This window comes from Sphingopyxis sp. P1IMeth2, from assembly GCF_900185685.1.
GTDB lineage: Bacteria > Pseudomonadota > Alphaproteobacteria > Sphingomonadales > Sphingomonadaceae > Sphingopyxis > Sphingopyxis terrae_A.
In genome coordinates, this window is sequence record NZ_FYAT01000001.1 from 57161 (window position 1) to 171181 (window position 114021).

Annotated in this window: 99 protein-coding genes, 1 tRNA gene, 2 pseudogenes and 1 riboswitch (2 of these 103 only partly in view); of the genes and pseudogenes, 48 read left to right on the plus strand and 54 right to left on the minus strand. The window is 64.4% G+C overall.

From position 1 onward, the window contains the following. The 5 genes from P1IM2_RS00260 to P1IM2_RS00280 all read right to left on the minus strand — a co-directional run. On the minus strand, positions 1–601 hold the 5' end (the start) of the coding sequence (locus tag P1IM2_RS00260) for a glycoside hydrolase family 97 protein (RefSeq protein WP_186401057.1). Its footprint begins 1442 nt before the window's first position; the window shows 601 of its 2043 coding nt (coding positions 1–601); the start codon lies at positions 599–601; the stop codon falls past the left edge of the window. Continuing rightward, on the minus strand, positions 601–2241 hold the full coding sequence (locus P1IM2_RS00265; RefSeq protein ID WP_186401058.1) for an alpha-amylase family glycosyl hydrolase: 1641 nt from the start codon (positions 2239–2241) through the stop codon (positions 601–603). Before P1IM2_RS00265 ends, P1IM2_RS00260 begins: the two co-directional genes overlap by 1 nt. Before the next feature lie 15 nt (positions 2242–2256). Further along, positions 2257–4035, minus strand: coding sequence for an alpha-amylase family glycosyl hydrolase (locus tag P1IM2_RS00270; RefSeq protein ID WP_186401624.1), 1779 nt, complete (start codon positions 4033–4035; stop codon positions 2257–2259). 26 nt (positions 4036–4061) lie between these two features. Further along, positions 4062–5567 (minus strand): tryptophan halogenase family protein, encoded by a 1506-nt coding sequence (locus P1IM2_RS00275; RefSeq protein WP_186401059.1) that lies wholly within the window; start codon positions 5565–5567, stop codon positions 4062–4064. 74 nt (positions 5568–5641) lie between these two features. Further along, positions 5642–8467, minus strand: a complete 2826-nt coding sequence (locus P1IM2_RS00280; RefSeq protein WP_186401060.1) for a TonB-dependent receptor — start codon at positions 8465–8467, stop codon at positions 5642–5644. Positions 8468–8774: 307 nt separating this feature from the next. On the opposite strand from P1IM2_RS00280, the gene P1IM2_RS00285 reads away from it, so the two are divergent. From P1IM2_RS00285 to P1IM2_RS18795, 3 genes and pseudogenes are all read left to right on the plus strand, one after another. Beyond that, positions 8775–9809, plus strand: a complete 1035-nt coding sequence (locus tag P1IM2_RS00285) for a LacI family DNA-binding transcriptional regulator (RefSeq protein ID WP_062900909.1) — start codon at positions 8775–8777, stop codon at positions 9807–9809. Positions 9810–9911: 102 nt separating this feature from the next. Beyond that, on the plus strand, positions 9912–11405 hold the full coding sequence (locus P1IM2_RS00290; protein WP_186401625.1) for an MFS transporter: 1494 nt from the start codon (positions 9912–9914) through the stop codon (positions 11403–11405). Between the two features lie 766 nt (positions 11406–12171). Next, positions 12172–13302, plus strand: a pseudogene (locus tag P1IM2_RS18795) (DUF1254 domain-containing protein); the annotation flags it as partial. A gap of 202 nt (positions 13303–13504) precedes the next feature. Here the strand turns inward: P1IM2_RS18795 and P1IM2_RS18800 are convergent. Both P1IM2_RS18800 and P1IM2_RS00300 read right to left on the minus strand, forming a co-directional pair. After that, positions 13505–14506, minus strand: a complete 1002-nt coding sequence (locus P1IM2_RS18800) for a GSU2403 family nucleotidyltransferase fold protein (RefSeq protein WP_254535811.1) — start codon at positions 14504–14506, stop codon at positions 13505–13507. Between the two features lie 946 nt (positions 14507–15452). After that, positions 15453–15764, minus strand: a complete 312-nt coding sequence (locus P1IM2_RS00300; RefSeq protein WP_062900914.1) for an ArsR/SmtB family transcription factor — start codon at positions 15762–15764, stop codon at positions 15453–15455. Positions 15765–15892: 128 nt separating this feature from the next. Between P1IM2_RS00300 and P1IM2_RS00305 the strand changes: the two genes are divergently transcribed. Beyond that, positions 15893–16627: an SDR family oxidoreductase gene (locus P1IM2_RS00305; RefSeq protein ID WP_186401062.1), complete on the plus strand. Its 735-nt coding sequence runs from the start codon at positions 15893–15895 to the stop codon at positions 16625–16627. Between the two features lie 269 nt (positions 16628–16896). On the opposite strand, the gene P1IM2_RS00310 is transcribed toward P1IM2_RS00305, so the two are convergent. Beyond that, the gene (locus P1IM2_RS00310) at positions 16897–19212 is read right to left on the minus strand and encodes a TonB-dependent receptor (RefSeq protein WP_186401063.1); all 2316 of its coding nucleotides are present in this window, start codon (positions 19210–19212) and stop codon (positions 16897–16899) included. 218 nt (positions 19213–19430) lie between these two features. Here P1IM2_RS00310 and P1IM2_RS00315 point away from each other — a divergent pair, with 218 nt between their 5' ends. The 10 genes from P1IM2_RS00315 (at position 19431) to P1IM2_RS00360 (ending at position 28063) form a co-directional block, all read left to right on the plus strand. After that, positions 19431–20087, plus strand: a complete 657-nt coding sequence (locus tag P1IM2_RS00315; protein WP_186401064.1) for a TetR/AcrR family transcriptional regulator — start codon at positions 19431–19433, stop codon at positions 20085–20087. Between the two features lie 119 nt (positions 20088–20206). Further along, a complete protein-coding gene (locus P1IM2_RS00320; protein ID WP_186401065.1) occupies positions 20207–21001 on the plus strand; it encodes an enoyl-CoA hydratase/isomerase family protein in 795 nt (264 codons plus the stop codon). Further along, the gene (locus P1IM2_RS00325; protein WP_186401066.1) at positions 20998–22161 is read left to right on the plus strand and encodes an acyl-CoA dehydrogenase family protein; all 1164 of its coding nucleotides are present in this window, start codon (positions 20998–21000) and stop codon (positions 22159–22161) included. Before P1IM2_RS00320 ends, P1IM2_RS00325 begins: the two co-directional genes overlap by 4 nt. A gap of 31 nt (positions 22162–22192) precedes the next feature. After that, on the plus strand, positions 22193–22960 hold the full coding sequence (locus P1IM2_RS00330; RefSeq protein WP_062900920.1) for an enoyl-CoA hydratase/isomerase family protein: 768 nt from the start codon (positions 22193–22195) through the stop codon (positions 22958–22960). A 61-nt stretch (positions 22961–23021) separates the two neighbouring features. Beyond that, on the plus strand, positions 23022–23828 hold the full coding sequence (locus tag P1IM2_RS00335; protein WP_186401067.1) for an SDR family NAD(P)-dependent oxidoreductase: 807 nt from the start codon (positions 23022–23024) through the stop codon (positions 23826–23828). Beyond that, positions 23829–25643 (plus strand): AMP-binding protein, encoded by a 1815-nt coding sequence (locus P1IM2_RS00340; protein WP_186401068.1) that lies wholly within the window; start codon positions 23829–23831, stop codon positions 25641–25643. Next, entirely contained in the window at positions 25643–26062 is a 420-nt protein-coding gene (locus tag P1IM2_RS00345; RefSeq protein WP_186401069.1) for a hypothetical protein, read from the plus strand. The genes P1IM2_RS00340 and P1IM2_RS00345 overlap by 1 nt, the downstream gene beginning before the upstream one ends. Before the next feature lie 2 nt (positions 26063–26064). Continuing rightward, positions 26065–26496, plus strand: coding sequence for a PaaI family thioesterase (locus P1IM2_RS00350; RefSeq protein WP_062900924.1), 432 nt, complete (start codon positions 26065–26067; stop codon positions 26494–26496). Positions 26497–26515: 19 nt separating this feature from the next. After that, positions 26516–27064: a nuclear transport factor 2 family protein gene (locus tag P1IM2_RS00355; protein WP_202988379.1), complete on the plus strand. Its 549-nt coding sequence runs from the start codon at positions 26516–26518 to the stop codon at positions 27062–27064. Between the two features lie 24 nt (positions 27065–27088). Further along, a complete protein-coding gene (locus tag P1IM2_RS00360; protein ID WP_186401071.1) occupies positions 27089–28063 on the plus strand; it encodes an NAD(P)H-dependent flavin oxidoreductase in 975 nt (324 codons plus the stop codon). Positions 28064–28476: 413 nt separating this feature from the next. On the opposite strand, the gene P1IM2_RS00365 is transcribed toward P1IM2_RS00360, so the two are convergent. After that, positions 28477–29211 carry an SDR family oxidoreductase gene (locus tag P1IM2_RS00365; RefSeq protein WP_186401626.1) on the minus strand — a complete coding sequence of 245 codons (735 nt, stop codon included), beginning with the start codon at positions 29209–29211 and terminating at the stop codon, positions 28477–28479. 40 nt (positions 29212–29251) lie between these two features. Between P1IM2_RS00365 and P1IM2_RS00370 the strand changes: the two genes are divergently transcribed. Further along, positions 29252–30208: an AraC family transcriptional regulator gene (locus P1IM2_RS00370; RefSeq protein WP_217373219.1), complete on the plus strand. Its 957-nt coding sequence runs from the start codon at positions 29252–29254 to the stop codon at positions 30206–30208. A gap of 185 nt (positions 30209–30393) precedes the next feature. Here the strand turns inward: P1IM2_RS00370 and P1IM2_RS00375 are convergent, their stop codons facing one another. The 4 genes from P1IM2_RS00375 to P1IM2_RS00390 form a co-directional block, all read right to left on the minus strand. Then, a complete protein-coding gene (locus P1IM2_RS00375) occupies positions 30394–30867 on the minus strand; it encodes an alpha/beta hydrolase (RefSeq protein ID WP_186401072.1) in 474 nt (157 codons plus the stop codon). Next, positions 30761–31063, minus strand: coding sequence for an alpha/beta hydrolase (locus tag P1IM2_RS19025; RefSeq protein WP_186401073.1), 303 nt, complete (start codon positions 31061–31063; stop codon positions 30761–30763). Before P1IM2_RS19025 ends, P1IM2_RS00375 begins: the two co-directional genes overlap by 107 nt. Before the next feature lie 72 nt (positions 31064–31135). Continuing rightward, positions 31136–32134: a helix-turn-helix domain-containing protein gene (locus tag P1IM2_RS00385; RefSeq protein WP_186401074.1), complete on the minus strand. Its 999-nt coding sequence runs from the start codon at positions 32132–32134 to the stop codon at positions 31136–31138. After that, positions 32131–33321: a HipA domain-containing protein gene (locus P1IM2_RS00390; protein WP_313906799.1), complete on the minus strand. Its 1191-nt coding sequence runs from the start codon at positions 33319–33321 to the stop codon at positions 32131–32133. Before P1IM2_RS00390 ends, P1IM2_RS00385 begins: the two co-directional genes overlap by 4 nt. A 307-nt stretch (positions 33322–33628) precedes the next feature. On the opposite strand from P1IM2_RS00390, the pseudogene P1IM2_RS00395 reads away from it, so the two are divergent. After that, positions 33629–33724: pseudogene (locus P1IM2_RS00395) on the plus strand (SDR family oxidoreductase); the annotation flags it as partial. A gap of 355 nt (positions 33725–34079) precedes the next feature. Here P1IM2_RS00395 and P1IM2_RS00400 read toward each other — a convergent pair. After that, positions 34080–34991, minus strand: coding sequence for a LysR family transcriptional regulator (locus tag P1IM2_RS00400; protein WP_186401628.1), 912 nt, complete (start codon positions 34989–34991; stop codon positions 34080–34082). Between the two features lie 96 nt (positions 34992–35087). On the opposite strand from P1IM2_RS00400, the gene P1IM2_RS00405 reads away from it, so the two are divergent. The 3 genes from P1IM2_RS00405 (at position 35088) to P1IM2_RS00415 (ending at position 36915) form a co-directional block, all read left to right on the plus strand. Next, positions 35088–35417, plus strand: a complete 330-nt coding sequence (locus tag P1IM2_RS00405; RefSeq protein ID WP_186401076.1) for a nuclear transport factor 2 family protein — start codon at positions 35088–35090, stop codon at positions 35415–35417. After that, a complete protein-coding gene (locus P1IM2_RS00410; protein ID WP_186401077.1) occupies positions 35414–36202 on the plus strand; it encodes an SDR family oxidoreductase in 789 nt (262 codons plus the stop codon). The genes P1IM2_RS00405 and P1IM2_RS00410 overlap by 4 nt, the downstream gene beginning before the upstream one ends. Positions 36203–36333: 131 nt before the next feature. Beyond that, the gene (locus P1IM2_RS00415; protein WP_186401078.1) at positions 36334–36915 is read left to right on the plus strand and encodes a DNA-3-methyladenine glycosylase I; all 582 of its coding nucleotides are present in this window, start codon (positions 36334–36336) and stop codon (positions 36913–36915) included. A 316-nt stretch (positions 36916–37231) separates the two neighbouring features. On the opposite strand, the gene P1IM2_RS00420 is transcribed toward P1IM2_RS00415, so the two are convergent. The 12 genes from P1IM2_RS00420 to P1IM2_RS00475 all read right to left on the minus strand — a co-directional run bounded on the left by P1IM2_RS00420 (position 37232) and on the right by P1IM2_RS00475 (position 51070). Further along, the gene (locus P1IM2_RS00420) at positions 37232–37552 is read right to left on the minus strand and encodes a hypothetical protein (RefSeq protein WP_186401079.1); all 321 of its coding nucleotides are present in this window, start codon (positions 37550–37552) and stop codon (positions 37232–37234) included. A 100-nt stretch (positions 37553–37652) separates the two neighbouring features. Continuing rightward, positions 37653–38447, minus strand: a complete 795-nt coding sequence (locus P1IM2_RS00425; RefSeq protein WP_254535809.1) for a sulfite exporter TauE/SafE family protein — start codon at positions 38445–38447, stop codon at positions 37653–37655. Further along, positions 38444–40021, minus strand: a complete 1578-nt coding sequence (locus tag P1IM2_RS00430; protein ID WP_186401081.1) for a bifunctional protein tyrosine phosphatase family protein/NAD(P)/FAD-dependent oxidoreductase — start codon at positions 40019–40021, stop codon at positions 38444–38446. Before P1IM2_RS00430 ends, P1IM2_RS00425 begins: the two co-directional genes overlap by 4 nt. A 40-nt stretch (positions 40022–40061) precedes the next feature. After that, positions 40062–40991, minus strand: a complete 930-nt coding sequence (locus tag P1IM2_RS00435) for an MBL fold metallo-hydrolase (RefSeq protein ID WP_186401082.1) — start codon at positions 40989–40991, stop codon at positions 40062–40064. After that, a complete protein-coding gene (locus P1IM2_RS00440; RefSeq protein ID WP_186401083.1) occupies positions 40991–41878 on the minus strand; it encodes a creatininase family protein in 888 nt (295 codons plus the stop codon). The genes P1IM2_RS00435 and P1IM2_RS00440 overlap by 1 nt, the downstream gene beginning before the upstream one ends. Continuing rightward, positions 41865–44648, minus strand: a complete 2784-nt coding sequence (locus P1IM2_RS00445) for a M14 metallopeptidase family protein (protein ID WP_186401084.1) — start codon at positions 44646–44648, stop codon at positions 41865–41867. Before P1IM2_RS00445 ends, P1IM2_RS00440 begins: the two co-directional genes overlap by 14 nt. A 31-nt stretch (positions 44649–44679) precedes the next feature. After that, positions 44680–45987, minus strand: a complete 1308-nt coding sequence (locus tag P1IM2_RS00450) for an MFS transporter (RefSeq protein ID WP_186401085.1) — start codon at positions 45985–45987, stop codon at positions 44680–44682. A 40-nt stretch (positions 45988–46027) separates the two neighbouring features. Beyond that, a complete protein-coding gene (locus P1IM2_RS00455) occupies positions 46028–47437 on the minus strand; it encodes an amidohydrolase family protein (protein WP_260833877.1) in 1410 nt (469 codons plus the stop codon). Between the two features lie 158 nt (positions 47438–47595). Next, entirely contained in the window at positions 47596–48519 is a 924-nt protein-coding gene (locus P1IM2_RS00460; protein WP_217373217.1) for a polysaccharide deacetylase family protein, read from the minus strand. A 13-nt stretch (positions 48520–48532) separates the two neighbouring features. After that, on the minus strand, positions 48533–49321 hold the full coding sequence (locus P1IM2_RS00465) for an SDR family NAD(P)-dependent oxidoreductase (RefSeq protein ID WP_186401088.1): 789 nt from the start codon (positions 49319–49321) through the stop codon (positions 48533–48535). Next, a complete protein-coding gene (locus P1IM2_RS00470; protein WP_186401089.1) occupies positions 49275–50306 on the minus strand; it encodes a ketopantoate reductase family protein in 1032 nt (343 codons plus the stop codon). The genes P1IM2_RS00465 and P1IM2_RS00470 overlap by 47 nt, the downstream gene beginning before the upstream one ends. Then, on the minus strand, positions 50303–51070 hold the full coding sequence (locus P1IM2_RS00475) for an IclR family transcriptional regulator (protein WP_186401090.1): 768 nt from the start codon (positions 51068–51070) through the stop codon (positions 50303–50305). The genes P1IM2_RS00470 and P1IM2_RS00475 overlap by 4 nt, the downstream gene beginning before the upstream one ends. Positions 51071–51171: 101 nt before the next feature. On the opposite strand from P1IM2_RS00475, the gene P1IM2_RS00480 reads away from it, so the two are divergent. Continuing rightward, complete coding sequence (locus P1IM2_RS00480) at positions 51172–52290, plus strand: M20 family metallopeptidase (protein WP_186401091.1); 1119 nt, start codon at positions 51172–51174, stop codon at positions 52288–52290. A 122-nt stretch (positions 52291–52412) separates the two neighbouring features. On the opposite strand, the gene P1IM2_RS00485 is transcribed toward P1IM2_RS00480, so the two are convergent. Next, positions 52413–54212, minus strand: a complete 1800-nt coding sequence (locus P1IM2_RS00485) for an amidohydrolase family protein (RefSeq protein ID WP_217373215.1) — start codon at positions 54210–54212, stop codon at positions 52413–52415. A gap of 202 nt (positions 54213–54414) precedes the next feature. On the opposite strand from P1IM2_RS00485, the gene P1IM2_RS00490 reads away from it, so the two are divergent. From P1IM2_RS00490 to P1IM2_RS00510, 5 genes are all read left to right on the plus strand, one after another. Then, on the plus strand, positions 54415–55701 hold the full coding sequence (locus tag P1IM2_RS00490) for a dicarboxylate/amino acid:cation symporter (protein ID WP_186401092.1): 1287 nt from the start codon (positions 54415–54417) through the stop codon (positions 55699–55701). Between the two features lie 2 nt (positions 55702–55703). Then, positions 55704–56168: a RidA family protein gene (locus P1IM2_RS00495; protein WP_186401093.1), complete on the plus strand. Its 465-nt coding sequence runs from the start codon at positions 55704–55706 to the stop codon at positions 56166–56168. Between the two features lie 195 nt (positions 56169–56363). Continuing rightward, entirely contained in the window at positions 56364–59456 is a 3093-nt protein-coding gene (locus P1IM2_RS00500; RefSeq protein ID WP_254535805.1) for a TonB-dependent receptor plug domain-containing protein, read from the plus strand. A gap of 177 nt (positions 59457–59633) precedes the next feature. Beyond that, positions 59634–61007: an amidohydrolase gene (locus tag P1IM2_RS00505; RefSeq protein WP_217373508.1), complete on the plus strand. Its 1374-nt coding sequence runs from the start codon at positions 59634–59636 to the stop codon at positions 61005–61007. Between the two features lies 1 nt (position 61008). After that, positions 61009–62256 (plus strand): amidohydrolase family protein, encoded by a 1248-nt coding sequence (locus tag P1IM2_RS00510; RefSeq protein WP_186401094.1) that lies wholly within the window; start codon positions 61009–61011, stop codon positions 62254–62256. A 31-nt stretch (positions 62257–62287) separates the two neighbouring features. Here P1IM2_RS00510 and P1IM2_RS00515 read toward each other — a convergent pair whose 3' ends face one another. Next, positions 62288–62767 (minus strand): Lrp/AsnC family transcriptional regulator, encoded by a 480-nt coding sequence (locus P1IM2_RS00515; protein WP_186401095.1) that lies wholly within the window; start codon positions 62765–62767, stop codon positions 62288–62290. Further along, on the minus strand, positions 62764–64104 hold the full coding sequence (locus P1IM2_RS00520; protein ID WP_186401096.1) for a dicarboxylate/amino acid:cation symporter: 1341 nt from the start codon (positions 64102–64104) through the stop codon (positions 62764–62766). Before P1IM2_RS00520 ends, P1IM2_RS00515 begins: the two co-directional genes overlap by 4 nt. Before the next feature lie 312 nt (positions 64105–64416). Between P1IM2_RS00520 and P1IM2_RS00525 the strand changes: the two genes are divergently transcribed. From P1IM2_RS00525 to P1IM2_RS00545, 5 genes are all read left to right on the plus strand, one after another. Continuing rightward, positions 64417–65091: an RNA polymerase sigma factor gene (locus P1IM2_RS00525; RefSeq protein WP_186401097.1), complete on the plus strand. Its 675-nt coding sequence runs from the start codon at positions 64417–64419 to the stop codon at positions 65089–65091. Between the two features lie 14 nt (positions 65092–65105). Then, entirely contained in the window at positions 65106–66308 is a 1203-nt protein-coding gene (gene metC, locus P1IM2_RS00530) for a cystathionine beta-lyase (protein ID WP_217373214.1), read from the plus strand. Positions 66309–66374: 66 nt separating this feature from the next. Beyond that, a complete protein-coding gene (locus P1IM2_RS00535) occupies positions 66375–68843 on the plus strand; it encodes a TonB-dependent receptor plug domain-containing protein (RefSeq protein WP_186401098.1) in 2469 nt (822 codons plus the stop codon). A 27-nt stretch (positions 68844–68870) separates the two neighbouring features. Continuing rightward, the gene (locus P1IM2_RS00540) at positions 68871–70361 is read left to right on the plus strand and encodes a CRTAC1 family protein (RefSeq protein ID WP_186401099.1); all 1491 of its coding nucleotides are present in this window, start codon (positions 68871–68873) and stop codon (positions 70359–70361) included. A 934-nt stretch (positions 70362–71295) separates the two neighbouring features. Further along, positions 71296–71919 (plus strand): PilZ domain-containing protein, encoded by a 624-nt coding sequence (locus tag P1IM2_RS00545; protein ID WP_260833878.1) that lies wholly within the window; start codon positions 71296–71298, stop codon positions 71917–71919. 618 nt (positions 71920–72537) lie between these two features. Here P1IM2_RS00545 and P1IM2_RS00550 read toward each other — a convergent pair. Continuing rightward, a complete protein-coding gene (locus tag P1IM2_RS00550; protein ID WP_222102986.1) occupies positions 72538–73878 on the minus strand; it encodes an MFS transporter in 1341 nt (446 codons plus the stop codon). Between the two features lie 10 nt (positions 73879–73888). Beyond that, the gene (locus tag P1IM2_RS00555) at positions 73889–74419 is read right to left on the minus strand and encodes a hypothetical protein (RefSeq protein WP_186401101.1); all 531 of its coding nucleotides are present in this window, start codon (positions 74417–74419) and stop codon (positions 73889–73891) included. A gap of 132 nt (positions 74420–74551) precedes the next feature. Between P1IM2_RS00555 and P1IM2_RS00560 the strand changes: the two genes are divergently transcribed. Further along, complete coding sequence (locus P1IM2_RS00560) at positions 74552–75466, plus strand: LysR family transcriptional regulator (protein ID WP_186401102.1); 915 nt, start codon at positions 74552–74554, stop codon at positions 75464–75466. Positions 75467–75610: 144 nt separating this feature from the next. Next, positions 75611–76627 carry a dienelactone hydrolase family protein gene (locus tag P1IM2_RS00565; RefSeq protein ID WP_186401103.1) on the plus strand — a complete coding sequence of 339 codons (1017 nt, stop codon included), beginning with the start codon at positions 75611–75613 and terminating at the stop codon, positions 76625–76627. A 470-nt stretch (positions 76628–77097) separates the two neighbouring features. Here the strand turns inward: P1IM2_RS00565 and P1IM2_RS00570 are convergent. Together P1IM2_RS00570 and P1IM2_RS00575 are read right to left on the minus strand one after the other, a co-directional pair. Then, positions 77098–77172, minus strand: a tRNA-Gln gene (locus tag P1IM2_RS00570). 56 nt (positions 77173–77228) lie between these two features. Beyond that, positions 77229–78314: a branched-chain amino acid aminotransferase gene (locus tag P1IM2_RS00575; RefSeq protein WP_062900960.1), complete on the minus strand. Its 1086-nt coding sequence runs from the start codon at positions 78312–78314 to the stop codon at positions 77229–77231. A gap of 78 nt (positions 78315–78392) precedes the next feature. Here P1IM2_RS00575 and P1IM2_RS00580 point away from each other — a divergent pair, with 78 nt between their 5' ends. Further along, the gene (locus P1IM2_RS00580; protein WP_003042620.1) at positions 78393–78902 is read left to right on the plus strand and encodes a MarR family winged helix-turn-helix transcriptional regulator; all 510 of its coding nucleotides are present in this window, start codon (positions 78393–78395) and stop codon (positions 78900–78902) included. A 54-nt stretch (positions 78903–78956) separates the two neighbouring features. On the opposite strand, the gene P1IM2_RS00585 is transcribed toward P1IM2_RS00580, so the two are convergent. Beyond that, complete coding sequence (locus tag P1IM2_RS00585) at positions 78957–79787, minus strand: pyrroline-5-carboxylate reductase (protein ID WP_186401104.1); 831 nt, start codon at positions 79785–79787, stop codon at positions 78957–78959. Positions 79788–79810: 23 nt separating this feature from the next. Further along, on the minus strand, positions 79811–81502 hold the full coding sequence (locus P1IM2_RS00590; protein ID WP_186401105.1) for an alkaline phosphatase family protein: 1692 nt from the start codon (positions 81500–81502) through the stop codon (positions 79811–79813). An 85-nt stretch (positions 81503–81587) separates the two neighbouring features. Between P1IM2_RS00590 and P1IM2_RS00595 the strand changes: the two genes are divergently transcribed. The 5 genes from P1IM2_RS00595 (at position 81588) to P1IM2_RS00615 (ending at position 85797) form a co-directional block, all read left to right on the plus strand. Further along, positions 81588–83528 carry a thioredoxin family protein gene (locus P1IM2_RS00595; protein ID WP_186401106.1) on the plus strand — a complete coding sequence of 647 codons (1941 nt, stop codon included), beginning with the start codon at positions 81588–81590 and terminating at the stop codon, positions 83526–83528. Continuing rightward, positions 83528–84268: a TlyA family RNA methyltransferase gene (locus tag P1IM2_RS00600; RefSeq protein WP_186401107.1), complete on the plus strand. Its 741-nt coding sequence runs from the start codon at positions 83528–83530 to the stop codon at positions 84266–84268. The genes P1IM2_RS00595 and P1IM2_RS00600 overlap by 1 nt, the downstream gene beginning before the upstream one ends. 62 nt (positions 84269–84330) lie before the next feature. After that, positions 84331–84882 (plus strand): TspO/MBR family protein, encoded by a 552-nt coding sequence (locus P1IM2_RS00605; protein WP_186401108.1) that lies wholly within the window; start codon positions 84331–84333, stop codon positions 84880–84882. A gap of 50 nt (positions 84883–84932) precedes the next feature. Then, entirely contained in the window at positions 84933–85229 is a 297-nt protein-coding gene (locus P1IM2_RS00610; RefSeq protein ID WP_186401109.1) for an accessory factor UbiK family protein, read from the plus strand. A gap of 61 nt (positions 85230–85290) precedes the next feature. Continuing rightward, positions 85291–85797: a YbjN domain-containing protein gene (locus P1IM2_RS00615; protein ID WP_062764065.1), complete on the plus strand. Its 507-nt coding sequence runs from the start codon at positions 85291–85293 to the stop codon at positions 85795–85797. A 23-nt stretch (positions 85798–85820) separates the two neighbouring features. Here the strand turns inward: P1IM2_RS00615 and P1IM2_RS00620 are convergent, their stop codons facing one another. The 6 genes from P1IM2_RS00620 to P1IM2_RS00645 form a co-directional block, all read right to left on the minus strand. Next, complete coding sequence (locus P1IM2_RS00620) at positions 85821–86780, minus strand: right-handed parallel beta-helix repeat-containing protein (protein WP_186401110.1); 960 nt, start codon at positions 86778–86780, stop codon at positions 85821–85823. A 116-nt stretch (positions 86781–86896) separates the two neighbouring features. After that, positions 86897–89518 (minus strand): methionine synthase, encoded by a 2622-nt coding sequence (metH, locus tag P1IM2_RS00625; RefSeq protein ID WP_186401111.1) that lies wholly within the window; start codon positions 89516–89518, stop codon positions 86897–86899. An 18-nt stretch (positions 89519–89536) separates the two neighbouring features. Next, on the minus strand, positions 89537–90061 hold the full coding sequence (locus P1IM2_RS00630; RefSeq protein ID WP_186401112.1) for a GNAT family N-acetyltransferase: 525 nt from the start codon (positions 90059–90061) through the stop codon (positions 89537–89539). After that, complete coding sequence (locus P1IM2_RS00635; protein ID WP_186401113.1) at positions 90061–91116, minus strand: homocysteine S-methyltransferase family protein; 1056 nt, start codon at positions 91114–91116, stop codon at positions 90061–90063. The genes P1IM2_RS00630 and P1IM2_RS00635 overlap by 1 nt, the downstream gene beginning before the upstream one ends. Beyond that, on the minus strand, positions 91113–92051 hold the full coding sequence (metF, locus tag P1IM2_RS00640) for a methylenetetrahydrofolate reductase (RefSeq protein WP_186401114.1): 939 nt from the start codon (positions 92049–92051) through the stop codon (positions 91113–91115). The genes P1IM2_RS00635 and metF overlap by 4 nt, the downstream gene beginning before the upstream one ends. Next, complete coding sequence (locus P1IM2_RS00645) at positions 92048–93037, minus strand: ArsR/SmtB family transcription factor (RefSeq protein WP_186401115.1); 990 nt, start codon at positions 93035–93037, stop codon at positions 92048–92050. Before P1IM2_RS00645 ends, metF begins: the two co-directional genes overlap by 4 nt. A 213-nt stretch (positions 93038–93250) precedes the next feature. On the opposite strand from P1IM2_RS00645, the gene P1IM2_RS00650 reads away from it, so the two are divergent. The 4 genes from P1IM2_RS00650 (at position 93251) to P1IM2_RS00665 (ending at position 95147) form a co-directional block, all read left to right on the plus strand. Then, positions 93251–93568, plus strand: a complete 318-nt coding sequence (locus P1IM2_RS00650) for a hypothetical protein (RefSeq protein ID WP_003042650.1) — start codon at positions 93251–93253, stop codon at positions 93566–93568. 191 nt (positions 93569–93759) lie between these two features. Then, a complete protein-coding gene (locus tag P1IM2_RS00655; protein WP_003042652.1) occupies positions 93760–94053 on the plus strand; it encodes a hypothetical protein in 294 nt (97 codons plus the stop codon). 78 nt (positions 94054–94131) lie between these two features. Beyond that, positions 94132–94338: a hypothetical protein gene (locus P1IM2_RS00660; RefSeq protein WP_186401116.1), complete on the plus strand. Its 207-nt coding sequence runs from the start codon at positions 94132–94134 to the stop codon at positions 94336–94338. Between the two features lie 32 nt (positions 94339–94370). Continuing rightward, a riboswitch (ZMP/ZTP riboswitch) is annotated at positions 94371–94451 on the plus strand. Positions 94452–94469: 18 nt separating this feature from the next. Then, a complete protein-coding gene (locus P1IM2_RS00665) occupies positions 94470–95147 on the plus strand; it encodes a DJ-1/PfpI family protein (RefSeq protein ID WP_186401117.1) in 678 nt (225 codons plus the stop codon). A 9-nt stretch (positions 95148–95156) separates the two neighbouring features. On the opposite strand, the gene P1IM2_RS00670 is transcribed toward P1IM2_RS00665, so the two are convergent. From P1IM2_RS00670 to groES, 3 genes are all read right to left on the minus strand, one after another. Further along, positions 95157–95939, minus strand: coding sequence for a glutaminyl-peptide cyclotransferase (locus P1IM2_RS00670; protein WP_186401118.1), 783 nt, complete (start codon positions 95937–95939; stop codon positions 95157–95159). Between the two features lie 127 nt (positions 95940–96066). Continuing rightward, entirely contained in the window at positions 96067–97710 is a 1644-nt protein-coding gene (gene groL / locus P1IM2_RS00675) for a chaperonin GroEL (protein ID WP_062900975.1), read from the minus strand. Between the two features lie 65 nt (positions 97711–97775). Then, positions 97776–98063 (minus strand): co-chaperone GroES, encoded by a 288-nt coding sequence (groES, locus tag P1IM2_RS00680; protein WP_003042663.1) that lies wholly within the window; start codon positions 98061–98063, stop codon positions 97776–97778. Between the two features lie 54 nt (positions 98064–98117). On the opposite strand from groES, the gene P1IM2_RS00685 reads away from it, so the two are divergent. Then, positions 98118–98732: a hypothetical protein gene (locus P1IM2_RS00685; RefSeq protein ID WP_186401119.1), complete on the plus strand. Its 615-nt coding sequence runs from the start codon at positions 98118–98120 to the stop codon at positions 98730–98732. Here the strand turns inward: P1IM2_RS00685 and P1IM2_RS00690 are convergent. Together P1IM2_RS00690 and P1IM2_RS00695 are read right to left on the minus strand one after the other, a co-directional pair. After that, a complete protein-coding gene (locus P1IM2_RS00690; RefSeq protein ID WP_186401120.1) occupies positions 98650–100059 on the minus strand; it encodes an MATE family efflux transporter in 1410 nt (469 codons plus the stop codon). The two genes, P1IM2_RS00685 and P1IM2_RS00690, sit on opposite strands and share 83 nt — an antisense overlap. A gap of 113 nt (positions 100060–100172) precedes the next feature. Next, positions 100173–100745, minus strand: a complete 573-nt coding sequence (locus tag P1IM2_RS00695; RefSeq protein WP_186401121.1) for a Pycsar system effector family protein — start codon at positions 100743–100745, stop codon at positions 100173–100175. Positions 100746–100907: 162 nt separating this feature from the next. On the opposite strand from P1IM2_RS00695, the gene P1IM2_RS00700 reads away from it, so the two are divergent. The 3 genes from P1IM2_RS00700 (at position 100908) to P1IM2_RS00710 (ending at position 104514) form a co-directional block, all read left to right on the plus strand. Beyond that, complete coding sequence (locus P1IM2_RS00700; RefSeq protein WP_186401122.1) at positions 100908–101144, plus strand: acyl carrier protein; 237 nt, start codon at positions 100908–100910, stop codon at positions 101142–101144. Between the two features lie 95 nt (positions 101145–101239). Then, positions 101240–102442 carry a serine palmitoyltransferase gene (gene spt / locus P1IM2_RS00705; RefSeq protein ID WP_062900979.1) on the plus strand — a complete coding sequence of 401 codons (1203 nt, stop codon included), beginning with the start codon at positions 101240–101242 and terminating at the stop codon, positions 102440–102442. Between the two features lie 128 nt (positions 102443–102570). Next, positions 102571–104514 (plus strand): ATP-binding protein, encoded by a 1944-nt coding sequence (locus P1IM2_RS00710; RefSeq protein ID WP_260833879.1) that lies wholly within the window; start codon positions 102571–102573, stop codon positions 104512–104514. Here the strand turns inward: P1IM2_RS00710 and P1IM2_RS00715 are convergent. The 3 genes from P1IM2_RS00715 to P1IM2_RS00725 are packed head-to-tail and all read right to left on the minus strand — an operon-like array spanning position 104511 to position 106832. Beyond that, a complete protein-coding gene (locus P1IM2_RS00715) occupies positions 104511–105371 on the minus strand; it encodes a hypothetical protein (protein WP_186401124.1) in 861 nt (286 codons plus the stop codon). The two genes, P1IM2_RS00710 and P1IM2_RS00715, sit on opposite strands and share 4 nt — an antisense overlap. A gap of 8 nt (positions 105372–105379) precedes the next feature. Then, complete coding sequence (locus P1IM2_RS00720) at positions 105380–106351, minus strand: diacylglycerol/lipid kinase family protein (RefSeq protein WP_003042677.1); 972 nt, start codon at positions 106349–106351, stop codon at positions 105380–105382. 7 nt (positions 106352–106358) lie between these two features. After that, positions 106359–106832, minus strand: a complete 474-nt coding sequence (locus tag P1IM2_RS00725) for a DUF2141 domain-containing protein (RefSeq protein WP_062900982.1) — start codon at positions 106830–106832, stop codon at positions 106359–106361. Between the two features lie 122 nt (positions 106833–106954). Here P1IM2_RS00725 and lptF point away from each other — a divergent pair, with 122 nt between their 5' ends. Beyond that, positions 106955–108163 carry an LPS export ABC transporter permease LptF gene (lptF, locus tag P1IM2_RS00730; protein ID WP_082819824.1) on the plus strand — a complete coding sequence of 403 codons (1209 nt, stop codon included), beginning with the start codon at positions 106955–106957 and terminating at the stop codon, positions 108161–108163. 2 nt (positions 108164–108165) lie between these two features. Further along, a complete protein-coding gene (gene lptG / locus P1IM2_RS00735; RefSeq protein ID WP_058811232.1) occupies positions 108166–109263 on the plus strand; it encodes an LPS export ABC transporter permease LptG in 1098 nt (365 codons plus the stop codon). A gap of 173 nt (positions 109264–109436) precedes the next feature. Here the strand turns inward: lptG and pnp are convergent, their stop codons facing one another. The 5 genes from pnp to P1IM2_RS00760 form a co-directional block, all read right to left on the minus strand. Further along, positions 109437–111743 carry a polyribonucleotide nucleotidyltransferase gene (gene pnp / locus P1IM2_RS00740; protein WP_062900983.1) on the minus strand — a complete coding sequence of 769 codons (2307 nt, stop codon included), beginning with the start codon at positions 111741–111743 and terminating at the stop codon, positions 109437–109439. A 194-nt stretch (positions 111744–111937) separates the two neighbouring features. Beyond that, positions 111938–112207 (minus strand): 30S ribosomal protein S15, encoded by a 270-nt coding sequence (gene rpsO, locus P1IM2_RS00745; protein WP_003042688.1) that lies wholly within the window; start codon positions 112205–112207, stop codon positions 111938–111940. Between the two features lie 24 nt (positions 112208–112231). After that, positions 112232–113191 carry a tRNA pseudouridine(55) synthase TruB gene (truB, locus tag P1IM2_RS00750; RefSeq protein ID WP_186401125.1) on the minus strand — a complete coding sequence of 320 codons (960 nt, stop codon included), beginning with the start codon at positions 113189–113191 and terminating at the stop codon, positions 112232–112234. A gap of 64 nt (positions 113192–113255) precedes the next feature. After that, positions 113256–113690, minus strand: coding sequence for a DUF6491 family protein (locus P1IM2_RS00755; protein WP_062903008.1), 435 nt, complete (start codon positions 113688–113690; stop codon positions 113256–113258). Positions 113691–113784: 94 nt separating this feature from the next. After that, positions 113785–114021: the end of a GNAT family N-acetyltransferase gene (locus P1IM2_RS00760; RefSeq protein ID WP_186401126.1), read on the minus strand. 306 nt of this gene lie beyond the right edge of the window; only the last 237 of its 543 coding nucleotides appear in the window; its start codon lies off the right edge, out of view — the gene reads right to left on this strand; it ends in the stop codon at positions 113785–113787.

Here is a 114021-nt window from a genome sequence, read left to right on the forward strand (position 1 = left end):
GCCGCACGGTCATCGGGGTGTGCGCGGTGGCGACGGCATCGACCGGCGTCTTTTGATAGATTTGCTCGTACCGGTTCCACTCGCCGGCGGTGATCCACCACGCAGTGCCCTTGGGCACCAGGTCGAACTCGGTGATTTCGTCGGCAATCTTCGCGGTCTTGAGCCCCGCCTGCTCGGGGAGCTCGTAGCGAAAGCCGATGCCGTCGTCGAACAGGCGGAAGCGGACGTTCATCGCATGGCCGCCCCAGCTTTCGTTCTGGCGCAGGCGAACGAGCAGTTCGTTGTGGTGGTCGCGCACGAAGCGGCGTTCGCCCCAAGGCTGTTCCCAGCGGCTGTCAGCGCTCGCGCGCTCGATGCCATCGATCGCGAAGCCGCGCTGGAGGCCGATCCCGTCGGTGAGCAGGAAGCCGAGCTTCGACGGCGCGAACAGCAATTGCCCCTTGCGCGACAGCGACCAGGTCGGCCGCTGATCGTTGTCGGTCGCGACGGTCAGCACCAGGCTACCGTCGGGCGAGGTTGCGGTGACCGACGCGGGCGCCTCCTGCGCGACGGCGGGTGACGCGGCGAGAAGCGCGAGCGGGGCAAGGCGAAGCATGGACATCAATGTTCGATCCGGATCCAGAGGGCACCGCAAGGCGGCAAGGTGTCGGCGTCGGCCCCATTGATCGCCACGATCGGCGTTCCGCCGCGATGCTGCGCGGCAATGTCAATGGACTCCCCGCCGAGGTTGAAGAGGCAGCGGATCGTTTCGCCTCCGGTCACGCGGTCGAAGACCAGCAGGTCGCCTTCGGCTACCCAGTCGCCGTCGCGGCCGTGACGGAGCGCGGGATGCGCTGCCCGCAGCGCGACGAGCCGCCGCGTCAGGTTGAGCAGCGACGCGGGGTCGCTATCCTGCCGGTCCACCGCGAGGCCGGCGTGCGCGTCACCCAGCGGCAGCCACGGACTGGCGGACGAAAATCCGGCATGCGCCGCATCCCCCGCCCACGGCAACGGCGTCCGCGCGCCGTCGCGCGACAGGGTCAGCGGCCAGTTCTTCAGCGCTTCGGGATCCTTGACCATCTCGAACGGGATATCGACCTGATCGAGCCCCAGTTCCTCGCCATTATAGATGATGATGTTGCCGCGCAGCGCACACAGCAGCGCCATCTTCATGCGCGAATAGGCGGCGGCATCGACGCCGGCGGGCGTCCAGCGCGACACCGCGCGCGGCGCGTCGTGGTTTTCAAAGGCCCAGCTCGGCCAGCCGATACCCGGCGCGTCGGGCCATTGCTCGGCAGCTTCGCGAACGAGCTTCGGCGTCAGCCGGTCGGCGTAGAGGAAGTCGAAACCATAGGCGCTGTTCAGGCGCCGGTCGCCCACGGTGAACAGCTTCATCTCGCGCACCGCATCGTCGCCGCCAACCTCGGCGACGGTGAAGCTGCCGCCATATTCGTCGGTCAGCGCGCGAATGCGTTCGAGGAACAGCGGGATGTCGGGATGCGACTGGTTGTAGATTTTCAGCTGAAAATCGAACGGCCGGGTGCGGACCTTGTTCGACGGCGGCGCCGGCGGATTGTCGCGCAATTCGGGATCGTGCATCGCAAAATTGATCGCGTCGATGCGGAACCCGTCGACGCCGCGGTCGAGCCAGAAGCGGACCACGTTCAGCAACGCATCCTGCACCGCGCGGTTGTGGACGTTGAGCTGCGGCTGGGTCCCCAGGAAATTGTGCATATAATATTGGCCGCGCCGCGCGTCCCACGTCCATGCCGGACCGCCGAACACCGACTGCCAATTAGTCGGCGGCGAGCCGTCGGGCTTCGCATCGGCCCAGACATACCAGTCGGCCATCGCATTATCCCTGCTCGCACGGCTGGTCGCGAACCAGTCGTGCCGGTCCGACGTGTGTGCAAAGACAAGGTCGGTCGTCACCTTCAGACCCAGCGCGTGCGCGCGCGCGACGAGCGCGTCGAAATCGTCGAGCGTCCCGAAGATCGGATCGACGCCGTAATAATCGGCAATGTCGTATCCGAAATCGTCCATTGGCGAGGGATAGAAGGGCGACAGCCAGATTGCATCGACACCCAGCGAGGCAACATAATCGAGCCGCGCGGTGATGCCGGCCAGATCGCCGATCCCGTCGCCGTTTGAATCGGCAAAGCTGCGCGGATAAATCTGGTAGATCGCCGCGCCCTTCCACCACGGCAGGTCGGCGTCGGCGACGGCGTGCGGTTGTTTGGCAAGGCTATGGTTCGTCGTCACGCGTCGTTTTTCCGCTTATTCGTTGGCCTGGCATATGGCGGTGCCGAAGGCGGGGAGAGTGAGGGACAGGCTGCCCGGTGCGGCGGCGTGCGCCGGGCAGTCGCCAAGGAGCGACGTAAAGGCCGCGCTTTTCATGTCGATGGCAATATTGGCCGAGACGGGCGTTGCAGACGTATTGAACGCCAGTAGCACTTCGCGGCCGGAGTCGGGATCGAACCGCGAGACCGCGAGCAAGCCCGGCTTTTCCGAAATGGCGCGCAGCTTCGTCGTCCCGTGCAGCAGCGCGGGCGTCTTGCGGCGGATAGCCGAAAGCGCCGCGATCTCGCGGTAGAGCGGATGCGCCGGGTCGAAATTGGCCGACGCCGTGGTCGCATCGGTGCCGATCAGATCGTTGTCGTTATAGACGTCGACCGTCGAGGCGAACATGTCCTCGCGCGCGAGCTGGTCGCCCCCGTCGGACACGAAGCCCTGCTCGTCGCCATAATAGATCGTCGGGACACCGCGCAGCGTCAGCAGCATGGCATGGCCCAGCATCACGCGCTTCAGCAGGTCGTCGGCGTTCGCACCGGGGTTTGCCTGCTTCACGAACATCGCGAAGCGGCCCATGTCGTGGTTGCCGAGGAAGGTCGGGAGTTGCAGCGCCGCGGCCGGCCCGCCCTTGTACAGCACATCGCCATCGAACAGCCGTTCGAACACGGCGGTTCCGGTTGTTCCGCCGACCGCATCGATCACCGCGCGCGCAAAGCTGAAGTCGAGCACCGCTGGCAATCCGGCGACGCGCGTGTGGCGCGCCAGCGATCCGGGGTCGACCGCGTCGTTATAGACTTCCCCGAAGATGTGGAAATTCGGAATCCCCCGCGCTTTCGCCCGCGCCAGCATCGCGGGCACGAAGGCCTGCCAGAATTCGGGGTTCACATGCTTCGCGGTGTCGATGCGGAATCCGTCGATCCCGAACGCGTCGATCCAGCGGCCATAGATGTCGATGAAGCCCTGCACGACCTTCGGATCCTCGGTCGCGAGATCGTCTAGCCCTGCAAAATCGCCATAGAGCGCAGACTCGCCAACCCAGTCGCTGTTGCCGCGATTATGATAATAGATCGGGTCGTTCAGCCACGCCGGCACCTTGGCCTTTTCCTCGCCCTGCGGCACGACGGGCGTATAGGCGAACGATGGATCGGTCAGCTTTGCCCAGTTTTCGGGCGAGCGATCACCGTCGCCGACGAAACCCCGATTGATCGCCGCGCCGCCGGCACCGCCGCGCCGTGAAAAGGGATAATCGGCAAGGCTGCGATAGCGATACCCCGTCCCGTCGCCTTCGGTGTAGCGAATGACGTCGGCGGTGTGGTTGGTGATGATGTCCATATAGACCTTCATCCCGCGCGCGTGCGCCGCGTCGACGAAGGCCCGGAATTCGTCATTGGTCCCGAAGTGCGGATCGACGCGCGTGAAATCGGTCACCCAATAGCCGTGATAACCAGCGCTTTCGTCGCCCTTGGGTCCCTGCACCGGCTTGTTCTTGAAGATGGGGGCGAACCAGATCGCGGTCGCGCCCATCCCCTGGATATAGTCGAGCCGCTTCGTCAGCCCGGCAAGATCGCCACCGTGGTAGAAGCCCTTGGCCGACGGATCGTAACCGGTTGCGAGCCGGTCGCCCGTCAGTCCGCCGCGATCGTTGCGCGGGTCGCCATTCTCGAACCGGTCGGGCAGGACGAAATAGATCACTTCTTCGGTCGCGGGACGCGCGCGGACGTCGGCGAGGCCGGCCTGCGCCAGCACCGGAAGCGGCGCCAACATCAGCGCAAGCGCGGCGAGCCCGCGGATCACGCCGCCACCGCCGCGCGCGAGGTCGCCGCAAGGAAATCGTCATAGCTCGCCATTTGCGCGACCTCCGCTTCGACCATCGCCGCGACGCCGGCCATATAGCGCGCGAGGTCGTCGGCGCCGATCCCATCGGCGAGCGGATGCCACGCGCGCGGCGCAATCCCCTGCCCCACCAGCACTTGCAGCCAGCCCGATTCGGTGAACAGCTCCTCATGCTCGCGGAAGATGAGCCCCTGCGCGCGGAACAGCTCGATCTTCGCCGCAAGCGTGTCGGGAACCGGCATCTCTGCCCGGTCGCGCCAATAGGCCGTGTCGCGGCGTTCGGTCGCCTTGAAATGCAGGATGATGAAGTCGCGGATACGCTCCCACTCGAAGTCGCTCTGCCGGTTGAACTCGGCGGCGACGGCGGGGTCGGCAGCGCCCGATGGCAACATCTTGAGCAGCCGCGAAATGCCGGCCTGCACCAGATGGATGCTCGTCGATTCGAGCGGCTCCATGAAGCCGCTGGCCAGGCCAAGCGCGACGACATTGCGGTTCCACATCCGGCGCCGCTTGCCGCTGACGAAGCGCAGCCGGTTCGGTTCCGCCTGCGCGGGTCCGTCGAGATTGGCAAGCAGGGTCGCGACGGCCTCGTCGTCCGTTACATGGTCCGAAGAATAGACATAACCATTGCCGATCCGGTGCTGCAGCGGGATACGCCACTGCCAACCCGCGTCGCGCGTCGTCGCGCCGGTCCACGGCAGCTGCGGCGTGGCGCCGTGCGCGCACGGCACCGCCACCGCGCGATTGTTGAGAAGCCAGTGCGACCAGTCCTCATATCCGGTTTCGAGCGCGTCCTCGATCAGCAAGCCCCGGAAACCCGAACAGTCGATGAAGAAATCGCCCTCGACAGACCGCCCGTCATCGCACGCGACGCCGGTGACATCGCCGGTCTCGCCATTCAGACGGACATCGACAACTTTCCCCTCAATCCGCTCGACACCGCTCACTTCAGCGCGGCGGCGCAGAAAGGCAGCGTAGAGCGCGGCGTCGAAATGGAATGCATAGGGCATCTCGAGCAGATGCGGCGATGTGCGCGGCGCGCCGCGCTGCATTCGCCGCGCGTACGCGGCCCGCTCGTTGAGAGAATAATGGTCGAGCGTTTCGGCCACCCCGGCCGCCCGCGCGCGCAACCAATAGTGATGGAACTCAAGCAGGCCGAGCCCGCGCCCGACCGCGCCGAAGGCGTGCATGTAGCGATGACCGGGCCGCGTCCAGCCGTTGAATTCGATGCCGAGCTTGATCGTGCCCTGCGTCGCGGCAAGAAACTCATCCTCGTCGATGCCGAGTGCGGCGTTGAACAGACGGATCTGCGGGATCGTCGCCTCGCCGACGCCGACGGCGCCGATCGCGTCCGATTCGACGAGCGACACCGACCAGCCCGCCGGCAAAAAGCGGCGCAAGCAGGCGGCCGCCATCCAGCCTGCCGTGCCTCCGCCGATGATAACTAGCCGCATGGGGGACATAAGATCAGCCTCTGCCCTGTAGCGCAACAAGAGGACGGGGGCGGCGCGACCCGGCCGCCCCCGTCAGGGAGGGTTCAGAATTTGAACGAAGCGCCCGCGAGGTAGCGGCTGCCATAGACCTGATAGTCGATCACCGCCCGGCTATCGCGCGGATCGTCGGTGACGAAGGGCTCGTTCGTCAGATTCTGGCCCTGAATGAAGAGCGACAGCCCCTCGAGCGCGCTGCCCGGCTGGAAGTCATAGCCGATTTGGGCATCGACGATCGTCTCGGCGCGGGCGCGGCGACGGACACGATTGCCGCCGAAGCCCGACAGCTCGCCGATGAAGCTCGACCGGTAGCGCGCGCTGACGCGAGCGTTGAAGCCCCATTTCTCGAAATACGCTGTGCCGTTGGCGACCCATTTCGAATAGCCGGGAATATCCTGGGCCGGCGCACCCGGCGTCGGCTGGATCTTGGTCTTCGTATAGGACGCACCGCCCGTCACGCCGAAACCGTCGAGCGCCGATACCAGCTCACCAAGGGGCAAGGTACCCGCCAGTTCGACGCCGTAAAGCTTGCCGCCCTTGCCGTTGATCGGGACGTTCGCGGTGCCCAGATAGTTCACGATGATCGGATTGCCGTTCACGTCGAGGCCCGGATCCTGGATCGGATAGCCGGTGAAATCGAAAGCGACGTCCTGATTGTAGATATAGCTCTTCAGATCCTTGTAGAAGAGCTGCACCGCCAGATAACCCTTCGACCCGAAATATTTCTCGAACGTCAGGTCGGCGGCATTGGCGCGCCACGGACGCAGGTCCGGGTTGCCCGCGTCGCCGCGGACGACGGCGCACTGGCGGCCGACGGGGCAGACGCCGTTGCCGACGTCGCCGATCGTCGTGCCATATTTCAGCGACGCGCGCATGTCGTCGAGGCGCGGACGGATGATCTCGCGCGCCAGGCTGAAGCGGACCACGAAATCGCTGGCGGTGCGCAGCGACAGGTTCAGGCTGGGCAGCACATCGACATAGTCGGTGCTCGCACGCTGCGGGATGCCCTGGATGTTCGGCGAACCGTTCGCATTCTGGCCGATATAGGCGGCGCTCGCACCGTTCGAGTTCTGGTCGGTGAAAATCGCCTGCACGCCGACATTCCCGGTCAGCACCGACGAACCCATTTCCTGGTCGATGTTGGCCTGGAGATAGGTGGTCATCAACTTTTCGGACACGTCGTAGGATTTGACCACGACGTCGCCATAGGGATTGGCGACCAGCTGGTAGATGCCGGCCGCGAGCAGGTCGCGCGGGTCGTAGCTGACGACGGGGCCCAGCCCGAGGTAGGACAGGTTGGTCGTGCCGAGGCGATATTGTTCGGGGATCGACACGCTGGTCAGGCCGTCGGTGTTGGCGACGAGACCGACAAAGGCTTCGTCGGGAACCAGGCTCTTGCTGCGATCGGTATAGTTCACGCCGAACTGCACCGATTTCAGGAAGCCGTCGAGCTCGCGTTCGACTTCGACGCGATATTGCCAGAGTTCGTCCTTGATGATGCGGTTGTTGTAATAGCCGTCCTGGCCGCCGCGGATGCGCGTACCGTCGACACCGGTCTGGTCGCCGCCCCAGCCGAGCGGGCTGGTGAGCTGGATCAGATCATAGTCGCCATAGTTCAGGCCGGGGCTGAACACGGTGCCGTTGCGGTCGCTGCTGAAGCCGATCGTATCGGTCGCGCCGACGCCCGCGCCGCGCCCGGTGCCGGCATTGCTTTCGAGGATCAGTTCGTTGCGGTCGGTCTTCGACAGGCTGATATCGGCGGTGACGTTCCAGCCGTTGTCGCCTTCCCAGCGGTTGTTCCAGCCGAAGCTGTAGAGCTTTGCCTGCCGTTCGAAGACGTCGTTGCGCACGACCCCCTCGACATTGGTGAAGGTGCCCGACCGCGCGAAGACATATTGGCCGCTGCTGTCGACGTCGGTGACATTGACCCCGGCGCCGCCGAAGGCGAGGGGCAGCTCGATGCCGCGCTTGATCTGGTCGTCCTTGAAGTCCGAATAGAAGGCATCGATCGTCGAGGTGAAATTGGGGCTCGGCCGCCACTGCACCGTGCCCTGCAGGCCAAGCCGCGTCAGCTGGGTCGAGGTCGCGTAGCTTTTCGACCCGCCGATGACGACCGGGTTCGCCGCGGTACCGTCGCCGGCATAGCCCCAAGCGTTGAATTCCTGGATCTGATAGGGTTCGTCGACATAGCTCGCCGACAATGCGATCCCCAGCGTGTCGTTCGCGAACTGGTCGACGTACACCCCGTTGACGCGGTAGCCATATTTCTTCGACCCGGCGTTCAGCTTGCCGATTTCGGCCCAGCTGCCGCGCCCGCCGACCGAGATGACGCGCTTGCCATAGTCGAGCGGACGGATCGTGCGCAGGTCGACGGTACCCGAAAGCCCCTGCCCGACGATCGACGCCATCGGGGTCTTGTAGACGAGCACCTGATTGATGACTTCGCTCGGATACTGGTCATATTCGACCGCGCGGTTGTCGCCGGTCGAGGTCTGTTCGCGGCCGTTGAGCAGCGTGGTCGAGAAGTCGGGAGCGAAACCGCGGATCGAGATCGCGTTCGAGCGCCCCGATACGCGCTGCGATGTCAGGCCCGGCAAACGAGCGATCGATTCGGCGATCGAGGCGTCGGGCAGCTTGCCGATATCCTCGGCCGAAATCGATTCGACCACCTGGTCGCGGTTCTTCTTGGCATTGACGGCGCTTTGCAGGCTGGCGCTGAAGCCGGTGACCACGATCTCGCCCTCGCCGCTCGAATCGTCCGCAGACGAAGCGCCGGTATCCTGTGCCAAGGCGACGCCCGGCGCGAAGACAATCGAGGCGAGGCCAAGTGCGAGGGCACTGCCGCCGCGGCGAAGGCTTTTGTTGTTTGTCATCTATGCTCCCCTGGCTTCGACGGGTTCGCGCGCCCAGCATCAGGGGAAGCGGCTGCCAGCCGCGACTATCCTCTCCGATGCGTGGGATGATCCCATCTTTCGCCCTCGCAATTGAGGCCAATCGGCTGCGAGGGCCATAGGGTATACGTATACGCATAATATGCGCATTCCCGACGTGTCGCCCAAATGCCACAGCGGCTGTTCGAAGCGCGATGGGACTTGCAAAATCTTGGCAGGACCGCGGTCGCCGGTTACTTTGTACGCGCTGAGCGACCAACGATAAGGGCGCCGCGACCGGGAGAACAGCATGGGCCGACCACCCTCCGTCAAGCCGACGAGTTTCGACATCGCCTATCTTGCCGGCGTCTCGCAGCCGACGGTCTCGCGCGCACTGCGCGGCAGCAAATCGGTCAGCGCTGCGACCCGGGCCAATATCGAACGCATCGCACGCGAACTGAATTACATGGTCGACAAGAATGCGTCGAGCCTGCGCTCGCAACGCACCCACACGCTCGCGCTGCTCTTCTTTGAAGATCCGACGCCTGACGAATCGATGATCAACCCCTTCTTCCTGTCGATGCTGGGATCCATCACCCGCGAATGTGCGCTGCGCGGATATGACTTGCTCATCAGTTTTCAGCAGATGCACAACGACTGGCACGTCGCCTATCAGGACAGCCACCGGTCGGACGGGATCATCCTGCTCGGCTATGGCGACTATCAGCTGTATCTCAGCAAGCTCGAGCATCTGGTCGAGATGGGCACTAATTTCGTTCGCTGGGGCTCGGTGTCGAGCGATGGGATCGGGTTGACGGTCGGGTCGGACAATGTCGGCGCGGGCGAACAGGCGGGAGCACACTTGGTGGAAATAGGCCGCCGGGCGATCGCCTTCCTCGGCGATGCGTCGGACCATGCGCCCGAATTCCAGGACCGCTACACCGGTCTGTGCCGTGCGCTTCGTGCCGCCGACATCGTGCCAGATGCCGCGCTTCAACGCGACGCGATATCCTCGGAGGCATCGGGCTATGCCGCGGCGCAGTCGTTGCTCGCTGGCAGAAAGCGATTCGACGCGATCTTCGCGGCAAGCGACCTGATCGCGATCGGCGCAATGCGCGCACTCTCCGAAGCAGGGCTGAAACTCCCGCAGGATGTCGCGATCATCGGCTTCGACGACATTCCCGCCGCTGGCCTGACCTCACCGACGCTCACGACGGTCATGCAGGACATGAAGGGCGCAGGGACGCTCCTTGTCGATGCTCTTCTCGCCAGCATCGACGGGCGACCGGTCGAGCAACGCATGTTGCCCGCCCGGTTGATCAGGCGACAAAGCACAGCAGTTTAGTCAACGTATTCGTATACGTGGTTGCCGCGCGCTTGCCCCGCACGCCACCCGCTGCAACACGTCTTGCCGACAACAGCCGTCAGCGGCCATGGGAGAGAGATGATGGAAAAGCCGCGGCAGGGTTTCGCCGGCATGTGGAACGTCAGTTTCGGCTTTTTCGGCATCCAGATTGGTTTCGCGCTGCAAAATGCGAACATGAGTCGCATTTTCCAATCGTTGGGCGAGGATATCGAGAAATTGCCCGGACTGTGGGTCGCGGCACCGCTGACCGGGTTGCTCGTCCAGCCGATCATCGGCCACATGAGCGACCGTACCTGGCTCGGCCGCCTTGGTCGGCGGCGCCCCTATTTCCTTGCCGGCGCCATGCTCGCGACGATCGCGCTGTTCCTCATGCCCGAAAGCCCGTCCATCTGGTTTGCGGCAATGATGCTGTGGGTTCTCGACGCATCGCTCAACATTTCGATGGAGCCCTTCCGGGCGTTCGTCGGCGATATGCTGCGCAAGGATCAGCACAGCATCGGTTATGCGGTGCAGACCGCCTTCATCGGTGCCGGTGCGGTCGTCGGCTCGTTGTTCCCGGCGCTGATGGAGGCGGCAGGCGTCGCCAATGTCGCGCCACCGGGGCAGATTCCCGATACGGTTCGCTATGCTTTCTGGTTTGGCGGACTGGCCCTGTTCCTCGCTGTGTTGTGGACCGTCGTTTCGACCAGCGAATATACCCCTGCGCAGATGGCTGTGTTCGAACCCGCGAATGCAGACGATGCTCCGACCGGGCCCGCGCTGGCGTCGCGCAGCCACATCGGCAACGTTGGCTGGATTGCCGCCGGGCTGGCAGTCATCCTGATCCAGCTCGAATTTGCGCTGCTGCGCGAGGTGCTGCTGCTCGGCACGCTGTTGATCGGTTATGGCCTGGCCAGCATGATTGCCATCGCGCTCGCGCGCCGCGGCTATGAAAAGAACATGCTGTCAAGCATCGTCGGCGACTTTGCAGGAATGCCGCCGCTCATGAAGCGGCTCGCGGCGGTACAGTTCTTCAGCTGGTCTGCGCTGTTCATCATGTGGATCAATACCACGCCGATCGTCGCCCAATATCATTTCGGCACGACCGACGCGGCCAGTGCGGTTTATCAGGCGGCGGGCAACTGGGTAGGCGAGCTGTTCGCGATCTATAACGGTGTCGCGGCCGTTGCCGCTCTGACGCTGCTGCCGTGGTTGTCGCGCCATCTGGGACAGGCGCGGACGCACATGGTGGGGCTGGCCTGCGGCGCGATCGGTTTTGCGAGTTTCTTTTTGCTGCGAGATCCGACGCAGCTGATCTTCAGTGAAATTTTCATCGGTATCTTCTGGGCCTCGGTCCTTGCCATGCCCTATGCGATCCTTGCGTCGAGCCTGCCACAGGCAAAGCTCGGCATCTACATGGGTCTCTTCAACATATTCGTCGTCATCCCGCAGCTTCTGGTCGCCACAGTCATGGGGTCGATCATGCAAGCGCTTTTTCCTGGCGAGCCAATCTATACGATGGCCTTTGCGGCGCTCGCCCTGATGATGGCGCTCGCCGCCATGGCGCGTGTCGACACGGCATCGATCACCCAATAACCGCCGCCCTGCTGCGGGTCGCGGCCGAATGTTCCGGCCCTCATCAGGCTTTTTGGGAAGGCAGGTGGTGGTCGTTACGTGATGACGTGGACAGCCTCTGCACTAGCGTATCCGTGCAACGATGCGGCCGTTGTCCTCTATGTTTCTCGAACTGCCCCGCGGCGACTTCCGGACAAGCCGGGCTGCCGACGAACTGCCCGATTTCAGATGCAACTGCGAGGGTCGGCCTTGATCAGCTTAGTGAGAAAACTGGGGTTTTCCGTCCCTTGGCTGAGGCACAGCACCGGCTGGCTGGGGCGGCAGGCCCAACTGGGAATTCACAAAGCATTGATGAAATCGTTTTCAGGTAAGCCTCTTAAAGAATACCCGCCTTTAGCCCGGAGTTTGAGTGAGCTTGTGCGAGCTATTTTGGCACGCCGCGCGTAAAATCGATGAAGCGTTCATCTCCTGCGGCAGGATGAGTCGACAGCATTTCGCGCAATGCAGCGGGCAAGATCCTGCGCCGGACGCTGCGCGAACCCTTGGAACCGGCACGAAAGAAGAGCCGGCTGAGCCGGCAGCGCCGCGATTTGAGGAGAGAGAGATGACGATCCAGACCTATCGCCAGCCGATGGCGCGGCGGCATTTGCTGCGCCTTGCCGCGACGCTGGCGGTCGCCGCCGCGGCTTTCGCGCCTGCCGTTCGCGCGATGACGCAGCCCGGAACCGGCGATGCCGCCATGCAAGCAGCCTTCAACTATGCCTTTCCCTTGTTCGAATTTGCGCGGATGGAACAGACGCTAACCGAATCCGTCGGCGGCCCGGGAACGCTCAACCGCATCAAGCAGCGCTCGCAGCTCTCCGATTATCGCTCGCGCAACGTCACCGCCCCCAACAACGACACCATTTATTCCTCCCTGTTTCTTGAGCTTTCGGGTGGGCCGGTCGACGTGTCGATCCCGACGATGCGCGATCGCTATTTCTCGGTCGCGTTCATGGACGCGTTCACCGACAATTTCGCCTATCTGGAAACGCGTACGACGGGCGGCGAAGGCGGGCGGGTCTGGGTCGTCAGCCCCGATTGGAATGGCAAGGTGCCCGATGGCGTTCGGCTTGTGCAATCGACCACCAACGATGCCTGGATGCTCGCGCGCATTCTCGTCGATGGACCGGACGACCTTCCTGCCGCGGAAGCGTTGCAGCAACAGATCAGCGCGACTGTTGCCGCCGACCGGCCGCCGGCGCGGGGCTTCAACGTACGCGCGGAACGCGAAGCGAGCGATGCCGCCAATTTCCTCGCGGTGGTCAATGAAATGCTCAAACGGTCGAAAGGCGGCGCGGGACAGCTGGTGCGCGCCGAACGCTTCGCGGCGCTCGGCATCGGCGCCGAAGCGCCGCCGCCCTCGCCCGCCCTCCTCGCCGCTTGGGCGGCCTATCTGCCATCGGGTATCGCTGACCTGCGGCAGGGCTTTCTGTTCCGCGACCTGGTCGTCAACGGCTGGAGCTATCAGCCGCGGGGCGTCGGCGATTTCGGCACCAACGACCATCTGCGCGCGATGATCGCGCTCGGAGGCATCGCCGCGCTGGGCGAGCAGGAGGCGATGTATTTCCATGCGAACTTCGATGCCAGCGGCGAGCGGCTGAACGGCGCCAACAACTACCGCTGGCGCTTGCCGCCCGGCGGCGTTCCGGCCGACGCCTTCTGGTCGCTGACCATGTATGATGCACAGGCGGACGGGCGCTATTATCTCGTCGAAAATCCCCTCGCTCGCTATTCGATCGGGGACCGGACACCAGGGCTGGTACGCGAAGCCGACGGCAGTATCGTCATCTTGATCCAACGCGATCGACCCGAAGGCGCACTGGCTGCCAACTGGCTGCCCGCCCCTGGCGGAACGATGCGCCTCGCGCTGCGCGCCTATATGCCGCGAGCCGAACTCATCGAACGCAATTGGCGCGTTCCGCCGCTGGAAAAGGTCGTCGCCAAACCAGCGCCGGTTCCTGACGCGATGCGCGAGGCGCATCGTTCTGCTCAATGCTTCGGCCATGGTCACTTTCTCATCAACGCCGCACTGGAAGCAAGCGTTTCGATCACGCGGACCGAATATGCCCGCCACAATCCTACCATCGCGGCGCCTCGCCCTTCGAACGTTGATCGGCCCATTCGCAATAATGGGGCGCGAGCTCTGCGGGCAGGCCAGCCTCGAACCGGTCATCGAGGGGATAATGCGGCATGGCCTCGGCGATGGCATCGAGAAGGAGCAACCCCTGTTTGCGGTCCTTGCCGCGCTTCAGCGGGTTGCGCTTCGCCTGTCTCGACATCCACAGCTTCTGAAGCGCGAACCAGCGCGGATCGGGAGCGACAATGCGCGCGGGTCTACCGTCGCGGCAGATAAGAACCTGGTCGACGGGTCGTCCCTCAAGCAGCCATTCCTGTTCGGGAAGTGGTATGGGTTGCGGCCTGTCGATCCGCGCCATGGTTCTCGCTCGCGAGGGCGCTGCCAATATTTCCACCTCATAGGCTTTGGCGTTGCGCGCCTGAAAGCTGCGCTCGGTATTGACCGTGAAGGTCGGGTCGACCGCTTTCAACAGGTCCCAGACGACCTGCGCATTGTGCTGTGGATCGGTCTCGGCCCACGCAAGATCGAAATCGGCGGTCTCGTCCGGAAGTTCGGGAATGAAGCCACCGACCTCGAGCGCATAGGCGGCGACCGCATTGGTGCCGACGACGAGCAGGGCGCCGCCGAGAAGACCGCGCCGGTCGGCCTCGCGCAAAATCGGCCCGGCCTCGTTGGCGATCATTGGCACCCGCACCGCGCGGGCGATCGCGGCGCTCTCGCCAAGCGCAGTCCGGCTTGTCGCGCTGCGCGCCTTCAGCGTCTCCTTCTCATATCTATAGGCGTCGAGCCGCGCGGCCTGCTCGTCGGACCAGGGACCGAGGCTCTTCGCATTGCCCCGGCGGTCGAGCAGCTCGTACAGATAGGCGCGCCCTGCCACCTCCTTGCGCGCAAGATTATAGGGGAGCTTCGCGAGCCCGCGTTCGGCTTCGATCCACACCTCGTACTTCTGACGCAAATTGACGAGCGCGCGCGCTTGCTCGTCGGAGAAGAATCTAACCGCCATCGCAAAATTATCCTGCAATTTTTGGGTTTTGTCAATCGCAGGATAACTGTCCTATTTTCAACTGTTTAAATGACGTATCCATAGTGTGAACTCGCCATTTGTCCTGCATAACACCCCCCGTATCGCAGGACAAGCAGCGCGCGAAAGATAGCCGCGCAGGTGCAGCGGGCCTTGATACCGACTAGGCACCGGCAGCTCCGCGAAGGACGCACTCACTCGCGTTCGGTGCGCTCCGGCAATATGGCAGTTTCGTCAACGGCGCGTGCAAACGCACCACCGTCCCGGGCGCGGATCTCGCGGCGTTCGTCCGGCAAAGAGCGCTCGGCGAAACGAGTGAGACGAGCGTCGTGAATCTCTTGGGCGTCGAGCGCGGCATCTCCGACGCAACATGGGCGAATAATAGTCGACAGCAATCCAGGAGAAGAAAGTAGGGCACGGCTCTTGCTGTCAGGGCCGACGTAACCAGCCCACGCGGGCCGATATGGATGGAGCTTAATTCAGGAAATGGGGGCACGGTGCTGGTCGCAGAGCATAATGCGGCCATGTTCGGCTTGCAGGCGGATGCAGAAGGGCCGCAGTCGGGAGATTTCCAAGTTACCACAAGGCGTTGACATCCAGTCGACCATCTGTTCACCGCGGACATGATTATGGACGGTGATCTCGGAATGCTTTTTTTTTCACGACTCGCTCATCCCGCTCGACTTTCGCAACGGTCACGGCTGGATCGTGCGAAATCCAGATGCCGGCCTCGCGCCGAGAGCGGCTCTGTCGACCAAGGGTTCACCATAAATCAGCATGCCAAGCTTTACGGGAGAATTTCGATGCTGGCCAGCCGCTGAATGGTCGCTTCCGTCTCGCGCATGAAGCGAACGTACAAGTGAGACTGGCAACCCCGAGCGAGCGGTCCGACAGCGCCCGACGACGATCACCGGCGCCTTGCTTTGCGCTAGGCGGGGCGGTTGGCGAGGATTGCATCCAAAAGGCCGGGAAAGCGTTGCTCGAATTCTTTGCGGCGCAGCCTGTTGATCATCTCGCGGCCGACCTGCGTCGTCTCAATCAGTCCTGCGGCCCGCAGCAACTTGAGGTGGTTTGACAGCGTGCTCTTGGGAATCGAGTCGCACGGCGCTGCGTTGGTGCAGCTCAGCTGCTCGGTGCCGGCCAGGCGCGCGACCATGGCCAGACGGTTGGGATCGGCGAGCGCATGGAGCGCCAGCTCGAGCGGCACGTCTTCCAGCCTGGGATGGGTGAAGCGGGGCATAGATGCAATATAGGCCCGCGACGCAATTTTAATAGTTCGGGAATATTGAACTATAGAATTGGCGATCCATCTTGTGCCTTGCCGGCAGCGCACGACGCCGTGATCGCGGGCAAAATTGGAGAATTCACATGTCACTTCTGGGCAAAAAAGCGCTCGTCACCGGCGGATCGCGCGGTATCGGTTCGGCGATCGCCAGGCGCCTCGCGGCCGATGGCGCGGCGGTCGCGATCACCTATTCGGGAAACAAGGCGGCGGCCGACGAGACAGTAGCGGCGATCGAGCGCGCGGGCGGCACCGCCTTTGCCGTTCAGGCCGATGCCTCCCAGCCCGGGCCGCAGCGGGCGGGCGTCGAACAAGCAGCGGCCGCGCTAGGCGGTATCGATATCCTTGTCCACAATGCCGGCGTCGCCGAATTCTCTACCATCGCCGATGACACTGACGAGAGCTATGACCGTCAATTCGGGGTCAATGTGAAGGGCCTGCACGTCGGCACGCGCGCGGCGCTGCCGCACCTGCGCGACGGGGGGCGGATCATCCTCATCGGCAGCATCTCGGGCGAGATGGCGTTCCCCGCGACCGCGATCTACAGCGCGACCAAAGCGGCAGTGGCGGCGCTGGCGCGCGGCTGGGCAAAGGATCTCGCCTCGCGCAATATCCTCGTCAACACCGTGCAGCCGGGCCCCATCGACACCGATATGAACCCCGCTGACGGCGAGTTCGCGAAGCAGATGATCGGTTCCATTCCGCTCGGTCGCTACGGCCGGGTCGAGGAGATCGCCGGCGCGGTGTCGTTTCTGGCCGGCCCAGATGCGACCTACATCACCGGAACAACGCTGAACATCGATGGCGGTGCGTCGGCCTAGTCGCGGGAGCGGCCCCTCCGCCCGGCGGAGGGGTCGTCGCCTAGCTTTACCGCACGCGGCCGCGAACCATTGCCGGTCCGTTTCCATCCGGTCCGGGACCAGGCCGGCTCCGGCAACTGTCACTTACATGCTCAGGTGGCCGGCCATAGCTGCCCGCCCGCTTTCAGAGGCAGAAATTCGGAAACGGTCAGACTTGGCTGGAATGGTCCCGCCCGGAAGCGGAAAAGCCGCTTCTCGGGCATCGGATCAGGAAAGCGGTCGTTCGACGACTACCGGAACTTGAAGCCGACGTTAACGCCGTAGGTGACAGGCATTCCGGTAAAGCGGATCACGGCATCGCCGCGCCGCGCCGCGGTATTCCAGTAATATTCGTTTGTGACATTCTGCGCATAGAGACTTGCCGTCCACGCGCCGTCGGCGTCACCGATTCCGGCGCGCAGGTCGAGCAAGCCATAGTCGTCGATGAACAGCCGAACGTCGGGTTTGAAATCGCCATAGGTCGAGCTGCGGTAGGTATAGTTGGCGCCGATGAACGCTTCCTTCGATCGGCCTACATCCCAGCGATATTCCAAGTCGGCGTTGACCTGCCACTTTGGCGTGTAGGGGAAGCGGAAGCCGTTGAAGTCGGTGACCGCGCCGAATGCGGTGTAGTTGGAGAAGGATCGCGTGACCTTGCTGTCGATATAGGTCGCGCCCAGATTGGCACGCAGGCCCTCCACCGGTGAGACGACGAGCTGCAATTCCGCCCCCTTGATCCGCGACTTTGGTACGTTGACCAGCGCCTCGAGCGGGCCGAACACCGGCACGATCGTGCGGCCCTTCAACTGCTTGTCGAGATAATCATAGTAGAAGAGGGCGCCGTTGATCTGCACGCGGCGGTCGAGCAGCGCCGATTTGAACCCAAGCTCGTAGGCCGTTACCTGCTCCTGCCGCACCGGCTTGTATTGCGAGAAGCGATTGCCCGCGAGCGTAGCGAAGGAGCCGCTCTTGTAGCCGCGGCTGACGCTGGCATAGAAGAGCTGGCCCTCTGCGGGCTTCCATTGCAACACGCCGCGCCAGGACAGATTGTCTTCCGGCAGGCTGCCCGCAAATTTGCCCGGACGCCCCGCGTCGTCGAACGTCACGCAGCCGCCGAGCGGGATCGTTCCCGACGGAAGGCCGAAGATCAGCTCGAAGCCGCGCGCATAGGTGCCGTTGCCGGCATTGAGCGTGCAGCCCGAAAAATCGACCTTGGTATCGGTGTAGCGCACGCCGCCGATCAGGGTCAGCGTGTCGGCGATCGGCACGCTCACATCGGCGAAGGCCGCGATGCTGCGATATTTTGTGTCGCCGAGCTGCGGCACCAGCTCGATCGACGGGAAGCCGAAGCGATCGAACACATGCGCCGACGATTGGTCGTTGAGCCGCTGGGTGAGCAGCTCGTGCGTCTTGCCCCATTCATAATTGCCGCCGACGATCCATGAACCGTCACCCATCAACGAACCGGCAAGCCGCAATTCCTGACTGAAGGACTTGATGTCGCCTTCGAGGAAGACGTCGGTAAGCCGCAACGTGGTGCCGTCCGATTCCTGACCATAGGCTTCCTTGAAGCGCGTATAGGCCGAGATCGAGGTGAGCGTGATGTCGTCGCTGACGTCGATCTCGCCGCGCAGCGCGGCCTGCACCTGCCAATTGTCCTTCTTCAGCGGGAAGCTGGTGCCCCAATCAGCCGCGCGATTGTCCTCGGGAGCGACCGGATAGGTCGGCAGGCGCGGATCGAAGAAGCCGGCGGATTGCTGGAAGGGCGCAGTAAACTGCGGCGCCTGCGTATCGCCATGATCCTGGTAGGCGTTGACCATCAGGTTGAGACGCACCGTGTCGACGGGCCGGAAAGCAAGCTGGACGCGCCCCTGCGTGAACGCACGCTGGCCGAGGCTGGCATCGCGCGTGTAGCTTTTCTGCCAGTCACCGCCACCTTCATGGCGCAACGAAATTCGGGCTGCCAGCGTGTCAGACAGCGGTCCGCTCGCATAGCCTTCGACGCTGAACCTATTGAAGCGTCCATAGGACAGCGCCAGCCCCGCCTCCGGCGTCCAGGTTGGCTTGGCCGAAATATAGTTGATCGCGCCGCCGGTTGCGTTCGATCCGAAAAGGGTGCCCTGCGGCCCCTTGAGCACTTCGACCCGCTCGAGATCGAAGGAGGCGCCCGCCGTCATCACCGAATAGGGAATGGGCACTTCGTCTGTATAGACCGTGACCGTCGGCTTTGCGGCAAGGCTGCTGTCGAAGAAGCCGATCCCGCGCAGAAAATAGACCGGTGTGCCAAAGCCGCTGTTGATCGCGTTGAAGCCCGGGGTCACTTTCACCAGTCCCGCGACGTCGGTTACGCCCTGCGCCTGCAGATCGTCGCCCGACACCGCCGTGATCGACAGCGGCACACTGTTGATGTTCTCGCTGCGCTTTTGCGCGGTCACGATGATTTCGTTGGTACCGACCGCTTCCTCATCGCCAGCAGGCGCAGCCTCTTGCGCCGCTGCCTGATTCGCGAGCAACGCGAGCAGCAGGGCCCCGACCGACGACGAACTATGCATCTTTGAAAGCGCCATAATTTCCCTCCCGATGACCATCTGTAACGCTAGGTTCCGATCAGGAAAGAGCGTTCAGATCTTTGTTACCGTCCGGTCGGTAATATTGATTGCAATCATTGTCAAATCGGCAATGAAGGCGACACCTATTGACCAGCGGGTCGTGAACGACCTATGCCTCACGCGCAGGGGCAGGCAGGATAGCCGCAGCGAGCGGGCGTCCGGCAAATGGGAAAGCAATGGCGGAAGCATCCAAGAAGACAGGGGCGGCGTCGACGCCCACCCAGAAACGACCGGGTTCGACTGCGACCGCGAGGCCGGGGCGCAAGCGCGGCAGCGTCAACAAGGAAGTGATCATGGGGGTCGCCTCCACCATGTTCCGCGAGCGGGGCTATGATCGCACGAGCCTCGACGATATCGCCGCGGGTCTGTCGATCACCAAGCCGAGCCTTTATTATCATTTCGCGAGCAAGGAGGAGATCCTGCTCGAATGCATCGCACGCGGCTATATTCTGTTTCAGCAGAAAATAGCCGATCGAGACGATATCCGCCTCCCCGGCCGCGAACGCGTCCGCATCTTCATCGAATGCTATGTCGATCTGTTGCAGGATAATGTCCTGTCGATGATCGTCGCCGACGAACGCGTGATGAGCGACGCCGGCAAGGCCAAATCGCGCAACTACAAGCGGATGCTGAACCGCGACCTGCTCGATCGGCTCGAAGTCGGACGCAAGGACGGATCGCTAGCCTTCGACGACGCGCGCATCATTTCGTTCGGCATCTTCGGCATGGTCAACTGGATGACGCACTGGCAATCTGCGGCGCTGCTGATCGAGCCCCGCACGGTCTCCAACCAGTTCGTCGCCATGATTCTCGACGGCATCGGCAAGCCCTGAGCTGATCCAAAAATCTGCATTCCCGTGCACCTCGCGGCCATTCAAACCGCGAGTTGACAGCCCGTTTCGACGCGCTTATGACAATGTTACCGACTAGTAGGTAATAAAAGGGATAATCGATGGCCGACTTCCGTTATCTGAATACCAGCGTCCAGGACGGCGTCGGCATCCTCCAACTCAATCATCCCGAGGTACGCAACGCGCTCGGCTGGGAGTTGCACGAGGACATCATCGCCGCGCTGCGCGCTTGGGAAGAGGATGACGCGGTGTCGTGCGTGCTGTTTATCGGCAATGAGGAATATTTCTGTGCCGGCTGGCGCGTCGACATCCTGAACACGGCGAGCGACGACGATCGCCGCCGTTTCAACGATCTCGCGCTCGCGCTGATGAAAGCGATTTACGACTTCGGCAAACCGTCGGTCGCGGCCGTCGCCGGCGTCGCGCCCGGCTACGGTATGGACGTCGCCAATATGTGCGACATCACCGTTGCGTCCGAAAATGCCCTCTTCGGATCGACGCAGGTCAAATATGCGATGAACGGCTTTTATCACGGCATTATGGCGCGCGTCGGCAAACAGCATGCCCGCCGCCTCTATTACACCGGCGACCCGATCGACGCGCACGAAGCGCTGCGGATCGGCCTCGTCAGCGAAGTCACGCCGGTTGGTGAACTTCGGTCGCGGTCGCTGACGCTCGCCAAGCAAATCGCCGAGATGGGCCCCGAACTGGCAAAGATCTTCAAGGGGGTCGCGCTGCGCGCGTCGAACATGGATCATCTCGGCGCGCTGCAATATGAGCTGACCGTAACCCATGACCTGCTCCAGCGCGGCATTTTCCGCGAGCGCATCGCGCGCGGCTTCGACCGGCTCAAGGCCGGTAACAGCGTCGCTATCGAACGCGCCGGAAAGCCATGACCCTCGACGTCATCGCCTCCGACATTTTTGCATCCGAGGAGTGCGAGCAGTTCGCGCGCTCGGTCGACGGTTTTCTCGCGGCGCACACCGCGCCCGAGGCGATCGACCGCTGGCGCGCCGGCAAATGCGTCGACCGCGCAACATGGACCGCCGCAGCCGAGGCCGGCCTGCTCGGCATTTCGGTCGACGAAGCCTATGGCGGCGCGGGTGCCGATTTCCGGTTCGAGGCGATCATCACCAAGGCGATAGGACATCGCGGCGCCGACGCGCTGACAATCAGCCTGCACAATGCGGTGATCCTCCCCTATTTTTCGAGCTTCGGGACCGAAGCTCAGAAGCACCGCTGGCTACCCAAATTCTGTTCGGGCGAATGCCTGACCGCGATCGCGATGACCGAACCGGCGGCAGGGTCGGACCTGCAGGGCATGAAGATGACCGCGCGCAAATGCGATGGGGGCTGGCGGTTAAGCGGTCAGAAGACCTTCATCTCGAACGGTCAGATCGCCGACGTCATCCTTGTTGCGGCCAAGACCGACCCTGCGGGCGGCAGCCGGTCGATCTCGCTGTTCATTGTCGATGTGCGCAGTGAGCCTGAGGGGTTCCGGCGCGGACGCAACCTAGACAAGGTAGGTCAGGAGGGGCAGGATACGTCCGAACTCTTCTTCGACGATCTGTTCGTGCCCGACGACGCCCTGCTCGGCGGCGCCGAGGGGCGCGGGCTGCCGCAGCTCATGGAAAAGCTGCCGCAGGAGCGGCTGATTATCGCTTGGCAGGCAATGGCTATGATCGAGCGCGCGCTCGACGAGACGATCCGCTACACACGCGAACGACCGATGTTCGGCCAGACGCTCGCCGATTTCCAGAACACCCAGTTCAAGCTCGCCGAATATAAGACGCAGGCGGTCGTTTGCCGGGTCTTCGTAGATCATTGCACCGACCTGCACGTGCGCGGCGAACTCACCGCCGAACTCGCCTCGATGGCCAAATATTGGGCGTCAGAGGAGCTGACGAAGATCGTGGACGGCTGCCTCCAGCTCTTCGGCGGCTATGGCTATATGCTCGAATATCCGATCGCGCGCATGTTCCGCGATAGCCGCATCCACCGCATCTACGGCGGCGCGAGCGAAGTGATGAAACTGCTCATCGCCCGAAATCTCTGATCCGAAATCCCGAAATCCAGGAGTGAAGAATATGGCAAAGCACGGTACGATGCGCAGCGAGGTGAAAGGCGGGGTCGCCACCATCTTCCTCGACCGCCCCGACAAGAAGAATGCGCTCAGCACCGAATTGTTCGAGGATCTTGTCGAAACGCTTCAACAATGGCGGCGTGACGACAGCGTCGCGGCGGTCGTCATCACGGGAACCGAGGAATATTTCTCCGCCGGACTCGATCTCGATACGATGAACTGGAAGAGCGAGGAAGAGCGGCTGCGCTGGTATGACGCCACTTATTATGGCTATCTCGAACTGCTCGAATACCCCAAGCCGACGATCGCGGCGGTCGCGGGACCGACCTTCGGCGGCGGTTGCGACATCGCGGTTTTCTGCGACATCCGCATTTCCAGCCCCAACGCCAAATTCGGCTTTCCGCAGATCCGCTTCGGCCTGACCCCCTTCGTCGATCCGCTGCAGCGCATCGTCGGTCAGAGCCAGGCGAAACTGCTCGTGCTGACGGGGCGCCGCATCGACGCGCAGGAAGCGCTGCGCATCGGCCTGATCGACGAGATCGCGCCCGAAGGAAAATTGCTCGACACGGCACAGGCGATGGCCGGCGAGATCGCCTCGACGACCGTGCCGACCGTCGTGCGCACCACCGAAATGCTGCGTCGCAGCTGGGCGATGGATCCGATGGGAGCTTATGTATACGGACATGTCCAGTATCGCGATGTCCACTGGAACCCGGCGATTTCGGACCGCATGCTGGCCGCGCGCGCCAAGGTCGGGTCGGGAACACGCTGACGGGCGAACGATGACCGGCTCTCCTCCCCTCCCCTCCGCCGCTTTAGAAGGATCGGCCATCGTGGTCGTCGGCGCGAGCCGCGGGCTCGGCCGGCAATATGCCGCCGACCTCGCGCGCGCCGGCGCCCGCCTTGTCCTCACAGGGCGCGGCAACGAAGTTGATGCTGTCGCGTCCGCCATCCGGCGAAATCGCGGAAGCGCCATAGCGGTGCGATGCGACATCCGCGATCCTGCCCCTTTCGTCGAAGCGGCGCTCGCCGAATATGGCGCAATCGACGGGCTGGTGGTCAACGCGGGCGTGGTCCGCGACCGCAGCTTCGCAAAGATGACGGCAGAAGAATGGTCGGAGGTGATCGACGTCCATCTCGGCGGCAGCTTCGCCTGCGCCAAGGCGGTGTGGGAGCCGATGACGGCCCGGGGACGGGGTTCGATCATATTCACCACCTCGGGCGCGGGCATGCACGGCGCCTTCGGGCAGGCGAATTATTCGGCAGCCAAAGCCGGTATCATCGGCCTGATGAAGACGCTGGCAATCGAAGGCGAACGGGTCGGAATTCGCGCCAACGCCATCGCGCCAATGGCTCTGACCGAAATGACTGACGGCGTCTTTTCCGACCGCATGAAGCATGGCTTGCGTCCCGAACAGATTTCGCCCTTTCTGATCGCACTGCTCGATCCCCTGTCGACGCGCACCGGCGAAATCGTCGAATGTGGCGGCGGCTGGGGCGCGCAGGTGCGTTGGCAGCGAGCAGCGGGCGATCGGGTGGCGGCGGCACCGTTCGGTCCCGAATTCGATCTGCCGGAGACGACCGCCGATTCGCTGGGCGCCGCACTTGGCGACCCGCGGACGATGTACAGGATGGCCTGAATGGAGTTTGCGAGTCCCCCTGCCCCGAGCGTGACGCTCGACCGCCGCGACGATGGCAGCATCATCCTGCGCTCGGGCCTGCCGCTCGGCCCGGTCCCCAAGTCACTCGCGCATGTCTTCGACGAACAGGCCGTACGCACGCCAGATGCGATCTTCATGCGCCAGCGCGGCGCGAACGGCGCATGGCGCAGCATATCCTACGGCGACGCGCGCCGTGCCGCCGATGGCCTCGCCCAATGGCTGATTGATCGGGGGATCGGTGTCGGCGACATTATATCCTTTCTGTCCGAGCCTTCGATCGAACATGGCATTGCCGCCATCGGCGTCCAGCGGAGCGGCGCAGCGATTGCGCCCGTCAGCGTCGCCTATTCGCTGATGTCGAAGGACCATGCCCAGCTCCGCCAATGCGTCTCGGTGGTCGGCGCGAAGGTCGTCATCGTAGACGACGCGGTACGTTACGCCGCTGCGCTGCGCGCGCTCGCGCCGCTCGGGGTGACGATTGTCGCAGCGTCGGGTACGGTCGAGGGGCTCGCCATCACACCCTGGGCCGAAGCCGTCGCGACACCGCCAAGCCCCGATGTGGCCGAGCGCATGGACGCGATTCGGCCCGACCAGATCGCGCGCATCATCTATACGTCCGGTTCGACCGGATCCCCCAAGGCGACGCCGCAGCCGCACGCCAATCTCAACATCACGATCGCGCAGAATCGAGCGCTCGGCCTGCTCGACTTCGGCGACGATTCGCCACAGATCCTCGAAGCAATGCCGTTCAGCCACATCATGGCGGGCAACTTCAACTTCAACAACACGATCGCCGCCGGCGGCACGATATGGATCGACGATGGCAAGCCGACCCCCGAGCTGTTCGCCAGGACGCTGGCGAATCTGCGCGACGTCGCGCCATCCTATTTCATCACCGTGCCGCTGGGCTACACGATGCTGTGTCAAGCGCTCGAGGCAGATACCGACCTCAGCCGCCACTTCTTCTCGCGCCTCAAATTCCTGGGTTTCGGAGGGGCCGTGCTCGCCGAAGATGTCCGTGACCGGCTAACTGCGCTGTCGATCGCCGCGCGCGGGAAGGCGGTACCGATCTTCTCCTTCTACGGCGCGACCGAGTATCTGTTCGGGACGCTCAAATACTGGACCGAAGGCGGGACCGACGTGATCGGGCTTCCCCTTCCCGCCACGGACCTCAAGCTCGTTCCGTTCGACGGGCGGTACGAGATGCGCGTCAAGGGACCGACAATGATGCCGCAAAGCGGCTATATCGGCGCGCCCGAAGCCTCCGCATCGCTATTCGACGAGGAGGGCTATTTCCATACCGGCGACGCCGTCCGCTTCGCCGACCCCGACGAGCCGCGGGCCGGGCTGGTCTTCGCGGGCCGGCTATCGGAAGATTTCAAGCTTGACTCGGGCACCTATGTCACGGTCGAGGCGCTCCGGGTGGCCCTGCTGGCGGCTTGCGGCCCGCATGTTTCGGAGGCCGTAATCTGCGGCCTCAACCGCCCCTATCCGTCGGCGCTGCTGTGGCTCCGGGCGGGCGAGAATGACACCGAAACGCGTGCTGCGATCGCGTCAGCGATCGCCACCTTCAACGCGTCACAGAGCGGCGCCGCGCGCCGGATCGGCGCGGCCCTGATCCTCAACGAGCCGCCGTCGTTCGAAACCGGCGAAGTGACCGTGAAAGGGAATGTGGCGCAGCGTGTCGTACGCGAACGACGATCCGCCGATGTCGATCGGCTTTACGCAGCTCGACCCGACGCGGACGTGATGATCTTCGCCGACAGGGCTCGCAAGCTGGTCGGGGCCGGCTGATGCTCTGGAGCCTACCCCCGTCGATTGCGGCTTTTCAGGCCTTGTTCGAGCGGCTCGCGCCCGACGTCGACATCTGGCTGCGCTACGACGTCGAACTTCGTCCACCCACTTATGGCAAGTCGTGGACCGGCAAGGAGCTGGTTGGCCGCTTGCTCAACTTTGCATCGCGGGAGTTCGGCGGGCTTGTTTACACTGATAGCTGGTGCAACGGCGACCGCTATGCGCTGCGCTTCGAGGGAGAAATCGAAGGCAGACATTTTTCGGGGGTCGACATCGTCAGCCTCGACCGCGAGGGGCTAATTGCGCGCATCGAAATTTTCGCGAGGCCGCCCGCTGCGATGCTGGCCCTACGCGACCGGATGGGAGCCCAGGTGCAGGCCGATCCGGTCGCTGCGCGCCTGATGGGTCTAGCCGCGTGACGATGGACCGCACGCAAGGCGAATGGCGTCCGCTCAATTTCGATGATCCATTTTGCGCGCATGTCGGCGGGATGCAGATGCTCCATACGGGCGACAGAGCCGAACCGGTCCGCTTCGGGCTCGAGGTGCAGCCGCATCAGTGCAACCGCTTGGGTTTCTGTCACGGCGGGCTGCTCTCGACCTTTCTCGATATCGCGCTCGGCGTTTGCGCGATCGAGATTTGCGGCCACGACTGGGGCGGACCCACAATTAATCTCAGCGTCGATTTCCTGCAAGGCGCCCCCATGGGCGACTGGATCGAGAGCCGCGTCATCCTGGAGCATACGACGCGCAGCCTGATGTTCGTGACCGGGTCGGTCGTCGGATCGCCCGGCAAGATCGCCAGGGCTACCGCTTTGTTTAAGCAGCCGCGGTCGGCGCCGATCACCGCCTGACCGTAACGGAGAAGATATTATGCATGCAAGCGATACCGCAGGTGCGAACCGCGAAACCTATGTCGGATTGCCTATGGCCGATGCGGTCACCCAAGACTTCGTCCGCGATTTCGGTAGCCGCTGGGAAGCGGCATGGAATTCGCACGACACCGACGAAGTGATGGCTCTTATCCACCCGGACATCCGATGGAACGACACGATATTCTGGCCCGATGTCATCCGCGGCCAAGATGCGATGCGCGCCTATGTCGACAAGATCTGGGCCGTCATGCCCGACGTGCAATTCCGCGAAGTCCAGCTTTTCGTTGCAATCGATTCCGGGCGCGCACTTTATCTGTTCGAGCAGACGTCGAGCGCACCGCCAGCTTCGGGCAAGGATACAAGGGCCACCACCTATGGCTGCGACATTTTCCTGGGATTCCGCGACGGGCTGCTGTCCGATTATATGGCGCAATACGAGATTACCGACATGATGCGCCAATTCGGCATGCTGCCGCCGCGCGGCCAGCGCATCGGCGGCGCATACTTGCTCTCGCTATTGGGCGCGGAGTCCGCCAAGCGAAGCTGAACGACATATTGGAGGACGGCCGACATGGGTATCAAGACGCGCATTACCGAGAAATTCGGCATCGACACCCCGATCATCATGGGCGGCATGACCGGCGTGGGCTATGGCCCGCTGGTCGCCGCGGTCGCCAATTCCGGCGCTCTGGGCTTCATCACTGCGCATATGTATCCGTCCGGCCAAGCGTTGTTCGACGAGATAGAGGCGACGCGCAGGCTGACCGACAAGCCCTTTGGGGTGAACCTCACCCTGCTGCCGTCGATCAACCCCATCCCCTATGACGATTACCGCGAGGCGATCATTGCCAGCGGGATTAAGATCGTCGAGACCGCGGGCCGCGCGCCGACCGACCATCTTCCGCGCTTCAAGGACGCCGATGTCACGGTGATCCACAAATGCACATCAGTGCGCCATTCGGTTTCGGCCGTGAAGAAGGGTGTCGACATGATCAGCATCGACGGCTTCGAATGTGCGGGCCACCCCGGCGAGGACGATGTGGGGTTGGTTGTGCTGCTCCCTGCGACGGTCGATGCGTTGCCCGACACCCCGATCATCGCTTCGGGCGGGATGGCCGACGGCCGCAGCCTGATCGCCGCGCTCGCGCTTGGTGCCGATGCGGTGAATATGGGCACGCGCTTCTGCGCAACGGTCGAAGCCCAGATCCATAACAATGTGAAGCAGCGCATCGTTGACGCGAGCGAACTCGACACAGTGCTCGTCGGCCGCACCCTGCGCAACACCGCGCGCGTCGCAAAAAATGCCGTTTCGCTCGAGGTCGCCGAGATCCAGCGCGATCCGACCAAGACCTTCGACGATGTCCGCCACCTGATGGCGGGCGTACGGGGACGCGAGAATGTGCTGCGCGACGGCGACGTCGACGGCGGCATTTGGACGAGCGGTCAGAGCCAGGCGCTGATCCACGACATTCCGACCTGCGCCGAGCTGGTGCAGAATATCATGGCGCAGGCTGAAGCCGTGCGGGATCGACTTCGGTCGTCTTAGGCGCATGCAATTAGGTGGCTGCGAAGCAACTGCTCGTGGCCGGACACCGCGCCGGAAGGCATCGACCGCTGCGGGATTGCCCAGCACGACGCGCAACGCGCCGAACGGCGCGTCCTCCAGCGCCCGGGCGATGAGCCCCAGCCATTATATCCCTCGGGTATTGCGATGCCATAGACGGGCTACAAGCCGCGCGATGCCGCCGGGGGGGCGTCCACTCCATTCTGGCCATCGGAAGCGTTGTCCCGCCAGCGGCCGAAAACGCCAACTCTGGCCGTCTTCTGCCTGTCCGGCAAAAAGGCGGAGGAATGTGGAAAGCCGTCATTCAGGAGAGCCAATCACTGGGGCTGCTTCCGACCAACTCACGCAGTTTCCGGAACTGGTCGCGAATGACAACTCCGGAAAGAATCGGCAGCTCATCCCTGCGCAGTCGGTCGGATGACGATGCTTCCCACATCGACTTCCGGCGGTTGCTCGATTGCATAGATTATACCGCGAGCGATAGCGTCCGGGGGGATCGCTATGTGCCCGAGACGTTCCTCGATCATCCTCTTCGTAGGTTGATCGGTGATGCCGTCGCCGAAGTTCGTCGCGATCATTCCTGGTGACACCTCCGTCACGCGAAGGTTGGGACCAGCTTCTTGCCTGAGCACTTCGGTAGCTGTACGCACCGCGTTCTTGGTGGCGGCATAGACACCCATCGTAGGGACGATCTGGATGCCCGCCGTCGAGACGACGTTGATCACATGGCCGCTGTTCTGTTTCGCGAACACTGGAAGGGCGGCGGCGATGCCGTAAAGGGTGCCGCGCAGATTTACATCGATCATGGCATCCCAGCCGTCCACGTCCAACGCGTCGAAGCGGGAGATCGGACCGATCCCCGCGCAATTGACAATGACATCGAGCCTTCCAAAGTGCTCGACTGCCAGCCTAACAAGAGCTTCGAGATCAACCCGGCGTCGGACATCGGTAGCCTCGGACACGGCATTCCCGCCCGCTTCGATGATCGTGTTCACGACTTCGACAAGAGCGTCTTCACGTCGCGCGCCCAACACGACAGACGCCCCCTGTCCGGCCAGCAGCTTCGCGGTAGCTCGGCCGATGCCACTGCTCGCACCTGTGATGGCCACAACTTTACCTTCGATACCCATCATCAATCTCCTCAAAATGACGATAGGCAGGCAACGTGCGATGATCTATGCGACTTTATCTATGGTTTTGTCGCAATCGTCCAAGACTCAATCGGATCCACTGTCCGATGTTTTCGGCGTGCTTGGCGCACAGGTGACAAGGCGCACCCGAATGGAGGCGGCAGGACGGTGGGCCTTTGCATTTCCAGCGGTCGAGCGGCTGAAGTTCGTGGCAGTTCTGCGCGGCAGCCAGTGGATATTACTTCCGGGATGTCCGCCCCAGCCCCTGAACGAGGGAGATGTGTGCCTGCTCGGGCGTACTGCCTATGCCGTGGCAAGTCATCCCAACGAGAAACCCAGAGATGGGGGTGCGCTTTACGCGATCGGATCGGACGTCGCCCACGTCGGCGGGGATGATGTGATCGGGATAGGCGGAAGCGTCACATTCGGCGCCGGCAACGCAGACTTCCTGCTCGATATGTTTCCCACATGTATGATCGTTCCTCGATCCTCACCGGGGGCCGAAGCGGTTACGACGATCCTTGATCTTATTAACAGCGAGTTCGAGCGAGACAGGATGGGCAGTCAGATCGTGACCGCCCGGCTTGCCGACGTGCTGGTGGTCGAGGCTATCCGCGCCTATGCAAGCCAGATCGGAGGCGACAAGATGGGCTGGTTCCGGGCGCTGACCGACGCAAGGATTGGCCGGGCGCTTCGAGCCATGCATGGCGATGTTGCCCGCCACTGGACGGTTGCGAGCCTTGCCAAGGTGGCTGGCATGTCGCGCGCAGGCTTTTCGGCCGAATTCTCTCGTATTGTGGGGCAACCGCCGCTGACCTATCTGCGGCTGTGGCGTCTCACCTTGGCTCGCGCGGCGCTGTTGAACGGCGATGTGACGGTCGCCAGCATTGCAAACAGGATCGGCTACACGTCTCAAAGCGCCTTCGGAAATGCGTTCCGCCGCAGCTTCGGGGTTTCACCCAAGGCTCGTTCGCGCTTGAAAGAACAGCATAGCTAAGAATAAAGCTAGCAAGAATGGACGGAATATTTTCCGCCAATACTTCAGTCGCCCGGCTATGCAATTGCTTTGCTTGGCACCTCCGCCCCAGGCCGCCGGCAGTCGGGCAGCTTAGGAAATAGCAACCTCGAAAGACGACGTCTCGCGGCGCCTGAACCGTGGCGCGGTCAGCGACGGAAGAGCGGTCACGACGACGATCGAGCAAATCCCTCTGCCACGAAATCCCGACCGAGGCGCAGGCCCACCGGATCGACGTTGTGTGCGACGCCGTATGATAGATGTGTGGTGACGTTGACACCGAGATGCTTCAGCTGGCTCTCTGACATATGGAGCGCTGCGACTGGGACCACGGGATCCGCTGTTCCATGGATCAACAGCACCGGCGGCTTCGGGAGGCCGCCATGCTCAAGCCCGGCGGACCCGGCCAGCATGCCCGAATAGCCCACAACCGCAGCAACGGCGCGCGGCCGACGCAGTCCGATCTGAAGCGCCATCATTGTACCCTGGCTGAAGCCGACCAACGCCAGATCGGCCTCGGTCAGGCCATATTGGTCAAGCTTGCGATCGATGAAGGCGTCGACCGCGGGGGCCGCCGACGCAGCGCCCGCGGCGAGGGCCGATGGCGCAAAGCCCGACAAGCCCCAATTGATAGCCCGCACCCATCATGCCGCAGCGCTGCGGCGCGTGCGGCGCCAGAAACAGTGTGTCGGGAAGCGCCTCCTGCCACGCTGGCGCGAGCGCGATCATGTCAGACCCGCTCGATCCGAAGCCATGCAGCAGCAGGACTATGTTCTCAGGCGGTTGTCCAGAGCGCGGCTTGAGGCTGGCTCCGTTAACGATTTTGGGAAAGTTCATGCCCCCAATATGGGCATCGATCGCAATTTGTCAGCCGCGGTGGCGCTTCCCCGGACCGCGTTCCAACCGAAATCAGCGCTTCACGCCAGATTTCAGCGCCGCTGCGCGGAACTCGTCGAGTTCGGATCCGACGAACTGAGGCGTTGCGTCGAACCCGTCGAACAGGTCGTAGAGCGGCACCAGCGTGCGGTGGATGACGTCCGCGAAATCCCTCTGCAACTCGTCGATGCTGGTGGTCGTTGCAAGCTTGGCCGCGCTCGTGCGGCTGCGCTGCGTGTCGACGAGCGGCCATTGGCGGAGCGGCGCCGCCCACGAGACGAGCTGGCGCCCTTCGAGCCCGGTGTAGCTGCTTTCGTAGCGCACGGGAGTGGCAGGATCGAGGTCGAGCGCGACGGCGAGATTGAGGATGTGGACGAAGACTTCGGCGGTCCGCCAGACGGGCAGTGTGAGATCGAAGATCGTTCCCGGCTCGAGATTGCTCGACCCGTCCTCTTGATAGCCGCGCCGCAAATAGCCCTTGAGGTCGCCGGTCACCTGCCAGAAGTCGCTGTGCGCCGCGTCGATGAACATGCGGTCGGCGGCCGGATTTCCGAGCCAGCATTCGATGACGCCATCGCGGATGATCGGACGAATGCTCTCCTTGGCAGGCACCCAGAAGGGGGACCATCCCGAGGTCGCCGGCAAGCGCGCCAATATGTTCCGAAGCTCGCCAAGTGTCTCGCCACGCTCGCCGTGCCCGATTTCATAGGCGTAGGTCACCGCCCCCAGCGGCTGACGCGACGGATGCGACGGATCGAGCGGCGCCACCAGCTCTTCCCAGCGCTGACGTGCAGCGCGGATGAAGGCGGCGAAGCTTCCCGGTGCGCTGGGCAGGATCACCAGTCCCAGCGCGTCGAGGATGTTGAAGACTTTCTCGAGGCGAAGCTTGATATCGCCCTGCTCGAACGCGTTGACGGTCGGCAGGCTCACGCCGGCCAGCGCAGCGAGCGACTTTTGCGTATGCCCTTCCGCCTTGCGGCGGCGTACCGCCTCGTCTACGAGGGCGGGCCAATCGAGCGGACCGCTGCTCATGCGAATATCCTCCGGCTGTTTTCTTCGACGCCCTGCTTGAAGCGCGCACGGAAATCGCTTTCGGCGACAGGCGTCCCGAAGCGCAGGGTCTTGGGATCGCCAAGGCGCTTCGCGAGGTCGGCGAGCGCGAGATCCACCGCCGCCTTGGGCAGGCCAATTTCTTGCCCGAACGTCTCGAGGACGGCGCGCGAGAGCGTGTCGAACTCGCGTTTCTTCCCGCCGATCGCGAGCGCGGTCTCGCGGCTGAACGGATAGAGAAGGCTGTTCAATAGATCGTAGGCGGGGCTAAGGCGCAGGCCCTCGGGCTTTTCGAGCAGCGAGAAGTTCTTGAGATGCGCATCGGCGTTGCCGAGCGCGAAGTTGAAGACGACGAGCCGGAAATAGCGATCGAGATCGAGCCGCGGGCGCGCCGAGTAGGCTGTGATCGCGCTTGCCGCTTCCTCATAGCTCGAATCATATTTGCCGCCGAACTCGGCGCCCCGGGGCTTACCCAGGATTTGTGCAAAATCCTCGAGCCGAAGTCGTTCCTCGCCGTCGCGATCGAAGCGCTCGACGAGGAGTGCGAGCCCCTCGATCCCCGCGATGACCGCGGGCCTCGCGCGCGTGATCTCGGCCTCGCCCAATATCTCGCGCGCGAGCGTCAGGCTCAGATTCTCGTTCTGGACGAGCGTCGGTTCGTCAATTTGGTTGAACTTCGCAATGTGCGTCGCCGGATCGCCGGCTTCTACCGAGGGGCGGTAACCCGACCCGTCGTGCCAGGCGAGCAGCTTGCGCTGAGCACCCGACACCGTACGCGAGGCGGTGACCGCGGCCTCCTCGGTGACGCTTCCCTCGACATTATGGACAGGAGCGATCCCGTCGGCAGGAAGTACCCCGACCGCGCCGATACAGTCGGCGCCATATTGTAGCAGGATACCGAAATCATCCTGGTCGGACGCGCCGCCCGCGCGCGCCTGCAATCCGCGAAGCCAGCCTTCGGGGCCGAGGTGCTGGAAAAAAGGTATCAGTCCGCCGCGATAGACATGATCGCGCCGTGTTGCCGGCAAGGCGCAGGCAATGTCGGCACTCCAGCCGCCCGCATAGGTGAACTGGCTGTCGCCGCCTATTTCGCTCAACAAGCCTGCCCGCTTGCCTTTGAATGTGATTATGGCGTGCCGATCGGGGATGGCGCGACTCCGACTTAAAATTACGTTGCAGGCCGCCTACTACACCGCATAATTTAAAACAACCTTGATTTCTGATACCAATTTCACATCATTGCACCTTTAAATTTACTCACTGATAGGAATGACAGAGAAACTGGAAATGGCTATACCGCCACGCAACAGAATCAATTTAAAGCGAAATTTACGCCGCAACCACCTCCAAAGATACGCTACCTTTAAAGCATAGCGTATGTGCGGTTGAACAGAAGTAGGGGCCCGCCCGCCCATAAGGCGCGGGCACTTGCGACCAAGCGCCGCGCGCGCGACTTCACCCACTCGCTCTCCCCGGGAGCAGATCGCCGGCGCGGTGTCGTTTCTGGCCGGCCCAGATGCGACCTACATCACCGGAACAACGCTGAACATCGATGGCGGTGCGTCGGCCTAGTCGCGGGAGCGGCCCCTCCGCCCGGCGGAGGGGTCGTCGCCTAGCTTTACCGCACGCGGCCGCGAACCATTGCCGGTCCGCTTCCATCCGGTCCGGTACCAGGCCGGCTCCGGCAACTGTCGCTTACATGCTCAGGTGGCCGGCCATAGCTGCCCGCCCGCTTTCAGAGGCAGAAATTCGGAAACGGTCAGACCTGGCTGGAATGGTCCCGCCCGACTTCGGACAGACTGCTTCTCGGTCGGAATGAAGAGGAGCAGACATTCCAATCCGGCCAAGGAGCAAGCGGGCGCATGACTGTTTTGAGGTCAACTGGGAAATCACCGCGTGAGACAGCTTGCCGAGCGCGCGACCATTCTTAAAGCTGTGCGAGCCGTCCGGCTGCAAAGTCGCGCGCGAGCGCGATAAAGGCCTGGAAGGCGGCAGAGGAATTGCGCCGATTGGAATAATAGAGGCACAGCGGCGCAAGTGGCGGCGTCCAGTCTTCGAGAATGCGGATGAGCCGGCCCGCGGCGATGTCTTCCCGCACATCGGCTTCCATGAAATAACCGATTCCCACGCCGTTTATTACTGCGATCCGGGCAAGCGATGCTTCGTCCAAGGTGATCGGCCCCTCGACATCGAGCTGTAATTCTTCGCCGCCCTTCTCGAACCTCCATCGGAACAACGCGCTATTGGGAAGCCGGATGCGAACGCAGGGATAAGCAAGCAGCTCCTGCGGCACATTGGGGATCGCCCTGCCTTCGAAAAATGCGGGGGACGCGGCAACCGCCATGCGTCGCATCTGGCCCAGTGGAATGGCGATCGCATCGCTGGGCACCAGATCTTTGCTGCGCACGCCCAGATCGAAACCCGCTGCTACGACGTCGACAAGCCGCCCCTCGGTGACGAGGTCGATATGAACGTGCGGATAGCGTTGCAGATAGGTCAATATCAGCGGCGCCATGATTTCGCGCGCTGCGGTCGCGAAGGCATTGATGCGCAGTGTGCCGGACGGCATTTCCTGCTGGGAGCGCGCCGTATCCATCGCTTTTTGTATGCCCTCGAACGCTGGCTTGATCTGTGCAACGAAGATCCGTCCTGCATAGGTAAGCGAGACGCTGCGCGTTGTGCGATTGAACAACCGCACCGCAAGCTCCCGTTCGAGTTTGGCTACCGCATTGCTGATGGCGGTGGTCGACATGCCAAGCTCGAGCGCCGCTGCCCGAAACGAGCCACATCGAGCGATCGCGAGAACAGCTTCGAGCTCGATGAGCGAATGGCGAGTCATTATCCCGATTTCCATAACACGATATAGCGATTTGTCTCGATTATCAGGCGGTAAGTCCATCGCTAAATTACACTCGTAACAATCGAGGAGATGATCATGTCATTCGAACTACCCAAGCCGATCGCCGACTTTATCGAGGCAAATGCGCGCCTCGATCTTGACGGCATGATGAAGCACTTCCTGCCTGACGCCGTTTTCACGGACAACGGCAAGGATTTCGTCGGGGAAGCCGAAATTCGCAGGCTGCTCAAGGACGAAGCGATCGCGGTCAAGGCGATCTTTGAGCCCGACACTTATCGGGAGGAAGGCGGCGATATCGTGCTCGAAGGTCCCGCTCATGGCGAATTCCCCGGCAGCCCGCTTCGTTTCACCTATCGCTTTAAGATGGAAGGTGACGCCATCAAAACTTTGGAGACGACGGTATGAGCATCAAGGCAGATCCGGCCGAGTTCGCCGGCAAGCGCGTCCTTGTCAGCGGCGGCACCAAGGGGCTTGGCCGTGCCACGGTCGAGCGCTTCCTTGCCGGCGGAGCCCGTGTCGTCACGGCCGCCCGCACGATCAAGGATCCCATCGACGGCGTCGAATATGTCCAAGCCGACCTGACGACCGCGGAGGGCGGCGAAGCGTTGGCCAGGACGGCACTCAAGCGGCTGGGCGGCATCGACATCCTCGCCCATGTCGTCGGCGGCTCGGCTTCGCCGGCGGGCGGGTTCGCCGCGCTGACGGACGATCACTGGCTCGCCGAGTTGAACCTCAACCTGCTGGCGACGGTCCGGCTCGACCGGCTGCTGATCCCGCAGATGCTTGAGCGGGGCAAGGGCACCGTGGTGCATGTCACCTCGATTCAGTCGGTCCTTCCGCTGCCCGAGTCCACAACCGGCTATGCCGCCGCCAAGGCGGCGCTGAGGACCTACAGCAAATCAATCTCGAAGGAGCTCGGCCCCAAGGGCGTGCGTGTCAATGTCGTCTCGCCGGGCTGGATCATGACGGAGGCCGTCGGGGATTTTCTCGAAATGCTGAGGTCAGCCAATGGCGGCACGATCGAGGACGCGCGTCAGTCCGTGCTCGATGCCCTGGACGGGATTTCGATCGGACGGGGTGCCGAGCCTGAGGAAGTGGCGGACCTTATCGCCTATCTCGCGTCCGACCGCGCTGCCGCGATCCACGGCGCGGAGTTTGTCATCGATGGCGGCACGATCAGTACGGTATAAGGATGGCCTACCGGCGTTCGCAGGGTCGCGGATGCCGGGAGTTGGCGGACTCTCGCAGATCGAAAAGGTGTCGCCCATGACCGCCACGGACTGGCGGCGACGGCCGACGACGTTTGAAAGAAAGGCCCCCCATGCCTGATTCTTCCTCCTGCGAGCGCTGCAGTTGGGCACAAAGCGATCCGCTGATGCGGGACTATCATGATGCCGAATGGGGCGTCCCTCAGCGTGATCCGCGGATGCTCTGGGAAATGCTGATGCTGGAGGGATTCCAGGCAGGCCTCGCCTGGATCATCATCCTGCGCAAGCGTGAGGCATTTCGGGCCGCCTTTGAGAATTTCGATCCGGTCAAGGTCGCTGCATTCGGCGCGCCGGACATCATTCGGTTGATGGCGGACCCGGGTATCGTGCGGGCCCGGGCCAAAATAGAAGCCACGATAAGAGGCGCGCAAATCTACTGCGAAATGCAAGCTCGCGGCGAGAATTTCTCGGAATTCTGTTGGTCCTTTACGAATGGCGTTCCGATCCTTGGTGACGGTCGGAGCTGGGCCCCGAGCACAGCGTTGTCCGAAATGATATCCAAGGAGCTGAAGCGGCGCGGCTTCAAGTTTGTCGGGCCGACCATCACCTACGCGTGGATGCAGGCGGTTGGCATCGTCGACGATCACTCTGTTGGGTGCTTTCGCCGTCAGATTGAGCCCCTGGCAAGACGTTAGGGTGGCTGTGCTTCATCAGGCGCCACCAGTATGCCGACGGGGCCAATTAGCTGGTTCGGGGAGGACAACCTCGAAAGCCGAAACGCAGCTAGGCTAGTGAATAAGCCCAGCTGGGGAACAGGCAAACCTCCGAATGGCCGAAATCAGTCGTTAAGGTTGCTCGCGTTGCTCAACTGAATCTGCGCCTATCCGCCACAACCCTTCGCTAATCCGGGACAGGCTGCTCCTCGCTGGCGTCCACATCAAAGGCGTATCCGCTTTCCCGAGACTTATTACACCGTTGGTCTTCGCCCTCTCGTAGTCGCAGATAACGGCGCTAACCTCGTCCTCCGGGCAGCGAACGTTGCGAATATAATAATTTTGATGCGGCCGATAATAGGGCTTCGATGCCGCCGAGATAGCCCGTCTCCGCGGCGCGGCGTCGGGGACGATCCGGGCGCAGCTTGCGAGCATCTATGCAAAGGCCGGTGTCCATTCGCAGGTCGGCCTGATGTCCACGATGGTGGAGGATCTGGTCAAAGCCCCCAATTAGCGCCGACCATCCTCCCGCATGATTCTCGCCGTTTTCGATCTGAACTAAAAACCTATCTTCTACGACGAGCATTGCCAAGGGTACGCCCATACCGAACTTTGCCACTGCCACTGCAATTCCGAGCAAAATTGGAAGACAGCGCGAACATCCGGCGGCGGGATGGCCACGGTCGACTGCATATACATCGGCATACACGCCGGAGTAATCAGGCGGCCGCGTCCAGAAGCGCACTCGCCGACCTAAAGAGCATGAAGGTCGCGACGGCGAAGATCAGGATCGCAAATACCGTCGTCAGCCCGCCGCGCGAAGAAAGGCCGCGCGCCGCACGAGTCCCCAGGGTACCGCCAAATATTCCGCCAGCGACGAAGGCGGCGGCGAGCGCCCAGTCGACCAGTCCCGACGCCGCGTAGCTGAGCGCGGTCGTCAACCCGAAGGCGGTGACGGCAACCAGACTTGTCCCCACCGCATTAAGGATCGGCATCCTGGTCGATGCGATCAGTCCGGGAACGATGAGGAACCCTCCCCCAATTCCGAAAAATCCCGAGAAACCGCCCGTCCCAAAGCCATAGCCGAGCACCTGCGGGGCATTGTGGCGATTGCACGCCTCGCCCTCCACGCCGCGACTGTTCCGCCCGCGCAGCATCAATATGCCTACGACGATCATCAGCAGCGCGAAGAGAAGCAGCAATTTCTGTCCGTCGACTGTCTTGCCCAGCGTCGCTCCGGCGAGGGCGCCGATGACACCGCTGCTCGCGTAGAGGAAGCCGCAGCGCCATTTGACGGTGCCCGCGCGCGCATGCTGCGCAAGCCCCGATGCCGCATTGGCGGCGACGGCGAGCGCGCTCGTCCCGATCGCGACGTGCGGATTGGGCACGCCGACCAGATATATCATCAGCGGCACCGCGAGGATCGAACCTCCCCCGCCGACCAGGCCAAGCGTGAAGCCGACAAGCCCCCCGGAACATGCACCGCTAATATATTGGGCGGTCTCGAGGCTCACCGCTGTGGATCGATCGCTGCGGGCGCGGCCAGCCATTCGCGTCCCTGAAGCATGGCGTGCCAGTAAAGGGGCGGCAAAAGCCTCTCCTTCAGCAGCCAGGAAAGGCGCGAGGGTCGGGTGCCGTCGATCAGCCATTTGGGAAAGGTCGGCATGAGCTTGCCGCCATAGCCGAATTCGGCGAGCACGATCCGCCCGGCCTCGACGGTCAGCGGACAGCTGCCATAGCCGGTATAGGCGGCGACCGGGGCGGCACCATCCAGCGCCGCGAGCGCATTGAGCGCCACCACCGGTGCCTGCTTGCGGGCCGCTGCAGCCGTTTTCGCATTGGTCGTCGCAGCGACATCGCCCAGCGCGAATATATTGGCATAGTCTTCATGGCGAAGCGTCATTTCGTCAACCGCGACAAAACCCGAAGGCGCGGCGAGCGGACTTGAAGCGATGAAATCGGGTGCCACCTGCGGGGGAACGACATGGATCATGTCGAAGCGTTCCTCGACGCGGCGGACGATATCCCCGCGCCGTTGCTCGAAAAGCGCGGTCTTCGTGGTGCCGTCAATCGAGACCAGCCGCGATTCAAGATGCAGATCGATCCCGTAGCGCGCGATATAGGACTCGAGCGCTGGCACATAATCGGCGACGCCGAACAGCGTCGGGGTCGCGGTATGAAATTGCACCTCGGCCCCGCCCAGAACCCCCTCACCTTCCCAGCGGTGGCACGCGAGATACATAGCCTTTTGCGGCGCGCCGGCGCATTTGATTGGCATCCCGGGCTGCGTGAAAAGGGCCCGGCCGCCCCTGAAGCGGCGCACCAGCCGGTCCGTGTAGGGCGCCAGATCGTAGCGGTAATTGGAGGTTACGCCGTTGGCGCCCAACGCCGCGGCCAGCCCCGGGATCGCGTCCCAGTCGAGCTTCAGCCCGGGGCTGACCACGAGCACCCCATATGCGAGCACCCGGCCGTCGGCGAGCGTGACCTGGTTCGCGCCGGGTTCGAAAGAGGCGGCCGCTCCCCGGATCCAGACCGCCTGGGCGGGCACCAACTCTTCGACGCTGCGACGCGTGGCCTCGGCGTTGAAAATTCCGCCGCCGACCATCGTGAAGCCGGGCTGATAATAATGTGTTTCGCTGGGCTCGACGATCGCCAGCGAAACGTCGGGACGGCGGCGCAGGATGCTCGCGGCCGCCGCGATCCCGGCGCTGCCGCCGCCGATGACGACAATCTCGTATCGGGTGATCGCCCCTTCGCCGAGCGTAGCCGCCAGCTGCGCGACCTCGGCGGAACGGGCGCCCGAGCGGCAATAGGCCAGTACCGGCGCGGGGAGCGCGGCGAGCGCGCGCGCCATCGCGGCGGCGTCTCCTGCTCCGACCTGACCGGATACGACCGGCTCATGCGCAAAATCGAGGCCGTGCGCCTTCGCAGCGGCGGCGATCTCTGCCGCCGCCGGCTGCCCCGTCTCCTCGCCATCGGGGCGATTGCAGATGATCGAACGCAGACCGGAGGCTACAATTTCTGCCATGTCTGCGGGATGGACTTGGGGCGACACGCTAAGCGCAGGGGTCAGGGCCTTGATATTCATTGGATCTCCGTTCGCAAGATTTGCGGGCGGTCGCGGCCGCTCAAAGCCGGTCCACCGGTATCTTGAGATAGGCGACGCCATTGGGTTCGGGTGGGGGCAAGCGACCAGCGCGCATGTTGACCTGCACGGCGGGCAGCAGCAGCGTGGGCATCGAAAGCCCGGAATCGCGCGCTCGGCGACGGGCGACGAAATCTTCCTCCAGAATGCCGTCACGCGCATGGACATTGCCCGCGCGCTGCTCGGCGACCGTCGATTGCCAGCGATGATCCGAGCGATTGGCCGTCAGATAATCGTGACACATGAAAAGCGGGGTTTCGCCAGGGAGATCGAGGATACGGCGGAGCGAACGGAAGAGCTGCGCCGCATCGCCGCCCGGAAAATCGGCGCGCGCCGAACCATAGTCGGGCATGAACATCGTATCGCCGACAAACACGACGTCGCCCACGACATAAGCAACGCACGCGGGCGTGTGCCCGGGAACATGCAGAACGGTCACCGGCAACTCGCCGATGGCGAAGCGATCGCCATCGGCAAAGAGTCGCCCGAAGTCGGATCCATCGCGGCGGAATTCGTGACCGCAATTGAAGATGTCGCCGAAAACCGCCTGAACGTCGCGAATATGCTCTCCGATGGCGATGGTACCGCCCAGAATCTTGGCGAGCCACGGCGCGGCCGAGAGATGGTCGGCATGGGCATGGGTTTCAAGGAGCCAGTCCACCGAAATGCCGGTGTCGCGAACATACGCAACAATTGCCTTCGCCGAGGCGGTCGACGTTCGGCCAGAAGCCGGATCGAAGTCGAGGATGCTGTCGATCACCGCCCCGCGCATCGTCGCGCGGTCGTGAACGACATAGGATATGGTCGAGCTCGCCTGGTCGAAAAATGCCCGCACGGCCGCCGCGCCCCGCGGCATCGCCGCAAGCTGCGCGCGCGCCGCCGCCAGCGCGCCATCGTCCGGCGCATCGCTCATCAGGACTGCGGCCCGAGGTGCGGTCGGCTGGGATCGCAGCGCCGGAAATGTGCGATAAAGTCGGCGATTGCCGCGACGATCCATTCGGAGAAGCGCGCGCCGGCCTCGGCCGACGCACGCGCCGGATCGCCCGAACCCACGCCGTTTGGCGCGACCTCGGTCACGTCGAGTGGAAGCGCGACCTCGAAGTCCCCGAAGGCAACCCCGGCGAACTGGCTGGTGGTCGGCAGACCAAATGCCTTTGCACGCATTGCGGGGCCCGCCGCCTCCATGCGCATCAGCTCGGGCGTAAGATGGAGGCCTACCGATGTAACCGGTTCGGCGCCGTGGCCGCGGGCGCTCGCACTGCCGCTACCATGGACATCCTCCCAAAGGCTGTCGGGAATCATGCGCCACAGGTTGAGCGAGGCGATCATGATTCCTCGCTCGCGCCTGAGCTTTTGCGCGACCTGCGCGATCAGCGGTGCATTGGTCGAATGACCGTTGCAGATGATGATGTGACTGAGGCCATGATCGAGGAAGGCGACGACCATGTCCTCGAGCAGCATCGTAAAGGTCGCGGCGCGGAGCTGAACGCCGCCCGCCGCGCCGCGAAAAAAGTCGGCATGGCCAAAGGGCAGAACCGGAGCGCAAATCGCGCCTGCGCGCTCGGCGGCCGAAAGGGCAAGCTTCTCGGCCAGCACATAGTCGCCCATCGGAGCATGCGGACCCTGCTGTTCCTGGCTGCCGAGCGGGAGCAGGATCGGCGGATTATCGGCAAGTCGCGCCCGGAATTCGGGCCAGCTCAGATCCTGCAGCGCATATGGCCGCTTGCCCCGCGCCTCTGCGGGGGCGGTCCTGCCAGCGCCGTCCGGTCGGGTTTCGGTTGGCGTCTCACTGTCCGCCATCGCGCCCACTCAGATAGATGGCATTGAACAGGAGCTTGAATGCCCCGAGGGTTTGCGCGCGGAGTGCGACCTCGGGACCGATCAGCACAACGCGCCCCTTGCCGCGGTCGACCTCGACGATCGCCGCTGCGCCGTCGAGCCGCTCGAGCCCATGCGCCCAGCCGCTCTTCAATCGGGGCGCGGCGCCAAAGCGAACGGGAGCCTCGACGGCCGTGGCACCTGGCTTGATCTTCCAAACCGGGCTGTCGTCGAAGAAGAGATCGACGGTCTCGGGCATGCCGTACGCAAAAGGCGACGTGCGATCGACCGAGGCCTCGACGAGGGCTCCCGGCACGTAGAACTTGGTACGCGGCGGCCGCGCCGTCTTGCCGTCGACGGTTTCCGCGACGGCATCTTCGACCGGAAGGTCCATCGCCTGTACCACCGCCTGCGCCGAACCGCCCATAGCGATCAGCGAGCCGCCTGCCTCGACAAAGGCCTTGAGTGCAGGAACGGTCTTCGTGCTCGTCACCGACCCGAGCCAGCTGCGGTATTCGGCGGGTATGTCCTCGGGCTTGGGCTGCTTGCTGTCACTCCGCCCGCGAAACATGCCGTCATCGCTCGCGCGAGCGCTCCGAGGCTGGAAAGCGGCGTGCGGGAGAATGATCACGTCGAAATCCTTGCGCAGCTTCCCGGCGTCGAGTTGCTGCGGATGGACGATGGTGAAGGAAAATTCATGCTGGTCGAAAATCCAGCGCATCCAGCCGGTTGGCATCAGCCCGCCATATACGTCGACAAGCGCGATGCGCGGCGACTTCATTGCCATCCGCGGTCCAGCGGGCGCCGCCGCGGCGCGCTCGACATCGAGCCCGAGTTCAGCCGCCGCGGCTTCGACGATGCGCGTCGCCGCCGGACTGGCGGGAACCCAGAGCGCGCCGGGTTCGGCAGCCTTCCCGGCGACCGCAACGGGATCGGGAAGCCAGGAGACGGGAAGTCCGGCCTTCAGCAGGCGGTTCGAGAGAATGAAGCTGTTGTTGGCGCCGTGCCCGACAAGATATCCGGCCTTGCCCTCGCCCGCGATCCGCCCCGCGCTTGTGGGCAGCAGCGAGGACAAGCGCTTGGAGGGCACCTCGATAGGATCGAGAACGCGCTCGAAGCCGACACCCATCTGGAAGGCCAGCGTATAGCCGGTCGCATCGGCGGGCGGAATCGGCGGCCCGCCGGGATATTCGAAATTCTCGGGATAGTCCTGCGGCTCGAACATATCGAGGATGTGTGGGCGATAGGCCTGCGCGGTTCTGACAAAATAGGTGCCTGCGGGCCAGGATTTTCCATTGGCGGTAAAGGGGGCGCTCGCGCGGTCGACATCGACCCCGAGCTTGATGAGCGCGTTGAGGAAGCGGATCGCGGTCGGATAGTCGCGCTGACCCGGGTCGATGACATAGGCGCGCGCATCGCGGTTCGCGGGATTTTTCATCACTGCATCGAAAAATCGTGCATCGATCGAACTGCTGCCGCGCGTTCGCGTCGCGACGGGCTTGGCGCCGGTCGCGGCGGCGGCCGCGTGCATCTCGGCGATGCGCGTCGGCGTCATCGTCCAGCTGTCTTCGCTACCGCGCGCGATGCTGTTCGCACCCATGCGGTAAATGTTGAAAAGCAATTTCTCGCGGTTCGCCGCTGCGTAGCTCAGCACCGCGCGATTGATCGACATGCTATATTCGAGCGATTGACCAATATGCCATTTTTGCGGCGCGATCGGCGCGGGCTGATTGTTGCCGGGCAATTGACGTTCGGGGACGAGTTCGATGTCGATCGGAACCGGCTTGCCGATCGTCTCGGTCAAAAGGCCGATGGCGTTGTGAAAATAGGAAATCGAGCGCAGATTGCCGTTGTACCAGGTGTCGTAATGGGCGCCGTCGCGCGATGTTCCGCCGCGCTTGCCTTCGACGAGAAGCCGCGATTGCATCGCCGCACCCACCTCCTCGAGGCTGGTCATGACGAGCGGATCGAAGTTGAAGTTGAACGGATTGCGGAACGGCGGAATGAAGACGACGGTTCCCGCCGGGCCTGTCTGATGCTGGTTGAGAACGACCTGCGGGCGCCAGTCGCGAAACAGGACGCGGGTGATATTCTGCGTCTCGGGCATTTCGGCCATGTAGAAGTCGCGATTATTATCATGGCCGACATAGGCGTGATAAAGCTTGGGAAGACTCTCGAAATCCGCCTCGCGCTTCGCGGGATCCTTGAACCGCATATACCAGTTGGCCACCAGTTCCTGACCATCGGGATTGTCGGCGGCAAAGAGGATGATGACATTATCGCGGATGCGCTTCGCCTCGGCGTCGTCGCTGTTCACCAAATCATAGACCTGCTGGATGATGGCCGAATGCGTCAGCGTTTCGCTCGCATGGATACCGCCGTCGACCCAGATGACCGCCTTGCCCTCGGCGGCCAGCGCGCGCGCCTGTTCGTCGGTCAGGCCCTCGGCGCGGCCCAGACGCTCTGAAATCTCCTTATATTTGTCCAGCATGGCGAGATTTTCGGGCGAGGAAACGATCGCCATGAGCTGGCGGCGCTTTTCGACGGTTTGACCGATGTCGACGAGCTTGATGCGATCACTGAGCGCAGCAAGCCGCTTCCAGTAAGTGACCGTCTCGGAGTAACTCGCAACATAGCGATCCTCGCCCATATCGTGACCGAGCACCTCCAGGGGCGTCGGAACCGGGTCCGCGAGCGCGGCGCTCGTCGTCATCAGCCACGCGAGGGTGGCAGCGGCGGCCAGTCGTTTCATAGGTCAGACCCCTTTTGGTTGGTCGGTGAGGCTAGCGATCGAGCGCGGTGGCCGGATCGGGCGCTTTGAGGCGAAGCAGAAAGACGAGTGTCAGTGCAGCCGCCGCCATGACGTAGAATGCGGGGGCCGCGAGCGCGCCCGTCTGCTGGATCAGGAGCGTCGCGATAAAGGGCGCGAAACCGCCAAACAGCATCACCGCGCCATTATAGCCGACCGACAGCGTCGAATATCGTACACGCGTCGGCAGCAGCTCGCAGAGGAAGGTGGGAGCGCAGCCGCTATAGAGGCCGCTCAGAATGCCGGCCGTGATCGCCGTCAGATAAATGGTCCAAGGCGCCTGCTCGCTCGCCATCATGTGGAAGAGCGGGAAAACCAGCAGCAGGAAGCCTGCGGCGCTGGCAACCAGAAAAGGCTTGCGGCCGAAGCGATCCGAGAAATGGCCGGCGAGTGGGATCACCGTGAGATTGACGAGCGTTCCCACGGTTATGGCAAGCAGCACCGTGCCGCGCTCGATGTGAAGAAGCTCTGTCGCATAGCTGATCAGGAAGGCGCCAAACGTGTAGCCCGCCACGCACCAGATGACCGCAACGCCGAAGACTTTGGCGACAGCGCCGCGGTGGTGCCGCACCACTTCGCGGATTGGACTTGCCGACCGGTCACCGCTCGCGGCGCGATAGCGCGGCGTCTCGCGAACGCTCCGGCGTAAATAGAAACCCACCGGTGCGACGAGAAAGCCGAGCAAGAAGGGGATGCGCCACCCCCAGTCGATCATCTGTTGCGCGGTGAGGAGCGCGTTGAGGAGCAGCGAGGTGCCGAGGGCCGAGAGGATCGCGACGCTCGTGCTCAGTTGCTGGAGCGCTCCGTAGAAACCGCGCCGCTGCGGCGGTGCATATTCGACAAGGAAGGTTGTCGCTCCGCCCCACTCGCCCCCCGCCGCAAAGCCCTGCAGCAGCCGGCACAGCACGAGGAGGATCGGCGCGGCGATCCCGATCGTCGCATAGGAGGGAATGAGACCGGTCGCGCCGGTCGCGCCGGCCATCAGCAGCATGGTGAAGACGAGTGCGGTCTTGCGGCCATGGAGATCGCCGAAATGACCGAGCACGACGCCGCCGACCGGGCGCATGACGAAGCCGACGCCATAGGTCGCGAAGCTCGACAGGATGATCGTCACCGGGTCCGCCGCGGGGAACATCGCATGGCCGATCTGCGCCGCGAAATAGCCGTAAATGATGAAATCGAATAGCTCGAACCAGTTGCCGATCATCGCCGAACCGAGCGCACGCGCGGTTTCGCGGCGCGTGGGCTCGGCATGGGCGGCTGGGGCTTCGATGGCGACCATCCTTCTCGCCCTCAAGCCGCCGCAAGCGACGCGCGGCGCATCACTTCACATCCGCCGGGGGCGAGGGCTTGACGAGCGGCGTCGAGACATGACGGGGGGTGACGAGTTCACCGTCTCGGATCAGCCACTGACCGTCCTTGATGACCTCTTCGACCTTTGCGAGATCGTCGAGATTTTCGTCGGGACGGCCGTCGACCACGATGATGTCGGCGAGTTTGCCCGCCTCGATACTGCCAAGCTCGTCGCCCATGTCGAGCAGGCGCGCATTGACGATCGTCGCCGCCTTCAGCGCATCGATGCGCGAATATCCGCCGCGCACGAACCATTTGAGTTCGGCGATGTAACTGTTGGGGACCATCAGACTCGCATCGCCGATCGTGTCGGTTCCGATGCCCATGACGATACCCGCTGCCTTCATCTTCTTGAATTCGTCGAAATTGCCCTGGCTCGTCATCGTGAAGCGGCGCGAAGTCGAACCGTAGAAGCCGCCCGCCCGGTCGAGCAGATTCTGATAGACCTGAAGCGTGGGTACGGCGGCAATCTTCTTCTTGGCCATCGTCGCGATCGCGGCATCCGAGCGCGGCAGCGGATGTTCTATCATGTCTATGCCCGCGTCGACCGCCATCTCGGTGTAGATCGTCTCGCAATCACAGGTGACCTTGAGACCAAGCAGATGCGCTTCTTCGATTGCGGCGCGCACTTCGTCGGGCGCGAAATGGCTCGCAATCTTGATGACGCTCGCGCCGCCCTTGAACGCCTTGCGGACCATGCCGCGCCAGGCATCGGGCCCATCGACTTCCTTGGCATATTCGGGGCCGTGACTCGGGATCGACGGCCTTTCGGTTGCGTGCCCTCCCGTTCCCGTGATGATCCATCCTGCGGCGAATACGCGCGGTGCCGGGATCATCCCGGCGGCGCTCCACTGGCTGAGCAGGAAGGGCGTATTGCTGACCCCGTTGAGGTCGCGCACCGAAGTGAAACCCGATTCGAGGAAATAGCGCAGGTTGCGCTGACCGCGCAGCGTCCCCGCCCCTTCGCTACCCTGCTCGTCGAACGGCGAGCTGCGGTCGGGATAGGTGACGTGCGTATGCATATCGATGAGCCCCGGCATCACCGTCTTGCCGGCAGCATCAATGATATGGGCATCGGGCGCCCAGCCGGTTGCATCGGGCGGCAGGACAGCTTTGATGCGATTGCCCTGCACGACGACCGTCGCGAGGCGCGTGTCGCCGCTGACCGCGTCGAAGAGGCGGCCGCCACGAATGACGAGTTCGGGACCGTCTTCGGCGACCGGCCGCATCGGAATGCGGACGGGATCCTCGCTCGTCCGCGCACCGGGCGCGAGGAACGGTCGGCGATCGTTGAGCTTCGGCGGCGAACCGCTGGCGGGCGATTGCGCAAAGGACGGGCTCGAAAGGCCAATCAGAGCCGCTGCGGCCGTGGCGCTCAAGCAGATCCTCGCAAGGGACATGGGGAAGGATGGTTTCGCGTTCATGGCGGACAGCGGCTCCTTTGAAGTGAGGACGGGCGCTCGTTTCGGCCTCAAAGACCCGCCCTCCCTGGTTAAGACGCAGCCTTGCTGGGTCACCCCACCAGGCAATTTCGGCTTCATGCTTTTTCTTCGCCTTCTTCGGCGTGCCTGGCGCTGGCGCGGGCATGGGCGACGACATCGCGGTGAGTCGCGAACCACGCACCGCGCGCAGCGGCATGCGCGAGGATTTCGTCGAGGATCCAGATGCGCGAGCGTGCCGCGATGATGTGCGGGTGCAGCGTGAGCTGGAAAAGACCGCCGGCCTCGCAGGCGGCATCGAGTTCGCGGCGAAAGATGTCGAAGACGTCGCGGGGCGCGAGATGCGGCCGCGCCGATCCGAACCGGTCCATCAGAAAATAGGGCGCATCGTCGCGGATCCATTCGACCGGCAATTCGGCAACGCCGCTCGGCTCGCCGTCGAGCAGGAGCTCATAGCAATCTTCGTCAGCCATGAGCGAGCTGTCATAGGCGAGCCCCATGTCGCGAATGGTCGCGAGTGTGCCCGGTCCGAAATCCCAGGACGGCGTCCGGATACCGGCCGCGCGCACGCCGCAGACCGCCTCGATGGCGTCGGCCGACCGCAGCATGAGTTCGCGTTCGGCCGCCGCGGGGAGCGCCGAGTTGCGCTCGTGGATCCAGCCGTGGAGACCGATCTCATGCCCCTCGGCGACGACGCGGCGCTGCTCCTCGGGATGCAGAAGTGCGGCCACCGCGGGCACGAAAAAGCTGGCAGTTACCGAGCGGCGCGCGAGCAGATCGAGGATCCGCGGAACGCCGACGCGCGCCCCATATTCACCCCAGCTCAGCCGCGAGATCGAGTGGCCACCATCGCGCAGCTCGTTGGTCTCGTGATCGCTGTCGAACGAGATGGCGACAGCAAAGCCCTTGCCGTCCGGCCATGCCGCGGGCGCAAGCCGTCGCCCCGCCCGGACGCGGCCGACACGGCGGCGCCATTCGGCTTCCTCCCACTGCCAGGGTTCGCGCGTCGCGCTACCGGTCATACTGCGATTTCCTTCATCTGATGCCGCCATCGACGCTCAAGATCTGACCGGTGACGAACCCCGCCCACTCCGACGCCAGGAACAGCGTCGCGCGCGCAATGTCTTCGGCGCTGCCGAGGCGGCGCATCGCCACCCCGGCCAGAATCGCGTCCTGATGCTCGGGGCCATAAGCGTCCCACTGCCGCTGCGTGGCATCGCCGGTGAGCACAAGCCCCGGGGCGATGGCATTGACGCGAATCCCCTGCGGTCCGAGCTCGTGCGCGAGCTGACGGGTCAAACCGAGCAGGCCGTGCTTGGCGGCACAATAAGCCTGGATGCCGGTGAGCGAGGCGCGAAGCGCGGCGCCCGAACAGATATTCACGATCGCACCAGAGCCCGCAGCCGCCATGTGCCGCGTCGCGGCGCGCGAGAGTGCCATCGCCGCATGCAGATTGATGTCGATGAGGATATCCCAGTCGGCGTCGCCCAGACTTGCGAAAGGTTGGTGCTGCTGACCGGCGACGCCGCCTGCATTGTTGACGAGAATATCGAGGCCGCTGGCCTTCGCCGCAATCGCGTCGATCCAGTCGCGCGCCGCATCGCGGTCGCGAAGATCGACCCGCACGCAGGCGATGCCGATGGCCGCGGCGGCCGCCAGGCCCGATGCCTCGACATCGCAACCGAAGACATGCGCGCCCTGCTCCTTGAAAGCACGGGCGATTGCGAGGCCGAAGGCCGAGCCGACGCCGCTAACGGCAATCGATCGTCCGGCGAGATCAGGCAGCAGCGAAGGCAAGGGCCAGCTCCAATAGATGCGCGTCATCCTGCACGGCCGCGCCGGCCTCGATTCTGTGGATCAGCGCGATCAGCCCGGTCAGCGCGGGAACGGCGATGCCATGCGCGACGGCGATATCGACGACCATGCCGAGTTGCGCATCGACCTCGGTCTTGCGGCGATGCACGGCAAGGTCGCGCCACACGCCCGAATGCGGCTTGGCGCCGCCACGATAGAAATCGGCAATCGCGCGTATGCTTGCTGCGCTTTCAAGCGCGCGTGCATGCGGACCGAAGGCGTTCGGAGCGAAGCCGTTGAAACCCGCCGGTTCTACCCCTTCGGCGCGCGCCGCAGCAACCACTTCTCCCACGAGTGCGCGAAAGAGCGGCAGCAACTCGGGTCGATCGAGCGTCGGCGCTATGCCCGACGTCGCGGCGGCCTCGGCGAACAGGAGCGCGGCATAGGCAAGCTTGCCCCAGATGAACGCCCAGATGTCGGGTGTCGCCACCGCTTCGGATTCGAAGTCGCCGAGCAGTCGCCAAAATTCGCCAAGCCGCGCGGTCGTTCCGCCATCCCATTCCCCCAGCGCAACCGCACCGCGATTGCCGAGGAGGATCCGGCCATCGCCGATGCGGTCCGCCCCGAAGTTGACGAAGCCGACAACAACATGTTCGCGCCCCAGTATCGATGCCGCAAGGCGTGCCGCGAGGCCGTTTTGCAGAGTGAGGATGCTACCGCCATCGGCGAGATGCGGCGCGATCATCGCAGCGGCGGCGGCGGTGTGGTGCGCCTTGACGCAGAGCATGACCTTGTCCCACCGCCCATCGAGCTCGTCGGGGTGCCAGGCCCGCACCGGACCGGTACGCGACCGCACCGGGCCTTCGACGACGAGACCGCGGGCCGGGTCGCGAAGCGCGGCGACGTGCGCCTTGTCCATATCGACGAAGTCGACGCTATGTCCGGCATCGACGAGCGCGGCACCGACGGCCCCGCCGACCGCACCCGCCCCCCAGATGAGAACGGGCTCGCTCATGCCGCGCCGCGATTGTCGAGGCGTGCCGCGATCGTCCGCGCCGCGGCGCGGAGCGCAGTCGCGATTTCAGCCTCCTTGCCGGCGTAACGCGGCGAGATGCAGCCCGCATTGACCGCGCCGACGACACGGCCGTCGGCGAGCCGGATCGGCACCGCCGCGCCGGTACCGCCGAGTGCATATTCCTCGGCGACCACCGAAATCCCGTCGCGCGCCGCGTCTTCGATGCGCGCTTCGATGGCGGCGCGGTCGGTCAGGCTGTGCGGCGTAACCGGCTGCGGTTCGATCCGATCGAGAATATGGCGCCGGGCTTCGGACGGCATCTGGGCCAGCAACACCCGGCCGATCGCCGTACAATAGGCAGGCAGATCCTGCCCCAGATCAATATCGTAACGGATATTCTCGTGCGTCACGGCCTTGGCGAGCAATCGCACCATGCCCTTGTCGGTGAGGGTGCCGAGTATCGCCGTCTCGCCGAGCGCATCAGCGAGCTCGCGAAGCACCGGACCGGAAACCGCAGCCAACCGGGCCGCCTGCCCGCCCCAGCCGAAGCCGTCCTGGCGAAAGCTCTCGTTGAGACGATAGCGATCGTCGCCGCCGCGTACCGCATAACCGCGACCAGCCAGTGTGCGCAGCAGCATGAGCGTGCTGCTCTTGGGCGCGTCGAGACGCTCGCTCGCCTCGGCAAGCGTCAGCCCCTCGCCCGCTCCGGCGAGCAGCTCGAGCAGGTCCAGGACACGCGCCGCCGAGCGAACATTATCGTTCATATATGTGAACTACATTTGTCATGTTGAATGAAATGGCATCGAGGCCTATGGCGCGTCAAGCCCTTCGGCCGGGCACCGGTGCAGACAGAAGAAGGCCCAACATGACATCAGACGAACAGGCGGTCGCCACGCTCAGCACATGGCTGGCGCTCGAAAGCCCCACCCACGACGCCGCGGCGGTGAACGCGATGCAGGACATGATCCTCGGCGAGATCGCGGAAGAGCCGATCCGCGTTGACCGCATCGCCGGGCGCGACGGCCTTGGCGACTGCGCCATTTTGCACGCGGGGGCGGACAATGGCCGGCCTGCAATTCTCGTCGTGACCCACGTCGACACCGTCCACCCGGTCGGTACGCTTGCAGGCGCCCTCCCCGTGCGCCGCGACGGCGACCGGCTGTACGGCCCCGGCGCCTACGATATGAAGGGCGGAATCTATCTGGCGTTGATGGCTTTCCGCGACGCCGCGCGGCTCGGAACCGCACTCGGTCGGCCGATCCGCTTGCTGCTCTCGCCTGACGAGGAGATCGGCAGCCCCACGACGCGCACGCTCGTCGAGGATCTCGGTCGCGGCTCCAGCCATGTCCTGGTGATGGAACCCGCTCGGCCGGGGGGTGCGGCGGTCACAGCGCGCAAGGGGGTCGGCTGGTTCGATATCGAGGTCGAGGGACGCCCCGCGCATGCGGGATCGCGCCACCAGGACGGGCGCAGCGCCATCCGCGAGGCCGCGCGTCAAATTCTCAAGCTTGAGGACATGACCGACTATGACCGCGGGACCACCGCGACGGTCAGCAAGGTCGCCGGCGGCACCGCGATCAACGTCGTGCCGCACCAGTGCCGCTTCGCGGTCGATGTGCGCATCACCAATGCCGCCGAGGGCGAACGGATCGAGCGTAAAATCCTTGGCCTCGCCCCCATCGGCGCCGATGTCGCCCTCAAGGTCGGCGGCGGGATCAACCGTCCCGCTTACGAACGCAGCGACGGGGTAGCGCAATTGTTCGCGGCGGCGCGCGCCGAGGCCGCGTTGCTCGGCTTCGAGCTTAGCGAAGTTCCGATGGTAGGGGGCGGCTCGGACGGCAATTTCACCGCCGCGCTCGGCATCCCCACGCTCGACGGTCTCGGGGTCGATGGCGATGGCGCGCACACGCTGGACGAATATTGTCTTATATCATCGATCGAGCCCCGGCGCCGGCTCGTGGAGCGGCTGCTGCAGACACTCTGAGACGAAAAGACCCGCACCGGTCTGCGGCGAACCGCCTGCCGGTGCGGGATATCCGCGACGCACAGCTATTCAGCGGCGCGCTGCGGGCGGGAGAGGCCTTCGGGTCAAACAGCGGCGGCGGTTCAGTAGAAGCCCAGATTGTCGATCTCGCCCCACGCGCTGCTACCGGCTTCGCGCTCGACGATGACGCCGACCTGGACGAGATCGTCGCCGCGCCACGACGGCGGGCTGCCGCGGCCGGGCCGGGTCGGTACAAGCGCCGCAAACGGCACGCGCACCTCCGACCAGCCTTCTCTTGCCTCGATCGGGGCGGTAAATTCCCCGGCGAGCGTGTTGACGACCAGGCTATAGGCACCCGCGCCGCGCATCTCGAGCCGAACCCCTGCAAATTTGCGCGCATCGACAGGCCGGACCGAACCGCGGCTGAGCGGAATGAGGACGCCGCCTTCGGGCTTGTCCTTGAGCGACATACGCACGGCGAAGGCGAGCGCCGCGCCGTTGCCGGCGGCATGGGTGACGCGGTTGAGAACGACCGACGATCGCTCGACGCCGCCATCCATGTCGGTAAGCCGCAGCGTGTCGAGCGCGCTGCGCCCGTCGGCGCGCTCGAAGTCGTCGATCAGTGCGGCGGCGGGCAGCGCGGGGAGCGCGGTCGCCGAATTGCCCGCCGGCGGCTTGGCGCCCGCGCCATGGACCAGCGTGCCATCGACGAAGACGCTGTCGATCTTCTCGACGTCCGCAATCGTGTCCCATGGCTTGCCATCGATCAATATGAGATCGGCGCGCTTGCCCTTCTCGATCGTGCCGCGGTCGCCTGAAAGGCCGAGCGCGAGAGCGCTGTTCGACGTGCCCGCGAGCAGGGCAGCCTTCGGCGTCAGCCCCGCGCGCACGAGCAGTTCCATTTCCTGCAGCGTCGAGGTGCCGTGTTTCGCGCTGCCGATACCGGCGTCGGTTCCGACCACGATCGGCACGCCCGCGGCGAAGAGATTGCGGACATTTTCCTCGGCGAAGCCATATTTGCGGATGCGCAGGCGCGTCGCTGCGTCATCCTTGCGCCCGGGACCCATTTCGTCGGGCTTGAGCTGGTAGATGGCGAGGGTGGGCGCATAGAAGGTGCCTGCTTTCTTGATGCGCGCAATCGCGTCGGCATCGAGAAGACCATCCTGAATACTGTGCGCGATCACATCCACCCCGGCGTCGGCGGCGATCTTGCCGCGTTCGACGGTGACCGTGTGAGTCAGGACGCGCTGCCCGTGCTTGTGCGCTTCATCGGCGAGCGCCGCGAGCGTCTCGACGTTCATCGAGCTTTCCTCGGGCAGCTGACCGTAGCGCCAGCCGTCGGCGAATGCCTTGATATAATCGGGGCGATAGGACTGCAGCGCTCGCACTTCGCGGCGTGCGCTTTCGGGGGTGGCGACCCATTTGGTGGTGTTGGTGTCGCCCCAGTCGGCGCCATGGCCGCCCGGTGTGCTCATGCGCGCGACAAAATTGACGTGCGGCGCGTAGATGTCAGCCAGCCACGCCCGGCGCGGCGCAAAGGCTTCGGGCTGCTGATGGAAGTCATTCACCGTCGTGACACCACTCGCGAGATAGGCATTGGCGATTTGCGGCAAGGTGCCCGGCGAACCCGATGGCGACCAATGGGTGTGGACGTCGATGAATCCGGGAAGCAGGGCCTTGCCGTCGGCGCGCACGACCCTGGCGCCCGCCGGAACCCGGACGTCGGCGCCCACCGCATCGATCCGGCCGTCGCGGACGATCACCGTGCCGCGATAGGGATCCTTTCCGGTGGCGTCGAAAATCGTCGCACCGGTGATCGCGACCAGGTCGCCACCCGGGGTTGCGCGCGCCGCCTGACCGGCAAAGCCGACACAGACGGCGATCGCCGTTCCCGCAATCAGCATCTTCCCAACTGTGGCCACGCGTACCTCCTTGTCGTTGATCATCATCTTGCCCTGCTGTGACGCAGCCGCGGCGGATTACCCCACTATCTTTGCAGGCCATCCGCGCCATGTCGCGACAAAATGCGCTTGTCGACCGCATGACTGCTGGGGCGGGACACGCCGGCTGCGTCTCAGCATCCTGTACGCCCCCGCCCACCGGGGCGAAGCCGACGGGACAAATATGAACAGAGCTTTCGCCTTCCTCCTCATTTCCGCAATGATCGCCGGCATTGCGGCCGGCTGGTTCGTCAATGCACATTTCCCGGCCGCGAGGGCGGCCGAGGTCGCCGACAATCTCTCGATCCTCACCGATCTTTTCCTTCGCCTCATCAAGATGATCATCGCACCGCTCGTGTTCGCGACGCTCGTCGCGGGGATCGCGCATATGGAGGATGCGGCCGCGATCGGCCGCGTCGGCGCCAAGACGATGGGCTGGTTTATTGGAGCCTCGGTGGTGTCGCTCTCGATCGGGCTCGCCATGGTGCATCTCCTCCAGCCCGGGGCCGGCCTCGCGCTCGATCTGCCGACGACGAGCGCCGGCGGCGTTGTCGCGACCGCCGATTTCTCGCTCAGGCAGTTCGTGACCCACCTCATCCCGCAGTCGATCGTCCAGGCGATGGCACAGAATGAGATTTTGCAAATCGTCGTCTTCTCGGTGCTCGTCGGTTCGGCGGTCGCCGCGATCGACGACAAGGCGCCCGCGGTGCTCGCGCTGGTCGAGCAGGTCGCCGCGATCATGCTCAAGGTGACCGGCTATGTCATGAAGACCGCGCCGCTGGCGATCTTCGCGGCGCTCGCGTCGACCGTCGCGACGCAGGGTCCCGGCGTACTCGTGACCTATGCCGGGTTCGTATCGGGCTTCTACCTCTCGCTCGGCGTGCTCTGGCTGGTGCTGTTCCTCGCCGCCCTCGCCATCATCGGCGCGAGAGCCTTCGGACTCTTCCGGGCCATCCGCACCCCCGTCCTTCTCGCCTTTTCCACCGCCAGCTCGGAAGCCGCCTATCCCAGGACAATGGAGGTACTCGAGAAGCAGGGCGTCAATCGCCGGATCGTGTCCTTCGTCCTTCCCCTCGGCTACAGTTTCAATCTCGACGGCTCGATGATGTATTGCACCTTTGCCGTTCTCTTCATCGCTCAGGCCTATGGCATCGAGATGAGCATGGGCCAGCAGATCACGATGCTGCTCCTGCTGATGGTGACCTCAAAGGGGATGGCCGGCGTCCCGCGCGCCTCGCTCGTCGTGATTTCGGCGACGCTCGCCTATTTCAAGCTCCCCGAGGCGGGGCTGCTCCTCATTCTGGCGGTGGATCATCTGCTCGACATGGGCCGCTCGGCAACGAATGTGGTCGGCAATTCGGTTGCCGCGGCGGTCATCGACCGCTGGGAAGGACGCCGCGTGGCGCGCGAAGCCGCCGCAGGGCAGTCCGGGCCCGCCAATCAGACGCCAACGCTTGCAACCAAGGAGTAATTATGCCGCGTATCGAAAGCCGCCTCGCCAGCCTCGGGATCGAGTTGCCGCAACTCTGCCCGCCGGTCGCCAACTATGTATCGGCGAAGCGTTCGGGGAACGTCGTCCAGATCTCCGGTCAGCTATCCTCGCGTGCGAGCGGCGGCGGGATCAAGGGAAGCGTCGGCGCCGACTGCAGCCTTGCCGACGGAATCACCGCCGCGCGCCTCTGCGCGATCAACCTTATCGCGCAGTTTAAGGCGGCGGCCGATGGCGATCTCGACCGCATCCGCGTTCTGCGCCTCGGGGGCTACGTCCAGGCGGGGCCGGAATTCTTCGAGATCCCGGCGGTAATGAACGGCTGCTCCGACCTGATCGTAGATGTCTTCGGCGACGCCGGCAAGCACGCGCGTTCGGCGATCGGGGTTTACCGCCTGCCGTTCAATTTCGCGGTAGAGGTCGACGCATCCATCGAAATTGTCGCTTGAAGACCAGGCAATAGGCACGATGCTGCCGCTCGCAATTTCCGCATAAACTTTCCTTCAATACGACCCGATTGAAATTTTCTGCCGCGACGCGGTGGGGAATCCGAAACGGGCTGCGTCAAAGCGAATTGAGATGGGGGGCACATTCCATCCCAATTCGCGCAAGGACGGCGCAGCGCAAAAATAAGGGGATCTGGCATGACATATATCGAACTGACCGGCCGCCGGAGGCTGATGGCCGCGGCATCGCTCATTATGTTGGCGACGGCGACCAGCGCGGCTGCGCAGCAGCAGGCCGACGACACCGCGATGGCGACCGAGCCCCAGAGCGCGCCGCGCGGCGAGGAAATCGTCGTGACAGGCAGCCGGATCGCCGGGACCAAAATTACCGAAGCGCTGCCGGTGACCGTTGTCGGCGAGGACGAAATCGCGGCGACCGCGGCCGTGTCGGGGGACGATCTGATCCGGTCGATTCCGCAGATGAGCGACCAGTCCTTCAACAGCAGCAATGGCCAGACGAGCAGCAACTTCGCCCGCGGCGATGTCGGCTCGATCGATCTGCGCGGACTTGGCGTCGGCAATACGCTCGTCCTGCTCAATGGCCGCCGGCTGGTGCAGCATCCGAGCAGCCAAGCGAGCACCTCGCTCGCGCCGGTCATAACCTATAATACCAATTCGATCCCCGTATTCGGGGTGAAGCGCCTCGAGGTGCTTCGCGATGGTGCGGCGGCGCTATACGGAACCGACGCCGTGGCCGGTGTCGTGAACACGATCCTGCGCGACAATATCAACGGCGGCGGGCTCTCGCTGCAATATGGCGGCGCCGAAGGCACGGGGCTGCGCGAATTTACCGGGTCGGGCTATTGGGGGACCGACTTTGCCGAGAACCGGGGCAATATCTCGCTCCTCTTCAACTACACGCACCGCTCGGCGCTCTCGTCGCGCGACCAGGATTATACGGCGACCGCCGACCACCGCTTCTTCGATGCGTTTCTCGGCACGCCTTTCGAGGGGTCGAACAGTCTCGACGACACCAGCACACTTTCGCATTGGGGCAACTTCACGACCGGCGTCCGCGTTCGCCAGGGCGCGACAAATATCACGACGGCTGGCGGCGTCTTTTCGATTCAGCCGACCGCAAACGGCGGCTGCTCGGTCGATCTGGGCAATGGCATCTGCATCGACGACGCGACGCGCGCGACCACCGGTGCCGATCGCAACACCCGGTGGGATTCGCAGAAATATTTCGATCAGTCGATCATGCCCAAGCTCGATCGCATCAATGTCTTTGCGAACGGCCATTATGATCTTTCCGATACGCTGACGATCTTCGGCGAGGCAGGCTATTATTACGCCAAGACGCGGAGCCTTCAGGACAGCGTCTTCTCGATCGGGTCGATCCAGATGACGGTCCCGGCCTCCAATTACTGGAATCCCTTCGGTCCGGTGACCTTCGCCGATGGCTCGACCAATCCGAACCGTCTGCCGGGGATCGACGCGCCGGCGGCCGGGCTGCCGGTGACCATCACCAGCTATCGCTTCACCGACTTCGGCCCGACCGTCGTCGACGTCACCAATCGTCAGTTCCGCGTGCTCGGCGGGCTTCGCGGGCAGGCGCTCGGCTTCGACTGGGAAAGCGCCCTCCTCTACTCCGAAGCGACGGTTCGCGATGTCCAGGACGGTATCAGCGCAACGCTTCTTCAGCAGAATCTCGCGCTTTCGACGGCCGCGGCCTATAACCCTTTCGCGGGCGGCGATCCGGCCGACCCCATGGGTCCGCCGATCACGGCGGGCAATGTGGCCGCCGGCGAGGATTTTCTCATCAAGTCGGTTCGGCGCGGCAAGTCGAAACTCGCCCAGTGGGACTTCCGCGCCTCGAAGCCCGATCTACTGGCGCTTCCGGCCGGCGACGTCGGGCTCGCAATCGGCGCCGAACTGCGGCGCGATTCCTATCTCGATGACCGCGACGCGCGCGTCGACGGTACGATCACCTGGACCGACAGCGTTACCGGCACCGAGCAGCCCAGCGATCTGTTCGGGGTCAGCCCGACCCCCGACACCAGCGGGTCCCGAACCGTCTTTGCCGCCTATACCGAGCTTGCGGTTCCGCTGATCTCGCCGGAAATGAACATCCCGCTCGTGCGCAGCTTCGAGCTGCAGCTCGCCGGCCGCTACGAACATTATTCCGATTTCGGCAGCATTGCGAAACCCAAGGTGGCGGCGGCATGGGATCTGTTCGACGGCTGGCGCGTTCGCGGCTCGTGGGCCCAAGGGTTCCGAGCGCCGAACCTTGAACAGACCAATGCCACAATCATCACGCGCGGCAATACGCGCACCGACTGGGTGCGCTGCGAAGCCGATCTGCGCGCAGGCCGGATCGCGACGTTCGACGCTTGCGCGCAAAGCTATGTGACGACGGGCCGCCGCGCCGGCAACCCCGATCTCAAGCCCGAGACCTCGACAACCTGGACGATCGGCACGGTGCTCGAACCGCCCGCGTTCAACACCGGTCGCCTGCGGACGACCTTCACCATGGACTTCTGGCAGGTGAAGCAGAAGGGCATCGTCGGCATATATGGCGAAGGAAATGCGCTGATCAGCGACTATCTCGCCAGGCTCCAGGGATCGAGCGACCCCACCGTTGTGCGCCTGGCCCCGACGGCGGACGATATTGCGCTTTTTGCGGGCACGGGCATCGATCCGGTGGGCCGCGTCCAATATGTCGACGATCAGTATCGCAATCTCGAGCCGCAGACGGTGCGCGGTATCGATTTCGGCCTCAACATCGGGCTCCGCGATACGGGCATCGGCGACTTCAGCTTCGCTGCCAATGCCGCTTATCTGCTGAAATATTTCCGCGACGTCTCGCCGGATATCCAGGCCTTGCTCGATGCGCGCGCCGCCGGGCAAATCAATATCGACACGGTCATTCCCGAATCGTCGAATCTCGTCCGCAACGACGGTTTCCCGCGCTGGCGCGGTTCGGCATCGCTGACCTGGAAGCTCGGGCAGGTCACGGCGGGCGGTTTCGTCAACTATACCGGAAGCGTCATCGACGATGACATTTCGATCAACGGCGAGAATCTGCTGATCAAGGCCTACACGACGGCGAGCCTTTATGTGCAGTACGACTTCAAGGGCGGCTTTACCGACGGCACGCAGCTTCGCCTCGGGGTGCGCAACATCACCAACGCGAAGCCGCCGCTCGATTCGAGCGCCTATGGCTATATGGGCTCGCTGCATTCGCCGATCCCCCGCTATTGGTATGTGAACGTCCGCAAGACCTTCTGACCCCTGCGGCCGCCGTGCAGAGACGCATGGCGGCCGGTTCGCCGCCCTTCCTATCGTTTCGAACAAGGTGATCCAGGCGTGACACGACCTTCCTGCTCCATTCCCCCCTACCCCAGGCGCCTTGCCCGCCGCGGCGCGCGCGCCGTCCGCGTCACGCTTCTCGGATCGGCGCTTGCATTGCTTGCCGGTTGCGCGGCCGGCGCGGCGACGCCGCCTCGGCCCGCCGCGCCGCCGCTCGCTGAAGACGCTGCGCCACCCGCACCTTTCGCGAGCACCTATCAGCCGCGTCCCGCCCCCGACACCGCGATCGTCGGTGCCTCGATCTTCACCGGCACCGGGGCACGGATCGACGATGGCACGGTTCTGATGGCAGCCGGCAAGATCGTGGCGGTGGGGACCGACATCCCCATTCCGTCGAACGCGCGGGTCATCGACGGGCGCGGCAAATGGGTGACCCCGGGGATCATCGATGCCCATTCGCACCTCGGCGTCTTTCCAGCACCCGGCGTCCAGGGCCATGCCGACGGCAATGAGAATATCGATCCCTATACCGCGCACGTCTGGGCTGAGCATTCGATCTGGCCGCAGGACCCGGTGTTCACCAAGGCCCGCGCCGGCGGCGTGACGAGCCTTCTCATCCTGCCCGGCTCCGCCAATCTATTCGGCGGGCGCGGCGTCAGCGTGAAGAATGTGCCCGCGATCACCGTCCAGCAGATGAAATTTCCTGGCGCGCCCTACACGCTCAAGATGGCGTGCGGCGAGAATCCCAAGGGCCGTTACGGCAGCCGAGGCCGCGCACCAGCGACCCGCATGGGCGAAGTGGCCGGTTTCCGCCGCGCCTGGATCGACGCCGCCGAATACGCCCGCAAGGTCGACGCCTATGAAAAGAAGCGTGCGCGCGGTGAAGGCGGCGAAGCACCGAAGCGCGACCTCGGCCTCGAGACGCTCGCCGGCGTCCTCAAGAGCGATATTCTGGTCCAGAATCATTGCTACCGCGCCGACGAAATGGCGGTCATGCTCGATGTCGGCCATGAGTTCGGCTACAAGACCCGCGCCTTCCACCATGCCGTCGAAGCCTATAAGATCGCCGACCTCCTGGTTGCCGACGATGTCTGCGTCGCGACCTGGGCGACGCGCTGGGGCTTCAAGATGGAAGCCTATGACGCGATCGAGGAAAATGCCGCGATCCTCAGCAAGGCAGGGGTCTGCGTCGCGATCCACTCCGACGAGCAGAGGCTGATCCAGCGGCTCAACGTCGAAAGTGCTGTCGCGATGGCCGCGGGACGCCGCGCGGGCATCGACATTCCGCAGGAAGAGGCGATCAAGTGGATAACCATCAATCCGGCGAAGATCATGGGCATCGCCGACAAGACCGGATCGCTCGAACCCGGCAAGATGGCCGACGTCGTGCTGTGGAGCAAAAATCCCTTCAGCGTCTACGCGATCGCCGAGAAGGTCTTCATCGACGGCGCGCTGGTTCTCGACACGAGCGATCCCGCCACGCGCTACCGAAGCGATTTTGAAATCGGCCAACCGGTCGGGGAGGAATGAGATGCAACGACGGCTCCCAGTGTTCGTAAGCCTCGCCCTGGCCCTCGCTGCGACCGCAACGCCGGTCGCAGCGCAGACTTTCGCGATCACCAATGCCCATCTTCTGACCCCCGGCCCTGTCGGCGAAGTCGAGAATGGCACGGTGCTGGTGCGCGACGGGCGGATTTCCGCCGCCGGCTCGAATGTCGCGGTCCCCGCGGGCGTGCGGACGATCGACGCCAAGGGCGCGGTCGTCACGCCCGGGCTCATCGCGGTGAACACCGCGCTCGGCCTGATCGAGGTCAGCTCGGTCGATGGCTCGGTCGACAACAAGACGCATAATTCGGGGATCAGCGCTTCGTTCGACGTTCAATACGGGCTCAATCCCGCCTCGACGCTTATTCCGATCGCGCGTCTCGGCGGCATCACCCATGCGGTCGTCATGCCCGACTATGATGACAGCGAGAAGGAGCGCGAACTGCCCTTCGCCGGCAAGGCGGCGCTCATTTCGCTCGGCGATGGCGCGAACATTCTCCACCGCCCGGGCGTCGGCATGATGCTCGAGCTCGGCGAGGACGGTGCCGCCCGCATCGGCGGCTCGCGCGCCGCCGAGTTCGTGCAGTTGCGCCAGATCTTCGACCTCGCCCGCCAGGCACCGCGCGACGAATATCCCTTCGAACTCTCGCAGGCCGACGTCGCGGCGCTCAAGCCAGTGCTCGCGGGAACGATGCCGCTGATCGTCGTCGTCCACCGCGCCGCCGACATCCAGCAGGTGCTGAAGCTCGCCCGCGACTACAAACTGAAGATCATCCTCTCGGGCGCCGAAGAAGCCTGGCGCGTCGCCGACGAGATCGCCGCGGCTAGGGTTCCGGTGCTCATAAACCCGACCTCGAATATTCCCTCCAATTTCGACATGCTTGGCGCCTCGCTCCAGAATGCGTCGATCCTGAAGGCGGCGGGGGTCGAGATCGCGATCGGCGGCAATGACGCCGGCCACCGGGTCCGCGAGATGCGCTACAACGCGGGTCTCGCCGTGTCGCGCGGCCTTCCCTATGCCGCCGGGATCGAAGCACTCACGCTTGCGCCGGCGCATATTTTCGGCGTCGCCGACGAGATGGGGTCGATCGCGCCCGGCAAAGCCGCCGACATGGTGATATGGGACGGCGATCCGCTCGAGCCCCTGACCCTGCCGTCCGCGATCTTCATCGGGGGCAAGGAACAGCCGCTGACCTCGCGCGCAACCATGCTCGGCGAACGCTACGCCCGCTGAGCGCGTCGCGGCGCCGTCGTCCGCCCCAGGGTCAGGACGGACGCGCCGAGAGCGGCAGCGCGGTGGTGCACTTGATTTCTTCCATCGAGAAGGCCGAGCTCACATCGGTGAGACGGATCGAACGAATGATGCGCCGGTAGACCGCGTCATAGGCGGCCATATTCTCGACCCTGAGCTTGAGCAGATAATCGACGTCGCCGGTCATGCGATAGAATTCGACGACTTCGGGGATATCGCGGATCGCCGAGTTGAGCATCTCAAGCCAGGCTTCGCTATGCTCCGACGCACGCAGGCTGACGAAGACGGTGAGGTCGAGGCCGAGCGCGCTTGCGTCGAGGATCGTGACCCGGCGCGCGATCACGCCGCTCTCCTCGAGCCGCTTGATACGCCGCCAGCAGGCGTTTTGCGACATATTGGCCTTGGCGGCGACCGCAGCGACCGAAAGCGTCGCGTCCTCCTGGAGGAAGCCCAATATCCGGACATCGGCATCGTCGAGTGAAACGCGGGTCATGACATGGCTCCTGCTTGGTCTGCCGTATCGGATCGCGAGGGTGCAAGGTGCGCGAGACCATCGCCCGCCCGAGGCGGGCTCAGATCGTCATGCGCTGCGCCCTCCTTCGCCTGCGGCCCGAGGCGCGCGATCGCGGTCGTCGCGGCGACATCCATCGTAACATTGCCCACCGTGCGGACGAGATCGGGAACCATTTCGACCGCGATAAGCAGCGCGAGCGGCTCGATCGGAACGCCCATCGCAACGCAAATCGGAGCGATCGAGGTCAGGAAGCTCACCTGTCCGGGCAAGCTCACCGAGCCGATGGTCGTGATCGCGGCAACCGCCGCCCCTGCCGCGATCGCGGCAGGGGCGAGTGGCAGGCCGAGCCAATGCGCTACATAAATGGCCACCGCCAGGTTCATCGCCGGACTGGTCACCCGGAATATCGCGACGGCGACCGGCAGCGACACGCGCGACACCGAGCGGTCGACGCCGAGATCGGCTGCCGCCTTCAGCATCGGCGGCAGCGAGGCGAGCGAAGACTGGGTGCTCAATGCGACCGCCTGGGCCGGCGCGACCGCCCTGGCGAAAGCCAGCAAGCGCACGCGGCCGCCAAAGACGGCGAGCGGATAGGCAAGTGCCCAGGCGGCAAACCCCGCGCTCGATACGATGAGGACATAATGGGCGAGCGCCCCGATCGCCGAGGTTCCCGCCCGCGCGCCGACGCCGAAGGCGAGCGCGAGCACGCCCAACGGCGCCAGCACCAGCACCCAGCCGACGATAAGCAGTACCGCGCTCGCAATCGTATCGAAAAAGGCCGTCACAGGCTCGCGTTGCGCTGCGGGGAGACGCGCGAGCGCGACGGCGAACAGCGCGGTGAATAGAATGAGCGGCAGCAAGGCGTCATTTGCGGCCGCTGCAACAGGGTTGGTCGGCACGATCGAGCGCAGGAAAGCGCCGATCCCGACCGTCGGCGCGTCGATATGCGCCGTCGCCGACAGACTCGTCGCGAGCGAACGCGCCGCCTCGGCCGGCATTGGAAACATCTCCAGCAGCGCCGGCACGAGCAGTGCCGCCATCGCGGTGGAAATCCAAAGCAGCGCGATGAAAAGAATGACCGACCGCATCGCGACGCGGTCGCCGCGGGCGCTGTCGACCGTCTTCGCAATGCCGGTAATGAGGAGCGAGACGACGAGCGGAATGATCGTCATGCGCAGGCCGTCGAGCCAGATGCCGCCGACACTGTCGGCGACCGACACGGCGTCGGCGAGCCCGGCGAACCCGAGCCGCGTCCAGCCCACACCCGCGCCGAGCCCGACGATCAACGCCGACAAAATGAGCCAGGTTCTCGCCATGTCATCCCTCCTCCCGCCCCTCGACAGAAGGGCCCCTTGGCTTTGACGCGCTGCGACGCGAACACCCCATCGGCAAAAGCCGGTTTCGGCGAGGAAGTTTCGCGGCGAACTACCACCATCGCGCGCCTCTACCGCTCCCAAGGCGTTCGATTCGTTCGAACCGACGCGAATGATGCCGCGCTTCGATCATTTAATCGACATAATTCCAATCACCCGATCAAATATCCCAAGATTTGACGTTTCATTGCCAAAGTCGGTGAAGAATTTACCCCGAGCTACATGTCATAAAATGTCGCGACAAGGGGACGCACCATGACATTCAGCGCCTATGAGGCAGAGTATGAGACCGAAAACATCGCCTCCGAGGGCGATTGGATCGAGACGACGGGTTCGCGCGCCGATGAAAAGCCTGTCCCCGAGGCATCCGACGGGGGCAAGGAACTGATCGAGGCCTTCTGGCCGCACCTTCCGCTCCTCAGGAAATTCCTGGGCCGCCGCGTTCCAGCCGCCGATCTCGATGATGTCCTTCAGGATATTCTCCTCAGCATTGTCCGGCGAGCCGACGCCGCCGCGGTCATTCACCCCAAATGCTATCTCTTCCAGGCCGCTCACGCCGCACTGATAGACCGTCATCGCCGCCACACCTCCCGTCGCCGGGATTGCCATTGCCCCCTCGACGAACCCGATCATCCGGTGGACGAGCTTTCACCGCTGCGCATACTGCTCGCAAGGGACGAGATCCGGGCGGTAGAAACCACGCTGAGCAAGCTGCCCGAACGCACGCAGGAAATTCTCGTCGCGGTCCGCGTCGAGGGATCGAGCCTGAAGAGTCTCGCGAGCCGCTACAATATCTCGACGAGCGCAATCGAAAAACATGTCACCAAAGCCGCCAAGGCGCTTTCGGGCATCCGCCGCAGCGACCTGGTCGCGGCGCACCGGGGCAGGCTTTCGCCGCAGCGGCACAACCCCCTCTCCCACTCCATATGAGAAAGACAAGATAAATGACGCCTTGCAATATGGTCCACGAGCAGACCCGGCTCATCCACGGCGACACGCCGTGCGACGCGCTTCAGCGGACCCCCGGCCCGCCGATCCAGCGCGGCTCGACCGTCCTTTTGCCGACATGCGAAGCGCTCTACGACGGCGGCAAGGTAACTTATGGACGCGTCGGCCTCTCGACCCAGCGCACGCTGCGCGACGCGCTGCGCGATCTCGAGAACGCCGACGAAGCCTTCCTCTATCCCTCGGGGCTCACCGCGATCACGGGCACCCTGCTCGCCCTGTTGTCGGCGGGCGACGAAGTGCTCGCCTGCGACACGGTCTATAATCCGACCCGGCGCTTTCTCGCCGGCACGCTCGCCCGCTACGGCGTCACCGCCAGCTATTTCGACCCCGCCGACGACGCCGAGGCGATCCGTGCGATGATCACGCCCAAAACCCGTGTGATCTTCCTCGAATCCCCCGGGTCGCTGAGCTTCGAGATGCAGGACGTTCCCGCCATCGCCGCGATGGCAAAGGAAGCCGGGGTGATAACGGTCATCGACAATACCTGGGCGGCGGGTGTGCTGTTCAAGCCGCTCGATCACGGGGTCGATGTCAGCATCCAGTCGCTCACCAAATATGTGTGCGGCCACTCGGACGTCTTCATGGGACTTGCCGCCGCCAAGGGCCAGGCCGCCGACCTCCTTGCGAGCTCGAGCTACGAGACTGGCTGGGCGGTGTCGCCCGACGACGCCTATATGGCGATCCGCGGCCTGCGCACGCTGCGCACCCGCCTCGCACAGCACGGCGCCGCCGCGCTCGAGGTGGCGCGCTGGCTCGAGACGCAGCCCGAGGTTCAGTCGGTCATGTGTCCCGCGCTTCCCTCCGATCCGGGCCACGCGATCTGGAAGCGAGATTTTACCGGTATCTGCGGCCTCATCGGAGCGATTCTCGAACCGGCCGCGGGCGCCGCGGTCGCGCGGATGGTGGAAAGCCTCGAGCTTTTCGGACTGGGCTTCAGCTGGGGCGGCTATGAGAGTCTCGCGATTCCGGTCGATCAGCAGCTCAAGGCCCGGACGCACAAGATCAGCTATCCCGGCCCCTTGCTAAGATTGCACATCGGGCTTGAATCGGTGGATGACCTCATCGCCGATTTGCGGCAAGGGCTCGACACCCTTTCCCGGGACAATGTTTCGCGGCCGCGGCTCAGAGCCGCCGGATAGCGCCGGGATCAAAGACATAATGACAGGGTTCAACAGGGGAACGTTTCAAAACGTTTTAGGAGCAAGATGATGAAAAACTATACGAGACTGCTCATGGGGGCATCATGTGTGGCAGCAGCGATGGCGTCGCCAGCGCACGCGCAAGAAACGGCCGACGCCGCGGGCGATACGGCCGCGGCGAGCGAAATCGTCGTCACCGGCACGCGCGGGCAGGCGCGCAGTGTCCTCTCGAGCCCGACCCCGATCGACGTCATCGGCGGGGAGGATATCGAAAAGCTCGGCGGCGGCATGCAGCTGCGCGACGTGCTGACGCAGCTCGTACCCTCGTTCCAGTCGACCACCGTCGGCAGCTCGTCGTTCAACAGCCTCACCCGCCCGGCGGGCTTGCGCGGCCTGTCGGGCGTCCATGTGCTCGTGCTCGTCAACGGTAAGCGCCGCCATAACAGCTCGATCATCGACTTCAACTCGGGCGCGACCTCGCAGGGCGGCAATCCGGTCGATCTCGACCTCATCCCGTCAAGCGCGATCGAGCGCATCGAAGTTCTACGCGACGGCGCCTCGGCGCAATATGGCTCGGACGCGATCGCCGGCGTCATCAACGTCATCCTCAAGACCAATGATGCGGGCGGCAAGGCGTCGCTCGAAGCGGGTCAGCGTTACGGACGCGACGGCAGCGGCAGCGACGGCGAGACCATCTCGGCCAGCGTCTCGCACGGCTTCGCGATCGGCGACGGGGGTTCCTTCACCCTCTCGATCGAGGGCAAGAAAGCGCAGCCGACGATCCGCAATTCGGCGATCCCCGACAATATCAACTTCTACGCGCTGCTGCCAGGCGGCGTCCGCGATCCGCGCGAAGCCACGGTCAATCGCCGCACCTATCTTGGCGGCCTTCCCGAGGTGAAGGACGTCAAGGTCGCGCAGACGCTGGTCGTGCCGCTCGGCAATGTCGAACTCTATTCCGACGGAACCTTCGGCTACCGCGAGGCGCGTGTCGGTCAGGCGGGACGGCGCCCCGCGACCAACCAGAATATCATCGAAATCTATCCCGATGGCTTCACGCCCTTCTACACGCTGAAGGAAACCGACTTCCAGCTGACCGGGGGCCTGCGGGGCGAAGCCGCAGGATGGAACATCGACCTCAGCAGCACCTATGGCCGCAACCACGCCGAGAACGGGGCCGACAACACGCTCAACGCGTCGCTTGGCCCGTCGAGTCCGACCGAGTTCAAGACCTTCAGCTCGGCGTTCGACCAGTGGACCAACAATCTCGACCTCACCCGGCGGGTCGAACTCGGGGGCGAGGCCGCACTTCAGGTCTCGCTCGGCGCCGAATATCGCTATGAGAGCTATGTCACCAAGCCGCTCGACGTCGACAGCTACCGCAACGGGGGCTATTTCTACCCGACCGGCAATCTCGCGGGAACGCCCGCGCAGGTCGGCGCGCAGGGCGCGATCGTCGTGACGCCGGAAGATGCGGCCGACCTCAATCGCAATATCTGGGCTGGCTATGTCGATCTTGCGCTCGACGTGAGCCCACGCTTCCTGATCACCGGCGCCGGCCGCTTCGAGCATTATGATGACAGTTCGGGCAGCGTGTTCAGCGGCAAGCTCTCGGCGCGCTACGAAGTGACCGACTGGCTCGCGCTGCGCGGGGCGTTCAGCAACGGCTTCCGCGCGCCGTCGCTGACCCAGCAGGGCTTTGCACAGACCTCGACCTCGATCAACCTGGTCGGGGGCGTCTACATTCCCGTGCTGACCAAGATCGTCAAGACGGGATCGCCGGTCGCCAATGCGCTCGGCGCCGAGCCGCTCAAGCCGGAGAAGTCGAAAAACTACAGCCTTGGCTTCACCCTCACCCCGGCGGCGGGGCTCAATATCTCGGTCGATGCCTATCAGATCGATCTCGAGGACCGGATCACGCTCACAGGCCTGCTCTCGGGCACCGGCGTGCGCAACATCCTCGTCACCAACGGCTTCTCGGGCGACCAGTCGGTGCGCTTCTTCACCAACGCGGTCGACACGCGCACGCGCGGTGTCGACGTGGTGGCGACCTATGCGTTCAACCTGGGAGAAAGCAGCCGTGTGCGTACGAGCCTCGGGTTCAACTATAATGACACCGACATCACCCACATCGCCGAGAATCCGCCCGAACTGGCGGGCCTCGGCCTGACGCTGTTCGATCGCCGTACCCAGGGTTGGTTCACATCGGCGGGCAAGACTAAGCTCATCCTCGGTCTCAACTGGGAGGCCGGACGATTCGGGATCAACGTCAAGGAAACACGCTACGACAAGTTCAAGAGCCTCGATAACAATCCGGCGAACGACCAGAGCTTCGGGGCCAAGTGGGTCACCGATCTCGAGGTGAGCTACCGTGCGACCGACGCGCTCAGGCTCGCGGCGGGCGCCTATAATCTCTTCGACGTCTACCCCGACAAGACCACCGTCGCCAATACGATCGGCCTCGCGCCTTATGGCGCCGGACCGTTCGGACAATATGGCGGCTATTATTACGGCCGGATCTCGCTCGATTTCTGACCTTGATCCTCCACGGGAGTCCGTATCATGCGCAAGAATCTGATACGGATCCTGTCCTGGACCGTCCTCGCGACCGGTATTGCCGGTGGCGGGGCGGCCGGGACGCCCGATCCGGCTTTCACCGCGGTACAGACTGCCGCGTTCAGCCTGCCCGGTTCGCTTTCGAACAGTTGGGCCGACTTCGACCGCGACGGCGATCTTGACCTTGCTGTCTCGCTCAAGAGCGGCGAGATTCGCCTCTATCGTAATGAGCGCGGCCGCTTCACGAGCATCGGCGCAGCACTGGGCCTTCCTGTCTCGGGCGCCGAGATGCGTGGCCTCGCCTGGGGCGATTATGACGCGGACGGATGGCCCGATCTCTATGCGGGTGCGACCGACGCAGGCGCCGCCAATCTTCTTTTTCACAATGCTGGCGGACGCAGGTTCGTGGCGCAAGGCGGCGAGCCTGTCGCCGCCGGGCGATCGGCGCGCCAGTCGAGCTGGGTCGACTTCGACAATGACGGCGACCTCGATCTCTTTGCCGCGAACCGCTCGGGTCCCAACGCTCTCTATCGCCAGCAAGCCGACGGATTCACACGCGTCGCCGCCGACCAGGCCGGGGATGACGCGCGGCCGACCGTCGGTGCCTGCTGGTTCGATTACGACCGCGATGGCGACCTCGATCTCTTCCTCGCCAACCAGGCCGGCGCAACCGATGCGCTGTGGCGCAACGACGGCGATCATTTCGCCGATGTCGCCGCGATGCTTGGCATGGATCGCCCTGGCCGAAGCCGCACCGAGGGCAGCGTCGGCTGCGCCATCGGTGATTATGACAATGACGGCGAACTCGACCTTTTCGTGGCCAGCTATGGGGTCAACATCCTCTATCGCAACAAGGGTGACGGCAGTTTCGAAAATGTGGCCCCGCAAATGGGCCTTGCCGAAGACAATCATGCGGTTGGCGCGGCATGGGGCGATTTCGACAATGACGGCTGGCTCGATCTCTTCGTCACCGCCTACACCGGTCCCTCGGGCGCGCAGCGGCCCGCGAACCGTCTTTATCGCAATTTGGGCGGCAAGGGGTTCGCCAATATCCTGCTCGCTGGCTCGGCGCTCAATGTCGCGGACCACGGCGTCCAGTGGATCGATTATGATGCCGATGGCGCGCTCGATCTCTCGGTGACGCGGGGCTATACTGCAACCGGCGGTCATTTCCTTTTTCACAATGATCTGGGGGCAGCGCGCGCGCGCCGCAGCCTCGCGGTGCGCGTCCTTGACCGGACCGGACACTTCACCCGTATGGGCGCCGAGGTCAGACTTTATGATCGAAGTGGCCAGATTCTTGCGACGCGCCAGATATCGACGGGCGATGGCTATAATTCGCAGGGCACCCAACCGCTCCATTTCGGGCTCGCGTCACTGGAACCCGTCACCCTAGAAGTCAGTTTCATGGGCAAGGCCGGCCGCAAGACGCAGCGCCTCGAGGGCATCCGCCCGGCCCGCTTTGCCGGCCGCGAGCTCGTCATCAAGGAGCGATAGCCCACCGGCTCAGAGCATCATGGCAGCCGCTCTATCGCAGACGCAAACGCCCGACCAAATTGCAAATGCTCGCTGAGAGGCTGACGTTCGATTCAGCGGTGCGATGAAGCCGGGTGCATGGTTCCGCCGCGCCATCGTCAGCGGATCGTCGGCAGCGCCAAGCGACTTTTTTGGCATTCAACGGTGCCTTGGCTTCGCATGCCAGCGCGCGTTATCCCCATTATTTCCGTAGAGGAAATGCCCGCTCATCAAAGCGCCTTTTAAGTATTTATTAACGCTAATCGCGCACCTTGTCCTCGGGGGGGCACCTCGCGGACGGAGATTTCGCAGTGCCCGACGTGACGAATTACAGCGCAGCAGCAAGTGGGCCGAAGGCGCCTTGCCCGCCGAGCGCGCCGCCCAGACGTCAAAAATCGAACGGCCCCGGGGCCGGCGCGCACGACGCAGCGGGGGCCGCCTCGCTTCGGACCCGCGCCGCCGGTGCATTCGTACTCTGCGCTCTCACGCATCATTCGCGCCGCACTGACCGATCGCGCCTATTTGCGCGGCGAGCCTTGCTGGCCCTTTCCATCCGTCGATCGCGTTACCGCGGCCGAAAAGCTTATGGATGCCCTGCGTTCCCCACAGCGCCTGGCATCCTAGGGGCGGTGCGACATGCTGGTCCCGCCTGCACCGCCCCGACATTCTTTCCCGCGCGCCGAGCGGCGAGGCACCAAGACCCGCACAGGCAGCAACGGGCGAACCGATTGCGAAGCGCCGCGCACTGCGCGCGCTGATTTCGAAAGGACCGCGATCTGCTCTTTCGGCGCGTGGGAGCGCCGCAAGGCGCCAAGCCGGACCCCCGCGTCCGGCGCGCGCGAGGCGCTGATGGGCCTCACGCGCTCGAGAGAGGAGAGCGAAGGTGGTAAGTCCCCATCGGTCCACATCATTTCCCGTGCAGACTGCGGATACGGGCGATCACTCGGAGGCCGGGCGAGCGACGGCGAAGCCCAATCGTCGTGCCTCGCAGCGCCACCTCGCGGTCTGCCGGACGGCCCGCGTCATGCGCGCCGGTGACGCGGGTCTCTGGCGCGTGCGCAACATATCCGACACCGGCATGATGCTCGCCGCCGATGTCCCACTCCGCATCGGCGAGCGCCTCCAAATTGCGCTTTCGGAATCGACCACGCTGCGAGGCTCGATCAAATGGGCCGAGGGCGGTCGGTGCGGTGTCGCCTTCGACGAGACCATCGACGCGGCGGCGCTGCTCAGGCAGCTCGCCGACGAGCAGCGCTCGGCGGGCTATCGCGCCTTCCGTCTCCCGGTCGAAATCGAGGCGATCCTCCTCCTTCGCAGCGACGCGGTCGCAATCGACCTGGTCGACATATCGCAGCATGGCGCGGGCTATCGCTGCAGCGAAAGGCTCGAACCCGGCAGCGAAGTTGAGATCCTCCTCCCCGGGGAGACGAACCGGCGGCGGGCGCTTGTGCGATGGTCACGGCGCCAGCGCGGCGGGCTGTGGTTTGCCGAGCCACTCGACCGGACGAGTCTCGAAAGCGTCGCCCGCCTGCGGCGCTGACCGGCACAGGCCATTCGCAAGCTGACAAGGCGTCGTGCTCCCCAATCATCCATCTTTCTCATGATGCCCGGACGATATCTCCACAGCTCCGTCACATGCTCGATTCCAATCACAAACCCGAAACTTTTGGGCATGTCGCGCGTAGTTGGCAGATGGACTCCGGACCAAATGTGACCTTGCACCTTAGGCGCGATCTTGGCCACCTTCGCGCAATCGGAATCCTGAAAATTCTGCATCGATACCATCAGTCAGGCGCCACGCAGATAGCGGCGACATTGCTCGCACATCAGGTGCGGAGGATCCATGACCAAAATCATGTCGGTCCCTCGGCTCTGGTCTCGTGGCGCAACTCGCCCAGAGGCCAACTGGAGGCGGCCCCAAGCCGGGGCAATCCGGACCATCTGACGATGGTTGATGACGCTAGTCCGCGCCAATAATACATTATTTCTGCCCCTTGCGAACGCTTGGCGGTGCCCCGTAGAATGGCCGGTTTCGGACTGGCAGCTTCTAGGTGGCGAACCTAGAGAAGCGGACATTCGAAACCGACGGGGCGGCGATGACAGCGCGCGACCGAATTCGGACAGACCAGCTTCAGGTTGACGAGAAAATAGTGCCCTCTCAGCGATCGTTCGACCAGCTGATCGCAGCAGATGCGAACGCGGCAAGCGCGGCAATTTCGAATGCGAGCGGCGCGGCCATTCTCACCGCGACTGCCGAAAGCAAAATCGATGCGGTTAGAGCGCCAGTGACCTGCCCCGCAAGTCGGGCCGTTCCCTGTACGCCGCCGGCCGATGCCGCACGGTCAACGGGTACGGATAGGAAGAGCGTCCGGTTGTTAGGCGTCTGAAACAGGCCGAACCCGATCCCGCAGAGAATGACGCCGAGGATGTGCGTGGCCGCGCCCCACTTGGGTGGAGCCGCCGCAAGCACGGCCAATCCGCATGCCAGCACTAAAGTCCCTGCGGCGCAGAGCAGCGCCGGCCGAACCCGCTCCAAAAGGCGAGTAGTGATCGGCGTCGTCAGCAGTACGGCAATTGGCCAAGGCGTCATGATGAGGGCGATATCCCTGGCCGATAATCCGAGCCGGTCATGCAGGGCGAAGGGCAACATCAGCAGCGCGACGCTCATTGCGATAAAGCACAAGACCGACGCCAGCACCGACCGTGTGAAGGTGCGCGACCGAAAGAACGGCAACGGCAAAAATGGAGTGTGGCGGCGGGCATCACGGCGGATGAGGAGCCAGAGCCCGGTGCCGCCGGACGCCAACAGAATTGCAGCGGCCGGTCCCGACTGACGCGCGAGGCCGACTGCAATGATGAAAGCCGGAACAATGCCTGCATATGCGAGCAGCCCAACGCGGTCGATTTCCTTGCTGACACTGCGCCGCGACGGCAGCGAAGAGGCCGTCAGCAGCGCGATGCCCGCCAGCAGCACGCTAGCTGCGAAAACGAAGCGCCAACTTCCGAGCCCCAAAAGCGAGGCTCCGATCGTCGGACCTGCAGCCGAGCAAAGCGCGACCGTCATGGCATTCCAGCTGATCGCGAGGCCGAAGTCCTTTTCCGCGACCGTCTGGCGGAGCAAGGCGATACCCAGGGCCATGATGGCCGCGGCGCCGGCCCCTTGAACAACCCTGAAAGCGATGAGCGAAGGGAAATCGGGCGCAAGCGACGATCCCGCCGCGCAGAGCGCGAATAGACCCGCACCCGCGACAAAAGTCGGACGGTAGCCAAAGCGCTCGCCGATAGCCGCGAGTGGTAGCAGTCCGGCGGCGAGCGCCCCCTGATAGGCGATCATGAGCCAGACCACAGACGAGGGCCCGACGCGAAGCGCTCCCGCGATCGACGGGAGCGCGATGTTGACGCTCGATGCATCGAGCACTGCTGCCGCCATCGCGAAAAGGACACTCGCGATGGCGGCGCGGCGGCGCAACGCGGAAGACGGGATCGAGCGGCTCGACACTGTGACGGTCTTAAACCGAGGGAACCCAGACGCCGCCTTGGTCGGCATAACGGACCATCGTCGTCTCGAGGCGGAGATCGCGCGCTGTAAAGCGAAACTGGATTGCCGGTCCGCTGACGCACCGGGTGTCGTGGATATCGCCGGGCAGATAGACCTGCACCTCGCCCGGCCGGACCAGTGTCGATCCGCGCTTGACGAGACGAGGCGCTTCGTCGGGTCCTTCGACACGCGCGTAAGTTCCCATTTCCATTTCGCCGTCCAGAACGCCGTAGATGACCCAGCTCTCGCCATGGTCGTGCGGGACGCGATAGCGTCCCTCAGCCTCGGTGTGGGCCAGCAGCACGAAGCCATGCACCGGATCGCGATAAAGCTCGCGGCTTTCCGGGCGCTCGTGGCAGAGGTCGGCAAGCCACCCTTCGGTCCGCGGCGCCTGGAGCAATTCAGCGAGGCGCGCACCGTAATTTTCGATCAGCTCGGAGGTCAACGCCCCCCAATTGTCTCGTACGCGGCCAGCGAAGAGGTCGAGAGATGTTCCAGTCATGACAAACTCCTGTCTCGTTGTAATCGAGACCGAAGATAGATGGGCTACGGCATGGCGGAAGGCGCAGCATTTGCACTCCATCATTGCGCTTGACGCTATGCCATAGACGCAGCCCGTGTTATTGCCATGGCCATGAGCGGACCCGACCTCAATCTGCTTTTCACCCTGGACGCCTTGCTTCAGCAAGGCAGCGTCGCGGGCGCAGGACGCAGGCTCGGCCTCAGTCCCTCCGCGATGAGCCGAGCCCTTGCACGCCTCCGGACAGTGACCGGCGATCCGCTGCTCGTCCGTGCTGGTCGCGGGCTGGTTGCAACCCCCCGAGCCGAGGCAATGCGCGACGAGGTCCACCGGCTCGTGGAGGATGCCCGCGCCATCCTGCGTCCCGCCGACACCGTTGACCTCTATCGCCTCGACCGGACCTTTGTGCTGCGAACCAGCGACGGTTTTGCGGAGACGATCGGGCCGGCGCTGATACAGCGCGTCGCCGAAGAGGCGCCGCACGTTCGCATCCGCTTCATCCGGAAGCTCGACAAGGACAGCACAGGCCTCCGCGATGGGGAAATCGATCTCGAAACCGGCGTTGTCGGGACTTCGATCGGACCCGAGGTACGCGCGCAGGCGCTATTTGAAGACCGCTATGTTGGTGTCGTGCGCGCAGGTCATCCGCTTGCGAGAGGCAAAATGAGTGCGGAGCGTTATGCCGGGGGGCGGCATGTCCTCGTCACTCGGCAGGGACTCGGGCTCGGTGCGATCGACGAAGCGCTCGAGATGATTGGACTCGCCCGAACGATCGTGACCACGGTCGATGGCTTCGCCGCAGCGCTTGCGCTCGCGCGTGGCTCTGATCTCGTCTCTACGGTTCCAGAGCGCCATACGATCGGCCTACGCGACGGGATGGAGACGTTCGCGCTACCAGTGGAGACCGACGCATTTACGATTTCGTTGCTCTGGCACCCCCGCATGGAAGGGGACGCTGCGCACCGCTGGCTGCGTCAGCTGGTACGAAAAGCGTGCGTCGATGTCCTCCAAGTCGCTCCCGGCGGGTAAATCCACGCGATACATGGCGCCAGACGCACGAATGGAATGCAAGTGATGCGCCTTCCGCCACGGCGGCAGGAGCCTTAGGGTAATGACATCATCAAGGACCAAGGCGGTTCGGAATCAATTCGAAACATGATTGGGAGGATAATCATGGATATGAGAAACAAGTTGTTCGCACCGTTGCTCTTGGCAGTCGCCGCGCCGACGTCGATTTTTGCCGCTATGCCCTCGGCTGCGGTCGCGGCCGATCCGGACTATCGTGTCGGCTTCGAACAGGCGGCCATAGCCGATCCCGGCCATGCCCCGATTTCGGCGATAATCTGGTACCCGACGACCGCCGAGGCGCGCGACGTTCGGCTCGGTCCGGTCGCGATCAAGGCAGCTCCGGACGCCCCCATCGCGAAACCCGGCTTGGCGATGATCGTCATCTCGCACGGGACAGGCGCGGCGGCGATCAGCCATATCGACACGGCGATAGCGCTGGCCGAGGCCGGGTTCATCGTCGTGACGCCCACGCACAGCGGAGACAATTTTCAGGACGAAAGCAACGTCGGCAAGCCGGCCTGGTTCGCCGACCGCTCTCGCCATGTCGTCCGCGCGATCGACTTCATGACCGGTGAATGGCGCGGAGCATCGAGCGTCGACAAGAGCAAGATCGGTATATTCGGCTTTTCAGCCGGAGCGATGACGGCGCTCATCGCCATTGGCGGCGAACCCGACCTTGGGCGTCTTGCGCCGCATTGTGCGAAGCAGCCCGAGTTCGCGTGCCGCCTCTTCCCAGCCTCGGGCGCCGCGGTGGAAAACCCGTCCTGGTCGCATGACCCCCGCATAGCGGCCGCGGTCATCGCGGCGCCGGGGCTGGGATTCCTGTTCGGACCGGATAGCCTCGCGAATGTGAAGGCGCCGGTGCAGCTCTGGGCGGGTAGTGATGACGACATTGTCCCCTATGCTAGCAACACCGCCAATGTCCGTACCCTACTGCCCAAGTCGACCGAGTATCGCCAGGTCCCCGGTGCGGGCCATATGTCCTTCCTTGCGCCTTGTCCGGATCCGAGCGTCATGCCCGCGATCTGCACCGACAAGCCGGGATTCGATCGCACGGCTTTCCATACCGAGCTCAACGACGCGCTGGTGGCGTTCTTTCGCAAGCAGCTGACCGCGCGCTAGCCACGTCCGCGCCAGCCTCGACCCCGCACTTACAAGAGCGTTCCGCAGTCCGCCCGCAAAGGATGGATCGTGTCCACCAAAACCATTTCGATACCGGCTCCGCTTGTGCCCGCCGCAGCGCCGGTCAGCGCGGCAGAAACCGCGGGTGCGCCGAGCATCCAACATGTACGCCGTCGCACCGTGTCCAATACCGGCACCGAGACGGGAGGGACACTTGATCCAGTGAACCGCGGGCCACCGCGCTTTCCCAAGGCTTCGGCTACCTTCCCCCGTGGCTGCAACTTCGAATCCTGCGCACGGAAAATTTGTTGGTAAGCGCGAAATGCGTACCAACAAATTGACCAAAAACGGGCCGAGCTGCAAGGGGACGGCCTGAGCGGAAATACGATTCCGTCTCAAGATAACTCATTGTTTCTATTGATTTAGCTGAGACGCCCTGCGGCCTAGTGAGCGCTTCTGAAAACACCGGCTGGCTGGGGCGGCAGGATTCGAACCTGCGCATGGCGGTACCAAAAACCGCTGCCTTACCGCTTGGCTACGCCCCATCGGCCGGTGCGAGGGCGCTCTATAGCGTCTCGCGACCGATTGGCAAGGCGCCGGATCAGAGGCGCGTGACCCAGCCGTGCGGGTCGGCGGCGCGGCCGCGCTGGATGTCGACAAGCCTGTCCTTCAGCATCGCCGTCACCTGTCCGGGGCCGCCGGCGCCGACGGTGAAACTGGTGGCGCCGCGCGTCACCTTGCCGACAGGGGTCACGACCGCCGCGGTGCCGCACGCAAAGCTTTCGGTCAGCCTGCCGCTGGTCGCATCGGCCTGCCACTGGTCGATCGCATAGGGTTCCTCGCGCACCGTCAGGCCCGCATCGCGCGCCAGTGTGATGATGGCGTCGCGGGTAATGCCGGGCAGGATCGTGCCGGTGAGCGGCGGGGTGACAATGCTGCCATCGTCGAAGACGAAGAACATGTTCATGCCGCCCAGTTCCTCGATCCAGCGATGCTCCGCGGCGTCGAGGAAGACGACCTGATCGTGACCCTTTGCGATCGCTTCCTGCTGCGCAATCAGGCTCGCGGCATAATTGCCGCCGCATTTGGCGGCGCCGGTGCCGCCGGGCGCGGCGCGGGTATAGTCTTCCGACACCCACAGCGAGACGGCCGGCGCGCCCGACTTGAAATAATTGCCAACCGGCGAGGCGATGACGAGGAAATGATATTCGGCGGCAGGCTTGACGCCCAGAAACACCTCGCTCGCATACATGAAGGGGCGCAGATAGAGCGCGCCGCCTTGCACCTTCGGGAACCAGTCGGCATCGACGCGGACAATCTCGCGCACCGCGGCAAGGAACAGGTCCTCGGGCAGCTCGGCCATCGCCATGCGGCGGGCGCTGGCGTTGAAGCGTGCGGCATTCGCCTCGGCACGGAACAGTGCCATCGATCCGTCGTCGAGCCGATAGGCCTTCAGCCCTTCGAATATCTCCTGCGCATAATGAAGGACCGCGGTCGCCGGATCAAGCGACAAGGGGCCGCGCGGCATCACCTGCGCATCGTGCCAGCCCTGGCCTTCCTTGTAGCGGATCGAGACCATATGATCGGTGAAGACGCGGCCGAAGACCGGGTCCGCAATCGCCGCCGCGCGTACATCGTCCGCCGTCGGGTTCGGATGCGGAAGACGGGTGAAAGCGGGTGCGGACATGGAAAAACCTAACCTCTTGGCAGTGACTCGGTGCGCGCCTCTTGCCAAAGCGCGGCGCCGCGCGCAACGGTAGTCGCCATGGCCGATGAAAATTTTCTTTCACAAGTTCCCGCTGCCTCTGCCCTTTTCTTGCGTGAAGAGGAGGTGCGCCGCGGCATCGAATTCCTGTTTTTCGGCCATGGCGCGCTGTGGCGCGCGGGCGATGCGCGGCTGGCCGAAAACGGCCTCGGACGCGCGCATTACCGCGCGCTTTACTTCATCGCGCGCCAGCCGGGGCTGACGATTTCGGACCTGCTTGCGCTGCTCGGCATCACCAAACAGTCGCTCGGCCGGGTCATCAAGGATCTGGAGGCGCGCGAGATGCTCGTCACGCGCCCGGGCAACCGCGACCGGCGGCAGAAGGAACTACGGCTCACTCCCGCCGGACGCGCCGTCGAGGCTGCGGTCTTCGGGCAGCTACGCGACGCGATGAGCCGCGCCTACACCCATGCGGGTCAGGCGGCGGTCACCGGCTTCTGGCAGGTCAACGAAGCGTTGATGTCGCCGCGCGAGCGGCAGCGCGTCGCCAGGCTGGGCAGCGAGAGCTGAGCGGGCGATAGCCGCCCGGCGCTGTCACGGCCCACGCCTTTGCGGGCGCGCCGATCAATCTTCGCCGCGGGCAAGATCGGCGAGTTCGCGGCCGCGATCGCGCGCCGCGCGCAGGACATTGGTCATCAGCGCAACGAGTTCGCCGCCTTCGTCGAGGATGTCGAGCCCGGCCTGCGTCGTGCCGCCCTTGCTCGCGACCTGCGCGACGAGCGCGCCCGGCTTTTCGCCGCTGCGCGCGAGCAGGGCGGTCGCTCCGCCAAAGGTCGCGGTCGCAAGCTTGAGCGCATCGTCGCCCGAAAGGCCAAGCCGCTCGCCCGCCGCTGCATAGGCTTCGATCAGGCGAAAGACGAAGGCCGGACCGCTGCCGGTGAACGCGGTAACGAGGTCCATCATGCCGTCGTCGGGGAGCGCAACGATCTCGCCGAGCGGCTTGAGCAGCGCTTCGATCGCGGCACCGTCGGCATCACCCGTACTGGTCACGGCCGAAACCCCAGCGCCGATGCGCGCGGCCAGATTGGGAAGGATGCGGACCTGCGCCCGCGCTTCGGGAAAACGGACCGCGAGATCGGCGAGCGAGACGCCGGCGAGGATCGAGAGCAGATGCACCTCGCCACCCGCGACCGCCGCCAGATCGCCAGCGACCTCGCCCAATTGCTGCGGCTTCATGCCGAGCATGATCCAGTCGGCGGCCTGACCCGCCGCCCGCCAGTCGGCAAGCGAGGTGAAATGCGCGGTGCCTTCGCGCGGCGCCGCGAGCGGATCGACGACGGCGACCCGCGCCGGATCGAGCCCCGCGACGAGCCAGCGATCGAGCATCGCGCCCGCCATATTGCCGCAACCGACCAGCAGCATCCGGCCGGCAAATTTTCCCAAAGTCTTCGTCATGATTCCTTGTTCTTCATACTTCTTTACGGACGGCAACTGCTTTCCGGACCCGAAAGCAGGTCGAGGCAGCGGCCATCGATCTTGGCCGCGGCGACCGGCAGGTCAATGAGCGCGGCAAGCGTCGGCATGATATCCACCGTCATCACGGCATTCGGCTGTTCGAAGGCGGTGAGCCCCTTGCGCCAGAAAAGGATCGGCACGCGGCGGTCATAGTCCCATACCGAACCGTGCGTCGCGACATAGCCGAGGCCCGATTCGGGGATCGGCGTGACGCGCGGTTTGAGCACGACAATGAAATCGCCCGAACGCTGCGCATTATAGGAAGCGCGCAGCTTGTCCATCAGCGTCCACACGTCGGGCGACCGCTTCGAGATCGGATGGTTCGCCAGTTCCTCGCCGGTCACCACCGCCTCGACTTGGCGGTGGGCGCGGTAGCGCGCTACCAGCTCGTCCAGCGCCGCCCTGCGCTGCGCGGGGGTCAACGCCTTCGACAGATACATGTCGCCGAACGGGCCGTCGCCATAGAGCAGCGGCTGCGGCAGGCCGAGCTTTTCGGCCACCGCCTTGCCCATCGCTTCGGGATCGAGCGCGGCATCGACGCGTTCAGCGGCGGGCCAGGCGTTTTGGCGGTTGCGTTCGGGGAGATCGTGACCGCCATGGTCGGCGGTCAGCACGACGGCATAGTCGATGCCGGTCGCATCGAGCCGTGCGAAGAAGTCGCCGAGCTGCTGGTCGAGCGCGTGCATCTGGATGCACATCTCGGCGCCCTCGGTGCCCGTGCTGTGGCCGATATAGTCGGTCGCCGACAGGCCGAGGATCAATAGATCGGTCGTGGTGCCCTCACCCAGCTTGCGCGCAGCGCGCAGCGCGGCGCCGGCGGCGAGCACCGCGCCGTCCGCTTCGGGCGAGGCCATGAAGCGGCGGAAATCGCCGCCATCGCGCTGAAAGCGGCCGGTGCCGACCGTGCCGCCCTTGTCAATCGGGATCGCGATATTGTGTGACGCGCAATCGGCGGGCAGGTCCATCGCGGGGCGCGCCTGGCCAATCGCCGCGGCGATCGCGCTGCTTGCCTGCTGCGCGACCAGCGACAGCGTGATGCCGCGATAGCTGGTGAGGCCGCCCGGAAACAGCCACATCAGCTCGTCCGCCTTGCGCCCGCCCATCATGATCGCGGCGCGATCCTTGCCTGCGACCGAGACGATCTGCGCTTTCGGATCGCGCGCCTTCATCAGATCGCCGAGTGTCGGGACCATCAGATGATTCACCGATGCCGCATATTTGCCGCCGCCCGAACTTGTATCCGGCACGGTTTCGTCCTCGGCGCAATAGACGCGCTTGTCGGACCGGGCGACCGAGAGGTCGAAATAATTATTCGCGATGATCCCGGTGTGCGCCGGATGATTTCCGGTCAGGATCGTCGAATGGCCGGGGCAGGTTTCGGTCGCGCCGTGCGACTGATACCCCGCCGGAAATACCACGCCCGACGCAAGCCGCGCGAGACCGCCGGTGTAATGGCTGCGATATTCGGCAAACAGATCGGCCGAAAACTGGTCGACGGAGATTGCGACGATCAGCTTGGGCGGCGGGGTTGCCGCCGTAACCTTTGCGACCGGTGGCGCCGAATCCTGCGCAAGGCCGGCTCCGGCATTTGCGAAACAGAGGGTGGCAGCGAGAACGGTGGTCAGGCTTTTGAGCTTCACGGGGAACATCTCCATGGCTGGGGTCGTCAGCGCGGGCTGTCCTCTCGACGAAAGCCGCCTATATGGCAAGCCTCGAACGACAGGCAGACACAGGACAGGCATGGATCGCGCGAAAGACGGCTTTGTGACAGACCGATGTGCATCAGCGACGGCGCGCGCGCTGCTGGCGCTGCTCGCCCTGGTTCTGCTCGCCTTCGCTCCTTCGCAGGCGCAGACCACGCATATCGCGCCGCTGCTGGTCGCCGAATCGGTGGTACCGTCGCCCGGCGGAGCGACGACGATTGCCCTCGCGATGACCCCCGATAAGGGTTGGCACGGCTATTGGTCGAACGGCGGCGACGCCGGTTTCGGCATGCAAGTCGAATGGAACGCGCCGCCAGGCGTCACCGTAGGCGCCTTTCGCTATCCGGTTCCCGAGGCGCTGACGCTCTTTGGGCTGATGAACCATGTCTATGAACATCCCTATGCGCTGCTCGCCGATGTCCGCGTCGACAAGAGCGTCGCGCCGGGGACCGACCTGACGCTGACCGGCATCGCCAACTGGCTCGCCTGCACCGACAAGATCTGCGTTCCCGAAAAAGCGGTGATCTCGGTCGCGATGAAGGCTGGCGACGGAGCCATCGCAGCGGGCGCGCAGCAGCAATTCGACGCATGGCGCGCCAAGCTGCCGCAGCCGCTCGACCGCGCGGGCCGGTGGGAACGCCGCGGCGCGATGGTGCGCTTCGCCGTACCGCTGCCCGAGGGAACATCGTTGACGGTACCGCATCTGTTCGCAGCGACCCAAGGCGTCGTCGATTATCCGGCAGTGCAGCGCTTCAGCCGCAACGGGGACTGGATCGTGATCGAAACGGCGGGCAAGGGCAACGCGCAAGGGGAAATCGACGCGCTGCTCAAGCTCGACCAGGACCGTGGCCTTTCCGTACGCTTCGTCCCCGGCGCGGTTCCGGCGGCCGGCAAGGCGATCGCCGGGGGCGGCTCCGGCGGCGGGGCCGGTATCGACTTGGCGCTGTTCTGGACCGCGCTCGGCGGCGCGATCGTCGGCGGATTGATCCTCAATTTGATGCCCTGCGTCTTTCCGATCCTGAGCCTGAAAGCACTCAGCCTTGCGCGGTCGGGCGACGATGCACGCGCCGCGAAGGTCGAGGCTGTGGCCTATACGGCGGGTGCGGCGCTCACCGCGCTACTGCTCGGCGCGCTGCTGCTCGGCCTGCGCGCGGCGGGCGAGCAGGTCGGCTGGGCCTTTCAACTGCAGCATCCGGCGAGCGTGTTCGTGCTGCTGCTGCTCGCGCTCGCCATCACGCTCAATCTGCTGGGCGTCTTCGAACTGCCGTCGTTCGGCGGCGGCCAACGGCTCGCAAACCAGAGCGGCGCGGCGGGCGGTTTCTGGACCGGCGCGCTCGCGGCCTTTGTCGCCACGCCGTGTAGCGGCCCCTTGCTCGGCGCCGCGCTCGGCGCCACGCTGGTCCTTCCGGCCTGGGCTGCCCTGCCGATTTTCGGCGGGCTGGGTCTTGGTATCGCCCTCCCCTTTCTGGCCGTCGGCTTCGTGCCTGCGCTCCGCAATCGCATGCCCAAGCCGGGACCGTGGATGGCGACCTTCCGCAAATGGATGGCGCTACCGATGGCCCTGACCGCGCTCGCCCTCGCCGTCCTCCTGTGGCGACAGGTTGACGGGCGCGAGGCGGGGCATGGCGCGGGAATCGAAGTCTCGGCCGATCGCTATTCGGCGGCGGCGCTTGCCAAGGCGCGTGCGACGGGAAAGCCCGTGTTCGTCTATTTCACCGCCGACTGGTGCCTGTCGTGCAAGGCTAACGAGGCAGGCGCGATCAACCGCGAGGCGGTGCAGGATGCGTTCGACAAGGCGGGCGTCGTCACGCTCGTCGGCAACTGGACCAACGGCGACCCCGCCATCACGCGTGCCTTGGCCGAGCATGGCCGCAACAGCGTGCCGCTTTACCTCTGGTACGCGCCGGGAAAGTCCGAACCCGAAATCCTGCCGCAGATCCTGACGCCGGGACTTCTCACCGACCGGACAGGCGACTGATGGCGAAGCAGCGTGCCGACCAGCTGCTTGTCGATCGCGGACTCGCCGAAAGCCGGACGCGCGCGCAGGCGCTGATCCTCGCCGGCCTCGCCTTCGTCGGCGACCGCAAGATCGACAAGGCGGGGCAGCAGATCGCCGAGGATGCCGCGATCAGCGTCAAGGGCCGCGACCATCCATGGGTGTCGCGCGGCGGGATCAAACTCGACCATGCGCTGACGCATCTGGGCTGGGATATTGCGGGCGCGGTGGCGATCGACGTGGGATCGTCGACCGGGGGTTTTACCGACGTGATGCTGAACCGCGGCGCGGCACGCGTCTATGCGGTCGATTCGGGGACCAACCAGCTCGCCTGGAAGTTGCGGCAGGACGACCGCGTCATCGTCCACGAGCAGACGAGCGCGCGCATCCTGACCGCCGATCATATTCCCGAGCCGGTCGATCTCATCGTCTGCGACGCGAGCTTCATCGCGCTGTCGAAGGTGCTGCCGGTGCCGATGGCCTTTGCCAAAGCGGGCGCGCGCCTCGTCGCTCTGATCAAGCCGCAGTTCGAAGCCGAACGGCACGAGGTCGGCAAAAAGGGCGTGGTACGCGACGCCGCGGTGCACGCCCGCGTCTGCTCCGAGGTGCGCGACTGGCTGGAACGTTCGGGCTGGCGCGTCGTTGAGACGGTCGAAAGTCCGATCACCGGACCCGAAGGAAATGTCGAATTTCTGATTGCGGCTACGAAATCCGCAGCTTGACGCGGGCGGTGCGCGCCGCGACAGCATGACCGACACAGATTCGCGCGCGAAGGACCAGATGCATGAGCGAGATTGCCACCCCCGGTCAGCTACGCATGTCCTATTGGCGCTGGGCGATGTTCACCGTCCCGGCGCTCGTCCTGATCGGCAGCCTGATGGGTCTGCTCTCGAACAGCGGCTATGACAATCGCTGGTTCATGGCGCTCGACCGGCCCGCGATCGTTCCGCCCGGCTGGGTCTTCGGGGTCGTGTGGACGACGCTCTATGTCCTGCTCGGCCTGGCGCTGGCGATGATCCTCCACGCGCGCGGCGCGCGCGGGCGCGGCTTTGCGCTGGCGCTGTTCTTCGTGCAGCTGATCGCCAATTTCGCCTGGTCGCCGCTCTTTTTCGGCATGCATCAGGTGACCGCCGCGCTCTATCTCGTCATTTTCATCCTGATGGTGACGATCGCGACGACCTTTGCCTTTGCGCGGATCCGCAAGGCGGCGGCGTGGCTGCTCGTCCCCTATATGATATGGCTCAGCTTCGCGACGATCCTGAATTTCCAGATCGATCAGCGCAACCCCGACGCCGAAACCCTTGTGCCGGCCGCCGCGACCTCCCAGATAGGATGACGACCCGATTTGGGTGAGTACAGGGGACGACCCCGACAAAGGACAGGATAATGCAAAGCGAAAACCGGTTTTTCGACGATCTGGCCAAGATGGTCAACGGTATCGCAGGCACCGTCGCCGGTGCCGGACGCGAAGCCGAAACCGCGATGCGCGAACGCGCGAAGGAATTCGTCGGCCGCATGGACTTTGTGAGCCGCGAGGAATTCGAGGCGGTGAAAGAAATGGCGGCCAAGGCACGCGCCGAAGCCGACGCGCTGAAGGCGCGGCTCGACAAGCTCGAAGCCGCGGCAAAGCCGGCCGCCGCCGCGAAGGCGCCGGCCAAGCCCCGCGCCGCACTCAAGAAGTAACGGAGCGGGCTTTCCCCCGCGCGACTCGCCACCCGGCCAAAGTCGCGCTAAGGGCGCAGCCATGACCGACGATATTTACGACGACGAGGACGGCCAGGAAGCCGCGCCGATGGATATGCTGGCGTCCTATTTTGCGGCGCACGACTGGCCGCACGAAATGATCGGCGAGGACGAGATCGTCGCGACCGCACAGGGCAGCTGGACGACCTATGAGTTGCGCGCGGTGTGGCGGCCCGAGGACGGGGTGCTGCAACTGCTCGCCTTCCCCGACATCCGCGTCGTCGAGGACAAGCGCAGCGTCGCGCATGAAGCGCTCGCGATGATCAACGAACAACTCTGGCTCGGCCATTTCGAGCTATGGTCAAACAGCGGCACCATACTCTATCGTCACGCGATGCTGATCGGCAGCGATGCGGCGATGCCGCTCGACATCACCGAAACGCTGGTCGAAAGCGCTATCGACGAATGCGAGCGCTTTTACCCGGTGTTCCAGTTCGTGCTGTGGGGCGGCAAGACGCCCGCCGAGGCACTGGCCGCGTCGCTGATCGAGACGCGCGGCGAGGCCTGACCCGCCGCGCCGGGCGCGCTTGCTTACCGCTTTTCGAAGGGCTTGAGGCCGGGGCCGATCTGATTGGCCCCGATCGCCAGCGGCTCGCCGCTCCAGTCGGCGACGAACACCGAGGATCGGCCGATGCCCTGCGGGATGCTCGCGCGATTGCCCTCGATCACCAGCCCGCGCGACGGATTGTCGCGGCTCTCGGCTGCGACCGCGATCAGCGCCGAGTAATTTTCCTTGTCGCGCCCCTGGACGAGCAGATTGCCCGTGATCCGTCCGGTCGAACCAGAGGGCAGATCGATGAGATAATTGGTCGCGGTCCCCTGCGTATCGTCGAAACTATTGTCGCTGATTTCGACCTCGCGCGCGCGGGCCTTCAGATAGTGGCCGCCGCTGCCCTTTTCGAAGCGCGTGTGCGTCACGACGACGCGTCCATATTCGCCGGTATAGACGCTGTGCGCGCAGCTCAGCCCGCGGTCGCAGCGGCCAAGGCGCGAAAAGGTCGAGCGGTCGATCGTCAGCGTCGCCGCCGGATCATTGGCGGTCAAAATCCCTTCCTCGCTGTTGCGGAACAGGCTGTTCGCCACGTCGAGATTGCCCTGTTCGAGCCGGATGCCTGCGCCATTGCCGTCGGGAACGCGCATATTCTGGAACACCAGACCGTCGACGCGCGCGGCGCGGCCGCGCAGCACCAGCGCCGCCTTGCCCTCGCAGCTCACGCCGTCGAAGATCGCGCGCCCTGCCTCGGCCGCGACGAAGGCAACGCGGCCGGCGGTCTGGACCGCACAATCGCGATGATAGCCCGTCGCGATGCGGATCGTGCCGTCGCCATCGCCGATCGCGTCGACCGCCTCTTGAAGCCGCCCGAAGGCGCGGCCGCTTTCGGCGACGACATAGGGCGCTGCCCCCGCCTGCGCGGGCAGCGGCGCGGGCGCGAACAGCATCGGCAGGGCGAGGAGCGGCAGCATGGGCCGACGAAGGAGCATCTGGATCATCGCCGCGCCATACCCCTTCTGCGGCCCCACGTCCTTCGCGAAGCTGGTTAACGAAGGCGCTGTCCCTTTGTCGGACAGCCCTCCCCCGCCGGGTTAACCCGCCCCCTTTACCGATGTCAGTCGAGGTTCGGACGCAGCCAGCGGCGGGCGGTTTCGATATCGACGCCGCGCCGCACGGCATAGTCGGCAAGCTGATCTTCCCCCACGCGCGCGACCCCGAAATAGCTTGCGTCGGGATGGCCGAAATAGAAGCCCGAAACCGCTGCGGTCGGCAGCATGGCAAAGCTCTCGGTCAGCGTTGCCCCCGAATTGGCCCCGGCATCGAGCAGGTCGAAGAGGATCGGCTTCAGACTGTGATCCGGGCACGCGGGATAACCGGGCGCGGGACGGATGCCGCGATATTCTTCCTTGATGATCGCCTCTGGCGTCAATTGTTCGGCGGGCGCATAGCCCCACAGATCGGTGCGGACATACGCGTGGAGCCGTTCGGCAAAGGCTTCGGCGAAGCGGTCGGCGAGCGCCTTCAGCAATATGTCGCTATAGTCGTCGTGCGCCGCCTTGAAGCGCGCAAGGTGCGGCTCGATGCCGTGGATAGCGACCGAAAAGCCGCCGATCCAGTCGCCGTCGTGGCTGACGAAATCGGCGAGGCACATATTCGGGCGCCCTTCGCGCTTCGCGATCTGCTGGCGCAGGAAGGGGATACGGACATGCCGTTCTTCCTCGGCAAGGTGAATGATGACATCGTCGCCTTCGCGTCGGCAAGGCCATAGCGCCGCGACGCCCCGCGCGTGAAGCCAGCCCTCGCCAATGATCTTTTCGAGCATCGCGCGCGCGTCGGCATAGAGGTTCGTCGCGCTTTCGCCGACGATTTCGTCGTCGAGGATCGCCGGGTAATTGCCCGCCAGCTCCCATGCGCGGAAAAAGGGCGTCCAGTCGAACCATTCGACGAGTTCAGCCAGATCCCAATTGTCGAACACATGGACGCCGGGCCTTTCGGGCGGGAACGGCCGGATATGCTCGTCGACGACGAAGCCGTTAGCGCGCGCATCGTCGATCGGCACCAGCGCGCTCTGCCCCTTGTTGGCGCGCACGTCGCGGATATGTTCGTAATCCGACTTGTAACCGCGAACGAACGCATCGCGCCCGGTGTCGCTGACGAGCGAGGTCGCGACACCGACCGCGCGGCTCGCATCGAGCACGTGCAGGACCGGCCCCTGATAGGCGGGGTCGATGCGCAGCGCGGTATGGACCTTCGACGTCGTCGCGCCGCCGATCAGCAGCGGCATCGTCATGCCGGCGCGCTGCATTTCCTCGGCCACCGTCACCATCTCGTCGAGCGAGGGGGTGATTAGGCCCGACAGGCCGATCATGTCGGCGTCATTCTCGTTCGCCGCCTCGAGGATTTTCGGCCAGGGCACCATGACGCCCAGATCGACGATCTCGAACCCGTTACATTGCAGCACGACGCCGACGATGTTCTTGCCGATATCATGGACGTCGCCCTTCACGGTCGCCATCACGACCTTGCCCTTGCCCTTCGCGCCGGGTTCCTTGGCGGCTTCGATAAAGGGCAGCAGATGCGCGACCGCCTTTTTCATGACGCGCGCCGATTTGACGACCTGCGGCAGGAACATCTTGCCCGAGCCGAACAGGTCGCCGACGACATTCATGCCGTCCATCAACGGCCCCTCGATCACCTCGATCGGGCGGTCCATCAGCAGCCGCATCTCTTCGGTATCGTCGACGACATGCGCGTCGATGCCCTTGACCAAGGCATGTTCGAGCCGCTTTTCGACCGGCCAGCCGCGCCATTCCTCGGCCGCCTTTTCCTGCGCCGCGTTGCTGCCCTTGTAGCGTTCGGCGAGCGCGATCAGCCGCTCGGTCGGGCTCAGTTCCTCGCCCTCCACCTTGCGGTTGAGGATGACATCCTCGCACGCGGTGCGCAGTTCGGGGTCGATCGTGTCATAGACGTCGAGCTGCCCCGCGTTGACGATCGCCATGTCGAGCCCGGCGGGGATTGCGTGATAGAGGAAGACGCTGTGCATCGCGCGGCGCACCGTCTCGTTGCCGCGAAAGCCGAACGAGAGGTTGGACAGCCCGCCCGAGAAATGGACGTGCGGACAGCGGACGCGGATTTCCTTCACCGCCTCGATGAAATCGACCGCATAATTGTCATGCTCCTCGAGCCCCGTCGCGACCGCGAAGATATTGGGGTCGAAGATGATGTCCTCGGGCGGAAAACCGATGGTCATCAGCAGCTTGTAGGCACGCTCGCAAATCTCGATCTTGCGCTCTTTGGTGTCGGCCTGTCCCACCTCGTCGAACGCCATCACGACAACCGCGGCGCCATAGGCCATGCATTTGCGTGCATGGTCCAGGAAAGCCTCCTCGCCCTCCTTCATGCTGATCGAATTGACGATCGGCTTGCCGGGGACGCATTTCAGCCCTGCTTCGATCACCTCCCACTTCGACGAATCGATCATCACCGGCACGCGCGCGATGTCGGGTTCGGCGGCGATCAGCTTCAGGAAGGTCGTCATGGCGCGCACGGCGTCGAGCAGGCCTTCGTCCATGTTCACGTCGATGACCTGCGCGCCATTTTCGACCTGCTGGCGCGCGACCTCGACCGCCGCGGTGAAATCGTCGGCGAGGATCAGCCGCTTGAAGGCGGCGGAGCCGGTGACGTTGGTGCGTTCGCCGATGTTGACGAACGAGGAGGAGGAGAGAGTTGCGGTCATCGAACGGTCCAAAGAGAATCAGGCAGCAAGCGGGCGGGCGAGAACGCGGTCGTCGTAGAGCTTTCCCCCGACGTTGAACTGGCGTGTCCCGACGTCGACGAAGCCCTGCTTGCGATAGAAAGCGAGCGCCCGTTCGTTGCGGGCGTAAACGCCGAGCAACAGGCGGCGATGCCCTGCCGCAGCGTCAAGAGCGCAGCGCATCAGGGCGGCGCCAAGTCCGCTGCCATGAAAACGAGACAGCGAATAAATGCGCTTGAGTTCGATGTCGCCCGCCTCGGCAGCGGCGAGGTCGGGCCGGCCGATCAGCGCGAAGCCGATCGGCGCGCCGCCCGGCTGCGCCTCGGCAAGCCAGGCGCGCGCGCCCGACGCCAGATAGGCGCGATAGGCGGCCTCCTGATGCTGCGCCGCGCAATGCCCGACGATCGCCTGGCCGTCGAGAATGCCCGCGAAGGTTTCGAGGAAGGTCGCGGCGCCGATCAATGCCAACGCGGCGGCATCAGCCTCTCCGGCCTCGCGGATCGCCCATGTCGGTCCGTCCTCCATCAGGATGCCGCCGCCATCGTGAAGGGTTCCAGCCCGGCAAGGCGCGTGCGCACCGGCACCTCGGGAATCCGGCGCGCGGGGAGGCCCTGTACGGCCTTTGCCATCGCCGCGATATGCGCCGGGGTCGATCCGCAGCAGCCGCCGAGGATGTTGACCTGACCATGGTCGGCCCATTCGCGGACCAGCGCCGCGGTCGTGTCGGGCAGTTCGTCATATTCGCCAAGCTCGTTGGGCAGGCCGGCGTTCGGATAGACCATCACCAGCGTGTCGGCGAGGTCGGAGAGCACGCGGACATGCGGGCGAAGCTGCGCCGCGCCGAACGAGCAGTTGAGCCCTACTGTCAGCGGCTTCGCATGACGCACCGCATACCAGAAAGCCTCGACCGTGTGGCCCGACAGGTTGCGGCCCGACAGGTCGGTGAGCGTCATCGAGATCATCAGCGGCAGCTCGCGCCCGACCTTCGCCTCCGCCTCGATCGTCGCGGCGATGCCGGCCTTGGCATTCAGCGTGTCGAAGATCGTCTCGATCAGGATGAAATCGGCTCCGCCTTCAGCCAGCGCGATTACCTGTTCGCGATAGACGTCCTTCAATTCGTCGAAATCGATCTCGCGATAGCCGGGATTGTTGACGTCGGGCGACAGCGACAGCGTCTTGTTCGTCGGCCCGACCGCGCCCGCGACGAAGCGGCGCCGGCCGTCCTCAGCCGCGAACTTGTCGGCCGCTTCGCGCCCCAGGCGCGCGCTTTCGTGGTTGATGTCAGCAACCAGCGCTTCGGCGCCATAATCGGCCTGGCTGATCCGGTTCGCGCTGAACGTGTTGGTCGAGACGATGTCCGATCCGGCGGCGAGATAGGCCTCGCCGATCGCGGTCACGACATCCTGCCGCGTCAGCGCAAGGATGTCGTTATTACCCTTCTGGTCGTGACCGAGGCGGAGCGATCCCGCATAATCGGCTTCGCCGAGCTTGCGGAGCTGGATCTGGGTGCCCCAGCCACCATCGGTGAGCAGGATGCGATCCTTCGCCGCCGCGATCAGGGCCTCGCGCGCTGAGATCATGCCGCCTTATCCTTTGCCGGCGCCACCGGCCGCAACCCCAGCATATGACAGATCGCATAGCTGAGTTCGGCGCGGTTGAGCGTGTAGAAGTGAAAATCGCGTACCCCGCCCGCGTAGAGGCGGCGGCACATTTCGGCCGCGACCGTCGCGGCAACGAGCTGACGCGCGGCGGGCAGGTCGTCGAGCCCCTCGAACAGCGCGATCATCCATGCGGGGATTGCGGTGCCGCACATATCGGCCATGCGCCGCGTCTGCGAGACGTTCGACACCGGCAGGATGCCCGGCACGATCGGCGCGTCGATGCCCGCCGCATCCGCGGCGTCGCGGAAGCGCAGGAAGGCTTCGGGCGAGAAGAAGAATTGCGTGATCGCGCGCGTCGCCCCGGCATCGAGCTTACGCTTCAGATTGTCGAGATCGGCCTGCGGGCAATCGGCGTCGGGATGCACCTCGGGATAAGCGGCGACGGAAATGTCGAACGGCGCGATCCGCTTCAACCCGGCGACGAGCTCGACCGCATTGGCAAAACCATCGGGATGCGCCCGATACGCACCGCCGCCGGGGACATCGCCGCGCAGCGCGACGATATGCCGCACGCCCGCGTCCCAATAGGCGCGCGCAACCTCTTCGATTTCACCGCGCGACGCCTCGACGCAGGTCAGGTGCGCGGCGGGCGGCACCGCGCTTTCGGACGCGATCCGCGCCACCGTCGCATGGGTGCGCTCGCGCGTCGATCCGCCCGCACCATAAGTTACCGATACGAAGCGCGGCGCCAGCGGCTCGAGCGTGCGGAACGTGTCCCACAGCTGCGCCTCCATCTTCTCGGTCTTGGGCGGAAAGAATTCGAAACTGACCCCGATGTCGCCTTCCAGATTGGCGAACAGCGGCGACGCCGCAGCGCGGCGCGCTTCGGCCAGCGCGTCGAGGGAAGTGGTCATGCGGCGAGCCTTTTGCCTTCGCCGTCGCCCTCGGCGACGGGGGGTTGATCTTGGTCACGGCGGCGCGCGCCAAGCCACAGCTTGACCGCGAGCGCACCGCCTTCGAGTGTTTGCGTCCGTTCGAGCGTCAGCCCCGACGCGGCGAACCAGCCGCCGATCTGCGTATCCGAAAAGCCGAGGCGCGCGTGCGCCGCCAGAGCGCGCAGCTCCTCATCCTCGTGCGGCGCAAAATCGGCGACGAGCAAATGCCCGCCATCACGCAGCACGCGGGCGGCTTCGGCGATGACCCGCTCGGGTTCGTGCGCAAAGTGCAGCGCCTGGTGGATAACCACCGAATCGACGCTGGCGTCGGCGATGGGCAGCGCGAGGAAATCACCCTGCACCAGATCGACCGGCACTGCCTGATCCGACAGTTTGGCGCGCGCGATGCGCAGCATTTCGGGGCTGCGGTCGAGGGCGGTGATCCGCTGCGCCGTTGGCGCGAAGATTTCGGCCATGCGCCCGGTGCCGGTGCCGACGTCGAGCAGATGGCCCAGCGCGCGCCCGTGCATCATCGCGACCATCGCGTCCTCGACCTCGCTTTCGGCGACGTGGCGCGACCGGATCGCATCCCATTCGGCCGCATGGTCGGCGAAATAGCGTTCGGCCACCGCTGCGCGCTCGGCGCGAACCGCGGCAAGTCGGCGCGCATCCTGTGCGATCACCAGCGCCTCGCGCGCCGAGAAGGGCCAAGACCCCGCAGCAGCAGCCATGTCGGCGCCCGGCCCCTGTTCGGCGATGCGCAGGAAGACCCAGCTCCCCTCGCGGCGGCGCTCGACGATCCCGGCTTCGGCCAGGATGCGGACGTGGCGCGAAACGCGCGGCTGGCTCTGTTCGAGCACCGCCGCCAGTTCGCCGATCGCCAGCTCCATCTCGCGCAGCAAGGCAACGACGCGCAACCGCGTCGGGTCGGCCAGGGCCCGGAAAATGTCGATCAGCTCGCTCATAGCAGTATCATATAAAGACTTCTTTATATGTGGTCAACGAATTGTCGAGCAACGACGGCGCGCGCGATTGCGACGAACGCCACCCCTGGGACAAAAAGTCCGTTGCGCCCCCACTTACAACCTTGTAATTCCGGCGCCCGATCAACGGGAGCAGGATCGCATTGGTCCGGTCCGCCCGCCGGTCGAGAAGTTCAATCAAGAGGGGTATCCCAAATGAAGAAGTCGATCACTCTGTCGCTCGTCCTCGCTGCGTCGCTGAGCGTTGCCGCTTGCTCGCAGAAGGCTGCTGACGAAGCCGCTCCGGCCGACACCGCGGCCACCGAAACCGTCGAAGGCGCCGCCGACGGCGCGATGGAAGCCGCTTCGAGCGCCGCCGACGCGACCGCTTCGGCCGCGACCGACGCAGCCGCTGCCGCCGGCGACGCTGCCGACAAGGCTGGCGAAGCTGCCGACAAGGCCAGCGAAGCCGCTGCGGCCGCCAAGGAAGCGACCGATGCCGCTGCCGCGAAGATGGAAGAAGCGAAGAAGTAAGCTTCCACTTTCGCCTGCACAGGCAAGGAAATCGGGGGTCGTCGACATGCGTCGGCGGCCCCTTTTCCTTTTGCGATCAATACCCCGCGGCCACCGCGTCCCGCCGCACGGTTGCCAAGCCGGGCAGGCGCAGTTAGTCTCCGCGCCCAGTGGCCGGTTATCCGGCCGCTTGCACATCGAAAGGAACATATATGCGCAAGATCATCCTCGCCTCGATGGCCGCAGCGGCCTTCAGCCTCGCCGCTTGCTCGGAAAAGGCGCAGCAGGAAACGTCTGAAGCCGGCGATGCGATCGCCGCCGATGCCGCCAGCGCGGGCGATGCCGTCGCCGATGGGGCGGCCGACGCCGCTGACGCGACCGCCGATGCCGCGAAGGACGCCGGCAACGCCGTCGAAGGCACCGTGAATGCCGCTGGCGACGCCGCTGCTGCCGCGGGTGACAAGATTCAGGAAGAAACCAAGAAGGCCGAAGCCAACGACAAGTAAGTCGTCGGCAGGCCCTTGGCCTGATAGGGAAAGAGGGGCTTCGCCGGAATGGCGGAGCCCCTTTTCGCAGGAGCCGACATGACGAAATTTCCAACCTGCGCGGCCTTGGCCGCGGCCCTGTGCCTCGTTGCCGGCTGCAGCCGCACCGACAATGAGCCCGGCCCCGGCGGCGTCACGGTCAGCGAAGCCAAGGCGCTCGACGATGCGGCCGAAATGCTCGAAAGCCGCGACGGCACCGATACGAAAGCCGACAGCGCCGCGAGCGGCGAAGACGGCGGCAAATAGGCTTTCGCCGAGGCGATTGCCGCGATAGAAGCCAGGCGTCCCGCAACTGGCGCTGAAGATGGAGTTCCATCGGGGAGCGGGACCGATGCGAGCCGCGCGCCTGGGTGATCCGTCAGAAAAGGACCATCCCGATGCCCGAAGCACCGCAAACCACCATCGTCTTTCTGCTGTTTCCCGGCATCACCCAGCTCGATTTCACCGCCCCCGCGCAGGCGCTGTGCCGCCTGCCCGGCGCGCGGTTGATCGGCGCCGCGGCCAGCCTCGATCCGATATCGACCGACTGCGGCTTTGCAATCCTGCCGACGCATGATTTCGCTGCGGCGCCGCAGGCCGATATACTGTGCGTTCCCGGCGGACATGGTGTCGCCGAAGCGTTGGGCGACCCGGCAACGATCGATTTCATCGCGCGGCAGGCGGCGGGCGCCACCTGGGTGACGAGCGTGTGCACCGGCGCCTTCCTGCTCGGCCGCGCGGGGCTGCTCGAAGGGCGGCGCGCGACCACGCACTGGGCCTATACGCATCTCTTGCCGATGGTCGGTGCGCGCCACGAAGCGGCGCGCGTGGTCGAGGACGGCCCCGTCGTGACGAGCGGCGGGGTGACGTCGGGCCTCGATTTCGCGCTGACGCTGGTCGCGCGGATGCGGGGCGACGCGGCCGCGCAGGCGATCCAGCTCGCAATCGAATATGATCCAGCCCCGCCCTTCGCCGGCGGCCACCCCGACCGGGCGCCCGCCGCGGTGACCGAGGGGTTGAAAGCGCGCGTCTATGACGCAGCGGCGGCGCGGATGGCAGCGGCGCTCAAGAGCTAGAACCGGCCCCTATGCGCAGTTTGCGAGGGCGATCTCGTAGAGTTTGGGCCAATATTTGCCGGTGACGAACAGCCGCTTGCCCTTCGCGTCCCACGCGATGCCGTTGAGCACGCTGTCGCTGTCGCTGACCCCGGCGTCTTTGCGCAGCCCGGTCAGGTCGATGTAGGAGACGATGGCGGCCCTGTCGGGGTCGATCCGCACGATGACGTCGCTCATCCACACATTCGCCCAGACCTGCCCGTCGATCGCCTCGAGTTCGTTGAGCATGGCAAGCGGACGGCCGCCGAAGCGAACGGTGACGCGGCGCTTTTCCGCCATCGTGGCGGGATCGAAGAAGCGCAGCGTCGGTGTCCCGTCGCTGAGCACGATCGTATCGCCGAGCGTCGTCACTCCCCAGCCTTCGCCCGAATAGGTGAAGTCGCCGACCGGCTTCAGATCCTTGAGGCGCCAGCGATGGCCGATGCCGTTCTGCCAGGTGACGCCGATAATCTGGTCGCGCCAGCGCGTGATCCCTTCACCGAACTGGTCGGCGGGGAGGGGCGTTTCGGCGAGCGCCTTGCCGGTCGCCAGGTCGAGCCGCGCGATGCGCGAATGGCCGTATTGCCCCGTCCCTTCGTAAAGATGGCCGTCGTCCCAGAACAGGCCCTGGGTGAAGGAGGACGGATCGTGCGGATAGGTCTGGACCACCCGGTAGCCGCAGCGTTCGATCGTGGCGCGCGGCGGCGGCGCAGGCGGAGCGACGGCGGCCGCGGGATCGGCGAGCAGCGCGGCAAGGACGAGAAGCAGGCTCATGACCGCCTAGCTATGCTGCGGCGCATGAACTGGCAATGGCCCGGAAAAAGGTGGGTGGACAGAAAAGGGCCGGAGGATTGCTCCTCCGGCCCCGTTTCTTGTTGGCTGAGCGCCGAACGGTAAGGACTTAGAAGTCCATGCCGCCCATGCCGCCCATGCCGCCGCCGCCCATCGGCATCGCCGGCTTGTCTTCGGGAAGCTCGCTCACCGCCGCTTCGGTGGTGATGAGCAGGCCCGAAACCGAGGCAGCGTCCTGAAGCGCGGTGCGCACGACCTTGGTCGGGTCGATGACGCCGGCGGCCTTCAGATTTTCATAGACGTCGGTCGCGGCGTTGAAGCCCTGATCCTGGTTGTTTTCGCGCAGCAGGTTGCCGGCGACAACCGCACCGTCATGGCCGGCGTTGGCCGCGATCTGACGCAGCGGCGCTTCGATCGCCTTGCGGACGATGTCGATACCGCGGGTCTGGTCGTCGTTGGCGCCCTTCAGCCCATCGAGAGCCTTGGTGGCATACAGCAGAGCCGTACCGCCGCCGGGGACGATGCCTTCCTCGACCGCGGCGCGGGTCGCGTGCAGCGCGTCGTCGACGCGATCCTTGCGTTCCTTCACCTCGACTTCGGTCGCACCGCCGACCTTGATCACCGCAACGCCGCCGGCGAGCTTCGCCAGACGTTCCTGCAGCTTTTCGCGATCGTAATCCGACGTGGTGGTTTCGATCTGCGCGCGGATCTGTTCGACGCGGGCCTTGATCGCGTCGCCTTCACCCGCACCGTCGACGATGGTGGTGTTGTCCTTGTCGATCGTGACGCGCTTCGCCTGGCCGAGCATGTTCAGCGTGACCGACTCGAGCTTGATGCCCAGGTCTTCGCTGATCATTTCGCCGGCGGTCAGGATTGCGATGTCCTGCAGCATCGCCTTGCGGCGATCGCCGAAGCCCGGCGCCTTGACGGCCGCGACCTTGAGGCCGCCGCGCAGACGGTTGACGACCAGCGTCGCGAGCGCTTCGCCTTCGATGTCTTCGGCGATGATGAGCAGCGGACGGCCCGACTGCACAACCGCTTCGAGGATCGGAAGCATCGACTGAAGGTTCGACAGCTTCTTTTCGAAGATCAGGATGTACGGATCAGCCAGTTCGACCGTCATCTTTTCGGGGTTGGTGATGAAGTAGGGCGACAGATAGCCGCGGTCGAACTGCATGCCTTCGACGACATCGAGTTCAAACTCGAGGCCCTTGGCTTCCTCGACGGTGATCACGCCTTCCTTGCCGACCTTTTCCATCGCTTCGGCGATCTTTTCGCCGACTTCGACGTCGCCATTGGCCGAGATGATGCCGACCTGCGCGATTTCCGACGAGCCCGACACGGCGGTCGAACGGCCCTTGAGGTCTTCGACGACCTTGGTGACCGCGAGGTCGATGCCGCGCTTCAGGTCCATCGGGTTCATGCCGGCAGCAACCGACTTCATGCCTTCGCGGACGATCGCCTGGGCGAGGACCGTCGCGGTGGTGGTGCCGTCACCGGCCTTGTCGTTCGCCTTCGAGGCGACTTCGCGCAGCATCTGCGCGCCCATGTTTTCGAACTTGTCCTTGAGTTCGATTTCCTTGGCGACCGAGACACCGTCCTTGGTGATGCGGGGGGCGCCGAAGCTCTTGTCGATCACGACATTGCGGCCCTTGGGGCCCAGCGTGACCTTGACGGCGTCGGCGAGGATGTCGACGCCCTTCAGGATGCGTTCGCGTGCGTCGCGCGAAAATTTAACGTCCTTGGCAGCCATGAGGATGCTCCTTTAATAAAAGCGCAGAAAACTGCGTAACTTCACACTGAAATCGGCAAACAGGCTCAGGCGAGAACGCCGAGGATGTCCGATTCCTTCATGATCAACAGCTCTTCGCCATCGACCTTGACTTCGGTGCCCGACCATTTGCCGAACAGGATGCGGTCGCCCGACTTGACGTCGAGCGGCGTCACCTTGCCATCTTCGGCCTTGCTGCCGGTGCCGACGGCGACGACTTCGCCTTCCTGCGGCTTTTCCTTGGCGGTGTCGGGAATGATGATGCCGCCAGCCGTCTTTTCTTCGGCTTCGATACGGCGGACGAGCACGCGGTCGTGCAGCGGACGAAATTGCATGGATGTCCCTCCAGTAATGCAATGGATGTCAGACTTAGCACTCACGGGGTGCGAGTGCTAACAACCGGGCATATGGGTGGAGGGTGTGACAGCGTCAAGGCGATTAAGGGAAAATTTTCGGCGGCGCGGTACGGCGGTCAGATGGGGTGCGAGATTCCGATCATCAAGGGTGCAGATTCACCCGTCCAGCGGGACTTGCTGGAGCGCGGCGCGCGACTGCGCAGCGAACTTCTCGATGCATTCGCGCGGCTTGAGGAAACGATTGTCCGGAAACTAGCGCAGCAAGGGAAATTCTCACCCAGCGCGTCGCTGACTCATAAGCTCGACACTCTCGAAAAGGCCGCGTTCCGATATCCCGCTAAAGCCCACCAGCGGATCGCCGAAATTCGACCGTTGGTGGATTGCCGAAACGACATCGTTCATTCCACCCTCAATCTCGCGGAGATGTCTGGCGGTGAGACTGGCAGCTATTTTGTTTTCCGGAACGTTTCCGCAATTCAGGACTCCACCGGCCGACAATTTCGCGCGCTAACGCCAGAAGAGTTCAAAATGCTCGTCGGCCGAGTGAAGACGGCCACCAAGCATCTCAACGATCAACCAATGAAGGCAACAACCCCAACCGCGCCCGCATCCGCCAGCGCATCAGCAGTACCGCCGACACCACGATGAGCCCGACCGCCAGACCGATCCACACGCCAACGCCCGCAAGCGGCGTCCAGAAGCCGAGGTAGACGGCGGTGCCATAGCCCGCGATCCAGTAGCCGCAGACCGCGATGATCATCGGCACGCGCGTATCCTGAAGCCCGCGCAATACGCCCGCCGCGACCGTCTGGGCGCCATCGAACAGCTGGAACGCGGCGGCCACGAGCAGGAACTGCAGCGCAAAATGGACGAGCGCGGCGTTACGCGCCGCATCGACGTCGACGTAGATCGACAGCACGAGCCGCGGCGCGAGCCAGATCACCGCCGCGGTCACGACCATGAACCCGATACCGAGGATCAGCGACGCCTGCCCCGCGAGCGTAATGCCGCGATGGTCGCGCGCGCCATAGGAAAGGCCGACCCGGATCGTCGCCGCCTGCGCCACGCCGAACGGGATCTGGAAGGCGAGCGCCGCGATCTGGAGCGCGAGGGTGTGCCCGGCAAGCTGCGCCTCACCGATCCGGCCCATCAGGAAAGCGGCGCCGGTAAACAGCCCGGCCTCGGCCAGAATGATGAGGCCGATCGGGGTGCCGATCCGGAGCATTTCCCAGAAGCGGGGCCATTCGGAGCGCCACCAGTTGCCGAACAGATGATAGCGGCGCAGCCGCCGGTCGGTCTGGATCACGATGATATAGGCGATCAGCATCACCGTGCTCGTGATGACGCTCGACAGCGCCGAGCCCTGCAGTCCGAGGGCCGGCATACCGAGATGGCCGAAGACGAGGCTCCAGTTGCCGAGGGCGTTGACGAACAGCGCGAGGAAGGTGATCGCGGTGGCAATCGTCGGACGTCCGAGCGCCGAAACAAAGATGCGCAACACGCTCGCTGCGATCATCGGCACCATACCCCACATCAGGATCAACAGGAAACTGGCGGCATGTGCCGTGATTTCGGGGTCTTGCCCGGTTGCGCGCATGATCGGGCCGCCCGCGGCGCAGACGCCCATGAACAGCACGGACACGATCGCACTGAGCCACAGCGCCATGCGGACGGTGCGCCGTACTTCGCGCACGGCATGTTTGCGCCGCCCGAGTTCGGCAGCGACGAGCGGCGCTGCGGCGCCGACGAGCCCGGTCCCTGTCCATAGCAACAGGCCGAAGATCGAGACGCCAAGCGACGAGGCGGCAAGCGGCGCATCGCCGAGTCGCGCCACGAAGATCACGTCGATCGCATGGACCATCATCTGCAGCAGGTTCGCCGCCGCCAGCGGCAGGGCGAGCGCCAGCGTCGCGCGAAATTCGGCGCGGAAAGTCTGCGGTTGATCCGCCGTCAGGGGGTGGGCCTGCTCGAGCATAGCCGGCCCGGATAGGCGCGCTTTTGCGGCCGCTCAATAGCGCGCGAGCGCCGCGCGCGGTTTCGGATGCGGGGGGTGATAAAAAGGCAACAGCCGCTCTCTCATTTCGGCCTTTACCCCGCCCACATTACCGCCATCTCATAGGCGAAGGCGAGGAAGGTCAGCGTCAGGCCGACGACGAACAGGCGATAGGCATAGGCGAGGTAGCGATATTTGCGCCGCGCGAGGACGAGGCCGTTCTGATAGGTGTCGCGCAGGATCGTTTCATAAAGATCCTCCTCGGTCCGCATCCGTGCCTTGACCGCGTCGATGAACTCATCCTCCTCCATCTGCTCGAACCGGCCGAAAAAGAGGATATTGCTATGATCCTTACCATCGCGAAAGACTGCGGGCGGCGCCTTGCCGACGCGCGGGAGTACCGCCGATATGGCGAGCAGCGCCGAGAGGAAGGAGAAGGTCGCCAGCAGCGCGAGCGGCAGCGCGAAGGCCCCCGCCCCGGCGCGCGCCTGTCCGACCGCGAGGGTGAAGACCACGAAGGTCGCGCCCATCAGGATCGACGCCTTTTGATCGGCCATCTGCGACAATTGCATCGTGATCTGCTGATTGGTGCGCACGAGATGCACCGCGTTGGGCGGAAAGGATATGGCGGGCCGCTCCGGCGCCGCGTCCGATTTTGCGCTGTCCATCCAGCCCCCTCCCTGCCCCTTCAGCTTGCGGCGACCTTCGCCCGGATGGCACGAAGGACCGCGAACGGCAAGATGCTGCCCGATTGCCGCCGCAATCGCTTGCCAAGCGGGACGGGGCGCGGCATGCCCGCCCGCAGTTTTTTCATTATGGGACGCACCCGCATGAGCACCCCCCTCGCCGACCAGATCCACGGCCTGATCGAACCTTTCAACAAGAAGGGCGTCGCCCTGACCGACGCGACGACCTTTGCCGGCGACCTTGAATGGGACAGCCTGACGGTGATGGATTTCGTCGCCGAGGTCGAGGATACGTTCGACATCATCATCAGCATGAACATGCAGGCCGAGATCGAAACCGTCGGCGAGCTCGTCGCCGCGGTCGAAAAGCTGCAGGGCTGAAAATCTTGTGCTCCCCGGCGAAAGCCGGGGTCAACGCGACCTCGCGCGACCTATCTGGACCCCGGCTTTCGCCGGGGCACACGGAAGAAACGAATATGACCGACCTTTTCTCCAAATTCGATCCGCTCATCGAACAGCGCGCGGCGCTGCTCGCGACCGGCGTGACCGATCCGTTCAGCCTGGTGATGGAGAAAGTGCTCTCGCCCACCGTCGCAATCTGCAACGGGCGCGAGACGATCCTGCTCGGCACCTATAATTATATGGGCATGACCTTCGACGAGGATGTCATCGCCGCGGGCAAGGACGCGCTCGAGAAGTTCGGCAGCGGCACCACCGGCAGCCGCGTCCTCAACGGCACCTATCAGGGGCACAAGGCGTGCGAGGACGCACTGAAGGAATTTTACGCCATGGATCATGCCATGGTGTTTTCGACCGGATACCAGGCGAACCTCGGCATCATTTCGACGATCGCCGGCAAGGGCGACTATGTCATCCTCGACATCGACAGCCACGCGTCGATCTATGACGGATGCAAGATGGGCGACGCCGAAATCGTCGCTTTTCGCCACAACGATGTCGAAGCGCTCGAAAAGCGGCTGAAGCGCCTGCCCGCCGAGGCCGGCAAGCTCGTCGTGCTCGAAGGCGTCTATTCGATGCTCGGCGACGTGGCGCCGCTGAAGGAGATGATCCGCGTCTCCAAGGAAAATGGCGCGATGGTGCTGGTCGACGAGGCGCATTCGATGGGCTTCATTGGCGAACATGGCCGCGGCGTCGCCGAGGCGCAGGGCGTGATCGACGATGTCGACTTCATCATCGGCACCTTTTCGAAGAGCGTCGGCACCGTCGGTGGCTTCTGCGTGTCGAACCATCCGAAGTTCGAGATCTTGCGCCTCGTCTGCCGCCCTTACGTCTTCACCGCCTCGCTGCCGCCGAGCGTCGTCGCGACCGCGGCGACGAGCATCCGCAAGCTGATGCACGGGTCGAACAAGCGCGCGCATCTGTGGGAAAATTCGAAGACGCTGCACAAGGGGCTGCGCGATCTCGGCTTCACGCTGGGTACCGAAGAGCCGCAGTCGGCGATCATCGCGGTCATCATGCCCGACCTCGAAAAGGGCGCGATGATGTGGGAAGCGCTGCTCGAAGAAGGCCTCTACGTCAATCTCGCCCGCCCGCCCGCAACCCCCGCGGGCATGACGCTGCTGCGCTGCTCGCTATGTGCTGAACATTCGAGCGAGCAGGTGAGCGAGATCCTCGGCCGCTTCGAGCGCGCGGGCAAGCGCGTGGGAATTATCGGCTGAACCGAGCCGCGCCGCCGACCAGCGGATTCATTTTCGGGGCGAACCGAGCGGAACACCGCGCCGTGCGGTCTTCACCGCTTTGCCCCGGAACGCTTGTTGGATAGAAGATCAGCGTGTTCGAGCGGGATTTGGATCACGACAATGAGAGCCGTCGCGAACGGCTGCGCTTCTGGCTGACCGTCGGGCTGGGCGCGGTGCTGACGGGCGTCGTCGGCGCGCTCATCATGTTGATGAGCCGTGCCAACGACAATTATGACCGCTCGCTGAGCTGGCAGGCGCACAGCCTGGAAGTGATTTCACAGACGCGCAGCCTCGATGCCGCGCTGGCGCGCGCCGAGGCGGCACTCGGCCGCTTCGCTGTCGGCCTGAAAAAGGAGGACGGTCGCGTTTTTCAGCAGCAGTGGGGGCTGTCGCAGCAATATCTCGCGCTGCTCCGCCGCAACGTCCGCGACAATCCGGAGCAGGCGGCGCTGGTCAAGACACTGACCGCCGAACTCGACCGGCGCGGGACACAGCTCGGCGATGCGGCGCTCAGCGCCAATTACAACCAGACCATTGCCGCGATCTCGAAATATAACGCCGCCGGACACGATGCCGCGCTGCTGCGCATCGACCGGCTGCTGACCGAATTGATCGGCAACGAACGCGCGATCCTTGCCAACCGCAACCAGCTTGCAGCCGCCGACCGCGCCAGCCTGAACCAGGCGATCCTGCTGTTCACCGTGCTCGCCGCCGCCGCCGCCGTGATCGCGATTGCAGCGACCGTCTCACTCGTTCGGGCCCAGAGCGAACGCCGCGCGGCACGGCGCGAACAATTGGCCGAAAGCGACCGCGCGATGCTGCTGGAGGCGGCGGTGAACGAGCGAACGGCCGAGCTTGCCGAAGCGAACAGCGCGCTGCGCAGCGAAATGGCCGAACGCGCCGCCGCCGAGGAGCAGCTTCGCCAGGCGCAGAAGATGGAAGCGGTCGGCCAGTTGACCGGCGGCATCGCGCATGATTTCAACAATATGCTCGCTGTCGTCGTAGGCGGGCTGGAACTTGCGCAGCGGTGGATCGGCGAAGCGCCCGAAAAGGCACAGCGCCACATTGGCAATGCAATGGACGGGGCCAATCGCGCCGCCGACCTGACCCGCCGCCTGCTGGCCTTCGCACGGTCCGAACCCGCGCGCCCCGAAATGACGCCGATCGACGCCTGCATCGCGGGCTTTTCGGAATTGATCGGGCGCACGATCGGCGACCGTATCGCGCTGACGCTCGACCTTCAGACCGAAGGGCTCGCCTGCTGGGTTGACAAGCAGCAATTCGAAAATGCGCTGCTCAACCTTGCCGTAAACGCGCGCGACGCGATGGACGGGCACGGGTCGCTGACGATCCGGACCCTGCGCGACGAAAAGGACGACACCGCCGCGCTGGCGGTGGAGGTGATCGATACCGGCTGCGGCATGTCGCCCGAGGTACTCAAGCGCGTGTTCGACCCCTTCTACACCACGAAACCCGCGGGTCAGGGCACGGGCCTGGGGATGAGTCAGGTCTTTGCCTTTTGTCGCCAGTCGGGCGGCGAGGTGCAGATTCATTCGGTCGAGGGCGAAGGCACGCGCGTTGCGATGCTGCTGCCCGTCGCAAAGCCGCATGCCGAAGCGGCGGCGCCCGCGGGCGGTTCCGATGCAGCGGTGAGCGAACCGCCGACGGACGCGATGCGCATTCTGGTGGTCGAGGATGACGAGCGCGTCCTGGCCGCCACCGTCGACGCCGTAACCGAGCTTGGTCATCAAGCGATCGCCTGCGACGATCCGCGCGCCGCCGCCGGGCTGGTCGAAGCGCATGGCGGGTTCGACCTGATTCTCAGCGACGTGCTGATGCCCGGCCTGACCGGCCCCGAAATGGTCGCAGAACTGAAGGAACGCTGGCCCGATCTGTCGGTGCTGTTCGTCACCGGCTACGCCGGCGATGCCAGCGAGTTCGAAAGCTTTGGCGACCATGACGTGCTGCGCAAGCCCTTTACGCTGAACGCGCTCGAACAGGCGATCCGCCGCTGCAGCGATGCGCCCGCACCGGAGCGCATCGCTTCCTAGCGGATTGCGCCGCTCTTCACGAGGCGCGGCACCAGCGTCAGCGCGGCGACGAGCGGCCAGCGGCGCTGCCACGGCTTGATCTCTATCTTGGTGCCCGCATGGCGGTTGATCTTCCAGGCGAGATAATCGATCCCGCCGGCATAGGTCAGGCTGGCCTTGGCGAGCCGCACGATGCTGAGCAGCTTGCCCTCGATCCGCCGCCGCGCCCAGCCGCCACCGGTAGCACCGGCCGGGATTGCCGCCATCGCCGGCAGGCTGAAGCGGTCGTAGCGCGCGGCGTCGGCATCGACGACCGACTGCGCCCGGCCGGTGCGTTCGGCGCGCAATTCGACCGAATAGGTCAACGAAAAGGCGCGCCGCCACCAATCGAGCGGCGCCTCGCCATCAACCGCTCCCGCCGCAGCGAGCAAAGTCGGCGCGGCGCGTGCCACCGCCGATACCGCGCGGTCCCGCGCGGTATCGTCGACGGCCCAGACGAGCCGCGACGGCTGAGCAAAGCGCGCCCAGACCGATACGTTGCGCGTTTCAGGGCCGTTCAGGCGGTGAAAATCGCTTTCGCTGAGCACCGCATATTTGGCGATCAGCCCCTCATGCTCGAACGGAAAGACGTTTGGCGGGATAAGCCGGTTGGCGGCCGCGAGCCAGCGCTTCGGATAGGCATCGCCATAGTCCGAAACGATCAGATAGAAATCGAGCATCAGCCCGTCGAGTTCGCTTTCGCGCAGGCAGCTGCCGTAAAAGAGTACCGCGCGGGCGCTGCCCGGGTAGCGGGCCGCGATCGCCGCCGCCATCGCAGCGACGCGCGGATCGACCGGTGTCGAAAGCTCTTCGCGGACGAGATCGGTATGCGCCGACATGCGAGCGCTCAGGCGGCGAGGCGCAGGAAGGGTACCGGCTGGGTCGAGGTCAGGATGATCGGCCGGCCGTGCTTTGCCTCGAAAATCTCGCCGTCGAGGATCACGTTCGAGCGTTCGCCCTCGATACGGATCTCATCACCCTGTTCGAAATGGACCCCGGCGAGCTGATGCTGGCCGAGGGTCCCTCGCCAAGTGGCCCCGAGCATGCGGAACAGCGCGCCGACGCTGCGGTCGACCGCGAGCAATTTCATCCGCCCGTCGCCGCCGTGCGTATCGCTGGTGCGGATACTCAGCAGCAGCTTTTCCAGTGTCGTGACGATGAGCAGCGAGAATTTGCCCTTGAGCTGGCCCTGTCGGATCAGCGACACGGTCAGCGGCTCGGGCTTCGGCGGCAGGCGCCCGCCGCCAATGCCGAAGATGATCGCGAAAAGCCCAAGAATCGCGGCGAGCACATGCGACAGGCCGTTGGGCAGGCCGAGCGGATAGATGCGATTGCGGCAATAGAGCATCACGTCGGCCAGATAGGCACCACCCAGGAACATGCCGAGCACGGGGCGATTGCCGCCGCTGTCGAGCGCGATGAGCTGCCGTTCAATGACATGATCCTCGAGCCGGCCATTCGACACGAGTTCGACGACGCGCTCGAGCGCCTTGATCGGATCGCCTTCGGCGCCCAGATCGAGCGCGATCAGGTTGGTCTTGCCGTTCGGCAGCACCGCGACGGGCGGCGGCGAACCGCCGAAATGGCCCCCCGAATAAAGTTCGGTCAGCGCGGCCTGAACGGTGCCGTCACCGCCGTTGATCGCGACGATGCGCGGGCTGACCATCGCGATCGTACGAATCGCTTCACCGATCTGGTCGACATCCTCGACCTCGTAATGAAAAATGTCGGGGTGCGCCGCGCAATATTCCCGAACCCGCGGCAACAGGGCACGATTCCCCGTTGAGCGCGGATTGGAAAGAAGGGCGACGCTTGCCATCGAGCCCCTACATATATTTCATGTTGATCGAGATCGTCTTCGGCGCGTTGCCAACATCGAACCCCGTCTTCTTGTAGCTCGGCTTGCCGAGATTGAAGATGTTGATGCTCGGGTTGTTCGACATTCCGCCGCCGTCCGAGGTCAGATCGGTCTTGCCGTTGCCGTTGACGTCGTGGCGCACCGCAATGCCATAGTGGCCCGCTTCGGGCAGCGGCACGCAAACGGTCATCGACCCGGCCTGTGCCGGCACTTCGACACGGGTGATCCAGCGCCCCTTGGCGAGCCATTCGGACGCTGTGGCACGATAGCTTTGCACACGAATCTTGCCCGTCCCGGCCTTCACGCCGTTGATGTGGACGAGGGTGGACGGACCGCTCCGGCATTTCGACAGGTCGTTGGTGATAACCTGTCCCTCTGCGTTTGCTGCCACGGATACGGCGAGCAGAGCCACGCAGAGCGACGCCGAGATAAATTTCGACATGACGCATTAGCTCCCAGTGGTTATAGCCACGCCAGCACCGAGCCGACATGGGTCCCTGTTGCCCTTGAATCCGGATATCGGAACCATTTGCGGCCAAATCATGGTGATGGGGCGACGAAAGATTGAATAGACTGCCCGCCATCGACCGTTACATCGCGCGGCTCATCTTCTTTCCCATGCTCGGTACGCTGGTCCTTTCGGCCATGCTGCTGGTGCTGGAAAAGATGCTGCGCCTGTTCGATTTCGTCGCGACCGAAGGCGGGCCGGTGAGCGTCGTGTGGCGGATGCTCGCCAATCTTATCCCAGAATATCTGTCGCTTGGCATCCCGATCGGGCTGATGCTCGGCATCCTGCTCGCCTTCCGCCGGCTCGCGACATCGAGCGAGCTCGACGTGCTGCGCGGGGTAGGGATGAGCTTCGGACGGCTGATGCGCATGCCCTATGCCTTTGCCTTCGCGCTGGCGCTGCTCAACCTCGCGATCGTCGGCTTTATCCAGCCCTATGCGCGCTACGCCTATGAAGGGCTGCGCTTCGAATTGCGGTCGGGCGCGCTCGGCGCGTCGATCAAGGTCGGCGAATTCACCAAATTGGGCAGCCGGATGACGCTGCGCATCGAGCAGAGCTATAACGAGGGGCGCAATCTGCGCGGCATCTTCGTGCGCGGCGAGAACAAGGACGGGCAAAGCGTTTCGGCAACCGCCGCCGAGGGACAGTTTCTTGCCACCGACGATCCCGACACGATCATCCTGCGCCTGACGCGCGGCGTGCTGATCCATGAATCGCCGAAATTCGCGGTGCCGCGGGTCTTGACCTTCGACAGTCACGACCTGCCGATTCCGCTACCCAAGATCGAGGCGTTCCGCACCCGCGGCGGCGCCGATCGCGAACTGACGATCCCCGAATTGCTCGTCGTCGGTCACGACCAGGCCGAACCGCTGGCGACGCGGCTCGAATCGCGCGCGAATTTCCACTTCCGGATCGTCGAAGTGGTGTCGATGTTCTTCATCCCGCTGATGGCGATCGCGCTGGCAATTCCGCCCAAGCGATCGACAAGTTCGCTGGGCGTCTTCCTGTCGATCGTGCTGCTCGTCACCCAGCACAAGATCAACGAATATGCCGAAGCGCTGGGCGCGCGCGGTGCGGTCGATCCGCTGCTGGCGCTGTGGATTCCGCTGCTGCTGTTCGGCGCGCTTGCGGTGTGGATGTATTATACGGTGGCGCATGTCCCCGGCGGCCAACCAATCGGCGCGCTCGAGCGCGTCGCGGCCAAGGCCGGGCAGAAAGTCCGCGCCTTCATCCGCCTGTTCCAGCGCAAGCAGCAGCATATCTGACGATGAACCAGCTCCATTTCTTTCCGTCGCGAACCATGGCGCTCTATGTCGGGCGGCTGTTTCTGGTGCGCAGCTTCGCGATCCTGTTCGCGCTCGTGCTCGTACTCCAGACGCTCGACCTTCTCGGCGAGAGCGGCAAGATCCTGTCGGTCGCAGGCAACAGCGACAGCGACGTGTGGCGCTATGTCGGGCTGCGCCTGCCGCAGATCATCGAGACCTTTCTGCCCTTCTCCGTCCTGCTCGGGACGATCTTGACGCTGATCACGCTCAACCAGAACAGCGAGGTCATCGCGATGAAGGCGTCGGGCATGTCGGCGCATCAGGTGCTGGCGCCGCTGTTCCTTGCCGCGCTGTTCGTTGCCGCGATCAGCTTCGGCTTCAACGAAAGGATCGTGACGCGCGCGACCGCGGCGCTCGCCGCCTGGCAGAAGGTCGAATATGCGCAGATTCCGAAAGACACCGGGATTCGGTCGAACATATGGGTTCGCGACGGCAACAATCTGATCAACGCCGCGACCGTCAGCGGTACCGGAACAGCGATCACGCTGCACGGCGTGCGCATCTATGAACGGTCGGGGGGCGTATTGTCCTCGATACTTTCGGGCGACAGCGCGCGGCCGGTCGCGGGTGGGTGGGAACTCACCAACGCCAAGCGCTTCCTGCGCCGCGCCGGTATCGTCCAGCCGCTCGGCACCATCGTCGCCGCGCCGGGCGTGCGTCCCGACCAGTTCACCCTGGCGCAGGTCGACGGCGATCAACTGCCCTTCACCGAGCTCAAGGCGGCAATCGGCGATCTCGAGGCAGCGGGGCGACCCGTCGATGCGCTGAAAGGCGTGTTGTGGCACAAGATTTCGGGGCCGCTGTCGGCGGTCCTGATGCCGCTACTCGGCGCCGTCGCGGCATTCGGCCTGGCGCGATCGGGCAAGCTGTTCGTGCGTGCAATCATCGGCATGGCGCTGGGCTTCGCCTATTTCGTCGCCGACAATTTCGCGCTCGCGATGGGCGACCTCGGCGCCTATTCCCCCTTCCTCGCCGCATGGGGCCCGTTCATCCTGTTCGCGCTGATCGGCGAGATGATCCTGATCCGGACCGAGGAATAGCGTCCGGACTCCGGGCGCATAGCCGCCGCCCCCCAAGCACCGCCCCGTTTCGGGCCCGGTCCAAATGTTTCGACGGGCAGGCCGACGCCTCTCTCCCCACCCGGAGGCCGACAGCGCCCAAAAGAAAAGGGGCCGCTTTCGCGGCCCCTTCGATTGGTTCGAGAGTCGAAGGATCAGTCCTTCAGGAAGTCGGGCACATGGCCCTGATCTTCCGGACCGTCTTCGCTGCGTTCGCGACGCGGGCCGCGGTCGCCGCCATCGCGGCGGGGGCCGCGATCGCGGCCGCCACGGCCACGGTCGCCGCGATCGCCGCCGTCACGGCGCGGACCACGATCACCGCGCGGTTCGCGGGGTTCGCGCGCCGGACGCGTGTCTTCCAGTTCCTCGCCGGTTTCCTGATCGACGACGCGCATCGACAGGCGGACCTTGCCGCGCGGATCGATCTCGAGGACCTTGACCTTGACTTCCTGGCCTTCGGACAGAACGTCGGCGACCTTTTCGACGCGTTCGTTCTTGATTTCCGACACGTGGACGAGGCCGTCCTTGCCGCCCATGAAGTTCACGAATGCACCGAAATCGACGAGGTTCACGACCTTACCGTTATAGATCTTGCCGACTTCGGCTTCTTCGACGATGCCGAGGATCCACGCCTTGGCGGCTTCGATCTGCGCGGTATCCGACGAGGCGATCTTGATCGTGCCTTCGTCGTCGATGTCCACCTTGGCGCCGGTCGTCGCGACGATTTCGCGGATGACCTTGCCGCCGGTGCCGATGACGTCACGGATCTTCGACTTGTCGATCGTGATCGTTTCGATACGCGGCGCATGCGCCGACAATTCGCTACGGGCTTCGCCGAGCGCCTTGTTCATTTCGCCGAGGATGTGCGCACGGCCTTCCTTGGCCTGCGCCAGCGCCTTTTCGAAGATTTCCTTGGTGATGCCGGCAATCTTGATGTCCATCTGCATCGTGGTGATGCCTTCGGACGTGCCCGCCACCTTGAAGTCCATGTCGCCGAGGTGATCTTCGTCACCCAGAATGTCCGACAGGATCGCAAAATCCTGGCCTTCGAGGATCAGGCCCATCGCGATACCCGACACCGGGCGCGCGATCGGCACGCCGGCATCCATCATCGCGAGGCTGCCGCCGCACACCGACGCCATCGACGACGAACCGTTGGATTCGGTGATGTCGCTGGTAAGACGGATGGTGTAGGGGAAATCTTCCTTCTTCGGCAGCACGGGGTGCAGCGCACGCCACGCCAGCTTGCCGTGGCCGACTTCGCGGCGGCCCGGCGCGCCGAAGCGGCCGACTTCGCCGACCGAATAGGGCGGGAAGTTATAGTGCAGCATGAAGTTCTGATACGACAGGCCGTTGAGGCCGTCGATCATCTGTTCGGCTTCCTTGGTACCCAGCGTGCAGGTCGCGATCGTCTGGGTTTCACCGCGGGTGAACAGCGCCGAACCGTGCGCGCGCGGCAGGAAGTGCGTTTCGGCGACGATCGGACGAATCTGCGTCGTCGTGCGGCCGTCGATGCGCTTGCCGTCCTTCAGGATGGCGGTGCGGACGATTTCGGCTTCCAGCTTCTTGGTCAGCTTGATGCCGGCCATGACTTCCTGCGGGCTGAGGCCGTCGGCTGCAAACTGTTCCTTCGCCTTCGCGCGCGCTTCGTTGAGCGCGTTCGAACGGGCCGACTTGTCGGTCAGCTTGTAGGCGGCGGCGATGTCCTTGCCGATCAGCTTCTTGAGCTTGTCCTTGATCGCGGCATTGTCGTCCGACGATGCGATTTCCCAGGGTTCCTTGGCAGCCTGTTCGGCAAGCTTGATGATCGCCTTGACGACTTCACGGCACGCATCGTGCGCGAACATCACGGCGCCGAGCATGATCTCTTCCGACAGCTCGTTCGCTTCGGATTCGACCATCATCACCGCGTCGTGCGTCGCGGCGACGACGAGGTCGAGGTCGCCTTCGGCAACCTGTTCGTCGGTCGGATTGAGGATATATTCGCCGTCGAGATAGCCGACGCGCGCAGCGCCGATCGGACCCATGAAGGGGACGCCCGAAATGGTGAGCGCGGCCGAGGCCGCGACCATCGCGAGGATGTCGGGTTCATTGTGGCCGTCATAGCTCAGCACCTGAGCGATGGCATTGATCTCGTTGTAGAAGCCTTCGGGGAACAGCGGGCGGATCGGACGGTCGATCAGACGGCTGACCAGCGTTTCCTTTTCGGTCGCACCGCGTTCGCGCTTGAAGAAGCCGCCGGGGATGCGCCCCGCGGCCGAATATTTTTCCTGATAATGGACGGTCAGGGGGAAGAAGTCCTGCCCTTCCTTTACCGACTTGGCAGCGGTCACGGCGCACAGAACGACCGTTTCGCCCAGTGTCGCCATCACGGCGCCGTCGGCCTGACGGGCAACCTTGCCCGTTTCGAGAGTCAGCGTTTCACCGCCCCACTCGATCGATACTTTTTTCACGTCAAACATGGAATTTCCTTCGCCCGCCGGGCCCTATGCCGGGCGGGGCCTCTGTTCCGGGCAATCCGGCCCGGGCGGGTCGGGGCGTCTGTCTGCCCCTGGTTTTCGGAAGCCGGCGCCGGATTGCGGCGGCTCCTCTCCACGCCGCTCTTGCGAACGGCAAAAATGAAAGCGGCCCCGAACCCGGAGCCGCCCTCATGGTCTTACTTGCGAAGACCCAGCTTCGCGATCAGGTCGGTGTAGCGTCCCTCGTCCTTCTTCTTGAGATAGTCGAGGAGGCTGCGGCGCTTGTTGACCATCATCAGCAGCCCGCGACGGCTGTGATTGTCCTTGGCGTGCGACTTGAAATGGCCGGTCAGCGTGTTGATGCGGTCGGTCAGGATCGCGACCTGCACTTCGGGCGAACCCGTATCACCCTTTTCGCGGGCATGTTCCTTGATGAGTTCGGCCTTGCGTTCGGCGGTAATCGACATGTGTTTCTTCCTTCGAACATCCTGTTACAGATTGAAGCCCCGCACGACCTTCAGCGTTCCCGCCAAAGCCTCTATCAATGCCACGGGCCGATCGTCGGCGTCGCGTCCCCAATAGAGCCCGTCCTGCGTGCTTCCCCCGGTCCAGACACGACCCTGACGGATCGCCCCTGCCGCTTCCGGGGAAAGGTCCAGAGCCGGGATGTCGACCAGCCCTGCCTCCAGCGGCAGAAATATCTCTGATTGGGCGGCCCCTTGGCCGAAAGCGTTCAATTTGTCCAGCGAAATCGCCTGATCGAGCGCGAACGGCCCTGCCTTCGTCCGGCGCAACATGGTGACATGCCCGACCGTCCCGACCGCCCGCGCAATGTCGCGCGCGAGGCTGCGGATATAGGTACCCTTCGAAACATGCGCCGTGAGCGTGATGGAATCGAGCCGCTCCGCCTCTCCACTTTCGTCACCCCGGACTTGATCCGGGGTCCATTCGGCGCCCTCGGCAACATATGCCTCAGCAAGTCCGGAATGACGAAGAGAGTGGATCATCACCGCCCGCGCCTTCATCTCGACCGTTTCGCCGGCGCGCGCGCGGTCATAGGCGCGCTCGCCGTCGATCTTGATCGCCGAATAGGCGGGCGGCACCTGTTCCATCGCGCCGGTAAAGCGCGGCAGAACCGCAGCAATTTCCGAAAGCCGCGGCCGCACGTCGCTGGTCGCAACGACGTCGCCCTCCGCGTCGAGCCCGGCGGTCTCGGTCCCGAACTCGATCGTGAAATCATAGACCTTGCTCGCGTCGAGCATGCGCCCGCACAGCTTCGTCGCCTCGCCGATCGCGATCGGCAGCACGCCCGAGGCAAGCGGGTCGAGCGTCCCGCCATGGCCGACCTTGACCTTGCCCAGCCCGGCTTCGCGGCACACGCGCTTGACTGCGGCAACCGCCTGCGTCGAGCCGAGCCCGACGGGCTTGTCCATTATGATCCATCCGTTCATCGCCGCGCGGGCTAGGCCGCGCGGGCGATGCTTGTCAATTCGACCGGGATCGATTCGATCGGGCTCAATTCGACTTGGCGGCGTCCGCTGCGGCCTTGGCGGCTTTCTCCGCCTCGCGCGCTGCCTTGCGCTCTTCCTTGGTCGGCGGCGGCGCCGATGTCACGAAAGACGAAATCGCGCAGCGTTCACCGCGCACCAGAAGCGACGCGAACTTGTCGAGCCGCGAGGTTCCGCGCGTGTCGACGCCGATCGCCTGCGCAAAATCGATGTCGCGGCACGGACCGAAGAAGGTGGCATAATACCAGTCGCGGCGGCTGTCCTGAATCCACACGCCATCCTCGCCATCGGCCTGAAAGGTGCGGATCGTCGCGTTGCTGGGAAAGCTGATGCCGGTTTCGACGCCCAGCGCGCGCGATTCCTGCGGTGCCCCTTCGGCCGCCGCAGTTGCCGAAAGGGGAAGCAAGGCGGCGGCCAGGGAGAGTGCGAATAATCTGTTCATAACGAACCTTTCCAGATGGAGGCCCATCCCGGCACACGGCTTAGCGGGTCGATGCTGAACCGGCGCTGACCCGCTTGCCACGCTCCCACCAACTTCAGCTTCCTGTGCGCCATTCATCGGCGAGCAGCGACCACAGGCCGGTGTCGCGGACAAAGCCGGTCCAGGTGATCCGCTCAGCGCGCAGCACCCCTTCCTTGGTGCAGCCGAGCTTGGTGACGGCCGCCTGGCTGCGCTTGTTGCGCTCATCGATGCGGAATTCGATGCGGCGAATGCCGACGGCATAGGCATGGTCGAGCATCAGTCGTTTGACGCGGCCATTGAGGCCAGTCCC

What these genes read in the sequence shown, in the direction of transcription:
- P1IM2_RS00585 (WP_186401104.1), bottom strand. Translation starts at nt 79,787, where the DNA reads ATGACGAAGACTTTGGGAAAATTTGCCGGCCGGATGCTGCTGGTCGGT.
- P1IM2_RS00560 (WP_186401102.1), top strand. Translation starts at nt 74,552, where the DNA reads ATGAGCGGACCCGACCTCAATCTGCTTTTCACCCTGGACGCCTTGCTT.
- P1IM2_RS00370 (WP_217373219.1), top strand. Translation starts at nt 29,252, where the DNA reads ATGATCTATGCGACTTTATCTATGGTTTTGTCGCAATCGTCCAAGACT.
- P1IM2_RS00595 (WP_186401106.1), top strand. Translation starts at nt 81,588, where the DNA reads ATGGATCGCGCGAAAGACGGCTTTGTGACAGACCGATGTGCATCAGCG.
- groES (WP_003042663.1), bottom strand. Translation starts at nt 98,063, where the DNA reads ATGCAATTTCGTCCGCTGCACGACCGCGTGCTCGTCCGCCGTATCGAA.
- P1IM2_RS00655 (WP_003042652.1), top strand. Translation starts at nt 93,760, where the DNA reads ATGCGCAAGATCATCCTCGCCTCGATGGCCGCAGCGGCCTTCAGCCTC.
- P1IM2_RS00660 (WP_186401116.1), top strand. Translation starts at nt 94,132, where the DNA reads ATGACGAAATTTCCAACCTGCGCGGCCTTGGCCGCGGCCCTGTGCCTC.
- P1IM2_RS00315 (WP_186401064.1), top strand. Translation starts at nt 19,431, where the DNA reads ATGGCGGAAGCATCCAAGAAGACAGGGGCGGCGTCGACGCCCACCCAG.
- P1IM2_RS00555 (WP_186401101.1), bottom strand. Translation starts at nt 74,419, where the DNA reads ATGACTGGAACATCTCTCGACCTCTTCGCTGGCCGCGTACGAGACAAT.
- P1IM2_RS00635 (WP_186401113.1), bottom strand. Translation starts at nt 91,116, where the DNA reads ATGATCTCAGCGCGCGAGGCCCTGATCGCGGCGGCGAAGGATCGCATC.
- P1IM2_RS00650 (WP_003042650.1), top strand. Translation starts at nt 93,251, where the DNA reads ATGAAGAAGTCGATCACTCTGTCGCTCGTCCTCGCTGCGTCGCTGAGC.
- P1IM2_RS00615 (WP_062764065.1), top strand. Translation starts at nt 85,291, where the DNA reads ATGACCGACGATATTTACGACGACGAGGACGGCCAGGAAGCCGCGCCG.
- P1IM2_RS00715 (WP_186401124.1), bottom strand. Translation starts at nt 105,371, where the DNA reads ATGTCGGCGCATACCGATCTCGTCCGCGAAGAGCTTTCGACACCGGTC.
- P1IM2_RS00605 (WP_186401108.1), top strand. Translation starts at nt 84,331, where the DNA reads ATGAGCGAGATTGCCACCCCCGGTCAGCTACGCATGTCCTATTGGCGC.
- P1IM2_RS00285 (WP_062900909.1), top strand. Translation starts at nt 8,775, where the DNA reads ATGGGCCGACCACCCTCCGTCAAGCCGACGAGTTTCGACATCGCCTAT.
- P1IM2_RS00400 (WP_186401628.1), bottom strand. Translation starts at nt 34,991, where the DNA reads ATGACTCGCCATTCGCTCATCGAGCTCGAAGCTGTTCTCGCGATCGCT.
- P1IM2_RS00435 (WP_186401082.1), bottom strand. Translation starts at nt 40,991, where the DNA reads ATGAGCGATGCGCCGGACGATGGCGCGCTGGCGGCGGCGCGCGCGCAG.
- P1IM2_RS00475 (WP_186401090.1), bottom strand. Translation starts at nt 51,070, where the DNA reads ATGAACGATAATGTTCGCTCGGCGGCGCGTGTCCTGGACCTGCTCGAG.
- P1IM2_RS00700 (WP_186401122.1), top strand. Translation starts at nt 100,908, where the DNA reads ATGAGCACCCCCCTCGCCGACCAGATCCACGGCCTGATCGAACCTTTC.
- P1IM2_RS00465 (WP_186401088.1), bottom strand. Translation starts at nt 49,321, where the DNA reads ATGACGCGCATCTATTGGAGCTGGCCCTTGCCTTCGCTGCTGCCTGAT.
- P1IM2_RS00270 (WP_186401624.1), bottom strand. Translation starts at nt 4,035, where the DNA reads ATGTTGGCGCCGCTTCCGGTGCTGGCGCAGGCCGGCCTCGCCGACGTC.
- P1IM2_RS00305 (WP_186401062.1), top strand. Translation starts at nt 15,893, where the DNA reads ATGTCACTTCTGGGCAAAAAAGCGCTCGTCACCGGCGGATCGCGCGGT.
- P1IM2_RS00630 (WP_186401112.1), bottom strand. Translation starts at nt 90,061, where the DNA reads ATGGAGGACGGACCGACATGGGCGATCCGCGAGGCCGGAGAGGCTGAT.
- P1IM2_RS00360 (WP_186401071.1), top strand. Translation starts at nt 27,089, where the DNA reads ATGGGTATCAAGACGCGCATTACCGAGAAATTCGGCATCGACACCCCG.
- P1IM2_RS00445 (WP_186401084.1), bottom strand. Translation starts at nt 44,648, where the DNA reads ATGAAACGACTGGCCGCCGCTGCCACCCTCGCGTGGCTGATGACGACG.
- P1IM2_RS00325 (WP_186401066.1), top strand. Translation starts at nt 20,998, where the DNA reads ATGACCCTCGACGTCATCGCCTCCGACATTTTTGCATCCGAGGAGTGC.
- P1IM2_RS18800 (WP_254535811.1), bottom strand. Translation starts at nt 14,506, where the DNA reads ATGGCGGTTAGATTCTTCTCCGACGAGCAAGCGCGCGCGCTCGTCAAT.
- P1IM2_RS00610 (WP_186401109.1), top strand. Translation starts at nt 84,933, where the DNA reads ATGCAAAGCGAAAACCGGTTTTTCGACGATCTGGCCAAGATGGTCAAC.
- P1IM2_RS00510 (WP_186401094.1), top strand. Translation starts at nt 61,009, where the DNA reads ATGCAACGACGGCTCCCAGTGTTCGTAAGCCTCGCCCTGGCCCTCGCT.
- P1IM2_RS00320 (WP_186401065.1), top strand. Translation starts at nt 20,207, where the DNA reads ATGGCCGACTTCCGTTATCTGAATACCAGCGTCCAGGACGGCGTCGGC.
- P1IM2_RS19025 (WP_186401073.1), bottom strand. Translation starts at nt 31,063, where the DNA reads ATGAACTTTCCCAAAATCGTTAACGGAGCCAGCCTCAAGCCGCGCTCT.
- P1IM2_RS00385 (WP_186401074.1), bottom strand. Translation starts at nt 32,134, where the DNA reads ATGAGCAGCGGTCCGCTCGATTGGCCCGCCCTCGTAGACGAGGCGGTA.
- P1IM2_RS00300 (WP_062900914.1), bottom strand. Translation starts at nt 15,764, where the DNA reads ATGCCCCGCTTCACCCATCCCAGGCTGGAAGACGTGCCGCTCGAGCTG.
- P1IM2_RS00355 (WP_202988379.1), top strand. Translation starts at nt 26,516, where the DNA reads ATGCATGCAAGCGATACCGCAGGTGCGAACCGCGAAACCTATGTCGGA.
- metC (WP_217373214.1), top strand. Translation starts at nt 65,106, where the DNA reads ATGACGCCTTGCAATATGGTCCACGAGCAGACCCGGCTCATCCACGGC.
- P1IM2_RS00410 (WP_186401077.1), top strand. Translation starts at nt 35,414, where the DNA reads ATGAGCATCAAGGCAGATCCGGCCGAGTTCGCCGGCAAGCGCGTCCTT.
- P1IM2_RS00470 (WP_186401089.1), bottom strand. Translation starts at nt 50,306, where the DNA reads ATGAGCGAGCCCGTTCTCATCTGGGGGGCGGGTGCGGTCGGCGGGGCC.
- lptG (WP_058811232.1), top strand. Translation starts at nt 108,166, where the DNA reads ATGAACCAGCTCCATTTCTTTCCGTCGCGAACCATGGCGCTCTATGTC.
- P1IM2_RS00645 (WP_186401115.1), bottom strand. Translation starts at nt 93,037, where the DNA reads ATGAGCGAGCTGATCGACATTTTCCGGGCCCTGGCCGACCCGACGCGG.
- spt (WP_062900979.1), top strand. Translation starts at nt 101,240, where the DNA reads ATGACCGACCTTTTCTCCAAATTCGATCCGCTCATCGAACAGCGCGCG.
- metF (WP_186401114.1), bottom strand. Translation starts at nt 92,051, where the DNA reads ATGACCACTTCCCTCGACGCGCTGGCCGAAGCGCGCCGCGCTGCGGCG.
- P1IM2_RS00575 (WP_062900960.1), bottom strand. Translation starts at nt 78,314, where the DNA reads ATGTCCGCACCCGCTTTCACCCGTCTTCCGCATCCGAACCCGACGGCG.
- P1IM2_RS00620 (WP_186401110.1), bottom strand. Translation starts at nt 86,780, where the DNA reads ATGATCCAGATGCTCCTTCGTCGGCCCATGCTGCCGCTCCTCGCCCTG.
- P1IM2_RS00280 (WP_186401060.1), bottom strand. Translation starts at nt 8,467, where the DNA reads ATGACAAACAACAAAAGCCTTCGCCGCGGCGGCAGTGCCCTCGCACTT.
- P1IM2_RS00290 (WP_186401625.1), top strand. Translation starts at nt 9,912, where the DNA reads ATGGAAAAGCCGCGGCAGGGTTTCGCCGGCATGTGGAACGTCAGTTTC.
- P1IM2_RS00275 (WP_186401059.1), bottom strand. Translation starts at nt 5,567, where the DNA reads ATGTCCCCCATGCGGCTAGTTATCATCGGCGGAGGCACGGCAGGCTGG.
- P1IM2_RS00580 (WP_003042620.1), top strand. Translation starts at nt 78,393, where the DNA reads ATGGCCGATGAAAATTTTCTTTCACAAGTTCCCGCTGCCTCTGCCCTT.
- P1IM2_RS00415 (WP_186401078.1), top strand. Translation starts at nt 36,334, where the DNA reads ATGCCTGATTCTTCCTCCTGCGAGCGCTGCAGTTGGGCACAAAGCGAT.
- P1IM2_RS00350 (WP_062900924.1), top strand. Translation starts at nt 26,065, where the DNA reads ATGGACCGCACGCAAGGCGAATGGCGTCCGCTCAATTTCGATGATCCA.
- pnp (WP_062900983.1), bottom strand. Translation starts at nt 111,743, where the DNA reads ATGTTTGACGTGAAAAAAGTATCGATCGAGTGGGGCGGTGAAACGCTG.
- P1IM2_RS00665 (WP_186401117.1), top strand. Translation starts at nt 94,470, where the DNA reads ATGCCCGAAGCACCGCAAACCACCATCGTCTTTCTGCTGTTTCCCGGC.
- P1IM2_RS00310 (WP_186401063.1), bottom strand. Translation starts at nt 19,212, where the DNA reads ATGGCGCTTTCAAAGATGCATAGTTCGTCGTCGGTCGGGGCCCTGCTG.
- P1IM2_RS00565 (WP_186401103.1), top strand. Translation starts at nt 75,611, where the DNA reads ATGGATATGAGAAACAAGTTGTTCGCACCGTTGCTCTTGGCAGTCGCC.
- P1IM2_RS00345 (WP_186401069.1), top strand. Translation starts at nt 25,643, where the DNA reads ATGCTCTGGAGCCTACCCCCGTCGATTGCGGCTTTTCAGGCCTTGTTC.
- P1IM2_RS00430 (WP_186401081.1), bottom strand. Translation starts at nt 40,021, where the DNA reads ATGAATATCAAGGCCCTGACCCCTGCGCTTAGCGTGTCGCCCCAAGTC.
- P1IM2_RS00535 (WP_186401098.1), top strand. Translation starts at nt 66,375, where the DNA reads ATGATGAAAAACTATACGAGACTGCTCATGGGGGCATCATGTGTGGCA.
- P1IM2_RS00405 (WP_186401076.1), top strand. Translation starts at nt 35,088, where the DNA reads ATGTCATTCGAACTACCCAAGCCGATCGCCGACTTTATCGAGGCAAAT.
- P1IM2_RS00450 (WP_186401085.1), bottom strand. Translation starts at nt 45,987, where the DNA reads ATGGTCGCCATCGAAGCCCCAGCCGCCCATGCCGAGCCCACGCGCCGC.
- P1IM2_RS00755 (WP_062903008.1), bottom strand. Translation starts at nt 113,690, where the DNA reads ATGAACAGATTATTCGCACTCTCCCTGGCCGCCGCCTTGCTTCCCCTT.
- groL (WP_062900975.1), bottom strand. Translation starts at nt 97,710, where the DNA reads ATGGCTGCCAAGGACGTTAAATTTTCGCGCGACGCACGCGAACGCATC.
- rpsO (WP_003042688.1), bottom strand. Translation starts at nt 112,207, where the DNA reads ATGTCGATTACCGCCGAACGCAAGGCCGAACTCATCAAGGAACATGCC.
- P1IM2_RS00365 (WP_186401626.1), bottom strand. Translation starts at nt 29,211, where the DNA reads ATGGGTATCGAAGGTAAAGTTGTGGCCATCACAGGTGCGAGCAGTGGC.
- P1IM2_RS00495 (WP_186401093.1), top strand. Translation starts at nt 55,704, where the DNA reads ATGCCGCGTATCGAAAGCCGCCTCGCCAGCCTCGGGATCGAGTTGCCG.
- P1IM2_RS00725 (WP_062900982.1), bottom strand. Translation starts at nt 106,832, where the DNA reads ATGTCGAAATTTATCTCGGCGTCGCTCTGCGTGGCTCTGCTCGCCGTA.
- P1IM2_RS00540 (WP_186401099.1), top strand. Translation starts at nt 68,871, where the DNA reads ATGCGCAAGAATCTGATACGGATCCTGTCCTGGACCGTCCTCGCGACC.
- P1IM2_RS00460 (WP_217373217.1), bottom strand. Translation starts at nt 48,519, where the DNA reads ATGACCGGTAGCGCGACGCGCGAACCCTGGCAGTGGGAGGAAGCCGAA.
- P1IM2_RS00440 (WP_186401083.1), bottom strand. Translation starts at nt 41,878, where the DNA reads ATGGCGGACAGTGAGACGCCAACCGAAACCCGACCGGACGGCGCTGGC.
- truB (WP_186401125.1), bottom strand. Translation starts at nt 113,191, where the DNA reads ATGAACGGATGGATCATAATGGACAAGCCCGTCGGGCTCGGCTCGACG.
- P1IM2_RS00720 (WP_003042677.1), bottom strand. Translation starts at nt 106,351, where the DNA reads ATGGCAAGCGTCGCCCTTCTTTCCAATCCGCGCTCAACGGGGAATCGT.
- P1IM2_RS00480 (WP_186401091.1), top strand. Translation starts at nt 51,172, where the DNA reads ATGACATCAGACGAACAGGCGGTCGCCACGCTCAGCACATGGCTGGCG.
- P1IM2_RS00330 (WP_062900920.1), top strand. Translation starts at nt 22,193, where the DNA reads ATGGCAAAGCACGGTACGATGCGCAGCGAGGTGAAAGGCGGGGTCGCC.
- P1IM2_RS00515 (WP_186401095.1), bottom strand. Translation starts at nt 62,767, where the DNA reads ATGACCCGCGTTTCACTCGACGATGCCGATGTCCGGATATTGGGCTTC.
- P1IM2_RS00525 (WP_186401097.1), top strand. Translation starts at nt 64,417, where the DNA reads ATGACATTCAGCGCCTATGAGGCAGAGTATGAGACCGAAAACATCGCC.
- P1IM2_RS00670 (WP_186401118.1), bottom strand. Translation starts at nt 95,939, where the DNA reads ATGAGCCTGCTTCTCGTCCTTGCCGCGCTGCTCGCCGATCCCGCGGCC.
- P1IM2_RS00340 (WP_186401068.1), top strand. Translation starts at nt 23,829, where the DNA reads ATGGAGTTTGCGAGTCCCCCTGCCCCGAGCGTGACGCTCGACCGCCGC.
- metH (WP_186401111.1), bottom strand. Translation starts at nt 89,518, where the DNA reads ATGACCGCAACTCTCTCCTCCTCCTCGTTCGTCAACATCGGCGAACGC.
- P1IM2_RS00690 (WP_186401120.1), bottom strand. Translation starts at nt 100,059, where the DNA reads ATGCTCGAGCAGGCCCACCCCCTGACGGCGGATCAACCGCAGACTTTC.
- P1IM2_RS00695 (WP_186401121.1), bottom strand. Translation starts at nt 100,745, where the DNA reads ATGGACAGCGCAAAATCGGACGCGGCGCCGGAGCGGCCCGCCATATCC.
- P1IM2_RS00520 (WP_186401096.1), bottom strand. Translation starts at nt 64,104, where the DNA reads ATGGCGAGAACCTGGCTCATTTTGTCGGCGTTGATCGTCGGGCTCGGC.
- P1IM2_RS00590 (WP_186401105.1), bottom strand. Translation starts at nt 81,502, where the DNA reads ATGGAGATGTTCCCCGTGAAGCTCAAAAGCCTGACCACCGTTCTCGCT.
- P1IM2_RS00490 (WP_186401092.1), top strand. Translation starts at nt 54,415, where the DNA reads ATGAACAGAGCTTTCGCCTTCCTCCTCATTTCCGCAATGATCGCCGGC.
- P1IM2_RS00600 (WP_186401107.1), top strand. Translation starts at nt 83,528, where the DNA reads ATGGCGAAGCAGCGTGCCGACCAGCTGCTTGTCGATCGCGGACTCGCC.
- P1IM2_RS00500 (WP_254535805.1), top strand. Translation starts at nt 56,364, where the DNA reads ATGACATATATCGAACTGACCGGCCGCCGGAGGCTGATGGCCGCGGCA.